The following is an 87857-nucleotide window of genomic DNA, read 5'->3' on the forward strand; positions in this document are numbered from 1 at the left end:
CTTTGCTTCTGTTTGCTCTTTTTTATTTTTCTTTCAATCTTTTTTTATAATTTTATTTGCTTTTGCGGAAACTCAAACATCTGCTTCCTGTGAAAAATAACCAAGCTTAACAGTACTTCCAATATCAACATATCCACTATCAGGCCGGATTCTTCCTGCTATTATATTCAATAATGTAGATTTTCCGGCTCCGTTATTTCCAACGATACCGATTCTTGCATCTCTGTTAACAATATATTCAAAATGTTCAACAATAACTTTTTCATCATAACTTTTTGAAATGTTTTTAATTTCTATTGTCTTTCTACCAAGTCTGGACGAAACAGAACTTAATTCTAATTTCTCCTCACTTTCTGTTCCTATCTGTTCCTTCAACCTTTCAAATTCTTGTATTCTGCCCTTTGCCTTTGTGCCTCTCGCTCTGGCCCCTCTTTGAATCCAGGCATACTCCTTCTTGTATAATGCCTGTTTTTTTCTTTCGCTGCTCATGTCGTTTTCTTCACGCAAAGCTTTTAGCTCCAGAAATTTTGAATAGTTCCCTTCATAAGAATATATACTGCCTTTATCCAGTTCAACTATTCTGTTTGAAATTCTGTCCAGAAAATATCTGTCATGAGTAACCATCAATATAGCACCCTTATATCTTTTCAAATAATTCTCCAGCCACAGTATCATGCCATTATCCAGGTGATTGGTCGGCTCATCCAATATCAACAGCTCGCATGGATTCACCAATACGCTTGCTATTGCAACCCTTTTTCTTTGTCCGACAGAAAGTATATTTACATCCTTGTCAAACTCTGTTATGCCTAGTTTGTTTAATATTGACTTTGCTTCATATTCCATCAGCACCTTGGTTTCAGTAGAAGCATTGATAAAAACCTGCTCTAACACAGTTGTATTTTTATTGAATTCAGGATCCTGAGGCAAGTAGCAGACCCTTGCACCATTGCTGTATACAACATTGCCGCTGTCAGGCTCCTCGATCAGAGAAGCAATCTTAAGCAATGTTGATTTACCGGTTCCGTTTACTCCCACAAAACCAATTTTATCGTTATCATTAATATATAAAGTTACATTATCAAGTAAAGTCTTTTCTCCAAAGCTTTTAGATATATTTTCAAGTGTTAAAATCATACAATTGCCTTTCATAAAGTTTGCTCTATTATATCATATCTGAGCCGAGTGCAGCGCAAGCTCGCTTGCATTGCCAAGGCGATGGTATGATATATGTATTATACCATGTTTTTGTAATTATAAAGGATTTTTTTATTATCAGAATATTACTATTCTACAAACAAATAGCGAGCATGTCATAAACATTACCCGCTATTATTATATACTGTTAAGCTGTCGGTCTCATTAATTTGCCGATTAAAGAATCCTTAACAGATAATGCCATATAGTAAGCCATTTTAGTTGGCACGGCATTTCCCACCATTTTATAGCCGTCACTGAGATTCTCATAATAAAATCTGAAACTGTCGGGAAGCATTGCTTCCGGTCACCAAGAATTTCTCTTGATGAAGTCCGGTAACATAATTCGATTTCGTTAGTTTCATGCACCTTTTTTTTTGCACATTATGAGAATTAAAATATCTTTATCTGTGCCATAACAAAGTTTACTACGCTTGCTTTACCAGTGATAAAAGAAAATCGGGCAATCATTTTTTGACCGCCCAATCACCGTATAAAACACAGCAAGCGTTTAGGTCACGCTCCTGCGTTATGTTTATTCATGCTGTATATTTAAATATTTACTATGTAAACTTTATAAATCAATATTTAATTTGTACGTAATTTATTACACTTTCAAATTCAAATACAATAAACTTCTTGCGATTTTTTATAATTCTATTTCTTTAGAAAACTGTTCAATATTATTTAAATGAGTGTTTATTTGTTCCACTGCTTGATCTGCATTTTTATTTTCTATAGCCTTTAAAATATTGCGATGCTCAGTAACAGTCTTCATATGATAGTCTTTTACAGTATAAAATCTGCTTCTGAGGTCCATCATCATACTATTTACAAAGTCCAGTACTGCAGCAAAAATAGGATTGTGACTTGCTTTAGCCAAATTGATATGAAACTCGCTATCAGCAATAAAATCGTTTGGATCTTCTTCCAGCCTGTCAACGGAACTTTTAATTAGCCTGATGTCTTCATCCGTTGCCCTCTCACAAGCCAACTTGACAATAGCTGTTTCAATAACACGGCGAAATTCAATAAAATCTACAATAGAATCCGTATTTTTTGATAATCGTATTATTGAGATTGCTTTTTCAATAGAATCCGTTCCCTTTACTACAACCTTTCGATTACCCTTAGTTTCTATTATGCCTAAAAACTCCAGTATCGCTAAACTTTCCCTCAGAGAACCTCTCCCTACTCCTAATATTGCAGCCAATTCTCTTTCCGGCAACAATTCTTCATTAATTTTTATATTACCGTCTATAATTGCATTTATAATTGCATCCATAACAAGTTCAGATAGTTTAGGAGAATTATTTTTAATTTTATCAAGTATTGAATTCACCCTCTTTATATTTTTATATCATGGTAGTACTATATTACCATATTATATTATTGCTGTAACTTTGTCAAGATTCTTTGGATTTGTATTAAAATGCACTTCTGTGAATTTACTTCGAACTGACTTTTTCTATTACAAAATGAATTTATCTATCTACCACGTGAATTGCTCTTTTTTCCAATGCCAGTACAGCTTCCCTTATTGCTTCAGCAACTGTGGGATGTGCATGTATTGTTGCTATTACCTCATCAATTGTTGCCTCCATACCTATTGCAAGAGCTAATTCACCTATTAAATCAGTGGCCCTGGGGCCAAGTATGTGAGCTCCTAATACTTCTTTGTATTTCTTGCCGGCAATGATTTTTATCATGCCGTCTTCTCCCATTATCATTGCCCTGCCATTTGCGGCTAACGGGAATTTTCCTACTATATAATCCACTCCCTGTGATCTTGCAGCTTCTTCTGTCAGACCGACTGATGCAAATTCAGGTTTGGTGTATACACATGAAGGATTAGTCTTGCTGTCAAACACGCTGTTATGTCCGCATGCATTTTCTGCGGCAACTTCTCCCTGCGCAGATGCAACATGTGCAAGCATAATCTTCCCGATGCAATCGCCTACTGCATAAATGCCGGACACATTGGTTTCCATCTTGTCATTTACCGTAATTCTGCCTCTGTCGTTTGCAATGCCTGCCTTTTCCAAGCCCAATGCCTTAGTGTTGGTTTTTCTGCCTATAGAAATTAAGGCTTTTTCTCCGGCAAATACTTTTGTAGAGCCGTCTTTCATTTCAACGGTAACTTCAACATTACCCCCTGCATCCTTGAATGACATAACCTTTGTGCTCGTAAATATTTCCACACCCTTTTTGGCAAGCTTTGCACGAATCATTTTTGTAAGCTCGCCGTCCATCATAGGCAGTATTTCATCCAGCATTTCTATCACAACTATTTTGCATCCCAAAGCACTGTACAATGTGGCAATCTCGATGCCGATTACTCCGCCTCCCACAATGACCATTGATTTTGGCACTTCATGAAGTTCAAGAGCTCCCGTTGAGTCAATGCATTGTTTTGAATCTATTCCGGGTATAGGAGGTTTTGCAGGAATTGAACCTGTTGCAATTATAAACTTGTCTGCTTTTATTATTTCAGTTGCCTTTTCTGTCTTAACCTCTATTACATCCCTACCGATAAAAGAGGCCACTCCTTTGACAACCTTGACCTTGTTAGCGGCTAAAAGCCCTTTGACACCCGCTACTAACTGTTTAGTAACTGTTTTTTTTCTTTCCTGCACCTTGGCAAAATCTACTTTTACATCTGTTGCTATTATACCGTACTTAGCTCCTTCCTTTGCTTCTTCATAAAGTTCTGCCGAATGTAGCAATGCTTTTGTCGGAATACAGCCCACGTTTAAACAAGTACCGCCTAGATTTTCTTTCTCTATAAGTGTAACCTCTCCACCAAGCTGTGCCGCCCTTATTGCTGCCACATAACCTCCGGGACCTCCGCCTATTACTGTTACTTTAATTTTATCACCCATTACTTACTCCTTAAATTTTAAGCCGCTATCCCCTGCTGCATAACGTATGAGATAGCGGTTGTAATTGTTTTATTAAACATACATGTTGTCAGGATCTTCTAAATACCCCTTTAATTTTTTCAGGAATTCTGCCGCTGTAGCACCATCTACAACCCTGTGGTCAAATGACAGGCTAAGCACCATCATTGATGCAGGAACTATTTCATCATTTTCATTTATAACCGGTTTTCTTACAATTCTTCCAACACCAAGTATTGCACATTCAGGCAGATTTATAACCGGAGTGAACCCGTCTATGTCATATCCTCCAAGATTGCTTATTGTAAATGTAGCTTCTGACATTTCATCAGGCAATAATGTGTTTGCTCTTGCTTTGGTAATAAGTTCCTTTGTTTCTGCGGTTATAGACTTTAATCCTTTTCTGTCCGCATCTCTCACAACAGGGACAATTAATCCTTCATCTAATGCAACGGCAATACCTATGTTGACTCTGTCATGAATAATAAAACTGTCTTCAGTAATAGATGAATTTATTATCGGATAGCTTCTCAGAGCAGCTGCCGCCATTTTAACCAAAATATCAGTATAACTGAATCTCACGTCTGCATTTTTTGAATTTAATTTATTTCTCAATGCAACCGTCTTATTAACATTTACTTCAGTTGTAATTGTAACGTGAGGAGCAATTTGTTTGCTTGCCTGCATTCTCTTTCCGATTACCTTGCGCATATTTGTCAATGGTTTTACAATGTCTGCGCCGGCAGCTTGAACTGCCGGAGCCAAGACTGCTGCCGGTGTTGGTTCAGATTCAGCTTTTTGAACCGCAGTCTGTGCTTCGTGATTTTCTGATGCTTCAAACACATCTTTTTGAATAATGCGCCCTCCTGTTCCGGAGCCTGACAATCCTATTAAATCAACTCCTAAATCTACTGCAGTCTTCTTTGCCAGAGGAGAAGCTTTAATACGTCCTGTTTCTGTAACAGCTGCCGCCTTTGGAGCTTCTGCTGCCTTAGGCACTGCTTCTTCATCTTTTATATCTTCAACAGTCTTAGGTGCCGCAGAGGCATCTATACTTTCACCTTCTTCACCGATTATTGCTATTAAACCCTTGACAGGAATATCTTCGCCTTCATTTGCTACTATTTTAAGAAGTATCCCTTCAACCTCACTTTCAATTTCACTGGAAAGCTTGTCTGTAGAAATTTCTACTAAAACATCTCCTATATTAACCTTGTCACCCTCTTGCTTTATCCAATTAACAATGGTACCTTCTTCCATTGTTAATCCAAGCTGAGGCATTATTACTTCTGTTGCCATTTTGTTCCTCCCTATTTATTTAATACTTTTTTAACTGCTTTTACAATATCCTCCGGATGTGGGAAGAATGCATCCTCTAATGTAGGAGCAAATGGTGGTACTACATTTAAAGCAGCTACACGTTCTACAGGAGAATCAAGCTCATCAAACAGCTCTTCTGTAATTTGTGCTGAAAGCTCTCCTCCAAAACCGCTTCTTTTAACACCTTCATGAACTATTACAACATTGTGTGTCTTACAAACTGATTCTCTTATAGCTTCCCAGTCTAAAGGAACAAGTGAACGAAGGTCTAATACTTCTGCGTCAATACCTTCTTTTGCAAGTTCTGCTGCTGCTTCCAGTGCAAAATATACTTGACGCGACCATGTTATTATTGTAATATCCTTGCCTTCACGTTTTATATCTGCTTTTCCTAACGGAATAATATATTCTCCTTCCGGTATTTCTTCTTTTTTGGCATATAGCAGTCTGTGCTCCAGGAACACTACCGGATCATCGTCCCTGATTGCGGCTTTAATTAGACCTTTTGCATCCTTTGCAGTTGAAGGGCAAACAACCTTTAACCCCGGAATATGTGTAAAAAATGTTTCTAAATTTTGTGAATGCTGACCGGCATTTCTTCTTCCTGAACCTTGAGGAGCACGAAGAACCATCGGAACGCTCACTTGTCCGCCGGTCATATATCTCATCTTAGCCGCCTGGTTCATTATCGGATCCATTGAAACACCAATAAAATCTACATACATCAGTTCAACTACAGGACGGATTCCTCTCATTGCTGCACCAACCGACATACCCAAAAACCCTGCTTCACTTATGGGAGTGTCTATAACTCTATGTGCCCCGAATTCTTCCTGGAAGCCCTGTGTAATAGCAAATACATTTCCCATTTCCCCCACATCTTCACCAAGAATTATTACATTTTCATCTCTTAACATTTCCTCATGAAGGCCTTCGCTTATAGCCTTACTAACAGTTATTTTTTTCATCTTGCAACACACCTCCCATTATCGTCAGAATATACGTCGGTAGTAACTTCACTGTAATCCGGCAAGGGAGAATCCAATGCAAATTGTATTGCATCGTCTATTTCTTTCTTGGTTATTTCCTCAATCGATACAATTTCATGTTCTTCAATACCTTCCTTCAAAAGATGGTTTCTGAAATTATCTATTGGATCTTTTTTACTCCATCCCTCTTCCACTTCTTTAGAACGATACAAGGCACGATCTCCTTCATAATGTCCCCTTACTCGCCATGTCATGCATTCAACAATTGATGGACCGTTACCCTTTCGAGCATATTCAACCGCTTTTTTAACTTCCTCGTAAACTGCAATAGGGTCATTTCCATCAACAGTTACTCCCGGAATGTTATACGCTTTGGCTCGTTCTGCAATAGTATCTGTATTTGTAACAGTATGAATATTCACCGATACCCCATAGCTATTATTTTCACACAAGAATACAACCGGTAATTTCCATGCAGCTGACATGTTAACTGCTTCATGAAATACACCTTGATTAGATGCAGCATCTCCAAAAATTGCCATTGAAACTTCGTTTGTACCTTTAATTTTTGAAGCCAACGCTGATCCTACAGCTATTGGAATTCCTGCTCCCACAATCCCGTTGGCACCTAAAATCCCTAAAGATACATCTGCAACATGCATCGAACCTCCTTTTCCCTTGCAATACCCTGTTGATTTTCCAAAAAGTTCAGCCATCATTATTTTTGTATCTGCACCCTTTGCAATTATTTGTCCATGTCCTCTATGAGTTGCCGTTATAAAATCTGTTTTTTCCAAAGCTTTATTTGCACCTGCCGCTACTGCTTCCTGTCCGATGGATGTATGAATATTGCCATAAAGCATGCCTTTTGTAAAATATTCCGTTAACTTTAATTCAAAATATCTGATCCTTATCATAGTCTGATAAAAATCAAAAAGCATTTCTTTTGAATATTTTTTATTCTCCAAAATATGTACCGCCTTCCTGATTTTTTAAGTGTAAAAATGAATATATAACTAATGATTTTGTAAACAATTATAAAAATTATCAGCTATAGTCATAATTCAAATAAATTATAATTGACCACATATAGTATTAGTCCATATGAGAACCTCCATTAATATCTATTTCTTCTCCGGTAATATATGAAGCCTCATCCGATGCTAAAAATGCAATTGCACCGGCTACTTCATATGTTTTCCCACGTCTGCCCATAGGTATATCTTTAACAAGCAGCCCAACTTCTTTTTCGTTAAGTGTTTTTGCTATATCTGTTTCGATAAGACCCGGTGTAACACAATTAACAGTAATACCTTCACCGGCAACTTCTCTTGCTAAATTTTTCGAAAATCCTAAAACCGCGGCTTTAGAAGCCGAATAATGGGGTCCGCCAAATATACCTCCTCCTCTTTTACCGGCTACTGATGATACTGTAATTATTCTTCCGTATTTTTGTTTTTTCATAATCTTTAGTACTGCTTTCGTGCACAGAAAAACGCCATACATATTGACATTAAATATCCTCTTCATATCTTCAAGTTCCATATACTCAACTGTTATTTTCTGACTGATTCCGGCGACATTGACTAATATATCAATATGTCCATATTCGGACAAAACTTTATCCACCATTTCATTTACTGAATTTTCATCCGTAACATCAAGTTTCAAGCCTAAGGCCTTACCACCCGATTCTATAATTGCTTTAACATTATCGTCTATATCCTTTTGATTTAAATCACAAATAACTACAGTTGCACCTAATCTTGCTAACATATCTGCTGTAGCTATTCCAATTCCTTTTTTTGAACCACTTCCCGTAACAATTGCAACTTTATTATTAAAATCAAACATACTTTCTTCTCCTCTTTATAATATATTTATCAGTTAAAATCAAACAAGTTAGACTGATATAAAACTGATTATTTTGTACATGATTATTTTGCCATTAACCCAGGTAATATTAATGATATTGATGGTATATATGTTATCAACAGAAGTGCAATCAAAGATGCAACCAAAAATGGAACAACCCCTTTAGCAATCTCCTTCATCGAAACATGCCCCACACCGCAAGCTACATATAAATTTACTCCAACCGGAGGTGTTATCAAGCCAATTGCTAAATTTACAATTACGACAACTCCTAAATGTATAATGTCTATTCCTAAAGATAATGCTACCGGAACAAACACAGGAGCTAATATATATAATGCAGAGGTAGTATCAATTACACATCCCGCTATCAGCAATAAAATATTTAAAATTATCAGTAAAACAAGATAGTTACCGCCGGATAGACTTATTAGTAAATTACTTGCAGCATTTGCAACGCCTTCGACGGTCATAACCCATGCAAACAAACTGGCTGATGCAGTGATGAACATTACAACAGCCGTCTGTGCTGTTGAGTCAACCAAAATTTTATATATATCCTTTATCTTTATGGACTTATATATAAAAACTGAAATAGCTAAACCATAAATAACAGAAACAGCTGCTGCCTCCGTAGGTGTAAAAATACCTCCATAAATTCCACCTAATATTATTATTGGCATCATCAATCCCCATAACGCATCTTTTGTAGCCGATACCTTTTCTTCCATTGGTGCCTTAGGTAATGACTTTATATCTTCACGTCTTGTTACCCACAATGCGGCAATTGCCAAAGCTAATCCTACCAATATCCCCGGAAGGATACCAGCTATCAACAAGTCCCCTATGGACGCTCCTGTAATGGCTCCGAATATAACAAATGTAATTGATGGAGGTATTATTATACCTATTCCTCCTGCTGACGCCATCAATGCAGATGCAAAATTTTTCTTATAGCCGTTATTTACCATTGTAGGTATAATAATTGAACCAAGTGCCGCAACTGTTGCAGGTCCGGAACCAGAAATCGCAGCGAAAAAGCACGATACGATAACACACACTAAAGCCAGTCCACCTTTTTTATGACCCACCCAGGCTTTTGCTAAATTTATCAGCTTTTCAGAAATTCCTCCCTTTTCCATAATATTTCCTGCTAAAATAAAAAACGGAATCGCAAGCAGAGCAAATTTGCTTGTAGCAGCAAAAATATTTGTAGGTATTATATCCAAAGGGACTCCGGCAAAAATAAGAGTTATAATACTTGAAATTCCAAGGCTGATGGATATTGGAACATTTAGCAGCAGCAAAATAATAAATGTTCCGAATAATAACAATGTTGCCATATTACTCACCATCCTTCTTTTTCAAAATTTTTATTGTGCTATTTGCAAATTCATATAAAATAAACATGCCTCCGATAGGAACAAAGGAACCAAAAATCCATTCCGGCCATTGCATTCCCAATGTTAATTGCATACTTTTAAATTCAAAGCTAACCATCAGAAGACCATAATATACAATAACCCCGCAGAAAATCACAGAACATATTCCGGAAAACATTGCAACCCACTTGTTAAATTTCTCAGGTAAATAATCTGTTAAAATTGTAAGACCTAAATGACTTCCATATCTTGCAGCTATAGCTGAACCTAAAAGGCTTAGCAGCACAAATAAAAAGGTAGTGAGCTCGTCTGTAAACGATATGGATGCTTTTAGAAAATATCGTGAAATCACATTAATAAATGTTAATATTGTCATAACTGATAAAACAACTACAGATATAAATTCTTCTAATTTTTGAAATATTTTATTCATGAATAATTTCCTTTCATTTGCTATGTATTAAAATTCAGAAATAATAATTTATCTTAATATATACAGAAATAACCTTTTCCACGTTTTCAATCAATTAAATTATATTAATATGATGAATAAAATACTTATTGAATACCAAATGCAGTACACGCTTCTTCGCCGAATTTTGCTTCAAATTTATCAATGACAGGCTGGACTATCTCCTTAAATGCATTTATTTCTTCTTCATTCAATATGGTAACTTCTACACCATTATCTATAAATTTCTGTATCAGCTCCTTTTCCTGTGTCTCAGTATCATTTCTGCCAATTTTGCAGGCTTCCGTAGCACATTCTTGTAAAATTTGCTGCTGTTCCTGACTCAATTTATTCCAACTGTCTTTGTTGACTATTATAGGATATCCATCATACATATAATTCCACACTGTAAAATATTTGTTTACTTCATATATATTATTAGAATCGGATGTCTTTATCCCATTCTCCTGCCCATCTATAGTTTTCTGCTGCAGAGCGGTAAATACTTCGCTCCAACTCATAGCAATCGGATCAGCCCCAAATGCGTTCCAGGTATCAAGGAATATTGCTCCTCCGGGAACACGTATTTTTAAATCCTTCAAATCTTCGGGACTTCTAATTGACCTTTTACTGTTAGAAATTTGTCTTAAGGCATTGTGTGCATTGTCCAAGTAAACAAGTCCATTAGCATCCATTATTTTTCTCATATATTCACCGCCAGTTGAATCGAATATTTCATTTGCATGTTCATAACTGGTGAATGCCCATGGTAAATTGCAAACTGCAATTTTTTCATCTATCTTTGCCAAAGTACTTTGAGAATAAATTCCTATATCAGTCAATCCCTGAGATAGCATTTCTATACCCTTTGATTGGTTTCCACCTGCTAATTGGTCGCTGGTATAGACATCTATTTGAATACTTCCACCGGATCTCTCATTTACAAGTTCAGAAAACTTTCTTGCTACAAATGTATCCGAACCTTGATCTGTTCCCGTAACAGTCATTTTCATGGCAACCTTTTCATTACCGTCAGTTTCATTACTATTACAACCGGATAAAATAAGCATTGTAAATACAATTAAAATAAATATCGCCTTAATACGCTTAATCATTTTCATAATCCTCCAAATTTATATTTTTTTTAACTACCACAAACTAAGCTATCAGTAATATCGTTTTTTTTAATATTAAATAATCACTTCCAAATTTACTGTGATATTACAGTTTGAACAACAGAAATAACTAAAAAACACCTCCTGATTTTATCTTATATATCAATATAAAAATAAATTATATACAATATATTCGCTTTGGAAATCGTTGTCACATTGGAAAAGCTATTAACAGCAGCTTATATACTTAGAACAATTTGCAAACTAAGCTAACCTAAGAAATCGCTAATTTGCATTAATTATATTTATGTGGTATCATGGTACTACCACATTACCATAGTACCACATTTTTGTCAAGATTATTTTATATGTGTTGTTCTCTTTTTGTGATTCTCTTTTCCATGCATACTATTTACAGTCAATATAAAAGAACAGAGTACACAATAAGCTGTGGCTCCTGTCCTTATTTTTAATAGGTTCTATATATAAATTTTATATTATCAACAAATCTTTAACCTCCGCCTATAGTACGACACAACCCCCTATTCCCATAAGAAACCATCTCAAAAAACATCGGAAAGGTAGCGTCAGAGATTAACAGGCGTCTGTCCATACGGTGTATACGCCGCAAAAAACGGAAAAATGTCCCGTCTGATTCCACACGAGGACATCCAGTTTATTCATAAGGAAAAAACAAATCAGTGATTCATATGCACCACGGAGAAGACATAAAAGAAATGGCAACACAGACCAAGGTCCTGAAGGAGCTGGACTCAAGCTATTTTTTCAAATGCCGCCAGGGATATGTTGTTAATTTATTCAACATCGAGGAAATAAGCGATGACTACAAATTTCTCCTGCTAAAATCCGGTGACATAATTCCAATGTCAAGGCTTGGATTCAAGCAATTGGTAAAACCCATTCCGCTTTCAATTACGGGTGTGGATACATTTGATTATTGATGCTAGCTGACAGGAGCCCACTGTCTTATATTGATTCGGATTTTCGACCATACCGAAGGAAATAGATGAAAGAATGCTAAAGCGATCTGTATTTCTATTTTCCTCCCTTTTTTATTATGACATTAATCCACTTTTCTTCGTTTTTTTCACGTCTTACATCTGCTGTTACCCATAGTTTTAGCACTGTAACATTTTTTATTCCAGCTAATAATTCCGTCAACGTTTTTTCTGTATAATCCGCAAAATATCGTCCTTTTGAATCATGTACACCTGTCCCATATTTCCAAGATCCATATAACACACCACTATCTTTCAAAGCTACTACAATCTTTAACATTGTTTGTAACATATTTTCCTTAGAAACATGCAATAGTGATGCACAAGCCCAGACTGCATCAAACTCTGCTTCAAAAAATATATCCTCTGCCTTCATTTGAATAACTACATTATTTGTAATTAATTGCGTTCTTTCACACATTACTTTTGAAGCATCTAAAGAAGTTACACTATATCCTTTTTGAGAAAAATATTTGCTGTCTCTCCCACTTCCACATCCAATGTCTAAAATACTACATCCAATAGATAAGTATTTTTCAAACTCACTATAAAGTTCACTCATGTCAGCATCAATTGTTGTATTAATAAACATATCCGCATTTTGATTATAATACTCAATCGTTGTATTTTCTTGTTTTAAAGTCGCCATAAATCATATCCTTGCAATTTTGCTGCATCGTAAACTGGTTTCAAATTATGCTCTAAAATATTTATAAATTGCTCTTCCGTATTTCCCTTTATGTACAAACTCTCTGATGCCCATATTGAATTCAAGTTATAGCGTCTGCATTTTTCAAACTTATTTTGAAATGCAGTATTTCCATGCGTATCTTCTATCGCAAATATTAACTGATATAAATAGAATTGATATTCTGCAAAACCCTTAAAATATTTGTCCCATGGTGGCAGTTTATTATTTTTGCTTGAATTAAGGTTTTTACTCATTGGTGTAAGATTCCACAACTCGTCGTTCGCTATATATGATCTCGGAACAAAATGATCAAGATCAAATCTTTCCACATTAAGTTTTTCTCCCGTATAAATATCTCGAATTGGCTGTCCCGTAATCTGTACTGCTGTTTTCCATAAATCTCGAGCTTTTTCTAATCTTCTCACATTATCTGATTCTGGTGATATCTTGTAAATAATACCTGGCACTCCTGGGTTTCTATCTTGAAGAAACTGTACCTTATTATATTTAATCCAACTTGTTATTACTGAATAATTATCAAATATCAACTTTCTCCAATTATTATTCACTCTTACCTTTTTCCACAACCCACTACCATCAATAATCCTATAAAATAGATTTTCTTCATCCGTAAGTTGTTCCATATATGCGATTAGTCTACCTCTCTGGTCCTTTCTTAAATAAGTCAATCCCTCATCATCTAAAAATGGGTACAATAATTTATATGGAACGTAATCTGTTAATCTATATTTATCATTCTTTAATTTATCATCATTCTTATTAATTGCTAGTAGTAACTCTTCCCTTGATGGATTCTGCGATAATTCGTCTCTCGCATGCTCATTTAATACATTTATTGCATGCTCTAAAAAATTTTCGGATTTTCCATTTACTGTCGGACCTAAACGCAAGTGATAATGTGTGACAGTATGCCATGCATCACATATCATTTCATTGATTATTTGATCAAATGATAAATCGCCCTCCATCTCTATAATTAGACGTAATATTGCTTCAAGCCAATAAAATTTATAGCTTTGAGACTTGTTGTCCAACATACGAGCAAACTTATCAGTATCTAGATTGTTTTCATATATAATTTCTAAATGTATTTTCCGATCCATTTTGCCCTCTCCAATTCTAATTCCTTATCTGTTTAGCTATCTTCAGCAATTCTCTAAAATTTTCTATTACATCATCCATAGTTGTACCTGGTCCCCAACTAACTCTTATGGAGTTCTCTATCTGTGATGTTGAAATTCCCATGGCTCCAAGTACATAACTTGGTGAATAGCTCTTTGATGTACATGCAGAACCATTAGCTAAACCACAATATTGCTTAGTTGAAATCATAAGTGCCTCTGACGAAACACCATCAATACAAATGTTCAATGTACTGTCTATACAATATTTTTGATCTCCATTTACATGATATTCAACTCCAGAAACATTCAATTCATTCAATATCTTCTCTTTTATTTCATGCAAGTATGCATTATTCTTTTTATATTCGTTTTCGGCAATCTCACACGCCTTTCCACATCCTGCAGTCAATGCTACAGGAATAGTACCAGGACGAATCCCATGCTCTTGCTGACCACCATACAATATTGCGTTAACAGGTGGTAATTTGAACGATTTCTTTCTTAAAACAAGAATACCTACTCCCTGTGGTCCCATTAACTTATGTGCACTAAAGGACAGCATATTATACTTTAGGCTTCTAACCTCATCTACAAGTTTTCCACAGCTTTGAGTTGCATCTGTATGAAATAATACATCCCGTTCCTGCAAAGCCTCTCCCAATTCATTAACCGGTTGAATGATTCCAGTCTCATTATTGACATGCATCACACTGACTAATAAAGTATCATCTCGAACTTTATCAAGAATTTTATCTATACTCACTCGACCAGATAAATCTGGAGAAACAATGTCAACTTCATACCCTTCTTTCTGTAAATGACTTACAGTTTCTAAAACAGCCTTATGTTCAATTGCAGTTGTTATGATATGCTTTTTATTATTTTTTTCTGCATATTCTCTCAGGCCTTGAATGGCAATGTTATTACTTTCTGTTGCTCCACTTGTAAAAAAAACCTCATCTGGTGAAATATTTAAAAGGCTTGCTACTTGTTTTCTTGAGTTCTCAACAACTTTACGTGCACTTTCCCCATAGTTATGAGTTCTACTGTCAGCATTACCAATATTATTTTTATAAACCTCAACCATTGCATCTAGAACTCGTAAATCAATTGGAGTCGAAGCATTGTAATCTAAGTATACACTCACTATTATTTCTCCTTTACTGACAACTCTACCAAATCATTAATACTCTTAATAAATCCTGTTCCACAGAGATGTGCAATCCCTCTCTCTAAATTCAGTCGAAAGTATTTATAAACAGTTTCATCATCCGTTGGTAAGTTCATTTGAATGCACCAAGCTTTTACAAGAGCTTCATATATTTCATAATAATCACCACCAAATGTGTACCATGACATCTCCAAATTACTATCAGCAATAATAAGAATATCTGTTGGAATTGTTTTTTCACTTAGCGAATAACATAATGCCCATCTACATAAAACATTCCAGTTTTTAATACCAGTTTTTCCTTTTAATCTTGATAATTGATCTTTCGCCTGTTGTGAAAGACGTACTTGCTTCATTATCATATTTCTGCTCCAATCAAATACCCTCTCTTAATTGAGGTGCTTTTCGTTGTTTCATCATATTTCAATGTGAATTCATCACCGACATTTGCTTTCATTAATTTGTAATATCCAGCATCTATTTCAGAATCAGTTGATAGAATAATAGTTTGTTCCCCTGCATTAGGGAAATAGTTTGTAACTAATGATGTTCTATGTAAAGAATCTAATCTTGACAATGGTGTATCAATTATTACTGGTAAACTTTTCTTTGAACATATAGCCAGAGCCCACAAAATTGAAATCACCATTAATTGCTTTTCACCTGCAGATAAAAAATCTTTAGGAACTTCCTGTCCGTCTTCAGATAAATATTGAATATCCAATGTTTCAGAATCCATAACAATTTTCTTAATTAAATTTTTCTTATTTGCAAGCTTTTTATAACAGTCTGTAATTGTATCTGCTAGCACATCCGTCTTTCGCTTTTGAAGTTCAACTATATATTTTTCTATAATATTCAGCGCCATATTTGAATACTTAATGATTCGATCTGTACTATCTCTTAACTCAGCTGTAGATAAATAAGATTCTACGTATTTACTGAATTCTGCTGTTGCAGTCATCATCTTTGAATTAGCTGCACTTCTCTGTCGATCTAATTCAAGCATTTTCACCTGATAATCGATTATAATTTGTTCTGCCCCTTTTATTTGATTGTATATTTCTTGAAGCTCTTTATCATTTATGTCTAAAGAAAGATAGCTATCTAATTCTCCAATTTGCTTTTCTAATTTCTTTTTCGATACTAAAATGCTTCTTGTCTCATCATCAACATTTTTCATAATACTTTCAACCAAATTATTTGTCTGAAATAACGCCTGATCTGACAACTCATATATTGGTTCACTCTGATCACTATTAACCTGCGCTTTTACATAATTGATAAAGTCTAAACTCGCCTTAGTATCTCCTGAATATTCTGATTCAAATTCCTTATATAATCCATCAAGCTGAGCAGTTACCTGCTTCATAATCATATCTGCATGCTCGTCTGTAGCTTGCAGCTTAATATCACGAATTAAATCTTTAACGAGAAGTAATGGTAATTCCGACGCCGTTAACTCATATAATCTACTTTCTTCCCCTGATAAATCAGCCATAAGAGTAGCTCTTTTTTTCACTGTCTCCTGACGCTTGTCTACAGCATCACCACCTTTAGCAGTATATAACTGATGTAGTGTCTCTAAATTATCCCTACCTCCAACTAACTTATGACTTAACTCCTCAATCTGAGCATCTATCGTTGCTAAAGCTTCTATTGCCTTTTCTTTTTCTTCTCTAAGTTCCTGAACTCTTTCTGCATTCTTGTTATCTTTCCCTTTTTTATTTGTTTTTTTAAGGTTACGCATAATATCATTACTTAAAACATCAAGTACAGATATCCCAAGCATTGAACGAATAGAATTCTTTAGCTGAACATTTGTATTATCTACAGATAACTCTGCAATTTTCTCGCCATCAAAGAAGAAAAAACTTGATAAAGCACTTGGCAATATATTCTCTACAAACATTGGCCAGTTATTTGTCAAAAATTCATTATAGATGCCATCCTTATAAATACTGATTCGTTCCTTTGTTATTTTAGTTACAGTATCCCATTCTCTTTTTACAATATAGTTTTCCTTAACCTCATTATTGATTTCAAATTCAAGTTCTACACTACAAGTTTTATCACTTTCACTTCTATTTACAAATGAGCGCAAATACTGTGCATACGACTTTTGATTGCTCTCAGAATATGCAAAGGAATTCGAACCATATAACGCCAAAAGTACTGCTTCGAGAAAAGTTGTCTTACCTCGTCCATTCATTCCTCCCACTAACACTATTGGCTTTCGATTTTCAAATAAAAACATATTTTCTCCGGCATATACACCGAAATTACATAATGTCAATTTCTTTATTATCATTCGCTATTATTCCTCATCACTTTCAAATTCTGACTCTAACGGTTGGAAATCCAAAAATTTCTCATTATACTTACCGCCATACTCTTTTTTTCGAATCATCATTTCAGAATAAAATTGTGTTGCATCCTCTTCATTCTTGTAAAAGGTCTTTTCCAATGTACTATTAATATCATCAAGAATGCCTTTTCTCTGATTTACCCCAGACGCTTTATTCTCTATGTCAATTAAGGTATACATCATTTCAAAAGCCAGTTCTTCATCTGGATACATTTTTGAGCATACTGTTTTCAGAATTTCCCATTCATCATTTTCAAAGTTTTCATTATGAATCCATTCCGGATCCTCAAACGGTTTACCCAATACTTTTTCATAAATTCTGGGTAACGAATCGTCAAACTCATGCTTATCATTCACCCAAATACGTCTTATTGCCTGTAATTCCGGTAATCTTATCAATTCAAGATCACTAAACTCTTCAGGCCCATTTTCGCTAATATCTTTTTGTATTGATAATAATCTCTCAAGCCAATGTTCTCTGACTTCCTTTTTGTATGGTCCATGAAATAATTTCCCATAATTTCCTTGAAGGTTTCCTCTCATTCTCCTGAAACTTCTTCTTTCACGATCCCCTTCTTCATTTCCAAATTCGTTTCTAAACTCAAGCAATGAAGTCATCCACTCTTTTTCTTGGTCATTCGCAATCATTGCTTCCATAGATTTATCCTTTTCAACCATGGTGCATACCCAACAACCAAAACGACTTTTTCCACATGAAGGTAAAGTTCTATCTACCATAAGCGGACACTCATTATCTGCTGTCGCACCACGATACATTGTCATTAAATCCATATTTGAATATCCCCAAGGATTCTTATACTGCATCAGAAAAGCCCAAACATCATCATCAGTCCAATCTTCCATTGGAGAAAAAACTAATTCATTTGCTAATGTCGGATTGGGACTTAATAATTCTCTAACTCTTTTCTTCTCAAGATTTGTCATCGTTCTATTTCGTCTTGAACTTTCTTGCTTTCTAGTCCCAAGTACAAGAATCACTTCTCCATGTTCAGCTATTTTATTCTTTATAAAATTGTTTACAGGCTGAATCTTCAATCTATCTGTACACCAACGATATTTCATTCTTGGGAATGGATATCCTCTTCCTATTAAATTTACCCAAAATGTATTGTTGTAATCTGGAATTAATCGTTCGGGAATGAAAGGTAGTTTTTTCTCTTCTGCTTCTTTGTTCATAGACTCAAGTGATTTCTCAACCCATTTTGATACAACAGGCGATTCAACTAAAGTATCTGTATTCATAATATGAATTGCCTTTTTTCTCTCATTTTCAGGAAGTTTTTCAATTGCCATCCAAACAAGCTGAACTGCAGCTGTACTATCCTTACCTCCGGAATATCCAATCATCCAAGGAATATCATCCGCAATATATAGATTTTGAATAGTAACAATCAACCCATCGATTGTCTCCTTTGCAATTGCCATCTTATATCCTCTATTCTTCTATTGTTTTCTTTAAAGCTTCCTCTGCATTCTTTTCTTCTTGTGTAAGAGGAATACCAATCTCTTTCTTAATAACATTTGATATAAGCATTGCAGCTTTTTTATTTGTTATTATCCGACCATTTTTGCCAACTGCTCTCATATACCACTGTTTTGCATTTCTGCTCCAGTTAATCTTTTCTATTTTCTCAAGATACAATTCCATTTCAACTTCATTAGAATAAAAATAATTGCCAATTCGACCAAATGCTTGAATTACAATACTCTGAGTTGCTATAAAGTTTTCTCTTAAATCCACTTTGGTTATCTCTCGATTTCGAAGATCTTTCCACTGCTTCATATTTTTTACAACTAAATCCCAATAACTCAGTAAGAAACTCTCATAATCACCATTTTGATTCCTTCCTACAATGCTTTTATTAGCTGTGTAAAATGTGTTTAATGTAAATAAACTCGACGAAAACTTTCCAAGTATGTCCTTCTCTTTATCCGTATATATATTTAAGAATTCTATGTTCCATATTACGTTTCTAGTTATCACGGCCATTTCATCTCTAGAATCATAAAGTTCTGATATGGAGTTTGATGTCTTGACAGCATTTTTATTTAAATCCGTAAAGATTTGTTGACTTCTCTTTAATCCTTGATCCGCATAAAATACTATGGATATCGTCTCATTTTCTAGTGTAGGATCTTCTTTTAGCGCTGCCAAAATGGCAGATTTTCGATGCTGCCCATCATTAATCAAAAAATGTGCATCCATGGACACTTCTAATATACCTGTATCATGATTAATATCATTTTCTTCAAAAGAAAATTCTCCATCAATTGAAGCAGCAAGTGCTGAGAATACATAAGAATCTCTATTATCCAGTATGTATCTACTAATTACAGGGATTCTTGCTTCATTTAATTTTCTTTGGGCTCTGTATTCTGGCAAAATAAATTCTTCATCATCTACCAGAAACATCTTAGAAAGCATCTTTAATGGGACCATCGCAATGTAAAATTTTGTTCCAGCCTGAATACCTCTAACAACAGGAAATCTATATACAAATTCCATACTTCCTCCGCATAATAAAAATGATATACTTAAGTATCTACTTAAGTATATCGTCGAGTGTACTTGCTGTCAATCGATATCTATAAAATTTATCCCAACTTTTTAACAAAAGATATTCTAATTTTGCTCTCTAACTGTTCATCTCTTATCCAGGCTAATACTTTGTCATCCAAATCCTTAAGTGTAGCTCGCCCTGCATTCGTATTCTGCAAGAAAGAAATTATTCCATCATCAAGTCCTAAACTTGCGATTAACTGATCAGCCTCATTTAATCCTGTATTCATTGTTTGGTATTTCTTTACATTAGTATCCCAAATTTCCGCTGGTTGAATTTTTCGCAAGCAATTTGAAACACTTTCAGCGTCAATTCCCTTAATAGCTTCTAAAGTACTTACTGTTGAACTTGTTAAATTAGAATATTGTTTCTGCCAATCTTTTTTCATTTCACCCTGAATATTTTTATACGAAGTTTCTGCAATTGAGACATTATCCTGAATAGCAAAGCCTGATTCCACAGCCAATTCAAGAAGTGTTAATAGCTCAATCGTTGAAGAAATAATCTCCTTATTTTTTTCAATTTTCGCTACAGTGTATAAATACTCAATTGTAGCAACAAACTTATTTATTTGAGTCAACAACAAACGATATTTTTCATCAGTTGCTTCCTGTAAATCTTTATTTTTTTTTATGGCTGCTCTTCTTTGAAGATCCTGCATGTCCTTTGTTGTTTTAACTAAATCCTCGAAAATCATGCATTCACCATCCCTTCAAGCTTTTGCTTATTTGTTTGTATGCTCTTTAATTCTTCTGAATATCTATCTTCACCAGTATCTTCAAACCCGTCAGTTCCTAAACTAGCTTTCTTTGTGGTCACAATATTATTTGCTTTCTCCACTTCCTTTTCGAGATTTTCAATTATTTCTACAAGTGGTTTTAATGTCTTAATTGGATCCCCAGAAAACGCCATAATTATCGTAAGTGAATCATCTTCATCTAATACACTTGCAATATCAGAGATTGCCTTTTTAATCTGATCTCTTTTCTTTATCCCATCTAAAGGCACTTCTTTTACATTAACTTGAGATTTATTTGCCTCTTCGTAGAATTTATTAACGCGCTCGGTAAATATAGATAATTCTTCCTCACCTACTTCATCGTCTCCAAACGCATCATAAATTCTTTGTATTTGTTCACGACCAGCGCTTAACTCAGCCTTTGCCACATTATCTAATCGTTCTTCAATATCATTTAAAAATGCATAAGCATCCCTTCTCTGTTTTATCTTATCGTCGCTCTGTTTCTCATCTTCTGCAATCACTAGTTTATTTCTTTTAACTTTTCCAAATACTTTAGAGAGCAAAAGGGAATCTAAGACAACATTTGAACTTGCTCCACCTTGTCCAATGTTGAAATATCTTCTTACAGTTTGCTGATTGTTAACATCAGCGCCTTTCTGCGACATTACATTTAAAAGGGATCTCCATTCTGTGCTATGAGAGTTGTTAGCTAGCTTATTAGGTTTACTTGCCAACAATGTTTGACCATTAAAGTTTTTTAAACTTTTCTCTCTAAATTCTCCTGCTAAAATGATTCTATACATTTCCGCTGTAACCGCAGCCTCAATATATCTTGATTCTTCTCCATCCTTATATTCAGATACCTTTTTAACTAATTCTTTCCTTATAGACTCTGTCCAAGTTGTTATCAAGTACGCATCAAAATCAGCATCCGGGTAATTCCAGCTTTTATTTCCGTATTCTTTCCATCGAATAAATGCAAGTAAAATATTCAAATTATTCCATGTTGCAGGAAGCGTATAAAGTCCCTCCTTCTTTGTTTGTCCCTCAAGGGCAATAAATAATACAGAGGAATCTTTAACTTTCTTGGCATTATCCATCGAAATACCTTCAGCCTGCCAGTTAATAGCAGTATATAAATAATCGGGCATTTCATCATATACAGCAGAATGAACCGTACCTGCAGCTCCAACAGTCGCGGAAATATCTATCACATGATCATTTGTCCACTTAGTCAATAATGTATTTGCCTCATTTAACTTTTTTATTTTTGCATCCGGAACTATCTGATCATTTCCTTCTGTATGCGCCTCATTGTTCACCGGACTCACTGTGTTTACAGAGTTTATAGGATTTACAGATTCTGGAGTTGGAGCCTGTATGACATCCATATTAAGTATTGGAAAACCAAAATCATCAAACAATTCTTTTTGAATAGCGGAAATGTATGTTTTTCCATCCTTTTCATATTGATCTGGTGCTCCATTTCCCCAGACACTCATGAATTTTAGCAATCTATCTGCTGAACTTTCGTTTCTAATCTGTGAATGAATTCTAAAGCTCAATGTAGTATTAACATTCACAATTTTCACATCGATACTTGGAAAATTACTCTTATTAAATATCGCATCTCTAACCACTGGTTCGATAATATCACGAATTATATATCTAGGAGTTTGATGTCCCTTTTCTAAAACATTTTGATAAAAATACAAAATACTTCTTTTAGTAAAAGGATATATATTGATTTTTTTTTCATGACTAATATCTATATACTCCCAATTTTTTCCTTCAATAACATCATGAATTGGATAATCCTCTGGATTTGCATGTCCTGCAGCCCAGTCTGAAATAACATCTTCTGACAAAGACATTGTATTTACATATCTGGCTACAAACTCATACAACCCATTTTCGTCTAATACATCGCTTGGAATATAAATGTATTTTGTAATACGGTCTTTATGATTATCTTTAAAGTTATCCTGTAAATAGCTGTTTGTAGTACCCACAACAGATGAAATTCTGCAAAGTTTTTCTCCATCCCTCTTTCCGGTATGCGCCTCTAGTAATGCGTCTAAAATTGCGGTATCTACACCAGTAAATGATGTAACATCCTCAATAAAAATAGTCAATTTCTTATCCAAACGATAGAGTTCTTTACGTATATCCATGAAAATCTGTTTGAAATCTCCTGGTTCAATTCCAGCACATCTCTGGATTACTTCACTGACAAATTGATTCAAGTAGTCAGCAATCTTTTTGGCATCTTCGATACCGCTTTCATCAGCCATAAGTTCACGAGCCATTTTCTCAGCTTTTGGATCAGCACCAGCACTATATATACTATCAGCCAACTCTGCAGTAACTATAAAATCTTCCTTTTTAAACTTGGCAACGGTATCTCTATCAACCAATGTATGCTCAGCTATTTTTGAATATATTCTCTCAATAGGTCCTTTTTCACCCATTAGATAATCATGTACTACTTCATTATTTAAGAAAGCTTCTAAACGCTTTCTTTTAACATTTGTAATTTTTATATCTTGTTCATCTTGATCGTTATGAATTTCGATAATAAAGTTATGATAAATCATATCTTTAAGCTTATTCTCGTCAACAGACAATGACGCCTTCAGCAATCGTTCATAAACATCTTTATTGCTAATCCCCTGAACCTCTGGTTTCTCCAAAAGTTGTCGGATAGTTCCTTTTAATGTGTTATCACTTCGTCTAATAAACAATATAACTTCATCTTTTGGCTTACTTTGCTCATAACGCGCCTCAAACCACCTAATTAGATGAGATTTCCCCGTTCCACTCTGACCATAGACTGCTATAAACTGATGCATGTCTTCAGGATTACTTATATATTTTTTAAAAATATCTTCTTCTGAAAATGTCTTTTTTTCACTCGGGGAGATATCAAATTTATCTAATACTCTTAATTTATTTACAGCAACATGCGTTGCCAAGAAATCACCTTCGGATGAGGTGATTGAATCCGGTCTTGCCACATATGAAATTCGTTCTTTTGCTACTTCTGAATTCATAATCTACCTCCTACCTACATTATTGAAATATGTGTAATTGTCGAGTCATTTGAGTAAGCTTTTAATTGGTACAATGTCCACGTATCTTTCTGGTCCAATATGTGATCCATTTTTATCTTTCCCACATCTTGTAATGCTCTCAATCCATTTGACACTCCATAATTAAAGGTTCTATTTGCTGTGTCTGAATCAATAATAATATTACTCATTGGAGTAATTGCATTTACAAATTCACTTACAGAATACATTCTTTCTTTTTCAAGTGAAGCATTGCAAATAGTATCCCATAAAAAAACACATGCATTTGGAATAATAAACATCTCTTGCAGATATCCAAACCCTAAAAACTGTGCCCAAAATCTCCAAGAACGCATTGCCACTGCATCTACCGGATAGTTTGTCATTTGAGTAAATAAGGGTCCTAAATTTGCAATATTTTTATCTTCTTTAAAAATATCACTTCCCTTTTCAAAATATGCTTTTGTAACTAGATAAAACTGACCAGTATTAAACATTTCCAGCCTAGAATTAATGTATGTCCTCATACATTCAATATTTTTTATTACCTTTGCATCTACAGCAAGAGAAATCAGATCATCCGAAATTGAAATTAATCCCAATTCTAAAGCAGCATTTTTGTAATCATTGAAATAAACCGAACCATTTTCCAAATATTCAGGTTCCATCTTCTCTTTAAGTTCATAAGATACAATTGGTCCCTTTTCTACAATTTTGCACAAGGCAAATATTCTCTCCGGAATAGCTGTTGTTACCATTTTATCCTTAAACATAATTTCCCTTTCTATGTATATATAACACTAGGTAAAACACTTGGACCATCTACAAGTTCAACGAAAGTTTTACCTGCCTCATTAACATACGCATTGTTTTTTATAATGTGAATTATCTTAGTTGCACTCTTACCACACAAATTATTTTTTATAGTTATATATTGTTGCCCAATTATTCTTTCATCATCTGGATATACTACTGCTACCAAACCAGAAGTGAAATAATATCCATGTGCCTTCAACAACATATAAACATCCTTCACTACCACTACTAGGATATTCCTTTTACTATTAATATCCAATATATTTTCAGAATTCTGCATACCTTCAGGAACAACTATCATTGAAACTCCTTTTTCAACAAGGCGATTTAACAAATTCATTCTTTCATTATCATTTACTAAAACAACCATTTCATTTGATTCTCCAAATGGCAATAATTGTTCTTCTGATAGTACTCTTAATGGCTCATCAACCCTATTTTTTAATGGAAACTTATGAGAATCTCCGATTATAGGTATATCGTGTATATTACATCCAGCACAGTATTCATATACTTTTGAATAAGTTTTATAAAATAATTCCGAAATACATTCTTTGCTTTTACTTCTTACTGCATTAACCATCATATTATATGATGAATTATAAAAATCCCACTCTTCTTCTCTGATTTTGTCAATATGAACCTTTAGAACATCATCAATTACTCGCAATCTGTCATTTACTATTTCGATTAGTATAAAGTAATGTCCATTCTCTATTTTTACCTCAAGTATGCGGATCAAATTGTACCTTCTAAGGAACAGCAAAACATAAATATTCCAATTCCTATCAGCTTCGCTTATCGGAGAATCATCAAATATGTCGTCGTTTGCATAATTAGGCTTAATAGAAGTATCTATAAACACTCGGTTATTGGACGATCTGACAGATTGAGTGTTGTTATATAAGCTATCCCATCTTCTCCATATTTTTTTCGTCGTTAATACTCGCTTTTTAATTCTATCTTTTCCAATAGTCTCATCTCCTGGATGCAAACACATTATACTTAAACACGGTAAGTGATCTCGACCACCTCTTCCTAATTCTTGATAATATGTGTTAGCATTTTGCGGAATATATGTATGAATAACTGTTCTAACATCTCCTTTATCAACTCCAACTCCAAAAGCTGATGTTGCAACCATTATTTCATATTGGTCATCGACCCATTCTTCTATTAATTTTTTTCTCTGAGCAGAGCCGGTTAACCCAGTAAATGTCCGTACATTTTTAATTCCCGAATTAGATAAAAGCGTCTTTATATAGTCAGCATCGATCGGACGAGCAACGTAAATTATCATTGGATGAGGTAATTTTCTTACTAATTCAACAATATCTTTCTCTTTTTCCTTATTACTCTTTGCTCTAACCACACAGTATCGCGGTTCATGTCTAAGTGCATCACATCTCACTTCTATCCACTTGCCGTTCACTTCAAAGAAATCTTTTAATGTCTCAATACATCGGTCCTCAAAAGTTGCGGATAGCAAAATAGTGCGTAAAGATGGATTTGTCATAAGCAACATATTTCGCCAAGATTCTAAGCACTGATAATCAACTCTAAAAGTTGCACCCCAATCTACAACGATATGCGCCTCATCTATTATTATATTATTTAAATATCTACATTTATTGGCTTCTTTTATAGCCTCTGCAAAACTAGGGTTCTCCAATAATGCTTCCGGTGAGATGAATAATACTTTGGCCTTCTTATCTTTAATAGCTTTTAAAATTGGGCCAGCATTCATCCCGCTGGAATATGAAAAGATTTCATTATCATTGTCATCTCGTTTAATAACTTGCTTTGTTACTCGAACCTGATCAATTGCCAATGAAACAGTAGGTACTATAACTATTGTTAATCTATCTTTTTGATATGAAATCGTCTGCGTGACTAAACTCTTTCCTCCTCCTGTAGGCAGTGAAACGAGCGTTGTATATCCCTCCGGTGTATTCAAAGCTCCATAAACAGCTAACTTTTGATCCAAAGATTTAAAATGAGTATATCCTGTCATTGCATAAATCATAGGATCTGTAAGCAGATTACTATCAGGCGCTACATGTTGTTCAGAAACAGTTCTAATAAATGCTTCGTTTACAAATTTCTCATTTACATAGCTTGGTAGTTGAAATGATGCAAAGTATTTCTGATCAATCTCATCAAAGGCAATTCCATATTCATTGTCATCTAAGAAGCAATCTTTCTTAAATTTTATCGCTGTGTCAAACGTTAAAAGATAATCACGTAATGCAAGCAAATAATCATCTTTATATACCGACTTCTCAAGATACAATTCATATGCTCTTGTAAGTCGCTTCACTGTTTTTAAATAAAATTCTTCTCTAGAGTTCGTTCCACTTTCAAAGTCTATTTGAATAGAATTGATCTCATTGTTCAAATATTGACTTACCAAGCAAGTTATCGAATCCTTATTCATCATCTGCTCCAATCATCATTACAAACGCTGCTGATTCCAAGTGAATCTTTGGTCGCTTAATTGCATCTAATATTATTGTTTGTGTTGCCTTAAGCGATTCAATTCCCTCATCGCTTAGTCCGTAATATTCACTATTTGCCACTCGTGCAGATAACGTTCTTTCCATTTCTTCTCTAGCACCTTTTATATTTGATCTTCTTTTGAATATTTCGAGCGCCTTATTATATGACTCTTTTCTTGATGAAACTATAAATTCCTCCCAATTTTCTCCACCATATTTTTGTTTAAACCAGTCTATGTTTCTTCCTGCAAACTCATCCTTCAGAAACTGAGCCTCTCTGCTCCTCTTACCTAAATGGACGATTTTTGATTTAATAAAGCCAATATTAATTATCGAAAGGTACTCTCTTACTATTTCTTCATCGGATAATGAATCATCATTTGAGATTGTAATAGGAGAAATAACTTGCTCAGATAATAAATAGTTTCGATATGGGCTCATTGCATAAAGTGAAACTCCGTTATCCAGCATGTATGCATTATTAGGTGCAATAGACCATGTAAATATTAATCCACACCAATTAACTCTGCTTCTTACTGCAAATGCACTTGCACATCCTTTACAAGATTTCATAGCATTATCTACAATACAATCAAATACTTCATCTCCTGGCGCAAAGAAATGCAGATAATCATTCTCTATTGCTAACTTTCTTGAAAAAGTTCCTCGTATTGCTCTATCCTGAGATTTTCTTGAAATACTTTTATCATATGATGCTTGAACATCTATTAAAAACTTGTTTTGCTCAGAATTTAAATAATCATTCCATCGTGGCGGAATTAGCTGAGAATTAATAGCTGATTTCGGCGAAAACGATGTAGCAGAATATGATATTTCTGTATTTTTCACGTTTCCATGAAATCCAGCTAAACTTGCCCAGTTTGACATGGTCATTGCAAATAACTCATTTTCATTCTGTGCATAATACTCAATTAATCTTCTAAGTTCAGAATACATTGGCCTATAAATAAATCCCGCCGCATCAAAATTCTGCTCTTTTCTAATTACGTCACGCATTGAGTTTGCAAGATCTACTATTTTAGGAATTCGATTAAACAATCCATATTTAAAATCTTCCTTAATAGCAGAAACAATCTCATCATTAATATCTTTCATGATGATTTCCATTCCACTCAATGACTGATTAAATATTTGAAGTCCATTCTTAAAGAAACTAAATAATGCATCCTCAAAAGTATCTATGGTATGAACAACAACAGAATATACAACTGGTCTAGACATATCTCTTTCCAGACGATCTAATCGTCCTATTCTTTGCTCAATCGCACTTGTATCCCATGGCAAATCAATATGTACAATATAGTCAGCACACTGAAAATTTCGTCCTTCACCACCTGTATAATCGCATAACATTATTCGGCACTCTGATTGTGTTTGAAATCTATATGCATTTAGTTCTATTGCTTCCGCCTCCATATCTGCGCCAAAGAAACTTACTTCCTCTTCAGGAAAAACATGTATAAGAGCTTCTCTATACGCTCTAAAAGTTTCCTTATAATTAGTGAATAAAACTACCTTCTTATCGTATAATTCATCAAATAACGCATCTAGCACAACAACTAATCTTGAAGAATAACTCTCACCATACTGATCCGGATCGTTTAAAGCATCTACGATATTGTCTATATTATACTGTTCTGTTTCTAACCATTTTCTCGCATTTTCAATAATTTCTTCTCCTAATCCAAGCTTGGATGCTCTTTCAACAAAAGCCCATGGCGAACTAAAAAATGCTGATAATAATGGTCTTATATCTACATCAACATCCGCTGATCCCACTTCTAATTCATGGATAATCCAATTTGATAACTCACTGTATGTAAGATATTCATATGAATTTTTTTCATTGTCTGCAGAATACGTTATTTCTACAAGGTCCCGAGTCGCCATTAGTTTTTCTTCTTCATCTTCTGACTCTAAAAGCTTTCTTCTATTCCTGATGATATTGCTCTCAATCTGATAATTACTACAAATATATGAAATAATTACTTTAATTGAATAAACACCTAGGTCCTTATCAGCAAAATTTATTCTCCCAAGAAACTCTAATAATTTTTCATCATCTAATTCATCGCATATTTCCTCTAAATCATCATGAATTTCTGCAAATAATTCTTTACAATCTTCAGATTCATGCGCATCTTCCAGTTCATCTTTGGCGTTCTCAATTTCTTCTTCTAAATCCTCCAAATCATCTAAAATCAGCGCAGTTTTTTGAATAATTCTGCTTTGCTTACTAATTAGCTCTCCGAATCTTTCGACACTGTAATTGTCATATTTAAAAGGCAGAAGCAGTCTTAATAAATCCAAATACTCTTCTTTTTTTTGCTGAACTGGAGTTGCACTTAAAAGTAATAAATTTTTAGCATTCTTACTAATTGTATGTAGTTTCGCATAGTCATTCATTGAAAACAGATATTTGTGAACCTCGTCAATAATGACAAAATCCCACATTTTACTTATATTATTGCTAGTTATTTCATCCAGCGTCTTAACCTCAACAAAGTTATTGTTCGCACCAATACCCACAAGTATATTAAATTTTAGTAACAGCTCTGATTTCCATTGAGCTTTTAATGCTTCTGGCACGATCACCAATAATTTTGTATTACTCTGATTTATTGAAAATATTTTATAAACAGAAATGGCTTCAACAGTTTTTCCCATTCCAACTTCATCGGCTAACATATATCTGCATGGAGACTCCTGGAGGCATCTCATAATAGTGTTGACCTGATGTGGTAATAAGTAAATTTTTGATCCGGCAAGTTCCTTAAAACCATAAATAGAGTTCTCTAAAATATTCATACTTTTAGAAACAACAGCTCTGCCTAAATACCAACACGGATTCTGAAATTCATACCTTTTCAGCTGTGTACATGGATCTATCTGTCCATTGTTAAAGGATGCAATAATATCTTTCTCACAGACCTTATATATACTCTTATCTTTTAAATTTTGAATATAATAGTAGTAATATTTATCTTTACTTTTCTGGTTTGAAAGAATTCTGTGATTAATTCCTTTATAAACGACCGTAGATCCAACAAACAAGCTGCACCTCTCTACCACCCCTTCTGGAATTTCAATTGTCCCCTTTGATAGATCCTCAAAAAATATCATATATTGAAATGGATCATATATTTTAACCGATACGGTACGTTTAAATTCATCAACTTTTATTATATGCCCACAAACGAAAATTCGTGGTTCTGCCATGCTTTCTTTATCTGCAGGGCATCTAACATACATTTTTGTATTAAGCATAATCGGTCTCCATTTTATTTATTCTATATTGGCGTAATAAGCGACACATATTTCGCGATTAGTACAATATTTACACCATAAATTAGTATCACTGCGGAATTTAATTTCTTTAAGATTTTCAACAGACAAGTCTTGGTCTATCTTATCTTGATTAACATCCGGAAATTTGTCCTTTAAAACATCTTGGTTGAACTTTTTAGGATCCTTTAACTGTTTGTATATGAAAAGTTCGCGTATCATCATATATTTTCTATTTTCTTCTGATAAAACAGAAAAAGACTTATCTTTATTTAATCTATTTCTTACATTGTTGATAATATCTATTCGATTGACATTCAATACAAATGGGAAATACTTCTTTATTTCATCATAGATTTCATTTAACTTTTCCAGCAAAAGAATTTCACTACAAGGTAACCCTTGCATACTTTCTTTGGTTTCATTTTCTAACCAAACTTCCAAATACTTGACCAACAAAAAGTTATCCTTATAAACGGTATTCCCTTCTGATAGGGTTTCGAATAAAAATCTTTGTTTGCAGATTCTATACCTGTAATAATCGTAAGAAGTATATTTTCCCACAGAACCTACTTTAAAGTTTATATCTGAGAAATCTTCTAATTTGTTTTTTATACGTTTATCTATATTCCTTTCCTTTTTAATTCCAAGGATTTTTAACAAATAATATGGTTCTCTTTCTTGATCTCCATCTCGTTTTACAAAACTTAATTTGTACTTTCCTCTATTAAATTCTAACCCGTAGATTAACGCATATCTTTTAAAGTTCTTATACTCTTTTCTAGCTTTAACATATACTTGATATTTCCAATCTACTGGATTCTGTGCAACTTCAAAGAACTCGCCCGTTAAAGGCCAAGAGAATTCACCATTTTTTACCGAATTTATATCTTCATCAGTCAAACATGCAAAATGAAGGATACTACTTTCCTGTTCCTTTACAGTTCGCAAAACATCACCATCAATTTGTTCAAAGTTACGTACAATCCAATTGGCGCTCTTTCCAGGTTTTGTTTCTTGAACTAAATATAATGACATTGTGGATTTTAAGCATTCAAATGAAGCGGATGCCTCAATGTTCTCCACTTCATCTAATCTGCTAAGCACTCTATTAATAATGTCTACAAACACTTCTCCAAGTTCTCTATCTTCTAGAATTTCTTCTTGCAGATATTTTTTTAGTCGCTTATAAAATGCCTTAAAATTATTAGGTCTTTTTTCAAAGTCTTCATAAAAGAATGATGCTAACTCTTCTAAATTATTTAATGCCATCTCTAATTCATAAAGTTCACCTAAAGATACTGCATAATATGAAATATGACTAACATATTCCTGGCGTTTATCATCTGATAAATACTTACGATTTTTTCTTACCTTTTTTATTCTTGTAAGCATGTCATCAACAGAAATGCATCCCTCAAATAATGCTTCCATTTTTCCAAATGTTGACGCCAATCTCCCAGGGGTCTCTTCTTCAAGAATTCCAGCACTTAAGCACTCTCGAATATCATTTAAATCTGAAATCACAGTACCATTTGCACTTGAATCCCACATGTTAGCTACTGCAATAAAGAAATGACCTAATGGATAATTTAAAAATTGTCTTTCTCCAAACTGTTCTGGAAAATACACCTTCAAAATATCGTTTGCGGAACTATCTGCTGCATAGATTTGCTCATTCATTGCCAACATAGGATGCTCTGGGTCTTTTCTCTCTGCAGCCTCAAAAACTCGAGCTACGTATCCTGCAAATTCTGTCATATTATCAAATTCGATTATTTTATATGGCTTCTCTACAGAAAAATCTTCTTTTCTTCCCGAAAGAAGTTTTCCCATATTTTGTGCCAATACGTTGCCTTCATAGCTAATTGAACTGCTATCTATAGGATGAAATTCATCTCCTTTATAATCTATTATTTTGCAATCAAAAGACGAATAAATGTCAACCCATGTTTGATATACGTTCTTGTATTGTTCCTGATAATTGAACAATAGAATTACTTTTTTATATTTACTTATCTCCTCAATTGTTCTTAACATTAAAGGTGAAAATTGATGAACTCCTTGAATAACAATATGATCCAAATCCTTCACTTCCACTTCGCCCTCAGAATTAGAATTTTTTCTCGCGTTATTCATAGCTTTGGAAAGAGCAATATTAATCTCTTCTTCTGTAAAATTTTCTTTTAGGAAGAAATCTTTTTCTTTCTCGGATTCAAGTATATTTTTGAATACTGCAACAATATATCTTTGCTCTGGAGTAAGATATTCATCCACTATATTCTGAGGAATCATCCTTAATTCAAACATTGTTCTTATGCTACTGAACACTTCATCTCGATTAAATAAAAATGATTTTCTAATATTATCTAACTCTTCATCTGTCAATCCTATTTCATTACTTGAATTAATAATAACATTGTCTATATCCGCATGTTGCTTTACTGCGCATGAAGTGCTTGTCCAAAATTCATATAATGAGTCAGTCAAATTTTTTATGGTTGTTACTCTGCCTATCTGAAAAGACTTGCCATATATACTTTTCAATCCATTTACAAGAGTCTGGGACACACAAAAATAAGGGCAATTTGATATTTCATCCCAAAATTTTTCTTTGTTTATTTTGTATGGATCATGATAAGTGTAAATAATAATTGACATTTTATTCCTCCAATAGTGATGCCCAACTAATATGTGGTGTACTATCTAAATTATTAATCCAAATACAGCTTCTAATCGCTCTAGTAAGTGCTACATACAAAATTCTTGATTCTTCTGCTATTTGCTCATCGACCTCAGTGCTTTCACTATAATTTGAATTTCGTTCTCTTATACCATTTTCAAACAACACAGTATACGACAATTTATTATCATCATAATTTGCCTCCAACTTTACCTTTTTGGTATCACTAATATCCTCGTATGTGTAAGGTAAAATTACAGTTCCATACTCCAATCCTTTTGACTTGTGTACTGTCGTACAAATCACATGTACACCATCGTCGTCTACTTCTGTAGATCTTGACAACTGTTGTTGTCCTGTTAAAATATTTATTCCTAAGTACTCAATAACTTGACTTAATGTCAGAGCATCTATTCGAGAAAACTTAATCATGCGTTCCAATAAGTATTCATAATTAGCTATGTACATCCTCTGTTTGTCTGGAACTAAGCTATAATTTTCCCATGGTTGTAGAGTATCAAATATTTTCTTCAGTACATATAAAATAGGCTGGCTATACACTTCTGATAAGACAGAATTCCATGACATTCCCATTCTTCTCTCAAAGAATTCATCTAGTACCCCTGTCAATAGTTTAAGTTTTTCCTCTTCCGATATGCAATGCATTTTAGTATAATCTAATTTAAGGTTTGTATAATTTGATTCAATAAAATTAACCAAATATACTGGACTTGTATTATGACTTATTGCAAGAACAATTTTGTAAAGGTCTAAAGTTGATGGCAATTGAAACAAATCTCCACCCGTACTGATTTCAATATTAATATCCCTTTTTGTTGCAGCATTAACTACACTTTCAACTTGCCAATTGCTTCGAACCAGAATAGCTATTGTTCGTTCTTCCTTACTTAATGTCTTTGTTTGCATCAAATTTTCTATTTTAGCCTTTTCCGACAAAATAATATCATTTAGCAATTCCAATATTTTTTCACTGTCCTTACCATGACATGGCATACAAATCATTAATTCATCTTCTTTTGCATCGGTAACTACATCACTTACAAGCTGGTCATCTTCTCTTGTATAAGGAAGTATTTGTCGTGATCCCATCAAAGAGAATATCCTATCAAACAATTTAAGTAGTCTAGCATCTGTTCGATAATTTCTATTTAGTCTATAATGGCTCCATTCGTTTTCTTTTCCATTTTGCAACCTCTGAAAAGCATTTAATTTTGCACCGCGAAATCTATAAATACTCTGTTTTAAGTCTCCCACAACAAATAACTTACATTCTGTATTTATACTTTTTTGTAATTTCTGAAATACTCCAATCTGAACATCATCCGTATCCTGAAACTCATCAATAAACATATACCTTAGTTTCAAATTTTCAAGTTTATCACATCTCATTGATAGTATTTTATTCAGTTCAATTAAGCATTCTTTTAAATCAACTTTATTACTTGCTTTCATCATTTCTAGATAGATTGCTTCTGCTGGAAAAACAACTCTTATAAGTAAGTCATTAAAATATGGAATATTATTTTCTACTGTCACACCCATTTCTTGTACTTTTATCTGTTCAAAATTGATACTCCTATCGAACAATCGATCAGCCACATTCATTAACTTTTTCTTTAAATCATAAATTGGTATGGGAAACTCATTTATAAAATTTGAATTCTCCCTTTCTCTCTCATCTAAATATTCACCTAAGAAAATGTCATAAGAGCGTCCTCTATCATATTCATTAGACGAAATTCTAAAATTTGTACCTAATCCTGTATATAAAGACTCACCTCTCATTATTCTTATTCCAAACTTATGAATCGTTGATATATTAGCACGGTCTATATCTTCTACATGCTTTAAAAATCTTTCATGACCTGTTAATACAAAGTAATTGATGAACATCTGTTTTAACCGTTTCTTCATGTTAATAGCTGCATCATTTGTAAAGGTAACCATTGCAATTTCTTTAGATATATCTGATATCGGATTACTCTCATTGTTACATAAATAAGCAATTCTAGAGACCATTAAAAAGGTTTTACCGGTTCCCGCTCCAGCTTCAACTAGAATGTCTTTTTCCATAGTGGCATGTTCAACTTTATACTGTTGTAGATTAAATGATGAACACTTAGCCAATACCTCTAAAGTTTTATGAAAAGCTAAACTTACATTTCCTTCATTTATGCATATTTTCTCATAACATTTACTTTCTAAAGACTTCACCCAATATAATTCAAAATTAAAAATTTTGAAGCAATCTTTATCATGTGATAAAGGAATACCCTTATCAAAACCTATATGTAAATTATTCTTTTTATAATCAATATTACGCTGTTTTAAAGCACAATTTAGAGAACTGAGTATTTCTTCATAATAAGTTTGTGTATTTACAAAAATAATATTTTTTACACCTAAAAAATACTCGTCTATAAGAGAATCTATCTCTATCTTTGAAATAGTTACCGGATACACAAGAAGCCTTGAATAAGGTAAAACTTTATTCTCTTCATTAACTGCTTTTAATCCCGCTTCAAGATTTCTTCTTATTCTCAGCATAAGATCATAAGAAAAATCAGAATGTGGAATTACATTATTGATGTTATATACTTCTTGAATCTTAATATTCAGTATATCTTTATCTTCAAGATCCTCTTTAAATAATGTATATTGTTCTTCAGAAATAATGTTTAACTTGGTTTCGTAATATTGCTCTCTTGATATAAACGGATAACAAACCATATCTAAAACAAGTGGGCTTACATTATACATACTACTTATCTTATTAAGGATTGAAAATCTATACGCTCTTGCCTGTTTTTTGGGAGATCCTTGTGGCTTGTCATATCCCTCAACTTCTATATTGTCCACACCATTAACAGTTATTTTATCAGGCGCCCATCCTTTAACCTCAATAACAATAATGCCTCGATTTTCTGTCATAATACAGAAATCATATTCTCTACCATTTATTTCTCTTTGGTTGTATACAACTGTGTCATTTGATAAGTATTCGCATAAACTATCCCAAACTTTTCCTTCACCTTTATAGGAAGGCTTTACATCTATCATCTTAGCCATATTCTTAATCCCCGTTGTTAATTATCATCTTTATTTTTATTCGGACTAATATTAACAATGTCATCTATATTATAGACAAGAGCAAATTTTAGCCATTACATCTACTGTAACATTCTCGTTATTTTCTAATTTTACCATTGTTCTAATTCAAATATATACAAGTTCTTTTAGATCTTTCTTTTTCATGTATAAATCTATAAATAATTAAAATAGTTTTTTGCAGGAAACTCTTTTTCCCTTTTGAAAAACAAATCCAATTACAAATTAAAATAATATAAATTTTATTATATCACACAACTTCTTTAATTTGGTCTTTTATTTCTATTTATGCAACTAAAGCAGTATCTAACCCTTAATATGTTGCTTTATTAAACACATATACATCAAAAAGATTTTTCAAGTTTTGTAACTCTCTATTCAATTCAACCTCCTTATTTAATACGTATAAGCTTCTTTATATCATTGTGCCAAACTATATACAGAGTTCTTGTTACATTCAAAATCAAATTTATAATTTACTTAAACAGTTCATCTTTAATCTTTATTTATTAGCAATTCAAGGTAGAATCAACGCATTTTGAACACTATCAAACTCTTCTACAAGTTGCTCTTTCTCCTTGCCTTCCCAAGCTTTACTTGAAACGTATTCTAAAACAATAACTTGAAAATCATTATATTTTTTTATGTATATACCTAATAAATTCAATTAAGATGTTTACCTAGTATCTTTTATCATCTCTTTCACCTATTAAATATAATATTTTACATTATTTTACCATAGATGCGACAAAAAAGATAGTAAAATGCTAAAAAATACGTAATATCAGAACAATATCACAAGTTGATCGTTACTATTCGCAGTTAATTTTTTAAGTATATTCATTTTGTGTTATTCAGATGTCTTTAACACGAGTAATCTCATCTTTTAAAGTTTTGAGATTTTTCACTATCGCTCAGGATGGAAAATCTTTATGTAACTATAAATAGCAACAATTAATCGTAATTTTATTAAAAATCTTTTACTCCCACTCTTGACAACCACCCCCTACTCATGATATAACACCGTTATATAACAGTGTTATATTTCTTTCAAAGGAGGTGTCAAACATTGGATGAATCTACTCAAAACCGCATCCTGGATGCCGGAAAAGCAGAATTTCTGGAAAAAGGCTTTAAAAACGCTTCGCTCCGCAGCATTGCTCAGAAGGCAGGGGTTACTACCGGGGCTATATATGGGTATTATCCTGACAAGGAGGCTTTGTTCGGGGCTCTTGTTGAGGGACCTGCTAAGTATCTGAGGGATTGGTATACTTCGGTGCAGCTTGAGTTTGAGAGGTTTCCTGCAAAGTATAAGGAAGAGCAGATGCATGATTATACGAGCAGGGCTCTGGATGAATTTGTGAATTATATTTATGATCATTTTGATGCGTTCAAGCTGGTGGTATGTCATTCTGCCGGAACTGAGTATGAGTACTATATTGACAGCCTGCTGGAGATAGAAATAGAACACACGCAGAGGTTCATAAGTGCTATGCGCAGTCTGGGACATGATATACCCATAGTTGAGGATGATATGAACCACATTCTTTCCGGTGCTTTTTATTACGGCATATTTGAAACGGTGGCACATGATATGCCGAGGGAGCGGGCGTTGGAGTATGTCAGGATTCTGAACAAGTTTTACAGTGCCGGATGGGATACAATTTTAGGGCTTAATTAGTCCTAAATTTTTTAGCAATAGGTTAGTTTTCGCTAACCAAATACATGATCAGGAGGAATTATATATGAATCAGGATTCAAGGGGAACAGTATCGTGGCTGTGGGAATTTGCATCCCCTCACAAGAAAGGATATGCTGCATCGCTGGTATTTGCCACATTGGGTGTGGCGTGCGGGATGGTGCCGTATTTCTGTGTGGCACAGATTGTGATTGCACTGCTCAGCGGTGAAGCTGCAATGAGCTTTTACGGTTTTTACTGCATCATTGCTGCCGGGGCATGGCTAATGCGTTATTTGTTCCACGGGATTTCCACTACCTTGTCTCACAAAGCTACATTTGCGGTAATATCAGAGATCAGGGTGAAACTGACAAAGAAACTCACCGTACTTCCCATGGGATATCTGCTGGACACTCCGTCGGGTAGACTGAAAAACATATTGGTGGAGCGTGTGGACAGCATAGAGACTACTTTGGCTCACGTTGTACCTGAAATGGGAGGCAACGTCCTTGTGTCTGTCGCCACCGTGATATATCTTTTTGTACTGGACTGGCGAATGGCGCTGGCTGCTTTGGCTACACTGCCCCTCGGTATATTATGCTACCTGGGCATGATGAGAGGATATGAAGAGCGCTTTAAAAATTATGTTGAGAAAAACAAGCGCCTCAATGATGTGGCTGTTGAATATATAGGCGGCATAGAGGTTATAAAGGCATTTAATCAGTCGGCTTCTTCTTATGAAAAATTTACGACTGCGGCAAGAGAGGCAGCCGCTTCTGCCATAGACTGGATGCGCTCCACACTTCCGTTTTTCTCTACGGCAATGTCTGTGTTCCCTGCCGTGCTGGTAAGTGTTCTGCCGATAGGAACCCTGCTATACATGAACGGCAGTCTGCCTGTTGATACGTTCCTTGTGGCAATCATTCTGTCTCTCGGTGTTATGGGACCGCTCATCACAACCATGAGCTATACGGATGATATAGGCAAGGTTCATACAATCGTAAATGAGATTACAAGCATACTCACACAGCCCGAACTCAAGCGTCCTGCTGCCGATGCGGGTGTGAACGGTTATGATATCAATCTTGAAAATGTAAGTTTTGCGTACAATAAAAATATGGAAAAGACGGAAAAAGCGGTGCTGAAGGGAATCAACCTCAAAATCCCGGCATGCGGTGTAACTGCTCTGGTTGGTCCTTCGGGCGGAGGCAAATCCACTATCGCCAAGCTCATTGCGTCACTCTGGGATGCAGGCAGCGGCAAAATAACAATAGGAGGCACCAATGTACAGGACATACCTCTGTCTCAGCTCAACAGCATGGTGGCATACGTCGCTCAGGACAATTACCTGTTTGATGAAAGCATACGTGAAAACATCCGTATGGGCAAGCCTTCGGCAAGTGATGAAGAGGTGGAGCAGGCTGCCCGTCAGAGCGGATTCCACGATTTCATCATGCAGCTTGAGCACGGATATGAAACCTCTGCGGGCGGTGCAGGCGGTCATCTGTCCGGTGGCGAGCGTCAGCGCATAACTATTGCCCGGGCTATGCTCAAGGATGCCCCGATTATAATTCTGGATGAGGCTACGGCATATACAGATCCGGAGAATGAGGCTGTTATACAAATGGCTGTATCAAAACTGGTGGAAGGCAAGACTCTCATCGTTATTGCTCACCGTCTTTCTACGATCACCGATTCGGATAATATCGCGGTGATAGATAACGGTCGCGTATCGGCACAGGGAACACACAATGTGCTGCTGGAAACATCTTTGCTCTATAAAAATATGTGGGTTGCTCACAGCTCTGCCAAGGACAGCATGGATACGAATGTACAGGAGGTACTTGTATGATAGGTATATTCAGAAAATTCTTTAAGTTCAGCGGTGATCAGAGCCGTTTGTTTTATCAGTCCCTGGGACTTTCACTGATACATGCGGTATTTGAGGCACTGAGGATTCCGGCAATTGCCATAGTGCTTGAGGCTGTCATAGACGGAAATGTAACCATGCAGACTGTGTGGTCAGCTCTCGGTGTCATGCTCATAAGCATCGCAGGCTGTGCTCTCACACGCCGCAGCTATACCATGAAGCAGACCGTCGGCGGATACACCGTAGCCACCGACAAGCGTGTGGAAATAGGCGAACGACTGAAATACATGCCCATGGGATACTTCAATGACAACAGCATCGGTGACATAACCTCGATCACAACCAACACTGCCGAAAATCTGCAGGATGTTGCCACAAGAGTGATTATGCTCACCACTCAGGGCATACTGACAACGGCCATGTTTACCCTTGCAATTTTGTTCTATGACTGGCGCATAGGTGTGCTGCTCATACTGGGTATCGCCGCATTCTTCGGCATCAATGCTCTGCTGCAGAAAAAATCGCACAAGGTTTCTCCTCTCAAGACTAAATCTGATACGCGTCTGGTTACATCTGTTCTGGAATATGTACAGGGCATAGGAGTGGTGCGTTCATACAATCTCGACAAGGAGGCCAACAAGACGGTTGACCTTGCCATAAGGGAAAATGAAGAAATAAACATAGGTCTGGAAAAAACATTTGTACCGTACATGTGTCTGCAAAGCATAGTGTTTAAGCTTTTCGGCATTGCCATGATTTATCTTGCGGTGTCTCTGTATATCAGCGGAGCCATGGAGCTCATAAACTGTCTGCTGCTTGTTATTTCGTCATTCATGGTGTATGCACAGCTGGACTCTGCGGGAAATTACAGCTCACTCTTAAGAGTGCTGGATCTTTCCATGGATAAAATAAACAAGGTGTTTGAAACTCCTGTCATGGACATAGACGGTAAGGCAATCAAGCCGGAATCATGCACCATAAAGGGAGAAAATGTAGACTTCCGATATGAAAACAAAAAGGTAATAGATGATGCTTCCTTTGTAATACCCGAGGGTACTACGACTGCCATAGTTGGACCGTCAGGCGGAGGCAAGACAACCCTCACGAGTCTCATGGCACGTTTCTGGGATGTGGACAGCAGCAAAATCACACTGGGAAATATGGATGTGCGTGATTACACGCTGGACAGTCTGCTTGCAAACTTCAGCATGGTATTTCAGAATGTATATGTGTTCTTTACAAAGGTACAAACGATAATAAACCTAGAACTGGCTACCAACCTAACATAATCGCCGCCCAATTAGACAAGGGGCGGCGATTTATTTTGGAAGCTGGTACTTCGGGACAACACCTCGAACTTGGCCCGAAGTCGCCGGGTTTGGGGCGGCCTGCCCCAACAAGCAATTTTTGAGATTTGCCCGCAAGAGAAAATCTTAAAAATGTGCAAGTGTCAATACACTTGCCCTGCTTGCCGTTTAGCGACTCCTCTGAAAAAGTTACACAAATAAAGAAAAGTGCAGACCTTTTCTTGCTCTGCGTTTTTCCTCTATTTTATCTTTCTTATTTAGTTCTTGTGACAATAAACTCCATTTAGTATGTTATCATTACTATTCTGCATTTTCTCAACTTGGATAATAATTGATGACCATAAATATAAGCAAAGTATCTTGTTTATTGATGTAGGTATGACCGATAGAGGAATCAAATACGAGAGAATCCCCTACGTTCAATGTGTAATCACCAGCTTCTGTATGAAGCACCAACTCGCCTTGAATAATGTAAATATATTCTTGGGATTTTTCAGAATGGCCGATGGAGGCATTGGAAGATTGTGCATCTAGCTCTACATAGAATAGTTCAAAATTCCGAACAGGAGTATTTGTAAAATAGCAATATACTCGATAATGTTCCGTTTCTCCGGTTTGCATAACCGAATCGGTCTTTCGTATGACAGTTGCTTCTTTCTCAATTCCATCCATTAATTTTGTATATGGCACATTTAATCCATTAGCAATTTTCCAAATAGTATTAATTGTTGGATTGCTGTTGCCTTTTTCAATGTCTGAAAGCATGGCTTTACTTATTCCAGATATTTTTGATAGTTGTCCTAATGTTAAATTGCGCTCAGTTCTTAATTCTTTAAGATTGAATGCAATAATTTTTCCCAGTTCCATAAAAATCCCCTTTCTTACTTGACTGATAAATCGAACGGTTGTATAATATAAATTACAAAGCGTCGAATTGGTCAAACAAACGTACACTATAATATAAGTTATTATAAGCAAAATCTTGAAAATAATCAAGAACATTAGGGAGCACTAATATATGAAAACAAAAGCATTTAAGGCAGCATTGCCTTATACGATACCAATTTGTGTAGGATTTCTTTTTCTTGGAATATCTTACGGGTTCCTTATGAGTAGTAAAGGTTTCTCCTTTGTATATCCCATGCTTATGAGTTTTTTTATCTTTGCAGGATCAATGGAGTTCGTAACAGTAAATTTACTGCTTTCTGCGTTTAACCCGCTGTACGCATTTGTCTTAGCATTGATGGTAAATGCCAGACACTTATTTTATGGTATTTCCATGCTGGAAAAATATAAAAATGTTGGGTGGAAAAAGCCATATCTAATTTATGGAATGTGTGATGAGTCTTTTGCAATTAACTGCACCGTTACTCCACCCCCTGATGTAGACAAAGACTGGTTTATGGTTTTTGTTACCTTACTCAATCAAATTTATTGGGTGGCGGGTGCGACCTTGGGAGGGCTTTTGGGACACATTATACATTTTGATACTACAGGTATTGAGTTTGTGATGACCGCACTATTCGTTGTCATGTTTATCAATCAATGGGAAGAAACGAAAAACCATCGTTCTGCTTTTACAGGACTTGGCTGTTCCCTAATCTGCCTACTGATTTTTGGAAGTGAGAATTTTATATTACCGGCTATGGCGCTGATTATTTTATGTTTTTCTTTGTTTAGAAAGAAAGAAAAGGTGGTGTCATCATGACAACAATGCAAAGTATTTTCACTATTATGGTTGTGGTCTTAGGTACACTGCTGACAAGATTTATTCCATTTATTATTTTTCCTGAGGGAAAGACGCCTCCTCCTTATATTACATACTTGGGGACCGTGTTACCTTATGCAGTCATTGGTTTGCTAGTGGTATTTTGTTTGAAAGATGCAGTGTTTACATCATTTCATGGTTTTCCTGAAATGATAGCAATTTTCTTTATTGCTATTCTTCATAAGTGGAAAAAGAATACACTGCTAAGTATAGGGGGTGGAACTGCTCTGTATATGTTTTTGGTACAAACTTATTTTCTCTAGTCCTGCCCTTAAAGGGTTAATATTAAGAACTACAGAAATAACATAAATAATAATAGAATTTTTATAGGAGGATTTGAAAATGGAAAAGAGACTTTCAAGAGAAGAAGCGTGGGAATTATTGACTGAATACACAAAAACTCCAGCCTTGCGAAAACATGCACTGGCTGTCGAAGCAGTCATGTGTCACTTTGCTCGCCTGAATGGAGAGGACGAAGAAGTTTGGGGTGTTTCCGGGTTGTTACATGATTTAGACTACGAAAAATTCCCGGAGGAGCATTGCAAGAAAGCGGAAGAAATTATGAGGGAACGAGGAATTGATGAACTCTATATTCGCGCCATGAACAGCCATGCATATGGTATCTGTACTGATTTAAAGCCAGAAAGCCAGCTAGAAAAGGTGCTGTTTACCATTGATGAATTGACAGGTCTTGTCAATGCACTATGTCTTATGCGCCCCTCTAAGAGTGTGCTGGATTTGGAAGTGAAGTCTGTCAAGAAGAAATTTAAAGACAAGTCTTTTGCAGCTGGCGTTAATCGAGATACTATTCGCAATGGTTGTGAAATGCTTGGTATGGAATTGGATGAGGTAATCAAAGAAACGATTGAGGGCATGAAAGAAAGAGCACAGGAAATTGGCCTAAAAGGGAAATAACCCTATTTGACGTTGCCCTGCGGTAATAAAAAAAACCGCATTGAGGCAAGGTGCTTTCATGTGCCTAAATGAAAGATGTAACTCAACAGCGGTTTTGATAAAAATTCAAAGCCGCTGCTTTCTATGTCTTGAAAGGTTTTGTATGTAAACCATTGGCAAAACATAGCGGTTTTGAGGTAGGAGGATTTCTATGAGTATAAAGCCGCTATTGCTTGTCTTTGGGAAGCCGCCAATATACTGTGGCGGCAATATGTAGCAAACAAATTTCCACCATATAATTTCAAAAATTTATATCAAAAAATGAGCGGGCATTCCGCTCATTTTTCATTCGACACCTTTCTGGGTTTATCCCTCAAAGGTGTTTTTTTGTCCTCTTTTTTGACCGCAATTATCGAGGATAAACTTTTCCGCTTCGGGACAACTTGGCCCGAAGTCCGGCCCCGCTGTCGCTCTCCCCCTCCATTTCGATTTGCCCCGCAAAAAAATCGAAATGGAGGAACGCCCTATGGCAAAAATTAATCTGCGGGATTTTTACCCGTTTTATAATACCGACCTTTTTATTGAGATACCCGATGAAGTGGAATCCGCCCTTTTGGAAGCGGAGCGACTGGAACGGAACTACATTAGCCGCCGCTTTTACAATAAGGCTCACTACTCTTTGGACGCAGGCGATGGAATTGAAAATGATATTCTGTTCGTATCACTTACTCCCTGCGAACTCTATGAGCGCAAAATGACAGCCGAACAATTACAGGCTGCTATGGCTTCTTTGCCGGACAAGCAGGGAAAACGGATTTATGCCCATTACATACTTGGCATAAGCAAATCAGATATTGCACGGGCCGAGGGAGTAGATGAAAAGGCTGTCAGAGTTTCTATCGAACGAGGACTGCGGAACATGGAAAAATTTTTGAAAAACTTATAATTACCCGTTCTGAATTTGTCCTCTGAATCTCATGGCTATTAGAAAGAAATTCTTTTCTTTCTAATGCTCTTTGACAACTGAATACCGATGATTCGGATACTTTCAATCTAGGGGGAGCCGAGCCGCAGGGTACGCCATGACCGTCCGTTGAAAGGGGGAAAGACCTAAACGGAGCGTGAGCGAAAAATATCAACTGCGATAGGGCGGAAATGGCAAGCCGCCCGGCGATAATCTCTTGATTGGTACATTGATACTTGCGGTTTGAACGCTTCACAGCATTGGCCGCCACGCCATAAGCATGGAGTGAGGTGAAATTTCTATGAGGGTGGTTGCCGCCATCCGTTCGAATAATCGTTTATATATAGGGTGTACCGCTCCGGGTTTTTCTGTCTGATGACAGCCCGATCCGTTCCGGTGCGGTACGCCCCCTTATTTTAATAAGAAAATCGAAATGGGAAAAATAATATCTATTGGCTTCGGGACAACTTGGCCCGAAGTGTGAGGTAAGACCAAAGGTCAGCATTTGCAATTTGTATAATGCTGACCTTTCGTGTTTCCCCACGGACAATGGGAAACTAAGTTACTGGACTATGCTAATAAGGAGGTTTGAAATATGCAAGTACAAAAGTATCACAAGGAAACAAAAACTGTGCTGTTTCAAGGCAGACAGGTTGTTATTGAAAATCTAACGCCTATGCTCCCTCCAAAGCTACGGGAGCAACGAAAGAAAGAAATTGAAGAACGACTTTTTGAGGTGTTTGTCAAGTACCAGGGAAAGGGGCGTTAAACCTCCACAACCTTGATGTATAGGGCTTCCGGCGGTATAATACAGATAAGGTTGGTAGCTCTGTTCCCTAATATGGAAGGAGCTACAAAATGGAAAACAGAATCGACGCTATTTATGGAAGGCAATCCGTAGACAAAAAAGAGAGTATCAGCATTGAAAGCCAATTTGAATTTTGCCGATACGAATTAAAAGGTGGTGAATGTAAGGAATATAAAGATAAGGGCTACTCTGGCAAGAACATTGAACGCCCCGATTTTCAAAGACTTTTGACAGACATTAGAAATGGCCTTATAAAAAGAGTGATTGTATATAAACTGGACAGGATAAGCCGCTTTATCGTGGACTTTGCAAAATTGATGGAGATTTTCAAGCAATATAATGTAGAGTTTGTATCCTGCACAGAAAAATTTGATACCTCAACACCAATGGGCCGGGCCATGCTCAATATCTGTATTGTTTTTGCACAGTTGGAACGTGAGAGCATACAGCAAAGGGTACAAGACGCTTTTTACTCTCGTTGTTCAAAAGGCTATTATATGAGGGGTAGACCCGCATACGGTTTTGATTTAGAGCCTATCGTCATTAACGGTATAAAGACCAAAAAGCTAGTTGAAAACGAAAGCATGAGTTATGCCCTTTTGATGTATGAAATGTATGAAGTGCCGGAAGCCTCTTATGGAGATATATCTCGACACTTTGCAAAACATAATATACTTGTATATGGGAAAACACTCAAACGAGGATTTATAGCACAACTATTGAGAAACCCTGTGTATGTTCAAGCTGATATGGATATTTACGAGTATTTCAAAGCACAGGGCGTAAAAATAGAAAATGACGCTGAGGATTTTACTGGAGAGTTTAGTTGTTATTTGTATCAAGGCCGTGAGGGGGAAGAAAAAATACTTGTACTGGCTCCCCATGAGGGAAAAGTATCTTCCCGTCAATGGCTAAATGTTCAGCATAAGTTATCACAAAATACCACGTTCCAAAATGGTCGCAAATGCCATCATACTTGGTTGGCGGGAAAAATCAAATGCGGTTGTTGTGGCTATGCCCTTACGAGTATCAAAGGTCAAAACGATGTTACATACTTTCGGTGCAAGCAACGCTTAGAAAACAAAAGTTGTGAGGGTGCGGGAACTCTTACAAAGCATGTTTTGGAAGATTCCATCTATAATGAGATGGTACAGAAAATGCAAGAGTTCCAAACGCTGACTGGTGGGAAACAAACAAACTATAACCCAAAGCTGACAACTGCCCGTGCCGGACTTGCAAAAATTGAAAGTGAGATAGAGAAACTACTTGATACGCTCACAGGTGCAAACCCCACTTTATTGAAATATGCGAATAACCGCATAGAGGACGCACAAAGACAAGCACAAACAAAACTGATTGCAGACTTGTCTGCCAATTCGGTTTCATCATCGCAAATAGAACTTATATCGGGATATTTGAGTAATTGGGGCAACGTGGAGTTTGATGATAGACGACGAGTAATTGACGCACTGGTTAATCAAATACAAGCTACAAGTGAGCATGTTTCTATACAGTGGAAAATATAAACCTTTTACGCTTATCATTGTACCCTTGTCAAAAACAGTTATCTCTTTAACGACACCATCGCCAACAACATAAAGTTCGGCAAGCCGACCGCCACTATGGCAGAGGTTGAGGAAGCAGCTAAAAAGGCATGCTGTCACGACTTCATCAGTGCACTGCCTCAGGGATATGACACTGTCGTAGGCGAAGGAGGCGCAACTATTTCAGGCGGAGAAAAGCAGCGTATCTCCATCGCCAGGGCTCTATTAAAGGATGCTCCCATAATTATTTTAGACGAGGCAACCGCCAATGTAGACCCGGAAAATGAATCTCTGCTCCAGAACGCCATCTCACAGCTTACCCGGGGCAAGACCATCATAATGATTGCCCACAGGCTCAAGACGGTACAGAATGCAGACCAGATACTGGTGCTGGATCAGGGGAAAATAATTCAGAGGGGCACTCATCAGGAACTGATGAAGTCCGGAGGTATTTATGCTGATTTCGTAAAAATGCGTGAAAAATCAATAGGCTGGAAATTGGGTGCATAAAAATAATCATTATAAAGAGCCGATAACCGTGATTTTACTCATAGTTATCGGCTCTTTAATTTTGTGACCGGCACTGTTTATTCAATTATTTTATTGTATTTATTAGCCAGCTGTCCGCACGCAGCCTTAATCTTACTGCCATGGGAAATTCTCATTGTAACTTCAAGTCCGGCTCGTTCCAGCTGCTGCTTGAATGCAGCCATTTCCTGTTTTGCCGGCTTTTTAATCTGCGTATTGCTTGTAGGATTATATTCAAGCAGATTGAGCATGACATTTTTTCCGCCGAACCACTTTACCAGCTGACGCACATCGGAGGGTTTGTCATTTATTCCCTGCAAAAGTAAATACGCAAATACGACTTTCCGGTTGTGCCGTTCGGCATAAGACAATGCTCCATTGACAACATCATTAATGTCGTATATGTGCATATTGGGAATAATACGGTTTCTTGCAGCCTGTGTTGCTGCGTGAAGGGATATGGTCAACTGAATTTTAAGATGTTCCTCACGCAATTTTTTCAGTTGTTCAACCGGACCGACGGTTGATACGGTTATACCGTCTGTGGGAAAGTTCATACCGTTTCTGTCCCTCAGAATGTGAATTGCCTTTATAAAGTTGTCGTAGTTGAATAACGGCTCTCCCATACCCATAAAAACGATACGATTTACTTTTCGTCGCAGTAATACAACCTGCTGTACGATTTCTGACGGTGTAAGGTTACGGACAAAACCGTTCCGCCCGGACTCGCAGAAGATACAACCCACGGAGCAACCGACTTGTGTACTCACACAGGCTGTTCCGCCATCCCGGCGTTTGATAAAAACCGTTTCAATACACTTGCCGTCTGACAGTTCAAATACATATTTTTCGGTGTCACAGTCCTTGTATACTGTTTTTAGCGACATAGTCCGGTATTTCTTTTTTGGTGAATGCTTATATAGTGACGAGTATAAGACTTTTGCTTCACTTTCGCCGATCACTTCCATTATTTCTTTGCAGGTAAATCTATATGGATCATCCCATATATCAATAGGAGTATATTTGTTTAATTTTTTCATTTTTTTCACTTCCTTATCAATTTCTCCGGTCGATTAATAATAAAAAAGCAATAAAAAATGCAGGTCTATTCTCAACGTGAGCATTGACCTGCACATATAATGCGAGTAATAATACAACAAAACTAAGGCATAGTTTTATAAGCTATGTCCTGAAATCACTTTTTTGCTGTGCATACATTCACAAAACAGGCATGACAAGAGGCCCACGTTAAAATGGGAAACTGCTTTTTTATTGCCTTATTTTCTGATGCGAATGCTATGCAACATAAGTGACTGCTCCTTTTCTTTGCAATTAAAATATTATACCCAAAAAATAATCAGCTGTCAACTTGCGGCGGCAACATCGGCCGGAATGCGCGTCTTTTGTCATATATGTCGAAATTTGTAACAAATCGATACCTTGTACAATATACTAAGGTGTAAAACAATTTACAAATAAAACAGAAGGGCGTGTAGAAAATATGGCTGCACAACTATTTAAACTTGCAATTGATGCTACTACTTCAACTGATGTTGATATCAATCCGGCAATAGAAAAATATTTCTATTTACTGGAGGAAGTTGACAGAACAGACGATGAGCTTGTTATTCCGGCAACTAAATTTATAGATGATAACGGCAATATCATGACCGGTAATCTTACGACTGCTGCCGAAAACAACGGATATTATCTGTTATTTATAAATGGTGTACTACAGCAATCCAGTCTGTATACAGTCAGCGTTGACGGTTCTCAGGTAACTGTTAATGACGCAGAAACCATACCGGTGCAATCACCGATTACTCTAATTGTAACAAACTTTGCACCAATATCTGATTCTGACACAACAGTAATAACTTAATTGTCAAATTTGGGATGTGCTGTCATCGCACATCCCTTTCTTATAAAATATGTAATTTTTTGAGGTGGTCACTATGATTGAAGATAGCATGCATTCCTTAAACCGGGAAAAAAATATATTAAAAGCTGATATCTATCAATATAATACTCTGTCCGACGGAGCCAAAAAAGTCTATACAAATGATGATGAATTAATCAAGTACGGCAACAGAGGCATTCTTGATCCCGACGATGTCTCCTATTACGAATTATTTATTAACGGAGTACTGCAGCCGAGGGTTAATTATGAAATTCAAAAAGGCATTCTCACTCTTAAAACTGAGGATGTCCCCATAAAGGATTCTCCCATTATTATTTCTTTTATTATTTTTGAAGTACCCCCTCCTTCCTTCATAATTCCCGGCGGCTGTCCAGGTTGTGCAGACAATACCGTCCGGAGGTTAAAGCCTGCTCAAAATATTATCTCGGGCCCTGTAAACGCAACTGCTTATGAAGTCAATACATGGAGGGTTGAAATAAAAATATCTGATCCGGATGTCAATACCGTGTCTTGTGTTCTGATAAAATATCTTTTATTCATTGATTATATCAAATGTATAAAAGTCATCCATATTTCTCATGGAGCAGCAGAAATATCATGCGGTGAAATCCTCTGGAAAATTGATAGGCTGAGAAAATCAGATACCGCAGTTCTTGTGTTGGACATCACAGGCTGCTTCTGCCGAAACGAACCGGCAAATCTAGGTATTGCCTCAGGGGTTGGGTGTAAAATATGTTAGGTATAAAATATATTGATAGGAGTTTTATCTATGGGCGTCAATACAAAACTTATGAGTATCGTTTTTAATTTAGAAGATCCATTATTAACAAGAGAATATCCGTCTGATATTGTCTTGTTCCGAACCTTTACCACACTTCAGACAAATACACCTATATGGACACCCGGTGCCGGTAAAAGTATTTATCTCACTGCATTGCAGGTCTCTGCCCCTGCTCCGCTGGTTGTACAGTTAAACAGAGGAAGTAATGACACCTTTATGTCAATAGCTCTTACCACTACTCTCGCCACTTATGGGCTAAGCTTTCCGTCCCCGATTGAATTTAATCCTGATGAGGTAATCTCCGTTACAACCGGCAGTGCTGGGACGGTCAATATTACCCTTCTGGGCTACGAGCTTTGATGCATTGCAGGCACTTAAAGGAGAGATATAATGGAACAAATATTGTTAACTATAAAGGAAAGCTCCGATGTAATCAATTATTACAGTCTGGGTATACAATCTTCAAAGACAATTCTCTGGACACCGGAACCGCAAAAGAGTATTTATCTCACCTCTGTCCAGGTATCCGCTCCGTTGGCAGCATCCATTTTATTCAGCGATGATAATACGGATTTTTTATCTCTGAGGATAACACAGCCCTTTGGTACTGTAAGTCAGGTGTTTCCTTCAGAATACAGGCTTACGACCGGTAATCCTCTTAAGCTGAGTACTTCTGATGAAGAAATATCATGTAATACTTCCGGTGCCGTAACCGCTGCTCAGGCTGCCTATAACGGCAGAAGTGACTTTACCAATGTCAATAATGCAACAGGTCTTGCCAACGGGACACTTGCTTCTCTGAACTCAGCCCTGATTAATCAGACCGGAGGACGGCTTGTCCTGGGATACAGCCTGCTGCCGGCACAATATAAGTATCTGGAAATTGAACAGGTTATAATAAAATATTATTGCCGTCTTAACCTGACTCTTGCCGTGGGTGTCAGTTCCATGATTCTTTACTGGCGGCCGGATACCAATGCGGGTTGGATTGAATTGCAACAAATAAGTCTGTCTATAATAGGATCCGCAAACTATTTAAGCAACCCTATAGAACACGATATCACAGATGCTGTACGTGAAGCATCTGACCCCTGGGATGTAATCAATAATTTACAAACATCCTTTGTGGGCTCTCATACCGGTCTGGGTCTCGGAAACACCGTGCAGCTGGATGCCATAGAAATTGAAATATGTGTGGCAGGTAAAAATCAGATTACGGTTTCCGGATACGAAGCTTAGCTGAAATTCACCCCGGATTACAAAAATAATTATTGACAAGTTTTAAACAATTTGATAGAGTGATAATTGAATTATCGGTATTTTAATTATCACTTTTTATTTTTGTTTATTTAATTTAATGGAGGTTAAATAAATGTCCAAACCGGATCTTTCCATCGACCCGCGTATAATGGAAAGCGCAAAAAAAGAATTCCTTGCTCACGGCTTTGAAAAGGCTTCGTTGAAGGCAATATGTGAGGATGCCGGAGTTACCACAGGCGCGCTGTACAAAAGATATACAGGAAAGGAAGAATTGTTCTGCGCCGTAGTAGACGACACGGTCAAGGCCCTGAATGCTTTTATGGAAATGCGAAGCTCCGCTGTTGTGAGTGAGCTGTCAGATGAAGCTCTCATCAAGGCATGGGAGATGAATGAAAGCATGCTGCCCTGGCTGGAGTATCTCTATCGTTATCATGACGGCTTTGTTCTTCTGATTGCATGTGCGGCAGGAACCAGGTATGCCAATTTTCAGCACGACTTCGCAGAGTCAATGACAGTTAAAACCCATGAATATTTTACGGAAGCAAAAAGGCGTGGTCTGACTGATGCAGATATCTCCATGGAGGAAATGCATATACTGCTTTCGGCATTCTGGACAACAGTATGCGAGCCCTTCATTCACGGTTATACATGGGAGCAGATGGAAGCACATTCTGAAATTATCTGCAAGCTGTTCAACTGGAATAAGGTCTTAGGTTTTACGGAATAAAAATAAGATTCTCTTACGAGAATTTTTATTTAATCCCACGGTTAGTTTAAACTAACATAAAAGTGATAAATAAAAATTAAATTATATAAGGAAGGGCGACACACCTCTTTTTAACAGAGTGAATCTCTGCGGGACAGGAGGAATGTCCCCGCCACAATTTATAAAACAAGGAGGGTTATTTTGTTCAAAACAGTATTGGAATACACCGGTGAACACCGGAAAACCACTTACGCCGCCGTTGCGGCAATGCTTGCAGGCATGATCATGCAGGTGCTTCCGTTCTGGTTTATCTACCGGATCATCAGACCGCTGTTGATGCGCCAGACCGTTACAACAGGGTATGTTATCTTCAACATTGCAGCAATTGCAATATGCTTGTCACTGTATGCGGTGCTGTATATGTGGGGGCTTTCTCTGTCTCATAATGCAGCCTACAACACTCTGAAAAACCTGCGTATATCTCTGCAGGGCAAGCTTGAGAATCTGCCGCTGGGTATAATTCAGGAAAAAGGTGTGGGAGCTGTAAAGAAAATGTTCATAGACGACGTTGAAACCATTGAGCTGCCCTTAGCTCACGCCATACCGGAGGGTATTGCCAACATTACAATCCCCGTGCTGGTGTTTGCAGGCATGTTTGCCGCCGACTGGCGGCTGGCACTCTTAGCACTGGCTTCTCTGCCTCTTGGCATGCTCGCCATGGGAATTATGTTCAAAGCCGGCACAAGCAAGATGGATGACTATTACAAATCGGCACAAAAGATGAACAAGACCATCGTTGAGTATATCAACGGCATGGAGGTTGTGAAGGTATTCAACAGGGACGGAGAATCCTACAAGCGCTATGAAAATGACATAAAAAATTATCGCGACTTCACACTGGCGTGGTACAGAACGTGCTGGCCGTGGATGGCTATTTATTACAGCATCGTACCATGCGTGGCACTTTTTGTACTGCCTGTGGGATCATACTTTGTATTGCAGGGATATTCGACTCTGCCTGATTTAGCACTCGTACTATGCATGTCCTTTGGTGTCAGCGCACCTCTTTTAAAGGTAATGAACTTTTTCCCCACCATGGTGCGTATTAATTATACGGTAAACAACCTGGAGCAGATGATGAGCGAACCGCCCGTACAGCAGTCGGATGCGTCATTTACAGGCAAGGATTACGGCATACAATTTGAGGACGTACGCTTTGCTTACAAGGAAGCAGAGGTACTCCACAGAATTAACCTGATTATCCCCGAGGGCAGTCTGACGGCTCTTGTAGGAGAATCGGGCAGCGGAAAAAGCACGCTTGCCAAGCTGCTGGTACATTTTTACGATGTAACAGGCGGTGCAGTGAAAATAGGCGGACAGGATATACAACATATGAGTCTTGAAGCCCTTAACAATCAGATTTCCTACGTGGCTCAGGAGCAGTTTCTTTTTAACATAAGCCTTTTGGAAAATATCAGACTGGGCAAGCCTGATGCCACAGATGAAGAGGTAATGGCAGCTGCTGAAAAGGCACAGTGCGGCGAATTTTTGGCAAGGCTGGAAAAGGGCATCCACACCATGGCAGGTGACGGAGGCAAGCAGCTTTCCGGCGGCGAACGTCAGCGTATATCTCTGGCCCGCGCCATACTGAAAAATGCTCCGATAGTAGTGCTTGACGAGGCAACTGCATTTATGGACCCGGAGAACGAGGAAAAGATGAACGACGCCATCGCAGAGGTCATCCGGGGCAAGACGGTTATAGTTATAGCTCACCGTCTGCATTCCATAGTCAACGCAGACCAGATCTGTGTTTTGGATGCGGGAAATTTAATTGATGCCGGAACTCATGATGAACTGCTTTCAACCTGCCCCGCTTATCAAAAGCTCTGGCGTGCTGCCGAGAGCAGTGCTCAGTGGAAGGTCAGCACAGAAGAGATGAAAGAAACACAAAGGGAGGTGGAATCTGTATGACAGCTTTAATGAAACGAATTTTTATGGCTTCCGGAAAATATAAGGGCAGGATTGCTCTGGCATTTGTATTTTCTTTTTTAAAGGGTCTTTTGAAAAACATGCCCATAGCCCTGGGGTTTTTCGTTCTGGCAGCCTTTTATAACGGCACTGCGACCACAGAGCTGTGTATACGTATAGGTATTGCTCTGATTGTAATTATACTGCTTCAGATTCTGTTCCAGAACATTGCAGACAGGCTGCAATCTGCGGCAGGCTACCTGCTTTTTGCCGACAAGCGCATGGAGCTTGGAGCGCATCTGAGAAAGATGCCCATGGGATACTTTACGGAGGGCAACATCGGTAAAATCAGCTCGGTTCTTTCAACGGACATGGTATTTATAGAGGAAAACTGCATGACTGTATTAGCCGACATGATGAACTATATATTTTCTCAGATTATAATGCTGGCATTCCTGTTTTTCTTCAACCCGTGGATCGGTATTGCGGGAGTGGTTGTAACATTTATGATTCTTCTGTTAGGAAGAGGATTAAAGAAAGAAGCTATGGAGGATTCCGCCATCAGGCAGGAGCAGCTTGGTATCCTGACTGATGCAGTTTTAGACTTTACCGAGGGCATCGGTATAATTAAGAGCTACAACATGCTGGGAGAGAAATCCAAAACCCTGACCGACAGCTTTAAGGAGGTTTGCCGCACCAGCATAGAATTTGAAGAAAACCATACTCCATGGCAGCGCGGGCTAAACCTGATTTACAGTCTCGGCGTAACCGCCGTGATTGCACTTTCCGCATTTTTGTATTTTAAAGGAACTATGGATACCCCATACATGATAGGTATCATGCTCTTTGTATTTGACCTTTTCGGACCTCTCAAGGCACTGTACGGACAGAGTGCAAGGCTGACGGTTATGAACAGCTGCATGGACCGCATCGAGGAGGTTTTTGCGCAGAAGGAGCTGCCGGACAACGGTGTACGTACCATTCCCGAAAGTACATCCGGACCCCAGGTGCAGTTTGAAAATGTCAGCTTTGCATACGGTGAAAAGAATGTGCTGAACAATATTTCCTTCAGTCTTGAAAAAAATAAGATGCTTGCTCTCGTAGGACCCTCCGGCGGCGGAAAATCCACAATCGCAAGCCTGCTGGCACGCTTCTGGGATATTAAATCCGGAAAAATCCTGGTACGTGGTCAGGATGTGCGTGACGTTCCTCTCAGCAACCTCATGGATCATATAAGCATGGTGTTCCAGCGGGTGTATTTGTTTCAGGACACCATTTACAACAACATCATTATGGGCAGACCCACTGCCGGCCGCGACGAGGTAATAGAAGCTGCAAAGAAAGCCCGCTGCTACGACTTTATCATGGCACTGCCCGACGGCTTTGAAACAATCGTTGGCGAAGGCGGCGCAAGCCTTTCCGGAGGTGAGCAGCAGCGTATCTCAATTGCCCGCTGCATACTGAAGGACGCTCTCATAGTAATCCTGGATGAAGCAACCGCCAGCGTGGATGCCGACAATGAAAGCTACATCCAACAGGCCATAAGCGAGCTCTGCAAGGGTAAGACACTGCTTGTCATTGCCCACAGACTGAATACCATCCGTCATGCGGACAAAATACTGGTAATATCGGACGGAAAAATTGCAGAGCAGGGCACACATGAGGAGCTCATGCATACAGGCGGCATCTACAAGCACTTTGTAACCGCAAGAGAAAACAGCAGGGGCTGGAGCAGAAACAGGGGCTGCTTCTGCCAAAATTCGTCGGCGTAGGCGGCATATATTACGGCTCTCTCGTAATTGACACAATTATCGTTCTGTGGACAATGCTGATGGTAAAGAAGGAATTTAACAGCTTGAGAGAAAGAAAAAATGCTTCAGCGGGGGCATAACCTCCCGCTGTAACCGGTATTACAAATCGTATAGACAGTGTTTTTCAAGTTTTATTCCTTATTAAAAATATCAATATATCTTTTATAAACAAATATTTTCTTACGTTTACGATTGTCAAGATTATTTAATATTCCCTCTTCAAAAAGTCTTTCAAGCAAGCGTCCGCTTGTTGCAACACTCACATTTAATTTAGTTGCGGCTTCTTCAATACTAATGGTAGGTTTGTCAAATAAGCCTTCATAAATAATCATAGCATTCTCACTGGTACGTCCCATAGCATTTATCTTTTTCAAATCCTCTTCTCTGAGAGTAGTGATACTTCTTGCAATATCAACTGCTTCCTGAGCTGTTTCAATAACTCCGGTCAGAAAAAACTTTATCCATGTCTCATAATCTCCTTTTGAATGAATACTGTAAAGACAATCATAATACGCTTGTTGATTGCGCTTGATGAATTTTGAAATATAAAGCGTTGGCTTGTGCAGAATATCATTTGCCGCTAAATAAAATGCAATCAAAAGCCTTCCAACTCTGCCGTTACCGTCCAAGAACGGATGAATCATTTCAAATTGACTATGAATAAGTGCTGCTTTGACAAGTGGTGACATCATGTCATCCTCATGCATGAACTTTTCGAAATTATCTAAGCAGCCATTTAAGTAATCTGCTGAGGGTGGAATATAGCTTGCTGTACTTATAGAATATCCTCCAATCCAGTTCTGTGATCTTCTGAATTCTCCCGGTGTTTTATTTTCCCCTCTGACACCTTCCATAAGAATGCCATGTATTTCTCTGATAAGTCTTAAAGACAGCGGCAAGGTTTCCAACCTGTCAAATCCGTAAGTTGTAGCTTTTACATAGTTTTCAATCTCTTTTACATCATTAGGAACTTCATCCGCCATGCCCGCTTCTGCTTTTATCAGATCAGAAAAAGTTGCTTGTGTACCTTCAATTTGCGAAGACAAGGCTGCTTCCTTGCGTGCATACATATATACAAAATATCTGGGCGAAATGAGTGTATCTGTCACTTCATCAAGTCTTCCAATATATCTGTTTGCTTCAGATATTAAATAAATCATTTCATCATCATATTGTATTGATGGGTTTTGCGGCGGCATAGGTGCAGGTATAAAACAATTATACTCAGCATTGCCGCTTCCTGCTTTAATTTTTCGTCCTGCTCTGTTTTTCACAAAATCACTCCTCATTTTTAACTTTAAAATGATTATATATTATTTTTATTTGCATTTCAATAGTTGAATTGAAAATTAAGTTAATTTATTTGCATTTTTATGCCCCAAATGAAAATACATAATTTTTATTTGCATTTATAACAAAAATCGGTTGAGCTATAATTTTTCCAGCTCAACCGATATAAATTTACATAACAATTAAAAAGTACCACATTTCATTTCTGAACCACTTGCTTGGTCACAGCATAATTGCTCGAAATACGGATAAATCAATCATGCATTATTGGTTTCTTCTTTCTCGTCTTTCATTGCAGCAAAGAAATTAGCAATTATCGCTCCTGAAATATTATGCCATACACTGAATATTGCACCTGGTATTGTAGCCAGCGGATATTGAGCAAATGCTGTTGCAGCCAAAGATGTTGCTAAGCCTGAATTTTGCATACCTACTTCGATAGCTATTGTCTTTTGTTTTGATAAGCTTAATCCAAATACTCTAGCTGTAAAGAAGCCTAATAAATATCCGAAGCTATTGTGTAATATTACAATTGCAATAATTAAAAGTCCGCTGGTCATTAATTTTGCTGAATTTAATGAAACTACGGTAGCAACTATGGCCACAATTGCTGTTACAGAAACAAGCGGTAAAATCTTAACCAATTTTTCTGTTATTTTTCCAAAGAACTTGTTGATTACAAAACCTAAAGCAATTGGTACAATTACAACCTGAACTATAGAAATAAACATACTCATAACATCTACTTCTACAGTTGCCCCTATAAGAAGCTTAGTTATAAACGGAGTTAAAATCGGTGCAAATAAAGTTGAAAAGCTTGTTATTGTTACAGATAATGCTACATCACCCTTTGCTAAGAAAGTCATAACATTTGAAGATGTTCCGCCGGGACATGTACCTACCAGCACAACACCTACTGCTAATTCCGGCGGCAGATTAAATATTTTAACCAATGATAAAGCAATCAGCGGCATAATCGCAAACTGCGACGCAAATCCTATCAATACTTCTAAAGGTCTGCTTAATACTAATTTAAAATCGTCCAATTTTAAAGTCAGTCCCATACCAAACATTACAATCATTAATAATGGATTAATATAAGATGCCTTTAAGAAAGAAAATGTTGTCGGCACAAATAATGCTATTGCCGCTATTACTATAACTATATATGCCATGTACTTTCCTACAAAATTACTTAATTTTTCTAATACCCTCATTTTAATATCCTCTCCTATTAACATAATTTTAATTTTTGTACATTAACTATTTTTGAACCTCTAATACTGCTCCCCTGTTTCCGGAAGTAACCAAAGCTGCATATCTTGATAGATAGCCTGTCGTAATTCTCGGCTCTCTTGGCTTCCACTCCGCTCTTCTTCTTTCTAATTCTTCATCTGTAGCTACAAATTCTATTTTATTATTTTTTATATCAATTTTTATAATATCTCCTTCTTCAACTAAGGCTATATTTCCTCCTACCGCAGCTTCCGGAGAAACATGACCTATGGCTGCACCTCTCGTTGCTCCCGAGAAACGTCCGTCAGTTATAAGTGCGACACTGCTTCCTAATCCTCTTCCCACAATTGCCGATGTAGGACTCAGCATTTCTCTCATACCCGGTCCGCCCTTAGGGCCTTCATAACGTATGACAACAACATCTCCTGCCACAATCTTCCCTGAGTTGATTGCTTCAATTGCATCTTCTTCACAATCAAACACTTTTGCAGGTCCTTCATGAACCATCATTTCAGGTGCAACAGCCGATCTTTTTACAACGCAGGAATCAGGAGCTAAGTTACCTTTCAATACGGCAATTCCGCCTATTTCGCTATAAGGGTTTTCAATTGGTCTGATAACGTCATGATTTTTATTAACACAGCCTTCAATATTTTCTGCTACTGTTTTTCCTGTGCAAGTTATTAAATCAGTTTTTAACAGACCTTTTTTATTTAATTCATTCATAACCGCATAAACACCGCCGGCCTCATTTAAATCTTCAATATAAGTATGTCCTGCCGGTGCCAAATGACAAAGGTTCGGTGTTTTAGCACTGATTTCGTTAGCTATATCAAGATTTAATTCTACTTTAGCTTCGTGAGCTATGGCCGGTAAATGAAGCATGCTGTTTGTGCTGCAGCCTAATGCCATGTCCACTGCAAGCGCGTTGAGAAATGCATCCTCAGTCATTATGTCTCTGGGTTTTATATCATTTTTTATTAATTCCATGATCTGCATACCTGCGTGTTTTGCAAGTCGTATTCTTTCTGAATAAACAGCTGGGATTGTACCGTTTCCTTTTAACCCCATCCCTAAAACTTCAGTCAGACAATTCATACTGTTTGCTGTATACATGCCTGAACATGAACCACATGTCGGACATGCTTTATTTTCATATTCTTCTACTTCTTCCAATGTCATTTTTCCTGCATTATAAGCTCCGACTGCTTCAAACATGCTTGAAAGGCTTGTTTTCTGACCTTTAACTCTTCCGGCAAGCATTGGTCCGCCGCTTACGAATATAGCCGGAATATTAATTCTTGCAGCTGCCATTAATAAGCCCGGTACATTTTTATCACAGTTAGGAACCATTACAAGACCGTCAAAAGCATGAGCCATTGACATTGCTTCTGTAGAATCTGTTATTAACTCTCTCGTAGCAAGTGAATATTTCATCCCTACATGCCCCATTGCAATACCGTCGCATACTGCTATGGCAGGAAATACTACCGGTGTCCCTCCGGCCATAGCAACTCCCATTTTTACCGCTTCAACAATTTTATCAAGATTCATATGACCGGGAACTATTTCATTGTATGAACTGACAATACCTATTAAAGGTCTGTCCAGCTCCTCCTTAGTAAGTCCTAATGCATTAAATAATGAACGATGCGGTGCTTTTTGAACACCTTTTGTTACTGAATTACTTCTCATTTTTGTTTTCCTCCTACTTTTAAGGTAGTTTCAATAAGCTACCCTTATTTTCTTTTAATATATATTCGGCAAAACTTGTATGATGTCTTTTTTCAAAAAAACTCTTAATTTCTATATTTTCATTATAATCTATATGAAAATCGCTGTCAATACGATAAAAAATAATTTTTTATCAAAAAGAGGTAGTACCTCTTTATCAAAAAGACATATTACCTCTCCTTTACTTTACAGCAAAAATATACTACAATAAAAATATAAAATTTTTTAAATATCGGAGATGATTATGATAAATAATTTCGTTCCTGTCTCAAGTATAATTGCGAATAGAATAAGTGATATGATTTTTATTGAAAAAAAATACATGCCTGGTGATAAATTGCCCAGCGAAAAAATACTGTCCGATGAACTTGGCGTCAGCCGGACATCATTAAGAGAAGCAATTAAAATGCTTGTTGCAAATGGAGTACTGACGATTGAGAGAGGGCGAGGCACTTTTGTCACAGCTAATCCGAATTCTCAGAATGATCCTTTTGGAATATCTTACTTAGAAGATAAAAAAAAGTTAGTACTGAACTGGTTTGAAATGCGTCTGATGTTTGAACCCGCTGTAGTGAAACTGGCAATTGAAAGAGCAACCGAAAGCGATATTGAAGAAATCATAAAATATGAGCAGGAAGCATTTACAGAAGCTACAAATAACAGACCTTTTCAAGCAGCTGACCAGAAATTTCACGCAGCTATAGCAAAAGCAACACATAATAATGTTATCGAATCAATGCTGCCGACACTTGGAGCCGCTATAAAAGATGCTATAGATACCGCCTTTTATACCGGTAATTATAAGTTAGCTGTCGAAAACGCAATAATATATCACCGTATGATAGCTGATTTTATTAAAAACAGAGATGCCGACGGTGCTGCTTTAGCAATGTACTATCATATTAAAAGAGGGATAACTGATTTAAATTTATGATACACCATCCTTCGCCGCAGGGTACACACCTTTAAGGATGAAGCTCGTTGTGCTACTGTTTCACTTTATGCTGCTGATGTTAAAATACTACTAAATACGCCAAAATCCAGAAAAGACAAAATACCACTTTAGTAAGTTAGCTTTTGTCTCTCTTAAATCCTATATAAGAATAAACCATTATTTATGTTTATACAGATTGACGACAAAGTCATCAAGATGATAGGCTTCGGCAGCCTTAATAAACTATTATTTATGTTTATCTTTTTCTCTGTCATACAAATAAAAATTGTTTTCCAAGAATGGTCTTACCAGTCGTTCTTCTGCTTCCCATCTAGCTTTTGCAGCATCCGTTATATTATCATATTTCCCAAGATAATAATCTACACCTTTAAATGTAAGCTTAGCAATCCATGAATTACTTCTGCTATGATATGAAACACCTTTTATCCCACTTCGATTATTAACAGGAACTTTTGTGGATGCTATAATTTCAAGACATGTACCATCAATCAAGGTTCTATAATCAATTTTCTGCAGGCATCCGCAGCTTTGGGTATGTCCATTTTTTAGGTTTGAAATGCTGACACTGCATAAATTGCCACAATCACATCTACATATCCATTTTTGTGGTAGATTCTCCACTGAAGTATCTGGATACAGGGATGTAAGTTTCCCAAATCTTTGGTTTGAGATATCTTTCTTCTCCAAATTATAACATCCGCAACTTTTGGTAAACCCTCTTGTGAGATTTGGCCCTGAAACTAAAATCGTATTACCACAATCACAACTGCATTCCCAAACAATACTTCCGCTGCTTCTATGCTCTGTAGGTCTGTTGGCTATTAATCTTCCAAAACGCCGCCCGCTTATATCCCTATATTTTCGCCTGTTTTTCTCTTCAAGACAACCGCAACTTTTTGTTCTTCCTGATACTATATTGCTTTTATAAGCAGTCTTTATAGTACCACACTCACATATACATTCATAAACCAGGTAACCTTTTTCATTTCTATATTCTCTTAAAACAGTAAGAAGTCCGAATTTATGACCAATTATATTCTTACTAGTTCCTTTCATATATGAATCACCCTTTTTATTTCACTTTATATTGACATGCTTTCAGATTGACTTACGGCAAATGATACAACTTAAATAAAGTATAATAGAAAAATTGTTTTATTTTAAATCCATGTATTGAGTTATTGTTTTCATGTATCGAATTTCCCTCCGTATAGCCTTATCCTGTTACCGGAAAAGAAATAAGTATATTATAACTAGTTAAAGGTACAATATACTTAATCAATTGATCCTTGACAGATTAGCAATAACCATATTTCTACATTATATTACTTTGTATCCTTAACCAATTATTAATTAAAGATATGAGAATATTAAAAACCATTTACACTACCGATTCATTCCCAGATTTCCCATCCATCTTTATCTCGTGTATAGAGATGTTCAACCGAAGCTTCTATTATATCTCCAAATGCCCAATGTTCGATAGTTAGATCACTATATAGCGTATGCAGATTCTTTGGTATGTCTTCTGATTTTATACCTCTTCCAAGCATGTTATTTACGATTTTTACAACTTCAGATCGAGTAATGTTTTGCTCAGGTCTGAATGTATTGTCCGGATAACCACTTATCCAACCTTTATCACTGGCTGACATTATATATTTATATGCCCAATGACTATTTGCCAAATCAATAAAACTCTTATTATTATCACTGCTCAAATTATCAAATCTTGATGCAATGGCAGCAAACTCTGCTCTAGTTATATATTGATCTGGTTTATAGGTTTCGTCCGGGTATCCCAAGATAATATTATTTGCACTTAAACAATGAATTGCATCTGCATACCAGGAGCTTGATTTTACATCAGAAAAACTTGAATAATATCCGGTTTTATCTACATCAATTAATAAATTGTAAAAGATTTGTGCCGATTCCGCTCTGGTAATTGGATTTTCCGGTCTGAAATCTCCCTCCGGATAGCCTTGTACATAAGCAATGTGGTCATCTTTTAATAATCCTAAAGGAATCTCTCCTGTAATAACTATTTCTTTCTCATCTCCATTAGATGGACCCTCAGTTTCTTTTCCCGGTTTTTTCTCTGGTTTTTTCTCTGGTTTCTCCTCTTGTTTTTCCTCTGTAATTTTAGGTCCATTTGGGTCTATTGCAGTTTTACCATCATCGGTTATTACTCTATTCTCTATGACTGTTCCTATCTTACCACTATTATTTACTCTTACAGTAATGGTCACCGTTTTGCTTTCACCTATATTTACATCTCCAAAGTCTATGGTTAACTCTCTGCCATTTGCTGAAACCACTACTCCATCTTCGCTTTTGTAACCAATATAGTCCAATTCATCATTTAATACATCCCGCGCTATAACATCTTCCCATATACTTTCGGCGTGTTCGGAATAAACCACCGTAATTGTATAAGTGAAGCTTTTGCCAATGGTTATTTTATCTGTACTTGAATTTTTAGTTATTTTACCTAAATCCCAATCAGCCCATAATGTCGTGTTTTCTTCAACAACATCGTCTTCAAAATTCCAGTATACAGGACCCTCATCGTCTAAATATGCATACCATCCTTTAAAAAAATAACCATCCCTTTGCGGATCTTCCGGGATATCTGTTACTTTATCTCCCTTGTGGACTGTTGTTTTGTAGAAATCCTTATACTGAGCCTCTCCATCATCCGGGTCAAATACTACTATACAACCTTCTTCCCAATCAGCCCATAGTGTCGTGTTTTCTTCAACAACATCGTCTTCAAAATTCCAGTATACAGGACCCTCATCGTCTAAATATGCATACCATCCTTTAAAAAAATAACCATCCCTTTGCGGATCTTCCGGGATATCTGTTACTTTATCTCCCTTGTGGACTGTTGTTTTGTAGAAATCCTTATACTGAGCCTCTCCATCATCCGGGTCAAATACTACTATACAACCTTCTTCCCAATCTGCCCATAGTGTTGTATTTTCTGTAACTTTATGTCTGTCAAAATCCCAATACACCGGGTCACCATTTTTATCTAAAAACGCATACCATCCCTTAAAGAAATATCCATCACGTTTCGGAGCGTCCGGAATATCTGTCACCTTATCATTCTTTTGTACTGTCGTTTTATAAAAATCCTTATATCCGGTTCTTCCATCATCCGGGTCGTATGCTACTATATAGCCTTCATCCCATTCAGCCCATAATGTTGTATTTTCTTCAACGGTATCACTTTCAAAATCCCAATATACTCCAAATCCCGATGCGTCTGTATATGCGTACCATCCGGCAAAAAAATAACCGTCACGTTTTGGGTCCTCCGGAATATCGGTTATCTTATCTCCCTTGTGAACAGTCGTTTTATAGAAATCCTTATATCCAGTTCTCCCATCATCAGGATCAAACGCTACTATACATTCTACAGCATCCGGTTCTTCACCTGTTGGTTCTGCTGATGTCTCCATAGGAAACACCCCGCATATTATCATTACAGCCATAAATAGGCATAATATCCTACGACTTTTATATGCTTCCTTTAACATATTGTTCCTCCTTTTCTCTTTGAAATATTATAATTCAGGCTTTTAAATTATAATACAAAACTTTATTAAATTTATATTCATGTTCTAAATAAGGACTTTTATGTATTGAATTTTTTTATTGTGAATAATCATAAAAATATGCTTATTAAATTGATCCTTTATCAACCCAATAAGGCTAAAGCATATATTCCTAATCTGATTATTTCTCATCTATATTCTATAGAAAGTGCAGATCAACAGCTTATAGATTGAAATGATATTAACGCATAAAAAGACCTTCCAAGTCATATAAAAGACATTGGAAGGCTATTAAATATACATACTTAATATCTGTCAATACTTATTGTCCAATCAATATTTTTAATTTTCATTTTAATCAAATCCTAGTCATGCTAAACTGATGGAGCAAGAAGAAATGCGGTAAGGGTTGCGTTTTGGGATGGACCAAGTAGAATTGTTCCTCCGGTCCCGCTAGAAATCACTAAATCCAAGACATCGCCCTCAGTCAATGTCACTATGGCACCAGTTGCCAAGCTCTCAAACTGTTCAGTGGCAACATATCCTGGTGTCAATGCCGGTATTGGAACACCATTTACCTGCACAGCAATAATAATTCCCGTTTGTGCCCCGGTTGACTGCAGTATCGTTGAAAAGTCAATCTTATAAATTCCCGAGACATCAATGGTGATACTGTTGGTTCCCGAGGTCATATTATTGAATTCCATTTGTTCCGGCAGATCGATAACTACTGGGGTTCCATCATCTGGAACAGTTATAATTTGCAATGCATCATTAAATAGTCCGCCAAAGGCTAAAGTCATAGTTCCAGCAGGGCCTTCCGGGCCTATCGGACCTTGCGGGCCTGTTGCTCCTGCCGGACCCTCCGGACCTATTGGACCTTGCGGGCCTGTTGCTCCTGCCGGACCCTCCGGGCCTGCCGGACCTTGTGGACCTGTTGCTCCTGCCGGACCCTCCGGACCTGCCGGACCTTGTGGACCTGTTGCCCCTGCCGGACCTTCCGGACCTGTTGGACCTATCGGACCTTGTGGGCCTGTTGCTCCCGCCGGACCTTCCGGACCTGCCGGGCCTATCGGACCTTGTGGGCCTGTTGCTCCCGCCGGACCTTCCGGACCTGCCGGACCTTCCGGACCTGCCGGACCTGCCGGACCTATCGGACCTTGCGGACCTGTTGCTCCTGTTGCTCCTGTTGGGCCTACCGGACCCTGTGGACCTGGCGGACACGTAATACATATGGGGCACTGGTATGGATAATCACAACAGCATGGATATTTATTCCTCTGACACATATCATAAGAGCATTTCTGATTGTTTATATTATTATAATTATAATCCATAAATAATACACCTTTTCATATAATATTAGATAGTTTTATACTTACACTATCTAATATTAATATATTAAGGCTTATCCAGTTATGTGACATGCTGCATCAATTAATTTTCTTAAAATTTCATCTATTCCACTATTCCATTCGATTAGTCTCATTCATATACTTTAGGTATATGAACTCTTATTTGAAATATTTTCTTCTTTGAATCGATATCATATGTTACAAAACCACCAATACCTTCTACTATATCCTTCACAATACCTAATCCAAAGCCATGAATATTTTTATTTGTCTTTGTAGTTATTAATTTTCCGTTTTTTAGAATCACATCACCATTATATGAATTCCTTATTTGGAGCATTGCCCACTGCGCATCACTTACACAAAGAATATCAATAAATCTTTCTGAAACAGGAGTTCTCAGACAAGCCTCAACAGCGTTATTGGTAATGTTTGATATAACCCGAACCGCGTCGATTAGTGTAAGTTCTGTATTCTTCGGAGAAAATGCTTTAGAAGTAAAATGTATTTTTTCTTCTTCACAGATATTAGCCAAGTCCTGCAATATTGCATCTAAAACTACGCTATCTGAATACTTCTTATGAACTTGAACCTTTTTATTCATATCATCATGGATATTATCAATTAAATTGATTGCCTTATCAATTTCTCCCGCTCTCAATATTGATTTTAATGTTGTCATCAATGATTTATAATCATGCTTGAATTTAAGAAAGCTATCGGTATATCTTTGATAGGATTTATAATGCAGTAATTGTCTGTTAAATTGTTCTTCCAGCATCTGCGCCTTTAATCGGTATTCTATAATCTCCGTACTTCTGATAGATTGATATGTAGAATATATAAGCATGCCTATGGTCAATATACTTGCTGTTAAAGCTATTTCCGTATACCAAACAGCATCGAGAGATAACACTCGTCCGAAGTTTATAATTGTCAGATTAATTGTAGCTATAACTTCATAAACTATCACAAATTTAAGTTGAGAAGAATTACTTAGGAAAGTTTTAAGTTTATTATCCGGAATGATAGTAATACGTAAAATATAAAAAAATAATAATGATACAGGCAATGCAAATATAGTAATAGTATAATATAAATTGGCATCGTTTAAAAAAATATGAGTAGCAAAGCAAAATGAAAAAATTGATATTAATATCCCTCGTGCACAATAAGCACTTATAACACATATTGCTCCGCCATATAATGCCTGAAGCCAATTCATTCCGGTAGTTAAACGAAGCGAGACTGTCATTATAGCTATAATCGCTATCATAGCAGCCCAAAGCATATTAACTTTATATAAAGACAGATAGGTAAATACAACTATAAGCATAGATATTAATATTTGAATATGCTTTGCTTTCTTTGGAGGAAAGATTTTTTGAAAATAAAAAATAAAAGAATAGTAATATAAAATTATTACTAACATAGTAAGTTCTATCATAAGCTACCATCCCCATTATTCAGCTTCGTAGCATTAAAAATATGAAAGCGAGATATATAATCTGAAAGTGAACTTTTAAGGCTTTCCATGTAAGTGACTCCTACGGGAATTACTGCTCCGATTTTAAGTTTTATACTTTGATTTTGGAGAATTTCAATATAGGATAAGTTTACCAAATAGGAGCGATGTACCCTGACAAAATTTTTTCTTGAAAGTTCGTTTTCCAATCGCTCTATACTATAATAGAATTTTGCTGATTCTCCATTGCCATAATACACTGTAACAACTCTTTTCCATATTTCAAAATATGATATATCGCGAACAGGAATCACAGTTGTCTTTCCTTCAAATTTAAAAGCAAATAATTCTTCCTTGTTCTCTGAAACCCTCTCAACTGCCTTTAAAAATACATTCTCAAATTTTTCCTTGCTTGTATCTTCTTTTATTAGATAATGTGCCGCATTTACCTCAAAAGCCTCGTAAACATAATCTTCATAACTGGTCAAAAATATTATTTGTGCTTTACAACCATTGTCCCTTAACTTTCTTGCTGTTTCCATACCGTCTGTTTTATCCATCAAAATATCTAAATATATAATATCTATTTGCTCCTGTATATAACCATAATGAAAGAGCAAAGACTCCCCGCTGTTAAAGCAGGAAATCTCAATTTGTATCTTATATTTTTCAGCAAGCTCAGAAATTAATTCAGCATATTTCGTAATTGTATCATTATTGTCATCACATAAAGCTATTTTTAACATACTTTATATTTTGCCTCCTAAGAAAATATCCGAAATTTATAGTACGTTCATTTTGAAGTATGCCCTGAATTTATATACTTCATCAATATTTATAATCATCTGTAATGTTTAATTGATACCACATTTCATCATAAATAACGTTTGATGTTCCCAATTCGCATTTTCACGTTCCCAATTTTTATGTTTACATCCTTGATAATTAATCTATCAATAAAAAACTGCGGGATTCTCTATTATTTGAGTGAGTTAATTTTGAGCTGCATGAAATTCGTTACATAAAACTACGGATTGGGTACATTAGCGGTTACCCGTATGGAAGTACGGTATAATTTAGTAATGTAATAAAATAATAACGAGATATAACCATTTTGTTTAGCTTGGTAATATCTTGTGAGAAAGGAAATATAAAATTATGAGATCATCTGCATTCAAGAAATGGATAGCAATGATATTGGCAGTGTTTTTGGTGGCTGGTTCACTGCCGAACGGTATAGTTGTGTATGCCGACGATGGCGACCCGATAATTACATCTTTTGCAGAAGATAACCCCGTAAAAACTATAACATATAAAATAGGAGAAACGGTCAAAGAATCGGATTTTCCCGATACGCTTGCTGCGGTTGTAAGCGGCACGGCTATTTCAGGAGAGGTATATGTTGATGTTGAGTGGGATGCTGAAAAAATTTCAGAAATTGACACAAGCTCGGTTGGGAGCTACGATATTGAAGGTACTGTTAAGGGGTATACACTTGCGCCTGATTGTCCCCCTCCGGAAGTCTTAGTTAAGATTGTTGAGAAATCAGGGGCTCAATTGATTACTGAACACTCGTTGGAGTGGAAAAAGGGAAGTTATTCCACCACTATTACAGGAAATGAAATGAGTATGAACTTGCATACCAACACGGAGGCAAGCGCTGAATGCACTATACGTTTTACTATAGGCAACGTTTCAATACCTGCGGGCGGAGCTGAAATCCGCATACCTAAATATATTTTCGAGGATCGTGAAGGGAATAGCATAGGTAGATATATAATTAATTTGAAGGATACATCCTTCGAAGAGCGTGAAGATGAGGATACGGAAGAGATTGTTATTACAAACAAGATAGCTCTCAATCCCGCAACCGATTTAGAATGCCCCGTTGTTTATTATGTAACCCCATACAATGTGGCGGACGGGTATGCTAAGAATGATATTAAAGCAACATTTAATGTAGATACCGGAGAAACAACTCTAAATGCTGAATCGGAAGCTCTTACATTAAAAGTAAGCACTCGTGTCACCACACCGTCATTAACTAAAACGGTAGCAAATGAAGGTCAAGGCGGAAAATATGAAACATGGCAGAGTGATTGGGGTGTTGCTCCGGATGATGCGGAAGATTACTTTTTTGTGGTGTGGGAACTTAGAACGGGAATTACTCATGCATCACAGCCCGGTACCCTGACATTTCAGGAAGATGTAGGAGAGAATGGCGAGATAGTTGCATGGTATGATGACGATATATATATAGCTAAAAAATGGCATCAGGGAAATAAAGAGGAATTTGAAGAATATCCATTTAGGACTTTTACGGAAAAAACGAAAACAAATACATCTACCATAAACTTATATCCTAAGGTTGTTGTAAAATACCCTCGAACAATGCTTGAGGATGGAACAACGACATTCACCAATAAATGTACAGCGATTATGACCGGTGTAGATTACAAAAGAGAGGGCAGCAGCGATGTGAACTGCAGAAAAACTAAAGAATCTGCAAATAAATATGTATATACGAAAGTAGACTTTATATACGATGGTGATGTTTTGTCTGTAACTAAGAGCGGCGGTAGTAATATAGCCGGCGGAATAAATATATTGGAGGATAAGCTTGCAAATCCCCGCGTAAAGGTTCGCATGGCTATTAATAATCGAGGCTATGATATCTCTGATAGGGGAAAAGATGAGTATACAACATATTTGGAAGATGGCATGATGTTTGCCTCAAATGAGAGACTTGACCACGAAGATTATTCATTCATACGTTTTTCCTTAAATGCATTTAATGAATATATATGTATAGAAGACCACAATACAGGTCTAACGGAGGTTTTGAATACAGATTATGAAACCTATAGTGCTGTTGAAGTTTGGGTAATGACAAAAGGTAATCACGATATTGAGGACGATAAATGGACGCATATAGGAAGTGTAAAACGAATTGACCAACACTCCTTTAAGTGGACAGACAAAGATGGCAATAATGAGGCAATATTTGATTCGGGGTCTAGCTCTGTAAGTGCTGAATTGCCGGAAGGCACATATGATATTTCCTTTAGACATAAAGGGTCACAGTATAGGGTGGAATATGCAGTATATTTGCATTATGAAATAAAGCCAAGCGATCATATTTTAAAATTGATCGATGGTCAGGATAAATTGCAGATTTATAATATTAACAGCGGTTATGCGAGAGATGCAGGGGGGCAAATACGTACCGGCAGCAGTTACCCCACCGTTGACACTACTATTAAGGATCAAATAACCGAAATTGATATAGAAAAATATGAGCAAGTTGTTGGGCATGCTCACGGAGGTGCCAGTCTTACCAGGTTTGCTCCCAATTCTACATTTGAAAAGGTAGCCGGAATGACTGCAGAAGATAATGTAAACAAGTTAACAACCCGAATATATCGTTTAACACAGAGGGAAAGTCTTTCTTATCCATCATCATCAATGAGCGAGGATCAAGTTAAGGAAGGTAACTACATAACCGAACAGAGAAATGGGATATTTTATGATTTGCTGCCTCTGGGTGTAACAGTTGATATGTCATCCATTGAAGCGAGGTTTCCCATCAAAGTCGACAACAAATATGTCACCGTAGCATGCAGCCATACAGTTGAGATGGTGGAAAACTGGAGAGGCTCCGGGCGTACCATGATGATTATCCATGTTGAGGTACCGGAAGAGTATTCCAATTATTATTTTAGTGGAAACCAAGCAACTACGGAATTGACTGTAGGGTTTAAGACAATTAATACTTGGGACAATGTTAGGGACAATGGCTCTGATGTTCTAAACAGTGCCGCATATTATTCTTTAAACGGCAGCTTGATAAAGGGCAGTCCCGATGATGGTGTCAGAAGAGATGACAAAGCCAGAATATTTAAGGACAAAGAGTTTTTTGTTGACTTAAATAACGATGGCAACCCCGAAGATACACTCAACAATGTTATGTACGACGATGTAGTTGTAAAGTATACCGGTATCAGTCCCACAGAGAGTGGCTTAAGTAAAGCGGTAAAGGCTCTGGGAGATGCATATTATTCGGACATGACAACAGCTGCAGCGACAGGTACATATACTTATCAGATTCGTTTCGGTACTGCAACGAACTCAAAGGCAACAGATGTAGTAATGTATGATGTGTTGGAAACAGCGTATGGGGAAAATCCGTCTTGGCAAGGTACGTTTAAGGATGTGGATACGTCCCATGCACGTAATAAGGGTATAGATGCGAAAGTTTATTATTCGACCTATGATGAATTTAAGAATATAAATCTAAGTGAAATGCCTGATTATACAGATCTGGACAATTCTGAATATTGGACTGATCAAAAGCCTGAGGACCTTGCGGAGGTTACGGCAATTGCCATTGATCTCAGCAAGAGTATGACGGGAGGAGCTTATACTTTTGGAGGAGGGGAAGCAGCACTTTGTTATATAACAATGGAAGCTCCCGCAAGTTCTGAGCATGAGTATGCATACAACAGTGCTTATTCGAAGAGCACCCCGGAAGGTAGTACTAATCCTTCGCTTGCGGAGTGTAATATCGTGAAGGTTGGCTTGTATGATCCTGATGTGGAAATTCACAAGACATCTGATCCAGAAAGCGGAACAAAGGAAGTTCCGGCAATTGCAGGGGTTATGGACTCTATAGAATATCATCTTGCCGTTTCCAACAAAGAGACCGCTGAAACAATAGAAAAAATTATAATTGAAGATGAGATTCCGGCAGGTCTTTCCATAGATGAGGGAAATTTGAAATGTTGCTTTGGCGATTCGATTGATAAAGCGATTCCTGTATCAGATTCACCTCGTGTAGACGTTGATATTCAGGGGCAAAGGCTGACATTCACCGTTGATAAGCTTGCAGCCGGTGAAACGGTGCATCTGTTGATTCCCACAAATGTGAAAGATATTGCTGCATCTGGAATGCGGTTTGAGAACACGGCAAGAATTACAGGTTTTAATAAGAGTAACTGGGATATCGAAAGTGAAACCACATATCATAAAACAGAATCCGTATTGGTTGATGTAACAGCCGAAAAAGAATGGGATGACAATAACGACGAATACGGCGTACGTCCGGAAAGTATATATGTGCAGCTCTATGCAGACGGCAATCCCGTTGAAGGAAAAAGAGCAGAACTAAACGAGAGCAACAATTGGCAATATACATTTAAATCTCTTCCTAAATATAGATCAGGAGAAATGTACGAGATTAAATACAGCATCAAGGAAGAGGATGTCGACGGATATAAGGCAAGCTTAAGCGGTGACGGTCTCAAGGTTACAAATACTATTCAGACTAAGGATGAAAATGAAGATGTAATCTTTAAGGTTCAGAAATATCGTTCCGGTACTACGACAGCAGTTCCCGGTGCGGGGTTTGTTCTGAAAGACGGTGATGATGTCATCGCTCGTGCCGAAACGGATGAAAACGGCATTGCAACCTTTATGCTTACACCCGAGGGCGATATGAGCTATGAGCTTACTTTATCCGAGGAATATGCCCCTGACGGATACGTCTTGAGTACAGAAACATGGACGGTCAAGCTCCAGCGTGAAAAAGATCCGAGTGTTACACTTAATCAGGAGCAAAATATATTCAGAATTATATGGAAATGGATAGTGCACATATTTACCGGAGAAGGTACAGGTGCCACCATGGAAGACGGAAAGCTGGTTGTATATAATGACTATATTGAAGTCTATGAACCAATACCTGCAGAGGCAGTGATAAAAGCCGAAAAAACTTTGGATGGCTTGCCAGCCACAGGCAGCAGCTTTGAATTTAACTTGAAGGATGAAAGCGGCAACATAATTCAGACGAAAAACAATGACGGCGGTGATATTAATTTTGACGCATTGACCTTTGACAGTGAAGGAACCTTTATATATTACATCGCCGAGCAGGCAGGAAGCGATTCGAGCATTGTTTATGACGATACGGTATACAAGGCAGTAATCAATGTTACAAAAGACAAGGACTATCATGCAGAGATATCCTATGAAAGGGACTCGGAGCCATGTGATGGAATACCGGTATTTACCAACACCACAAAGGATGAACCTAAGTCTGACTTAACTTCCGTGACGGTAAACAAGGTTTGGAGTAAAGATAAAAGCAGCAATAGACCGGATAATGTGACAGTACAGCTTTATCAGAACGGAGATGCATATGGCGATGCCGAAATACTAAGCTCCGACAATGGCTGGCAGCACACATGGACAGAGCTGGATGATGAATATACATGGACGGTGGATGAAATTAATATACCGTCAGGGTATGAAAAAACAGTGACAAACAGCGGCGGTGTATGGACTATAACAAATACTTCCACAACACCGACGGAAAAGCCGGAGAAACCGGATAAACCTGAGGAGCCGAAGGAACCAAAGGAGCCTGAAAAACCCGAAGAACCAAAGGAACCAAAAAATCCGGGAGATCCATCTGTAGATATAGACGACCCAGGCATTCCTGCCGATGTGATTGATATACCACCGGAACGACCGACCGATCCCGGTGTGCCTCTTACCGGAAATACTTCCTTAATGATAGCATGGATTATACTGGCAATTGTTTCGGTGATGGGAATAATTACAACGTTGTTTGGGAAAAAGTTGTGTATGAGAAAACAGACTTAATTTGACATATGGGGCGCGGAAATTTATTTCCCGCCCCCTCTCCTTTAAGTGAGAAAGAGGTGATTTTTAAAAATGTGCTTTTATGATGAGCAGCAGCATAATAAACAGCGGCAGCAAAAGTACAATCGTGTGCTGTCCATTTTTCTCTACATATTTATCGTCCTTTTTTTCTTGTCGGTATTCATGATTGCAAAGGAATATATTCAGAGTCAAATGGAGGAAGCAGCATTTGAACAATTGAGAATGCGTTTGGCGGAAGCCGAAAAAGAAATTGTTAAACCGGCAGATACAAATAACAACAACCAAAATGATACGGCAGATGCAAATAACAGCCATCAAACTGACATGGAAGATAAAAAGAAAAGCGGGGAAGAGCATATTATTGCAAACTATGCTAGCCTATCCGAGCTTAATGATGACTATATTGGATGGATTAAAATCAGCAATACGAATATTGACTACCCTGTCATGTATACACCGGAAGACCCTGAACACTATTTGCGGCGTGCCTTTGACAAGACAAAATCCATAAGCGGAACACCATTTGTCGGTAAAGGGGCAGGCATAGACAGCGATTGTTTTATTATCTATGGACACAATATGGGTAGAAATGATACCATCATGTTTGGAACACTGGATAACTATAAGGAAAAAGCATTCTGGGAGGAAAATCGCACATTTTCATTTTATACTGCAAGCGAAAAGAGGACATACGAGGTGTTTGCCGCAATGGAAACACGCGTACTCTATACAGATGAGGAAGGACTCCGGTATTATTACTATTCGGGAGAGCTGTCGGAAGCGGATTTTTCCGATTTAACAGAGTGGCTGATAAAAAATGCTATTTATGATACCGATATTGTCCCTGTCAATGGTGAGCAGATATTGATTCTTTCAACCTGCAGCTACCAGACAAAAAACGGCCGATTTGTCGTAGCTGCAAGATTGGTAAATGCCGCAGACTAACATGAAAATAACTGTAATTTTAAAAACAGCTCCGGAAGCAATGACTTTCCGGAGCTGTTACATTTCTAAATATTTATCTGCCATATAAAGTGCAAAATCTTTCAGCTCCTTCAAAGGTTCTACTATAAAATTCTTTCAAGAAAAGGAATGTTCCTGTTAAATGTTTACAAACAATTTAAACAATAGTATAATTAAAGGAGTTGGATTTTAATTCCACATGAAAGGTTGGATATTAAAAATGATAAAATTAATTGTAGACAGTGCATGTGACATAAACAGCGAGATAAAAGATAATTATGATATTGAAGTTATTCCTTTCAGTGTCACCATTGACGGTGTTTCTTATGTAGATGGTGTTGACATTGATTTAGATAGTGTTTATGAGAAAATGAGATCCGGTAAGGTGCCTAAAACTTCTCAGGTATCCTTTGAGGCAGTTTCCAAAGTTGTTGAAAAATGTGTTTCAAATAATGATGATTTTATTTACCTTGCCTTTTCATCCAAATTATCGGGGACATATGGTTTTGCCAAAAAAATCATTGATGCTTATAAGGAAAAATATATGGAAAGAAAAATGGTTGTAATCGATTCCAAGGGAGGAGCAGGGGGCAACGGATTGATTGCATTGCAGGCATTGAAGATGATTAAAAGAAATCTTCCCCTTGAAACAATCATAAGACAAATTCAATTTATGGTCAACCATATAGTATATTACTTTACAATAACCGACCTGGAATGGCTGTCTAAGGGCGGCAGAATAAACAAGACCGTCGGCTATGTGGGAAATGCGTTAAATATAAAGCCTTACTTGACTGTAGAAAACGGCAAAATTATAATTTCTAAAATGATTCACGGCGGCAAAAAAACAATTCGGACATTAGTAAAGGATGTAGCAGAGGGAACAAAGAAATTTTCAAATCAAACCATCGGAATAAGCCATGCAAATGATTTAAATACCGCATTAAAGGTTGAACAGCTAATAAAGGAAGCCGTAACCGGATGTAAAACAACCATCTTTGAAATAAGTGCGGTACTTGGTTCCCACTTAGGAATCGGCGGAGTGGGAGTATTCTTTTTCGACGAAGAACCGGAATTTTATGAATTTTAGTTCAGCTTTATCAAGCAAATATAACCCTGCACATCAAGCCAATGCATATATTATGTATGATTATATTAACTGTTTTAAAATTAACTTTAACTCATAGTCAATAAAATCATCCAAGTTCCAATAATTTGTTAGTTTAGAATCACTTGTTAATCCAAAAAACCTTTCGCCATGTGATACGAAGCTTATATTTCTTAGTCCATTTAGTGTGTTATTATTCTGTGAATAACGCATATTTGACGTCATTAGATACATTACCCATTTCACTTGTTCTTCCGGTAATAATCTGGCTAAACCAATTCCTTTGGAACCCGCAAACTTAAGCGCTCCATCTTGGAATGCTCCATTTGACGTAATTATTGTGCCTTTTGTTCTATCTCCTCCGATTTGAGATAATTTAGAATGAAATTCTTCTACATCATCTACCGGTAATGACTTTCCATAATCCTTACATTCCCATATCCAAATAATAGAAGGTGTTGTACTATTACCAACATAAACTTCAACTGAAACGTCCGTAATAATATCAGCATCTCTGTCTTTAGAGTAATAACCTTTCCCTTTAAAGACCTTGCAGGAATTAGGCAATAATCCCAGTTGCCCATTATCTAAAAGTGATTTTATTGCATCATAAACTTCTGACTCAAATCTCTTTCCTGTGTTTTTTGGCATTTCCTTCTCCTGTCATATATTTTTGTATTTCTAAATCTCTGATAATTTCAACAATAATTTTTTTCTGCGGTTTTCTGCTGAGCTGTGTATTGTAATTCATCCATATTGGGCTTTTATATAAACGAATGTATGTTCTTGTATTATTGTACTACAATTTGTAAATTTTTGCAATAAAATAAAAAAGGATATAAAAGTTTTTCACTCTCATATCCTCATTAATATATTTCTATTATATTAACATAGAAAAAAATTGACGTACAGTATTCATTTATGGATGAAGTATAGAAGTAACTGCTTCTTTGATTTCCTGATAGCTGGTGCATCTGCATAAATTAGACTGTAGCCACTCTTCGGTTACATACTCATCAGCTTCGGGATGCTGCTCAGCCAATGCATGGCAGACCATAATAAATCCGGAGGTGCAAAATCCACATTGAAATCCCCATTTCTCAACAAATGCCTTTTGAATCGGAGCATTTTTCAGACCCTCTATGGTAGTTATTTTATGCCCTATCATTTCCACAGTAAGAACGATGCACGATTTTACGGACCAGCCGTCCACAATAACCGTGCATGCACCGCAGTCTCCGTTTTCGCATCCGGGCTTTGCTCCGGTAAGATTAAGCTCTGTGCGCAAAGTGTAAAGGAGGGTGTCTGACGGCTCTGCCACAACCTTTCTTTTTTCTCCGTTAACATCCAACTCTATTATACTTGTATCAGATATTTTTATCATTTTACTTTCTCCAGCATTTTTAATGTATTTTCAAGAGTGTTTTTCAATACGAACGTTCTGTAGCATGAAGAACCCTCGGCGTCATCAAGTACTTTGCTTTGTTGAAATCCGATTATTCTGTTTATTTTATCGTCATCGCTCATATTTTCACCGTTGATAAAGCTTTCGATTTCCCGTGATCTGAATGGATGATTTTCCAGCCCGCTGAAAGCTATTTTTATATTATTATCTTTTTTAATTGCTGCTACGGTCAGAAGAGGGTATGCTATTTTGTCACTTTTCGTTTTCTTTACATGCACATATGGAAATGATAAGTAATTACTGTCTGTTATTATTTCAGATAATATTTCTCCGGGCATAAGTCTGAGCTTTTTGTCAAATATCTGGTTAATCTGAACCTCGCGTTTTCCGTTCTTCCCGTATATTACGGCTCTGCTTTCACATATCATCAGGGGCAGAAGTGTTTCCTTGTAAATTATTGTACCGCAAATATTTCCTCCTATGGTGAGTCTGCACTGCACAGTGTGATCGGCTATTCGCGCGGCAGTCTGACCAAGGAGAGGAAACAACCCGGATTCGGATATTTGGCTGAGCGTTACTGCCGAGCCTATGATTAATTTATTATCAAGCATTTCAATTCTGCAGCATTCTGGTATACCTTTCAAATCAATGACTGCATCCATGTGCAGGTTATTTGCACGGGACATGGTTATTATTTCCGAGCCTCCCCCATAATATAAAGGAGTCTTTCCCTGCCCCTTAATATAATCATATAAATCAAATGCCTCTTTCAGAGTATCGGGCTTATAGTATTCAAATTTAAATGGTATCATTTTAAACTCCTGACCTTATTCCAAATGTATTCCGGTGTACTAGGCAGCATATCAATATCCGTATCAACTGCCAAGGATATTGCATTTCCCAGTGCACCGGGTATACCTATTATCCCGTGCTCTGCCATACCTCTTGCTCCGAAGGGAGCGGACAAATCCGGAGTTTCTACAAAATCAACAATATATTCGGGATTTTCTCCGTAACGCATCATTTTATATGTTCTGAAGCTTGTGGACTTCATAACGCCGTCTTCGCCGTACAAAAATTCCTCTCTGCTGCCTAATCCAAGACCCATATTCATACCTCCCATTATGAGACCTTTTGCAGTCTTGGGGTTTAAGGTTCTGCCCATGTCGATTACCGCAGCGGCCCGAACAAACCTGTATGTATAGTCTGTCCGGTCAAATTCTATTTCAACGGCCTGAGCTCCGAGCGTCCATGAGGAGCCTGCCTTTCCTGTTCCTGTTTCTTGGGCCAGCTCAGTAAGACGGCTCATAATATAGCTTCCTCTTCCAAAAATATGCCCTTGAGTTGCGTTGCCGTTTGTATCTTTAATTCCATGCACAATATCACGGAAATGAACATATATGGCAGGGTCTTCTTTCAGATAAACTCTCATATCCGCAACATCCAAGGCTTCCGTCGAGCATTTGATTATACTTGCTCCGGCAGTCTTCAACTGCATTATTAAATCATCAGCAGCTCTTAAAGCAGCGTTGCCTGCCATGTATGTGCTCATGCTTGCCACAGTCTTCCAATGGAGCGGACTTGTTTGTGTATTAACATTCATAGATACATTTATTTTACTTAAAGGCATCTTGAGTCTTTCAGCAATAATTTGAGCAAGTACAGTCTTGGAACCGGAACCTATTTCTACAACTCCGCAGTTTATATTGATGCTTCCGTCACTGTTAAAGGTGAGAAGCACACCTGATGCCGCATCTGTAGGGGAATCTGATGTCTTCCAGAAACATCCTACTCCCTTTGTCCTCACCTTTCCGTTTCCCAGTTCAATTTTATTTCCTTCATCCCAGTCAATTATGGTTTTAAGCTTTTCAATACATGCTGTTAAATCTCCGGTATTGCTCCTGGTTATTTTTACCTGGGTCGGAGATGAATGGCCTGTTGAAACGGCATTTCTGCTTCTTATTTCAAGCGGATCCAGTCCTAACTTAAGTGCCAGCTTATCCATCATCCTCTCCATGCAGAAAGCATGCTCCGCATGGCTGAATCCTCTGAATGATGTTGAATATGTGTGGTTTGTGTAGACTCCCAGACAGTCACACTGCAAATTATCAATGTTGTATGGTCCTGAGCAGTCAACGGCAATCGCTTTTGCAAGCCGGCATGAAATAGTAGAATATGCTCCTCCGTCAATCAGGAAAGTCATTTCAGCAGCCTTTATTATTCCGCTGTCATCAGCACCGAGCTTGATTTTTGCCTCCAGACCCATTTTGCATGGGGCAGAGCATATATCTTCCTCCCTGCTGTCAGATACTTTAACCGGCCTTCCGCCAACAGACCTTGAAGCCAGATAAGCCAATATTTCCAAATAAACTGCTGCCTTTCCTCCGAATGCTCCTCCAACTAAGGGAGTGTGAACCACAATCTTACCCTCATCTATTTTAAAATACTTGCTTAGATTTTCTTTAATGTTGAATGGTGCCTGAGTTGATGTGTTTATTATAACTGTGCCGTCAGACAGTATTTCAGCCCTTGCATTCCGAACCTCCATTGCTGCATGATCTGCCTGAGGCAGCCTGAAGCTTCCTTCAACCACAACCTTGCTTTTATTCCAGCCTGCATTCATGTCTCCCTTTCTGATTTTTACAACATGAAATATATTGGAATTTCTCTGCGGATATACATATTTGGATTTCAGATTGTAGCTCATTAGATTTTCATGGATTAGCGGTGCACCCTCCTTCAAGGCATCGGATACGGAATTAACTGCAGGAAGCTTCCTGTAATCAACTCTTATCATATTGACAGCGCGATGTGCAGTCTGCTCGCAGTCCGCAACTACAAGAGCCACAGGCTCACCGTAATATCTTACTCTGTCTGTTGCCAAAGACGGTCTGTCATCAATAAAATCCCCAAACAGCAAGTTGCAGTCCTTACCGGTGAGTATGGATTTAACGCCCTCCTCCTTCAAAGCTTCAGTTACATCTACAGATAATATCTCTGCATGAGCATATGTGCTGGTAAGCATTTTTGCGTGAAGTATACTTTTTACATCTTCATCAATGTTGTATTTTGCGGTGCCGTCAACCTTGTTCCATGCTTCCTTTCTCAGAATATCATTTCCCAGTATAGTCAATTTATTTCCTCCGTGCTGTTTAATCATTTATATACTTGTCTGTATTTGTTAATATTGACTTGTATTACGGAAATTATACCTGCAAAAATATTCTTCATCGGTGATGATAATATCCGGAGTAAATTCATTGTATCGCGCCTTATCAATTCCTCTTATGGATATACCTCTGATTATGTTTCCTAAAAAACCATTCGCAGAAGGAAAGTCCATTTTGACCTGTTTTACGCCCTCAGCATCCTGTTGATGTATAGCTATTTTTATTCCATACTGTTCTTGTAAAATTGCCGCATGACCAACATGATCATAATGTCCATGTGTCAAAATTAACAATCCTATTCTATTTATTAGTTTGGTGGCTTTTAATCTCTTTATGAAATTCTTGTCAGCAGCAAAGCCGGCATCAATTAAAACTACATTCCCTGTAACTTCATCTTGTAGCAGAAAACAATTCGTATTGGCAGATTTAATTGTAAATATCATTCTATCACCTCTGATAAAGGACGTGCATTCCTTACAATGTTTTTTTAATTCACCTATAGGAACGGATACTTATACCTAATAATACAGGCGCCCGTTAAATTGGAATTTAATGTTTCTTTTTATCGTTGAAGTAAATGATAAATGTACCCATGACAGCAACAGAAATTACTGCGCCAAACTCCGGGAAACCTCCTAACAATTCGTGCCCGATTGAAATACCGACCCAACCGGCGAAAAGTGTTACCACCAATGCAATTATTGACTTTAGCATATTATTTCCTCCATAAATTCTGATTTATCTAATACTGCGTGACAAACGCAGAAAGCTTTTAGATGTGTTTTCAGCACCATCAGGATTGGGAACGGTTTTATCATCCTCAATCCGTTTTTCAAAAACAAGCCACTTATTATTGATGTAAATTTCTATCCTACCCTCTGTTCCGATTTGATATTCATAACCCGTACCAAAATTTGACTGATTATCTTCCGTCGGTATTTCAGAGTCACTAACACTTGATGTGATTTCTCCGTCCATTAGCCCACAGCGACCGTCAATTTCACTTTCTTTTCCTGTATCATAATACAACTCACCGTTGACCATAACCATTGGAATAACATCAGTATTTATTTTATCCGTTGCATAGAATGAATAATATGCCGTTCCTCCTATAATTTTGCTATATATAATATGACGACTTTAAACAGAAATAGTTCCATCTTTATATTACCATAAAATACCCAAAACATCTTCTACATTTTGTAAGGAGATATTGCTTTTCATCATAAATAGATAATGACCAAAATTCATCATACGATACAATGAATATAAAACCGAATGGTTTTTCTTGACATCTTCAAAACCCACACTATACTGTACTTATAATATAAGCACAGTATAGCACAGATAGGATTGATGTTATGGAAAATAAACGTAAGCAATAAAAACAGCAAACCCATATATGAGCAAATTACTTTACAGATGAGAAAGTTTAGTCGTATGTTGCTATACCAAAGGAGACAGAAAATCTAAAAGATAATCGTTTTAAAGATAATAAATTCTGATTCTATCTCAATTCTACCTTTGGTGGGTGTAGTTCTACCTAAAAAAAGATTATAGTTTTTTCAAGGATAGGGAGGTAATCAATGTGAATCAAGAGAAAATAGGAAATTTTATAGCAAGTTGTAGAAAGGAACAAGGAATGACTCAAGTTCAATTTGCAGAAAAACTTGGAATTACAAATAAATCAGTTTCAAAGTGGGAAACCGGAAGATGTTTACCGGATGCATCATTGTTTAAAGACATTTGTTTGCTGCTTAATATTTCATTAAATGAATTATTCGCAGGTGAAAGAATAGCCGCAGAAAACAATGAGCAGAAATTTGAGGAAAATTTGATCAGTATTACTACTGAATATCAAAAAAGAGATTATCGAGTAATTACAAGTGCATACGTCTTTATTACTATTATCATTGTTAGTATTGCAATAAATATCAGTGTAGGCGGTGCTTGGTTAAAGGGTTCACCCGTAATGGCTAATTTTCTTTTATCGCTTTTGTGCATTATTTCATGGTTCTTTTTTTCAAAGTTGACACAAGAACATAATTCCTTTCAAAAAGCTTCTTTTGTCATCAGCACCATTGTTTTTATAACATCTTTGGCTGCTTTTATTTTGGATTTCTTGGATATAGATAGCTATATTACGCTTATAGTCGGTCTGCCTTGTGAAATTTTGTTCTATGGGCTAAGAATTTTTTTAAACCGGATGCCAATATACGCTTTTGCTGCATTGCTTTCGCTATTCAACCTACTATATACAAGAAAGAATATTCGCAGATTAACTGCAAAATAGAAAGGAGAAACAAAATGTATATGATTTTATCATCGGTCATGATGTGCGTAGGGTTGCTATTGCTTTTCCTGCCCCACAATATAATGCAACATAAAATAATGCTTAGGAAGTTCTCAATCGGGTTTCGTTTATTTGGAGGAGCTTTAACACTGTTTGGGCTTGGTGCGGTTTTTGCCATATCGTCCGGAGACATTATATTGCCACTAATAAAATAATGGATTTATGGATGGTGTTTAAGTTACCCCTTTTTAAGGACATGGCGGTATCAAAGGGGTATCGTCGTGTCTGTTTTTACATGCTATTAATTGTATCATCAATATATTTCCGTAGCACGACCATACCAAGGATTCGTCCAACCATCAGAACCTTCGTGATAGTAAATAGTGGGGAATGTTAAATCGAACAAATAATTACCGGTTTGAGGTGCATCTCCTTCAAAGTAAACAGATTGTAAATTGGGGCAGTCAGCAAATGCACAGTGCCAAATAACAGTTACACTTGCTGGAATTGTAATCTCTTTCAAGTTATGACAGCTATAAAATGCATTATCTAAAATTTTGGTCACACCCTCCGGAATAACAACCGAAGTTAACTTGGTGCAATAATAAAAGGCATTATCTTGAATTTCAGTCACACCTTCCGGAATAACAACTGAAGTTAACGTGGTACAATACTCAAAGGCTCCTATTCTCTCAGGTGTATGTCCAATAGCGGTTACTTTTTTTCCATCAATTTCCCCCGGTATTTCTATACTTATATCCTGACCCGTGTATTTTGTGATAGTTATTGTATTATCATGGTTAACCACGAACTGATAATCTCCAGACACCATATTTATTGATTCATCGCTATTTGCTGGTGGATCTGGTATTTCTGAAGAACCATCATTTTGTGAACAAGCACTAAAAATGAACAGTAGTATAAACGATAGAAGAATAGTAACTGTCGGCTTTAAAAGGTTTTTATATTTCATTTTACTAATCACTCCGATATTTATTAATTTATATAATTTAAAAAATCTTTCACTTGGTTTCATTTTACTTATTTCCTATAAAGACGAGTTAGAACATATTTTGTTCCAAAATTATCACATATCATCTTAAATGTAATAAATATTTTTGCCTTATGACAGATGTTCAAGTTGTTTTTAAACTAACAGCTTAAAGATATTGTTCCATTAACTGTTCCAAACCAATCTCTGATGTTAACTTTTCAAGATTATTAAATATCTTCTCTTCGTCCCAGTTCCACCATTGAAGCTTCAGCAAAAATTCAACCTTTTCATCGCTAAATCGTTTCTTAATAAATTTAGCTGGATTGCCACCATATATTGTATACGGCTCAATGTTTTTTCCCACAGTTGAGTTAGTAGCAATAATTGCACCATCACCAATTTTAACACCTGGCATAATGGTTACATTTTGCCCTATCCAAACATCGTTACCTACCACTGTGTCCCCCTTGAAAGGCAATTGTTCTACTGTCGGAGTGACCTTTTCCCATCCCCCTCCAAAGATATTAAAGGGATAGGTTGTAATTCCCTCCATTCTGTGATTTGCACCGTTCATAATAAATTTTACACCCTCTGCAGTTGCACAGAACTTCCCTATTATCAGTTTGTCTCCCAGGAACTCGTAGTGATGCTCTATATTATTATAGAATTCCTCCGGAGAATTTTTATTATCGCTATAATAGGTATACTCCCCAATCTCAACATTACTCCTTTTAGGCAAATTGCTTATAAAACAAACTGTCTTTATATTTTCATTTGGATAAAGTTTGTTCTTATCCGGTCCAATCATAAATATCACTCCTTCTGGTTATCTTAACCTACACATAAACATATAATTTCAATCAATTAATAGATTAACTGACCAATCTTACCACATTCCTCTGTAAACCATATTGCTCCGTCTGGTTCTACAGTAATTACGTACATCTTGGTAATCCCATTTTTATTTTAATTACTTGATTTTAATTTTCATCTTGTTTCTGAAATAAATATCTTAATCCCTCCTTGTTACTATCATTACTTCTAATATCATTAATTATAGGCTCACCACTATATATATCATAACCGCAAGGCTCAGTAATAAAAATACCCTTTCCATTTGAATAGGAAAGTATTTCTGCCTGGTAAGATTTTGATGTATTAACAGGTATTTTCCCAGTTAAAGTTGTCTCCTCTCCTTTAGCTATTATATCAGCAATAGAAGCCCTCATCTTCCCAAGGTCACTCATGGCTCTCCCGCAAAAATCATTTGGAACCTGAACTGTATATTTTAAATAAGGTTCTAATATTTCAGTTCCTGATTTTCGAAGTGCTTCCCAGAATACATACGGTGTTAAATTCCTAAAGTCTGAAGGGGTACTGACAGGGCTATAGTATAATCCATAGATAAAAGTTACCTTCAAATCTGTAATTTCCCATCCATAAAGCCCTTCTTTACAAGCCTTTTCTACAGCATCTTTTACCGCATGTTGAAATGAATTATTCAGATATCCATAGGACACCTTGGTCTCATACAATAATCCTGATCCTATCGGTAGAGGCTCTATGGACAATCCAATAGATGCCCAATAAGGATTTGGGGGAACTTCTATATGAATCACTGCTTCAGAGTTTCTTTTAGGGCGTTCTTTATATATTGTTTTCAATTCACCAAATTTAGCATCTATTTTGTATCTGTTTTTAAGTAGTGATTCTATTACTTCCATTTGAATATTTCCAAATAGTTTCAATATGATTTCTTCTGTATCTCCGTTAATTTCACAATCCAAAAATGGATCTTCTTCGGTTAGTTCAAATAATGCTCCTATCAGTTTGCTTCTTTTGCTTAAATCATAAGGTTTAATTGATGCTCTTAATGCTGGTTCGGATATCTTTATATCTAAAATCTCATCATTTTTCTTACCAATAAAATCACCTATCTTCAGAGAATTGGCATTGGAAATAATAGCGATATCCCCACTATTAACCTGATCCACCTTCACAATTTCTCCATTCATAATTGATTCCAGACTTTTTATTTTGAAGATTTCTTCTGTGCCATTTATAAGAACATCTTGACGTGTCCTTATATTCCCGCTGAATACTCTTAAGAAAGTAATCTTACGAGATTCTTCATCCCTATCAATCTTATAAACATATGCAGACAAATTATCTGCAGTATTATCATTATTTATGGGAAGATAGTTTGTAATAGCAAATAATAGTTCATCAATCCCAATATTTTTTAGAGCAGAACCGTGAAAAACAGGATAAAGATTGCAGTTATTAATCCCATCTAAAAATGCATTATGATATTCTTTTTCTGTAATGACATAGCCATTTATATATTTTTCTAATAAATTATCATTTATATCTAATAATTTTTCTGATATTTGATCCTGAATTACTTTATCATCCTTTATGTTTATCAATTCAAAATCATCTTTATCCTCTATTCTAACCGATTGCATTATTGCAAGATCAGGAGTTAATTTCCCACGCATTTGATTGTATATTTCATCTAAACACACTCCCTTTCTGTCTATTTTATTCACAAATATAATTGTTGGAATATTTAATTTCACCAAAGTATTAAAAATTATTTTGGTTTGAACTTGAATTCCTTCTTTTGCTGAGATTACTAAAACAGCACCATCCAACACTCTCAGAGTTCGTTCGACCTCGGCTATAAAATCCATATGTCCGGGGGTATCTATGATATTAACCTTTGTATCATTGTAATTAAATGAAACCGTAGATGCCCGTATAGTTATTCCCCTATCTCTTTCAAGTTCCATTGAATCTGTTATTGTTGTACCATTATCGACCCTTCCTATTTTATTAATCGCGCCACTTTTATACAATAAACATTCTGTAACAGTTGTTTTTCCTGCATCAACATGTGCTAAGATTCCTATATTAATAATTTTCATTTTATGCCTCCATAATTATATAAAAATCCCCTGTGATAAATACTCTCTTCACAGGGGAACTCATTTTTTATATAATTACTTAAAGTAAATGCAACATACATAATTAGATATAAAATCATGGTATTACATCTTTAATCTAATCATGCCATACAATACATAAAAATATAAATTTATTATTATGAGAATATTTCTAAATAAAAGTACAATTAATAATCCATACAAATATTATCTTGCATGGAAAATGTACTCGTTCTATTTTATTAATAGTTATTTAAAAATATTATGCCTCATATGATAAAACTCCTTTGATTAACACTACATGTTATATAATATTTGTTTTAATTATATTTGTCAAGTAGTTCTTAGTATATTTCCACGACAAACGCATGAATGAGTTTCACAATTAAACTATTGAAAGATTAAATTTAAAAAAATATGATCCAGTTCAAGT

At 36.7% G+C, this 87857-nt stretch carries 70 protein-coding genes and 1 pseudogene; 24 read left to right on the forward strand and 47 right to left on the reverse strand.

Translation table 11 applies throughout. The annotated features are described in order from the left end of the window. Nucleotides 1–72: 72 nt before the first annotated feature. From HZF24_RS12350 to HZF24_RS12400, 11 genes are all read right to left on the reverse strand, one after another. Nucleotides 73–1152, reverse strand: coding sequence for an ABC-F family ATP-binding cassette domain-containing protein (locus HZF24_RS12350; RefSeq protein WP_246346125.1), 1080 nt, complete (start codon nucleotides 1150–1152; stop codon nucleotides 73–75). A gap of 193 nt (nucleotides 1153–1345) precedes the next feature. After that, nucleotides 1346–1495, reverse strand: a complete 150-nt coding sequence (locus tag HZF24_RS12355) for a DNA cytosine methyltransferase (RefSeq protein WP_179238639.1) — start codon at nucleotides 1493–1495, stop codon at nucleotides 1346–1348. 351 nt (nucleotides 1496–1846) lie between these two features. Then, nucleotides 1847–2539 carry a FadR/GntR family transcriptional regulator gene (locus HZF24_RS12360; protein ID WP_322790742.1) on the reverse strand — a complete coding sequence of 231 codons (693 nt, stop codon included), beginning with the start codon at nucleotides 2537–2539 and terminating at the stop codon, nucleotides 1847–1849. 142 nt (nucleotides 2540–2681) lie between these two features. Further along, the gene (gene lpdA / locus HZF24_RS12365) at nucleotides 2682–4067 is read right to left on the reverse strand and encodes a dihydrolipoyl dehydrogenase (protein WP_179238704.1); all 1386 of its coding nucleotides are present in this window, start codon (nucleotides 4065–4067) and stop codon (nucleotides 2682–2684) included. 84 nt (nucleotides 4068–4151) lie between these two features. After that, nucleotides 4152–5396 carry a dihydrolipoamide acetyltransferase family protein gene (locus HZF24_RS12370; RefSeq protein WP_179238640.1) on the reverse strand — a complete coding sequence of 415 codons (1245 nt, stop codon included), beginning with the start codon at nucleotides 5394–5396 and terminating at the stop codon, nucleotides 4152–4154. 11 nt (nucleotides 5397–5407) lie between these two features. Further along, nucleotides 5408–6385: an alpha-ketoacid dehydrogenase subunit beta gene (locus HZF24_RS12375; RefSeq protein WP_179238641.1), complete on the reverse strand. Its 978-nt coding sequence runs from the start codon at nucleotides 6383–6385 to the stop codon at nucleotides 5408–5410. Beyond that, nucleotides 6382–7347: a thiamine pyrophosphate-dependent dehydrogenase E1 component subunit alpha gene (locus HZF24_RS12380; RefSeq protein WP_179238705.1), complete on the reverse strand. Its 966-nt coding sequence runs from the start codon at nucleotides 7345–7347 to the stop codon at nucleotides 6382–6384. Before HZF24_RS12380 ends, HZF24_RS12375 begins: the two co-directional genes overlap by 4 nt. A 154-nt stretch (nucleotides 7348–7501) precedes the next feature. Further along, on the reverse strand, nucleotides 7502–8260 hold the full coding sequence (locus HZF24_RS12385; RefSeq protein ID WP_179238642.1) for an SDR family NAD(P)-dependent oxidoreductase: 759 nt from the start codon (nucleotides 8258–8260) through the stop codon (nucleotides 7502–7504). Between the two features lie 83 nt (nucleotides 8261–8343). Next, nucleotides 8344–9624, reverse strand: a complete 1281-nt coding sequence (locus HZF24_RS12390) for a TRAP transporter large permease (protein WP_179238643.1) — start codon at nucleotides 9622–9624, stop codon at nucleotides 8344–8346. A 1-nt stretch (nucleotide 9625) separates the two neighbouring features. Next, complete coding sequence (locus HZF24_RS12395; RefSeq protein ID WP_179238644.1) at nucleotides 9626–10096, reverse strand: TRAP transporter small permease; 471 nt, start codon at nucleotides 10094–10096, stop codon at nucleotides 9626–9628. A 125-nt stretch (nucleotides 10097–10221) separates the two neighbouring features. After that, nucleotides 10222–11229: a DctP family TRAP transporter solute-binding subunit gene (locus HZF24_RS12400; protein ID WP_179238645.1), complete on the reverse strand. Its 1008-nt coding sequence runs from the start codon at nucleotides 11227–11229 to the stop codon at nucleotides 10222–10224. A gap of 701 nt (nucleotides 11230–11930) precedes the next feature. Here HZF24_RS12400 and HZF24_RS12405 point away from each other — a divergent pair. Next, complete coding sequence (locus HZF24_RS12405; protein ID WP_322790743.1) at nucleotides 11931–12191, forward strand: LytTR family transcriptional regulator DNA-binding domain-containing protein; 261 nt, start codon at nucleotides 11931–11933, stop codon at nucleotides 12189–12191. Between the two features lie 94 nt (nucleotides 12192–12285). Here the strand turns inward: HZF24_RS12405 and HZF24_RS12410 are convergent, their stop codons facing one another. The 15 genes from HZF24_RS12410 to HZF24_RS12480 all read right to left on the reverse strand — a co-directional run bounded on the left by HZF24_RS12410 (nucleotide 12286) and on the right by HZF24_RS12480 (nucleotide 37117). Next, the gene (locus HZF24_RS12410; protein ID WP_179238647.1) at nucleotides 12286–12897 is read right to left on the reverse strand and encodes a class I SAM-dependent methyltransferase; all 612 of its coding nucleotides are present in this window, start codon (nucleotides 12895–12897) and stop codon (nucleotides 12286–12288) included. Continuing rightward, nucleotides 12885–14063, reverse strand: coding sequence for an HNH endonuclease domain-containing protein (locus HZF24_RS12415; protein ID WP_179238648.1), 1179 nt, complete (start codon nucleotides 14061–14063; stop codon nucleotides 12885–12887). Before HZF24_RS12415 ends, HZF24_RS12410 begins: the two co-directional genes overlap by 13 nt. A 16-nt stretch (nucleotides 14064–14079) precedes the next feature. Beyond that, nucleotides 14080–15231, reverse strand: a complete 1152-nt coding sequence (locus HZF24_RS12420) for a cysteine desulfurase family protein (protein WP_179238649.1) — start codon at nucleotides 15229–15231, stop codon at nucleotides 14080–14082. A 2-nt stretch (nucleotides 15232–15233) separates the two neighbouring features. Continuing rightward, a complete protein-coding gene (gene dndE / locus HZF24_RS12425) occupies nucleotides 15234–15617 on the reverse strand; it encodes a DNA sulfur modification protein DndE (RefSeq protein ID WP_179238650.1) in 384 nt (127 codons plus the stop codon). After that, nucleotides 15614–17566, reverse strand: coding sequence for a DNA sulfur modification protein DndD (gene dndD / locus HZF24_RS12430; protein ID WP_179238651.1), 1953 nt, complete (start codon nucleotides 17564–17566; stop codon nucleotides 15614–15616). Before dndD ends, dndE begins: the two co-directional genes overlap by 4 nt. A gap of 6 nt (nucleotides 17567–17572) precedes the next feature. Continuing rightward, complete coding sequence (gene dndC / locus HZF24_RS12435; protein WP_179238652.1) at nucleotides 17573–19069, reverse strand: DNA phosphorothioation system sulfurtransferase DndC; 1497 nt, start codon at nucleotides 19067–19069, stop codon at nucleotides 17573–17575. Between the two features lie 10 nt (nucleotides 19070–19079). After that, a complete protein-coding gene (dndB, locus tag HZF24_RS12440; protein WP_179238653.1) occupies nucleotides 19080–20150 on the reverse strand; it encodes a DNA sulfur modification protein DndB in 1071 nt (356 codons plus the stop codon). A gap of 89 nt (nucleotides 20151–20239) precedes the next feature. Next, nucleotides 20240–20902 carry a hypothetical protein gene (locus HZF24_RS12445; protein ID WP_179238654.1) on the reverse strand — a complete coding sequence of 221 codons (663 nt, stop codon included), beginning with the start codon at nucleotides 20900–20902 and terminating at the stop codon, nucleotides 20240–20242. Then, nucleotides 20899–24000: an ATP-binding protein gene (locus HZF24_RS12450; RefSeq protein ID WP_179238655.1), complete on the reverse strand. Its 3102-nt coding sequence runs from the start codon at nucleotides 23998–24000 to the stop codon at nucleotides 20899–20901. The genes HZF24_RS12445 and HZF24_RS12450 overlap by 4 nt, the downstream gene beginning before the upstream one ends. Nucleotides 24001–24014: 14 nt before the next feature. Next, nucleotides 24015–24791, reverse strand: a complete 777-nt coding sequence (locus tag HZF24_RS12455; RefSeq protein WP_179238656.1) for a hypothetical protein — start codon at nucleotides 24789–24791, stop codon at nucleotides 24015–24017. Between the two features lie 11 nt (nucleotides 24792–24802). Beyond that, complete coding sequence (locus HZF24_RS12460; protein ID WP_179238657.1) at nucleotides 24803–27271, reverse strand: DEAD/DEAH box helicase; 2469 nt, start codon at nucleotides 27269–27271, stop codon at nucleotides 24803–24805. Further along, on the reverse strand, nucleotides 27264–30605 hold the full coding sequence (locus HZF24_RS12465) for an SNF2-related protein (protein WP_246346126.1): 3342 nt from the start codon (nucleotides 30603–30605) through the stop codon (nucleotides 27264–27266). Before HZF24_RS12465 ends, HZF24_RS12460 begins: the two co-directional genes overlap by 8 nt. A gap of 33 nt (nucleotides 30606–30638) precedes the next feature. After that, nucleotides 30639–33299, reverse strand: coding sequence for a hypothetical protein (locus HZF24_RS12470; RefSeq protein ID WP_179238659.1), 2661 nt, complete (start codon nucleotides 33297–33299; stop codon nucleotides 30639–30641). 1 nt (nucleotide 33300) lies between these two features. Beyond that, nucleotides 33301–36411: a UvrD-helicase domain-containing protein gene (locus HZF24_RS12475; protein WP_179238660.1), complete on the reverse strand. Its 3111-nt coding sequence runs from the start codon at nucleotides 36409–36411 to the stop codon at nucleotides 33301–33303. 556 nt (nucleotides 36412–36967) lie between these two features. Then, nucleotides 36968–37117 carry a hypothetical protein gene (locus HZF24_RS12480; RefSeq protein ID WP_179238661.1) on the reverse strand — a complete coding sequence of 50 codons (150 nt, stop codon included), beginning with the start codon at nucleotides 37115–37117 and terminating at the stop codon, nucleotides 36968–36970. Nucleotides 37118–37519: 402 nt separating this feature from the next. Here HZF24_RS12480 and HZF24_RS12485 point away from each other — a divergent pair, with 402 nt between their 5' ends. From HZF24_RS12485 to HZF24_RS12495, 3 genes are all read left to right on the forward strand, one after another. Continuing rightward, complete coding sequence (locus tag HZF24_RS12485) at nucleotides 37520–38131, forward strand: TetR/AcrR family transcriptional regulator (RefSeq protein WP_179238662.1); 612 nt, start codon at nucleotides 37520–37522, stop codon at nucleotides 38129–38131. A 64-nt stretch (nucleotides 38132–38195) separates the two neighbouring features. Continuing rightward, entirely contained in the window at nucleotides 38196–39980 is a 1785-nt protein-coding gene (locus HZF24_RS12490; protein WP_179238663.1) for an ABC transporter ATP-binding protein, read from the forward strand. Next, nucleotides 39977–41287: an ABC transporter transmembrane domain-containing protein gene (locus tag HZF24_RS12495; RefSeq protein WP_179238664.1), complete on the forward strand. Its 1311-nt coding sequence runs from the start codon at nucleotides 39977–39979 to the stop codon at nucleotides 41285–41287. The genes HZF24_RS12490 and HZF24_RS12495 overlap by 4 nt, the downstream gene beginning before the upstream one ends. A 333-nt stretch (nucleotides 41288–41620) precedes the next feature. Here HZF24_RS12495 and HZF24_RS12500 read toward each other — a convergent pair whose 3' ends face one another. Next, nucleotides 41621–42172: a helix-turn-helix domain-containing protein gene (locus HZF24_RS12500; protein WP_179238665.1), complete on the reverse strand. Its 552-nt coding sequence runs from the start codon at nucleotides 42170–42172 to the stop codon at nucleotides 41621–41623. 151 nt (nucleotides 42173–42323) lie between these two features. On the opposite strand from HZF24_RS12500, the gene HZF24_RS12505 reads away from it, so the two are divergent. The 7 genes and pseudogenes from HZF24_RS12505 to HZF24_RS12535 all read left to right on the forward strand — a co-directional run. Continuing rightward, nucleotides 42324–43013, forward strand: coding sequence for an AzlC family ABC transporter permease (locus tag HZF24_RS12505; RefSeq protein WP_179238666.1), 690 nt, complete (start codon nucleotides 42324–42326; stop codon nucleotides 43011–43013). Next, nucleotides 43010–43336: a branched-chain amino acid transporter permease gene (locus HZF24_RS12510; RefSeq protein WP_179238667.1), complete on the forward strand. Its 327-nt coding sequence runs from the start codon at nucleotides 43010–43012 to the stop codon at nucleotides 43334–43336. Before HZF24_RS12505 ends, HZF24_RS12510 begins: the two co-directional genes overlap by 4 nt. 79 nt (nucleotides 43337–43415) lie before the next feature. Continuing rightward, on the forward strand, nucleotides 43416–43988 hold the full coding sequence (locus HZF24_RS12515; RefSeq protein WP_179238668.1) for an HDIG domain-containing metalloprotein: 573 nt from the start codon (nucleotides 43416–43418) through the stop codon (nucleotides 43986–43988). A gap of 505 nt (nucleotides 43989–44493) precedes the next feature. Then, entirely contained in the window at nucleotides 44494–44913 is a 420-nt protein-coding gene (locus HZF24_RS12520) for an RNA polymerase sigma factor (RefSeq protein WP_179238669.1), read from the forward strand. Nucleotides 44914–45526: 613 nt separating this feature from the next. Then, complete coding sequence (locus tag HZF24_RS12525; protein WP_179238670.1) at nucleotides 45527–45700, forward strand: hypothetical protein; 174 nt, start codon at nucleotides 45527–45529, stop codon at nucleotides 45698–45700. Nucleotides 45701–45789: 89 nt separating this feature from the next. Then, nucleotides 45790–47265, forward strand: coding sequence for a recombinase family protein (locus HZF24_RS12530; RefSeq protein WP_179238671.1), 1476 nt, complete (start codon nucleotides 45790–45792; stop codon nucleotides 47263–47265). Nucleotides 47266–47301: 36 nt separating this feature from the next. Then, nucleotides 47302–47793 (forward strand): annotated as a pseudogene (locus HZF24_RS12535) (ABC transporter ATP-binding protein); the annotation flags it as partial. Between the two features lie 77 nt (nucleotides 47794–47870). Here HZF24_RS12535 and rlmN read toward each other — a convergent pair. Next, nucleotides 47871–48851, reverse strand: coding sequence for a 23S rRNA (adenine(2503)-C(2))-methyltransferase RlmN (gene rlmN / locus HZF24_RS12540; protein ID WP_179238672.1), 981 nt, complete (start codon nucleotides 48849–48851; stop codon nucleotides 47871–47873). 461 nt (nucleotides 48852–49312) lie between these two features. Here rlmN and HZF24_RS12545 point away from each other — a divergent pair, with 461 nt between their 5' ends. The 7 genes from HZF24_RS12545 (at nucleotide 49313) to HZF24_RS12575 (ending at nucleotide 56219) form a co-directional block, all read left to right on the forward strand. Further along, entirely contained in the window at nucleotides 49313–49693 is a 381-nt protein-coding gene (locus HZF24_RS12545) for a DUF4183 domain-containing protein (protein ID WP_179238673.1), read from the forward strand. 73 nt (nucleotides 49694–49766) lie between these two features. Next, nucleotides 49767–50471 (forward strand): DUF4183 domain-containing protein, encoded by a 705-nt coding sequence (locus tag HZF24_RS12550; protein ID WP_179238674.1) that lies wholly within the window; start codon nucleotides 49767–49769, stop codon nucleotides 50469–50471. Between the two features lie 30 nt (nucleotides 50472–50501). After that, nucleotides 50502–50873 carry a hypothetical protein gene (locus tag HZF24_RS12555; protein ID WP_179238675.1) on the forward strand — a complete coding sequence of 124 codons (372 nt, stop codon included), beginning with the start codon at nucleotides 50502–50504 and terminating at the stop codon, nucleotides 50871–50873. A 30-nt stretch (nucleotides 50874–50903) separates the two neighbouring features. Continuing rightward, nucleotides 50904–51752 carry a hypothetical protein gene (locus tag HZF24_RS12560; protein WP_246346128.1) on the forward strand — a complete coding sequence of 283 codons (849 nt, stop codon included), beginning with the start codon at nucleotides 50904–50906 and terminating at the stop codon, nucleotides 51750–51752. Nucleotides 51753–51885: 133 nt separating this feature from the next. Further along, nucleotides 51886–52500 (forward strand): TetR/AcrR family transcriptional regulator, encoded by a 615-nt coding sequence (locus HZF24_RS12565; RefSeq protein WP_179238676.1) that lies wholly within the window; start codon nucleotides 51886–51888, stop codon nucleotides 52498–52500. Between the two features lie 180 nt (nucleotides 52501–52680). After that, nucleotides 52681–54450 carry an ABC transporter ATP-binding protein gene (locus HZF24_RS12570; RefSeq protein ID WP_179238677.1) on the forward strand — a complete coding sequence of 590 codons (1770 nt, stop codon included), beginning with the start codon at nucleotides 52681–52683 and terminating at the stop codon, nucleotides 54448–54450. Continuing rightward, complete coding sequence (locus HZF24_RS12575; RefSeq protein ID WP_179238678.1) at nucleotides 54447–56219, forward strand: ABC transporter ATP-binding protein; 1773 nt, start codon at nucleotides 54447–54449, stop codon at nucleotides 56217–56219. Before HZF24_RS12570 ends, HZF24_RS12575 begins: the two co-directional genes overlap by 4 nt. Nucleotides 56220–56389: 170 nt before the next feature. Here HZF24_RS12575 and HZF24_RS12580 read toward each other — a convergent pair whose 3' ends face one another. The 3 genes from HZF24_RS12580 to ilvD all read right to left on the reverse strand — a co-directional run bounded on the left by HZF24_RS12580 (nucleotide 56390) and on the right by ilvD (nucleotide 60479). Next, on the reverse strand, nucleotides 56390–57532 hold the full coding sequence (locus tag HZF24_RS12580; RefSeq protein WP_179238679.1) for a Fic family protein: 1143 nt from the start codon (nucleotides 57530–57532) through the stop codon (nucleotides 56390–56392). A gap of 273 nt (nucleotides 57533–57805) precedes the next feature. Beyond that, nucleotides 57806–58765: a bile acid:sodium symporter family protein gene (locus tag HZF24_RS12585; RefSeq protein ID WP_179238680.1), complete on the reverse strand. Its 960-nt coding sequence runs from the start codon at nucleotides 58763–58765 to the stop codon at nucleotides 57806–57808. A 46-nt stretch (nucleotides 58766–58811) separates the two neighbouring features. Next, nucleotides 58812–60479 (reverse strand): dihydroxy-acid dehydratase, encoded by a 1668-nt coding sequence (ilvD, locus tag HZF24_RS12590; protein WP_179238681.1) that lies wholly within the window; start codon nucleotides 60477–60479, stop codon nucleotides 58812–58814. A 283-nt stretch (nucleotides 60480–60762) separates the two neighbouring features. On the opposite strand from ilvD, the gene HZF24_RS12595 reads away from it, so the two are divergent. Beyond that, nucleotides 60763–61452, forward strand: a complete 690-nt coding sequence (locus HZF24_RS12595) for a FadR/GntR family transcriptional regulator (RefSeq protein WP_179238682.1) — start codon at nucleotides 60763–60765, stop codon at nucleotides 61450–61452. A gap of 246 nt (nucleotides 61453–61698) precedes the next feature. On the opposite strand, the gene HZF24_RS12600 is transcribed toward HZF24_RS12595, so the two are convergent. The 5 genes from HZF24_RS12600 to HZF24_RS12620 all read right to left on the reverse strand — a co-directional run bounded on the left by HZF24_RS12600 (nucleotide 61699) and on the right by HZF24_RS12620 (nucleotide 68605). Beyond that, nucleotides 61699–62529, reverse strand: a complete 831-nt coding sequence (locus tag HZF24_RS12600; protein WP_179238683.1) for an AP2 domain-containing protein — start codon at nucleotides 62527–62529, stop codon at nucleotides 61699–61701. 338 nt (nucleotides 62530–62867) lie between these two features. Beyond that, nucleotides 62868–65021: an InlB B-repeat-containing protein gene (locus HZF24_RS12605; protein ID WP_179238684.1), complete on the reverse strand. Its 2154-nt coding sequence runs from the start codon at nucleotides 65019–65021 to the stop codon at nucleotides 62868–62870. A 392-nt stretch (nucleotides 65022–65413) separates the two neighbouring features. After that, nucleotides 65414–66376, reverse strand: a complete 963-nt coding sequence (locus HZF24_RS12610) for a BclA C-terminal domain-containing protein (RefSeq protein ID WP_179238685.1) — start codon at nucleotides 66374–66376, stop codon at nucleotides 65414–65416. Nucleotides 66377–66524: 148 nt separating this feature from the next. After that, a complete protein-coding gene (locus HZF24_RS12615; RefSeq protein WP_179238686.1) occupies nucleotides 66525–67841 on the reverse strand; it encodes a sensor histidine kinase in 1317 nt (438 codons plus the stop codon). Further along, a complete protein-coding gene (locus HZF24_RS12620; protein WP_179238687.1) occupies nucleotides 67838–68605 on the reverse strand; it encodes a LytR/AlgR family response regulator transcription factor in 768 nt (255 codons plus the stop codon). Before HZF24_RS12620 ends, HZF24_RS12615 begins: the two co-directional genes overlap by 4 nt. A 412-nt stretch (nucleotides 68606–69017) precedes the next feature. On the opposite strand from HZF24_RS12620, the gene HZF24_RS12625 reads away from it, so the two are divergent. The 3 genes from HZF24_RS12625 to HZF24_RS12635 all read left to right on the forward strand — a co-directional run bounded on the left by HZF24_RS12625 (nucleotide 69018) and on the right by HZF24_RS12635 (nucleotide 76596). Beyond that, nucleotides 69018–74522, forward strand: coding sequence for a Cna B-type domain-containing protein (locus HZF24_RS12625; protein WP_179238688.1), 5505 nt, complete (start codon nucleotides 69018–69020; stop codon nucleotides 74520–74522). Between the two features lie 213 nt (nucleotides 74523–74735). Continuing rightward, entirely contained in the window at nucleotides 74736–75488 is a 753-nt protein-coding gene (locus HZF24_RS12630) for a class B sortase (protein WP_179238689.1), read from the forward strand. Between the two features lie 238 nt (nucleotides 75489–75726). Next, nucleotides 75727–76596 carry a DegV family protein gene (locus tag HZF24_RS12635; protein WP_179238690.1) on the forward strand — a complete coding sequence of 290 codons (870 nt, stop codon included), beginning with the start codon at nucleotides 75727–75729 and terminating at the stop codon, nucleotides 76594–76596. A gap of 60 nt (nucleotides 76597–76656) precedes the next feature. Here the strand turns inward: HZF24_RS12635 and HZF24_RS12640 are convergent, their stop codons facing one another. The 8 genes from HZF24_RS12640 to HZF24_RS12670 form a co-directional block, all read right to left on the reverse strand. After that, on the reverse strand, nucleotides 76657–77265 hold the full coding sequence (locus HZF24_RS12640) for a restriction endonuclease (protein ID WP_179238691.1): 609 nt from the start codon (nucleotides 77263–77265) through the stop codon (nucleotides 76657–76659). Continuing rightward, nucleotides 77237–77365, reverse strand: coding sequence for a hypothetical protein (locus HZF24_RS19260; RefSeq protein ID WP_281372296.1), 129 nt, complete (start codon nucleotides 77363–77365; stop codon nucleotides 77237–77239). The genes HZF24_RS12640 and HZF24_RS19260 overlap by 29 nt, the downstream gene beginning before the upstream one ends. Before the next feature lie 168 nt (nucleotides 77366–77533). Beyond that, the gene (locus HZF24_RS12645) at nucleotides 77534–77998 is read right to left on the reverse strand and encodes a (2Fe-2S)-binding protein (protein ID WP_179238692.1); all 465 of its coding nucleotides are present in this window, start codon (nucleotides 77996–77998) and stop codon (nucleotides 77534–77536) included. Continuing rightward, the gene (locus HZF24_RS12650) at nucleotides 77995–78831 is read right to left on the reverse strand and encodes an FAD binding domain-containing protein (RefSeq protein WP_179238693.1); all 837 of its coding nucleotides are present in this window, start codon (nucleotides 78829–78831) and stop codon (nucleotides 77995–77997) included. The genes HZF24_RS12645 and HZF24_RS12650 overlap by 4 nt, the downstream gene beginning before the upstream one ends. After that, complete coding sequence (locus tag HZF24_RS12655; protein WP_179238694.1) at nucleotides 78828–81179, reverse strand: xanthine dehydrogenase family protein molybdopterin-binding subunit; 2352 nt, start codon at nucleotides 81177–81179, stop codon at nucleotides 78828–78830. Before HZF24_RS12655 ends, HZF24_RS12650 begins: the two co-directional genes overlap by 4 nt. A gap of 21 nt (nucleotides 81180–81200) precedes the next feature. Beyond that, nucleotides 81201–81632: an MBL fold metallo-hydrolase gene (locus HZF24_RS12660; RefSeq protein WP_179238695.1), complete on the reverse strand. Its 432-nt coding sequence runs from the start codon at nucleotides 81630–81632 to the stop codon at nucleotides 81201–81203. Between the two features lie 106 nt (nucleotides 81633–81738). Beyond that, nucleotides 81739–81903: a binding-protein-dependent transport permease gene (locus tag HZF24_RS12665; protein WP_179238696.1), complete on the reverse strand. Its 165-nt coding sequence runs from the start codon at nucleotides 81901–81903 to the stop codon at nucleotides 81739–81741. 24 nt (nucleotides 81904–81927) lie between these two features. After that, on the reverse strand, nucleotides 81928–82233 hold the full coding sequence (locus HZF24_RS12670) for a hypothetical protein (protein ID WP_179238697.1): 306 nt from the start codon (nucleotides 82231–82233) through the stop codon (nucleotides 81928–81930). Nucleotides 82234–82777: 544 nt separating this feature from the next. On the opposite strand from HZF24_RS12670, the gene HZF24_RS12675 reads away from it, so the two are divergent. Both HZF24_RS12675 and HZF24_RS18820 read left to right on the forward strand, forming a co-directional pair. Next, entirely contained in the window at nucleotides 82778–83482 is a 705-nt protein-coding gene (locus HZF24_RS12675; RefSeq protein ID WP_179238698.1) for a helix-turn-helix transcriptional regulator, read from the forward strand. A gap of 14 nt (nucleotides 83483–83496) precedes the next feature. Further along, a complete protein-coding gene (locus tag HZF24_RS18820; protein WP_218835303.1) occupies nucleotides 83497–83697 on the forward strand; it encodes a hypothetical protein in 201 nt (66 codons plus the stop codon). Nucleotides 83698–83795: 98 nt separating this feature from the next. Here HZF24_RS18820 and HZF24_RS12680 read toward each other — a convergent pair whose 3' ends face one another. The 3 genes from HZF24_RS12680 to tet form a co-directional block, all read right to left on the reverse strand. Beyond that, entirely contained in the window at nucleotides 83796–84518 is a 723-nt protein-coding gene (locus HZF24_RS12680) for a leucine-rich repeat domain-containing protein (protein WP_179238699.1), read from the reverse strand. A 124-nt stretch (nucleotides 84519–84642) separates the two neighbouring features. Further along, on the reverse strand, nucleotides 84643–85284 hold the full coding sequence (locus tag HZF24_RS12685; RefSeq protein WP_179238700.1) for a Vat family streptogramin A O-acetyltransferase: 642 nt from the start codon (nucleotides 85282–85284) through the stop codon (nucleotides 84643–84645). A gap of 172 nt (nucleotides 85285–85456) precedes the next feature. Further along, nucleotides 85457–87406, reverse strand: a complete 1950-nt coding sequence (gene tet, locus HZF24_RS12690) for a tetracycline resistance ribosomal protection protein (protein WP_179238701.1) — start codon at nucleotides 87404–87406, stop codon at nucleotides 85457–85459. Between the last annotated feature and the right edge of the window lie 451 nt (nucleotides 87407–87857).

It is taken from the genome of Sedimentibacter hydroxybenzoicus DSM 7310 (assembly GCF_013403245.1).
Taxonomy (GTDB): domain Bacteria; phylum Bacillota; class Clostridia; order Tissierellales; family Sedimentibacteraceae; genus Sedimentibacter; species Sedimentibacter hydroxybenzoicus.

Bases quoted from the DNA above. Each gene is read 5' to 3' on its own strand.
- HZF24_RS12500 (WP_179238665.1), bottom strand. From the start codon at position 42,172: ATGGAACTGGGAAAAATTATTGCATTCAATCTTAAAGAATTAAGAACT.
- HZF24_RS12625 (WP_179238688.1), top strand. From the start codon at position 69,018: ATGAGATCATCTGCATTCAAGAAATGGATAGCAATGATATTGGCAGTG.
- HZF24_RS12595 (WP_179238682.1), top strand. From the start codon at position 60,763: ATGATAAATAATTTCGTTCCTGTCTCAAGTATAATTGCGAATAGAATA.
- HZF24_RS12415 (WP_179238648.1), bottom strand. From the start codon at position 14,063: ATGGATCGGAAAATACATTTAGAAATTATATATGAAAACAATCTAGAT.
- HZF24_RS12385 (WP_179238642.1), bottom strand. From the start codon at position 8,260: ATGTTTGATTTTAATAATAAAGTTGCAATTGTTACGGGAAGTGGTTCA.
- HZF24_RS12525 (WP_179238670.1), top strand. From the start codon at position 45,527: ATGCAAGTACAAAAGTATCACAAGGAAACAAAAACTGTGCTGTTTCAA.
- HZF24_RS12635 (WP_179238690.1), top strand. From the start codon at position 75,727: ATGATAAAATTAATTGTAGACAGTGCATGTGACATAAACAGCGAGATA.
- HZF24_RS12490 (WP_179238663.1), top strand. From the start codon at position 38,196: ATGAATCAGGATTCAAGGGGAACAGTATCGTGGCTGTGGGAATTTGCA.
- HZF24_RS12645 (WP_179238692.1), bottom strand. From the start codon at position 77,998: ATGATAAAAATATCTGATACAAGTATAATAGAGTTGGATGTTAACGGA.
- HZF24_RS12605 (WP_179238684.1), bottom strand. From the start codon at position 65,021: ATGTTAAAGGAAGCATATAAAAGTCGTAGGATATTATGCCTATTTATG.
- HZF24_RS12665 (WP_179238696.1), bottom strand. From the start codon at position 81,903: ATGCTAAAGTCAATAATTGCATTGGTGGTAACACTTTTCGCCGGTTGG.
- HZF24_RS12375 (WP_179238641.1), bottom strand. From the start codon at position 6,385: ATGAAAAAAATAACTGTTAGTAAGGCTATAAGCGAAGGCCTTCATGAG.
- HZF24_RS12650 (WP_179238693.1), bottom strand. From the start codon at position 78,831: ATGATACCATTTAAATTTGAATACTATAAGCCCGATACTCTGAAAGAG.
- HZF24_RS12455 (WP_179238656.1), bottom strand. From the start codon at position 24,791: ATGTTTAAGGATAAAATGGTAACAACAGCTATTCCGGAGAGAATATTT.
- tet (WP_179238701.1), bottom strand. From the start codon at position 87,406: ATGAAAATTATTAATATAGGAATCTTAGCACATGTTGATGCAGGAAAA.
- HZF24_RS12370 (WP_179238640.1), bottom strand. From the start codon at position 5,396: ATGGCAACAGAAGTAATAATGCCTCAGCTTGGATTAACAATGGAAGAA.
- dndC (WP_179238652.1), bottom strand. From the start codon at position 19,069: ATGGCAATTGCAAAGGAGACAATCGATGGGTTGATTGTTACTATTCAA.
- HZF24_RS12395 (WP_179238644.1), bottom strand. From the start codon at position 10,096: ATGAATAAAATATTTCAAAAATTAGAAGAATTTATATCTGTAGTTGTT.
- HZF24_RS12560 (WP_246346128.1), top strand. From the start codon at position 50,904: ATGGAACAAATATTGTTAACTATAAAGGAAAGCTCCGATGTAATCAAT.
- dndD (WP_179238651.1), bottom strand. From the start codon at position 17,566: ATGATAATAAAGAAATTGACATTATGTAATTTCGGTGTATATGCCGGA.
- HZF24_RS12470 (WP_179238659.1), bottom strand. From the start codon at position 33,299: ATGTCAATTATTATTTACACTTATCATGATCCATACAAAATAAACAAA.
- HZF24_RS12575 (WP_179238678.1), top strand. From the start codon at position 54,447: ATGACAGCTTTAATGAAACGAATTTTTATGGCTTCCGGAAAATATAAG.
- HZF24_RS12565 (WP_179238676.1), top strand. From the start codon at position 51,886: ATGTCCAAACCGGATCTTTCCATCGACCCGCGTATAATGGAAAGCGCA.
- HZF24_RS12400 (WP_179238645.1), bottom strand. From the start codon at position 11,229: ATGATTAAGCGTATTAAGGCGATATTTATTTTAATTGTATTTACAATG.
- HZF24_RS12390 (WP_179238643.1), bottom strand. From the start codon at position 9,624: ATGGCAACATTGTTATTATTCGGAACATTTATTATTTTGCTGCTGCTA.
- HZF24_RS12355 (WP_179238639.1), bottom strand. From the start codon at position 1,495: ATGCTTCCCGACAGTTTCAGATTTTATTATGAGAATCTCAGTGACGGC.
- HZF24_RS12615 (WP_179238686.1), bottom strand. From the start codon at position 67,841: ATGATAGAACTTACTATGTTAGTAATAATTTTATATTACTATTCTTTT.
- HZF24_RS12655 (WP_179238694.1), bottom strand. From the start codon at position 81,179: ATGATTAAACAGCACGGAGGAAATAAATTGACTATACTGGGAAATGAT.
- HZF24_RS12630 (WP_179238689.1), top strand. From the start codon at position 74,736: ATGGAGGAAGCAGCATTTGAACAATTGAGAATGCGTTTGGCGGAAGCC.
- HZF24_RS12555 (WP_179238675.1), top strand. From the start codon at position 50,502: ATGGGCGTCAATACAAAACTTATGAGTATCGTTTTTAATTTAGAAGAT.
- dndE (WP_179238650.1), bottom strand. From the start codon at position 15,617: ATGATAATGAAGCAAGTACGTCTTTCACAACAGGCGAAAGATCAATTA.
- HZF24_RS12640 (WP_179238691.1), bottom strand. From the start codon at position 77,265: ATGCCAAAAAACACAGGAAAGAGATTTGAGTCAGAAGTTTATGATGCA.
- HZF24_RS12685 (WP_179238700.1), bottom strand. From the start codon at position 85,284: ATGATTGGACCGGATAAGAACAAACTTTATCCAAATGAAAATATAAAG.
- HZF24_RS12505 (WP_179238666.1), top strand. From the start codon at position 42,324: ATGAAAACAAAAGCATTTAAGGCAGCATTGCCTTATACGATACCAATT.
- HZF24_RS12510 (WP_179238667.1), top strand. From the start codon at position 43,010: ATGACAACAATGCAAAGTATTTTCACTATTATGGTTGTGGTCTTAGGT.
- HZF24_RS12520 (WP_179238669.1), top strand. From the start codon at position 44,494: ATGGCAAAAATTAATCTGCGGGATTTTTACCCGTTTTATAATACCGAC.
- rlmN (WP_179238672.1), bottom strand. From the start codon at position 48,851: ATGAAAAAATTAAACAAATATACTCCTATTGATATATGGGATGATCCA.
- HZF24_RS12545 (WP_179238673.1), top strand. From the start codon at position 49,313: ATGGCTGCACAACTATTTAAACTTGCAATTGATGCTACTACTTCAACT.
- HZF24_RS12550 (WP_179238674.1), top strand. From the start codon at position 49,767: ATGATTGAAGATAGCATGCATTCCTTAAACCGGGAAAAAAATATATTA.
- HZF24_RS12495 (WP_179238664.1), top strand. From the start codon at position 39,977: ATGATAGGTATATTCAGAAAATTCTTTAAGTTCAGCGGTGATCAGAGC.
- HZF24_RS12475 (WP_179238660.1), bottom strand. From the start codon at position 36,411: ATGGCTAAGATGATAGATGTAAAGCCTTCCTATAAAGGTGAAGGAAAA.
- HZF24_RS18820 (WP_218835303.1), top strand. From the start codon at position 83,497: ATGTATATGATTTTATCATCGGTCATGATGTGCGTAGGGTTGCTATTG.
- HZF24_RS12515 (WP_179238668.1), top strand. From the start codon at position 43,416: ATGGAAAAGAGACTTTCAAGAGAAGAAGCGTGGGAATTATTGACTGAA.
- HZF24_RS12445 (WP_179238654.1), bottom strand. From the start codon at position 20,902: ATGATTTTCGAGGATTTAGTTAAAACAACAAAGGACATGCAGGATCTT.
- HZF24_RS12660 (WP_179238695.1), bottom strand. From the start codon at position 81,632: ATGATATTTACAATTAAATCTGCCAATACGAATTGTTTTCTGCTACAA.
- HZF24_RS12610 (WP_179238685.1), bottom strand. From the start codon at position 66,376: ATGGATTATAATTATAATAATATAAACAATCAGAAATGCTCTTATGAT.
- HZF24_RS12585 (WP_179238680.1), bottom strand. From the start codon at position 58,765: ATGAGGGTATTAGAAAAATTAAGTAATTTTGTAGGAAAGTACATGGCA.
- HZF24_RS12350 (WP_246346125.1), bottom strand. From the start codon at position 1,152: ATGAAAGGCAATTGTATGATTTTAACACTTGAAAATATATCTAAAAGC.
- ilvD (WP_179238681.1), bottom strand. From the start codon at position 60,479: ATGAGAAGTAATTCAGTAACAAAAGGTGTTCAAAAAGCACCGCATCGT.
- HZF24_RS19260 (WP_281372296.1), bottom strand. From the start codon at position 77,365: ATGAATTACAATACACAGCTCAGCAGAAAACCGCAGAAAAAAATTATT.
- HZF24_RS12410 (WP_179238647.1), bottom strand. From the start codon at position 12,897: ATGGCGACTTTAAAACAAGAAAATACAACGATTGAGTATTATAATCAA.
- HZF24_RS12380 (WP_179238705.1), bottom strand. From the start codon at position 7,347: ATGCTTTTTGATTTTTATCAGACTATGATAAGGATCAGATATTTTGAA.
- HZF24_RS12465 (WP_246346126.1), bottom strand. From the start codon at position 30,605: ATGTATGTTAGATGCCCTGCAGATAAAGAAAGCATGGCAGAACCACGA.
- dndB (WP_179238653.1), bottom strand. From the start codon at position 20,150: ATGGAATTTGTATATAGATTTCCTGTTGTTAGAGGTATTCAGGCTGGA.
- HZF24_RS12670 (WP_179238697.1), bottom strand. From the start codon at position 82,233: ATGGTCAACGGTGAGTTGTATTATGATACAGGAAAAGAAAGTGAAATT.
- HZF24_RS12530 (WP_179238671.1), top strand. From the start codon at position 45,790: ATGGAAAACAGAATCGACGCTATTTATGGAAGGCAATCCGTAGACAAA.
- HZF24_RS12450 (WP_179238655.1), bottom strand. From the start codon at position 24,000: ATGAATTCAGAAGTAGCAAAAGAACGAATTTCATATGTGGCAAGACCG.
- HZF24_RS12460 (WP_179238657.1), bottom strand. From the start codon at position 27,271: ATGAATAAGGATTCGATAACTTGCTTGGTAAGTCAATATTTGAACAAT.
- HZF24_RS12680 (WP_179238699.1), bottom strand. From the start codon at position 84,518: ATGAAACCAAGTGAAAGATTTTTTAAATTATATAAATTAATAAATATC.
- HZF24_RS12620 (WP_179238687.1), bottom strand. From the start codon at position 68,605: ATGTTAAAAATAGCTTTATGTGATGACAATAATGATACAATTACGAAA.
- HZF24_RS12600 (WP_179238683.1), bottom strand. From the start codon at position 62,529: ATGAAAGGAACTAGTAAGAATATAATTGGTCATAAATTCGGACTTCTT.